The following is a 106,370-nucleotide window of genomic DNA, read 5'->3' on the forward strand; positions in this document are numbered from 1 at the left end:
GCGCAGCACCCATTGCAGCCACACGTCGTAGCGCGCAATCACGCGATCAAGGAAACCGCCCCCACGTTCGCCCACTTCGTGTGGCTCTCTGCCCCCCGAGGGGGCTGCGCCGCCTAGGGGCGGCCCGTCGCCGTCGCGGCGCTGCACGCTGGCCCCGAAGCGCCCGCCCTCCTCGGCCTGCGGCTTGAGCCAGCGCGCCGACATCATCGGCACCAGCGTGAGCGACACCACGGCGGAGATCAGGATGGTGATGGCCAGCGTGACCGCGAACTCGCGGAACAGCCGCCCCACCACGTCGCCCATGAACAAGAGCGGAATCAGCACCGCGATCAGCGACACCGTGAGCGAGATGATGGTGAAGCCGATCTGCGTGGCCCCCTTGAGCGCGGCCTTGAACGGCGGGTCGCCCTCCTCCAGGTAGCGCGCGATGTTCTCGATCATCACGATCGCGTCGTCCACCACGAAGCCGGTGGCGATGGTCAGCGCCATCAGGCTCAGGTTGTTGAGGCTGTAGCCCAGCAGGTACATCAGCCCGCAGGTGCCCACGAGCGAGATCGGCACCGCCAGGCTGGCGATGACCGTGGCGCGCACGCTGTGCAGGAAGAAGAAGATCACCAGCACCACCATCACCACGGCCAGCCCGAGCTCCAGCTGCACGTGCGAGACCGAGGCGCGGATGCCGGTGGTGCGGTCGCTCAGCACCTCCACCTTGAGCGAGCCCGGCAGCGAGGCCTGCAGCTCGGGCAGCTGCTTCTTGATGGCATCGACCGTGCCGATCACGTTGGCGCCGGGCTGGCGCTGCACGTTAAGGATGATGGCCGGGTACAGCACGGGTTCCCGCTCGCCCGCGCGCAATGCGGCCCATGCGCCCAGCTGTGTGTTCTCGGCACCGTCGACCACGCGCGCCACGTCGGTCATGCGCACCGGCGCGCCATTCTTCCAGGCGACGATCAGGTTCTTGTAGTCGTCCGCCGTCACGAGCTGGTCGTTGGCATTGATGGTGTAGGCCCGCCGCGGTCCGTCGAAGCTGCCCTTGGCGCTGTTGGCGTTGGCCGCGGTGATCGCGCTGCGCAGCGTGTCCAGCCCGATGCCCACCGACGCGAGCGCGTTGGTGTCGGCCTGGATGCGCACGGCCGGCCGCTGCCCGCCCGAAAGCGACACCAGCCCCACGCCGCCGACCTGGCTGATCTTCTGCGCGAGCCGTGTGTTCACGAGGTTCTGCACCTCGGTGAGCGGCATGGTCCCGGAGCTCACGGCCAGCGTGAGGATGGGCGCGTCGGCCGGGTTCACCTTGGCGTACACGGGCGGCGCCGGCAGGTCGGCCGGCAGCAGCGAGCCGCCGGCGTTGATGGCGGCCTGCACCTGCTGCTCGGCCACGTCCAGCGTCTGGTCGAGCGCGAACTGCAGCGTGACGATCGACACGCCCGCCGAGCTCACCGAGCTCATGCGGTTGAGCCCCGCCATCTGGCCGAACTGGCGCTCCAGCGGAGCCGTGACGGTGCGGCTCATGACCTCGGGGCTGGCGCCGGGGTAGAGGGTCTGCACCTGGATGGTCGGGTAGTCGACCTGCGGCAGCGCGGCCAGCGGCAGGAGCCGCAGGCCCACGAGGCCGGCCAGCACGATGGCGACCATCAGCAGCGCCGTGGCCACCGGCCGTTCGATGAAGGGGCGGGAGGGGCTCATCGCGGACGCGCTCGCTTGTTCCGTGGATTGCTGTTGCTGCCGGTCATTGCGGCGGACGCTGGCGCCGCCGCTCCCCACTGCCTTCGCCGCGCTGCCCACGCGGGCCCGAAGCCGCACCGCGCGGCCCCGAAGCGCCGCCGCGCGGACCTGCCGCGGGCCGGTCGCCCTGCAGCTGCACGACCGCGCCGTCCTTGATGCGGTCGCCGCCCTCGGTCACCACGTTCTCGCCCGCCTTCAGGCCCGAGGTGATGGCCACCACCTCGACGTTGGCCTCGCCGCGTTTCACCGCGCGCATCGACACCGTGCGGTCCTCGTTGATCACATAGACGTAGTCGCCGTTGGGACCGGTGCGCACCGCCGTCACCGGCACCACCACCGCGCGCACCTTGCGCAGCAGCATCTGCACATTGACGAACTGGCTCGGGAACAGCGTGGTCTGCGCATTGCCGAAGCGCGCCTTGGCCTTGACCGTGCCGGTGGTGGTGTCGACCACGTTGTCGAGCGTGGAGAAGGTGCCAGTGTCGAGCGTTGCGGCGCGGGTGCGGTCGAAGGCCGTGACCGGCAGCGGCTCGCCCTTGGCCAGCTGCGCCTGGATGTCGGGCACGCGGTCCTGCGGCACCGAGAACTGCACGTCGATCGGGTTCATCTGCGTGATGACCGCGATGCCCGTGGTCGCGTTGGCCGTCACGGTGTTGCCCGCATCCACCGCGCGCAGGCCGATGCGGCCGGCCACCGGCGCTGTGATGCGGGTGTAGTCGAGGTTCAGCTTGGCGGCGGCCTCGGCGGCCAGGTCGGTGGTGACCGTGCCTTCGAGCTGGCGGACCAGCGCGGCCTGGGTGTCGACGTCCTGCCGGGCGATGGAGTCCTGCCCCAGCAGGGTGCGGTAGCGCGCGAGCGTGACGCGCGCGGCCTCGAGCTGCGCCTCGTCGCGCTGGCGCGTGCCGCGGGCCTGCATCAGCGCCTGCTCATAGGGCCTGGGATCGATGCGCGCGAGCAGCTGGTTCCTTGCCACAGTCTGCCCTTCGGTGAACAGCACCTCGGTCAGCACGCCGCCGACCTGCGCCTTGAGCGTGATGGTGGCCAGCGGCGTGACCGTGCCGAGCGCATCGATGGTCACCGGCAATTCGATCTCGCGCGCCGCCGCGTGGCCCACCGTGACGGTCGCGCCGCCGAAGCCCGGCCCGCCGGCGGAGCTGCCCTTGCGGTTGATGAGGTACCAGGCGCCGCCCCCCAGCACCAGCAGCAGCACCAGCGCGATCAGGCTGCCGAGCCAGAGCCTGCGACGCGAGGGCGGCCGCGCAGGCGGAGACGAAGAAGGGGGAGTTGCCGGTGGGACGGCAGGCGAATCGCCGGAAGAAGGCTCGGAGTTCGGAGATTCCATGAGGTGTGGCAGTGCGCAAGTACAGCCGCTAGTGGAGCGCCGCATCGTAGCGCGCCTGTCTTATGAACCGTAAAGCGCCGGTAAAGCTGCGTGCAAGGGCTGCATTTCGCGCCGGTTCGCTGCGGCTGGCGCCGCCGATCTGCATTTCGTCGCAGGAGCGTGGCGGCGGCGCGGGGGCGCCGGCACAGTCCGCTCCATCGAATCGTCTTTCAACCCGGAGAAACGCCATGCTGCTGCAGATCATTCTTCACACCCCCAAGTGGGTCTTCGCCGTTTTCGTCCTCCTCGTGTGGCTGGGCTGCAGGCAGCTGCTGTCCGGCAGCGTCAGCCTGGCCAAGGTCACGGTGATACCGATCGCCATGACCGGCCTTTCGCTGGCCGGCGTGATCTCGGCCTTCGGCGATTCGCCCGGCCCCCTGCTCGGCTGGGCCGTGGCGGCCGCCGCGCTGGTGCTGCTGGTGCTCCAGAGCCCGCTGCCCGCCAGCACGCGCTACGACCGTGCGGCGCGCGAGTTCCACGTGGCCGGCAGCGCGGTGCCGCTGCTGCTCATGATGGGCATCTTCTTCACCAAGTACGTGGTGGGCGCGTCCCTGGCCATGCACCCCGAGCTGCGCCAGCAGGCCGCCTTCGAGGTCGGCGTTCCGATGCTGTACGGCGCCTTCAGCGGCATCTTCGTGGCACGCGCCGTGCGGCTGTGGAAGCTGGCGATCAGCACCGACGCGGTGGCGGCCGGTGCCCGCGCAGCCTAAGATCGCCGACGCCCACATTCCAGGAACCACCATGGCCGTGCTCTTTCTGATCCTCAAGATTGCCGTCACGGTGGTGCTCGCCGCCTCCATTGCCGAAGCACTGGTGCTGTCGTGGCGCCACGGCTGGCGCAGCTACGACTGGAAGGCGGCCGGCGTCTCGGTGGTCGACTTCCTGGTGCGCGAATACCCGCTGCGCTGGCTGCTGCCGCTGGCCTTCTGGACCGGCGCCATGGACTGGTTCTGGAACCACCGGCTCTTCACGCTGCCCATGGACCACTGGAGCGGCTGGGTCGCCTGCTTCATCGGCCAGGAGTTCTGCTACTACTGGTACCACCGCGCCGCCCACCGCGTGCGCTGGTTCTGGTGCACGCATGCCATCCATCATTCGCCGAACCAGCTCAACCTGTCGGCCGCCTACCGCTTCGGCTGGACCGGCCGGCTCAGCGGCACGCTCGCCTTCTTCATGCTCGCGCCGCTGCTGGGCATGCCGCCCAAGGTGATCCTGCTGATGCTCACGCTGAACCTGCTCTACCAGTTCTGGATCCACGCGGCCTGGATTCCCAAGCTCGGCCCGCTGGAATGGGTGCTCAACACGCCCTCGGCCCACCGCGTGCACCACGCCTCGAACCTCGAGTACCTGGACGGCAACTACGGCGGCGTGCTGATCGTGTTCGACCGCCTGTTCGGCACCTACATCCCCGAGCGCGCCGACCTGCCCTGCCGCTACGGGCTGGTGCAGCCGATCGTCTCCAACAACATCCTCGAGATCGAGTTCACCCACTGGCGTGCGCTGCTGCGCGACCTGCGCTCGGCGCGCTCGGTGCGGGCTTTCGTCGGCTACCTCTTCAAGCCGCCGGGCTGGCGGCCCGACGGGCCCGGCGAGACGACCGAGGAGCTGCGGCAGCGGGCGGCGCTGCAATCGTCGCCAGCGCAGCCGCCGTCCGCCCCCGAATTCATTCCGGTTCAATTCAAGGAGTTGTCATGAACCCCACCCTTCAGAACGCGTCCCGTCCCGACATCGAAAAACTCGCCCGCCGCCGCGCCGGTGCCAAGATGGGCTGGTACATCCATGCCTTCGTCTATGTGCTGGTGAACCTCGGGCTGGTCGCCCTCTCCGCATCGCGCGGCCATACCTGGGCCGTGTATCCGCTCATGGGCTGGGGCCTGGGCCTCCTGATCCACGGCGCCGTGATCTGGTTCGTCGCGCCCGGCGGCGGCTTCTATGACCGGCTGGTGGAACGCGAACGGCGAGCGCTGCATCCCGGGGAGCGCGGATGAGTGTTGAAGCGCTCCCTCGTTTCCGCGCGGAGAACGTCCGGGGCATGCTGCGGCATGGCCTGATCACCGTCGTGTTCTGCTGCTTCATTGCCGCCGCGCTGGCCATCACACAGCACGGGGACTGGGGGGCGCAGATGGTGTATTCGCTGTCGATCGGGCTGATCAGCTGGCTCTTCATCGACGTGGGCCGGCTGCTGATCAGCGGCCACCGTGAAGTGCTCTGGCCGCCCGGCCCCTGGGGCTATCTGCTGGTGGCAGGCGGCGTGGCGGTGGGCTTCCTGGGGGGCAATGCGATCGGCGATGCCTGGACCCACCAGCCTCTGCTCGACTTCGGCAACTTCACGGAACGCAAGCTCGCGACCACGATCGTCATCACGCTGACGGCCACCGTCTGCATGTGCTTCTTCTTCTACAGCCTGGGCCGGAGCAAGTACATGCGCAGCCAGCTCGACCTGGCGCAGCGCAACGCCACCGAAGCCCGGCTCAAACTGCTGGAGACGCAGTTGGAGCCGCACATGCTGTTCAACACGCTGGCCAACCTGCGCGTGCTGATCACGGCCGATCCGCCGCGCGCCGTGGCCATGCTCGACCGCCTCAACAACTACCTGCGCATGACGCTCAGCGGCTCGCGCGCCCTGTCGCACCCACTGTCGGCCGAGTTCGAACGGCTGGCCGACTACCTTGAGCTGATGTCCGTGCGCATGGGCGAGCGCCTGCGCTACACGCTCGACCTGCCCGATGAATTGCGCGGCACGCCGGTGCCGCCGCTGCTGCTGCAGCCGCTGGTCGAAAACAGCATCCGCCACGGGCTCGAACCCAAGGTCGAAGGCGGCGCGATCGACGTGCGCGCGCGGCAGCTCGACGGCCGGTTGATCATCGAAGTGAGCGACACCGGCGTCGGCCTGGATGCAGCGCAGCCTTCCGAAGGCAGCGGCTTCGGGCTCGAGCAGGTGCGCGAACGGCTTGCCACCGTGTATGGCGACCAGGGCCGCATGAGCCTGGCCGCCGGGCCTTCGGGCGGAACCCTTGCCACACTCAGCTTTCCATTGCAGCCCCGTTCATGAATTCCACTGCCCTCATCGCCGAAGACGAACCGCTGCTCGCCCAGGCCCTCAAGGCCGAACTCGCCGCGGCATGGCCCCAACTGCAGGTGCTCGCCACCGCGGGCGACGGCCGCAGCGCCGTGCGGGAGGCTCTGCGCCTGCTGCCGCAGGTGCTGTTCTTCGACATCCGCATGCCGGGCCTCGACGGCCTGGGCGCCGCCGCCGAACTGGCCGACCGCTGGCCCGTCGACGAGGCGCCCATGCCGCAATTGGTCTTCGTGACCGCCTACGACGAATACGCCGCCCGCGCCTTCGAGACGCAGGCCATCGACTACGTGCTCAAGCCCGTGCAGCCCGAGCGTTTGCGCAAGACCGTGCTGCGGCTTCAGCAGGCGCTGGCTGCGCAGCTGCGGGTAAAGCCAGCTCCTGCCGCCGCCGACGAAGCGCTGGAGAGAACCCTCGCGCAGTGGCGCGAGCTGCTTGCCGCCGCAGCGGGCAATGGCATGTCGGCGCCGCCCGCCGCCTCCACCGCCCCGCTGAAGATGATTGCCGCCAGCGAAGCCGGCGGCAGCACCGTGCGCATGGTTCCGATCGACGAGGTGCTGTACTTCGAAGCCGCCGACAAATACATCCGCGTGCTCACCGCCACGCACGAATACCTGATCCGCACGCCGCTCAAGCAGCTGCTGGCCCAGCTCGACCCCGAAATCTTCTGGCAGGTGCACCGCGCCGTGGTGGTGCGCAGCTCGGCCATCGAGGCCGTGCACCGCGACGAGGCCGGCAAGCTGCACCTCGACCTGCGCGGCCGACCCGAGAAAATCCCCGTCAGCCGGCTCTACGGCCACCTGTTTCGCGCCATGTGAAATAGCGGGTGCGGCGTTCGCGCATAAAAAAACCGACCCCGGAAGGTCGGCTTTTTCATCCGGCGGCTGCTTGCCGCCTGCGGAGCCGCTCAGCGCCAGTGGCGATGGCCGTGGTAGTAGCCGCGCGGACCGTAGTAGCGCGGCGGTCCGTAGTACGCCGGCGGCGCGTAGTACACCGGGGCCGGACGGTAGTAGACCGGCGGCGGCGGACGGTAGTACACGGGCGGCGGCGCGTCGTAATACACCGGCGCGGGGGCCGTATAGACCGGCGCCGGGTAGTAGGCCGGAGCGCCCACACCCACGGCAACCCCTGGCAGGCCCACGCCGACCGACCAGCTCACGTCGCCACGGGCACTGGCCGAGGTGGCCGCAAACAATGCACCGGCTGCCACGACACTCGCGGCGGCCCATTTGAAGAAGGTTGAACGTGTGAGGCTCATGATGTTGGACTCCTTGTTGGGGCGTTTCCCGCCCATGTGTGTATTGAACGCGCCAAATGCAAAGCGGTTGCCCGCCGCAATGTGAAGAACGTAGCCAAAGGTAACCGGCAGGGGGTGCGTTCTAGAATGCCGCAATGACCTCCCCGACCGACAAAGACAGCGCAAAAACAGCCGCTGCACCGAGCAATTTCCTGCGCCACGTGATCGAAAACGACCTTGCGCAGGGGGCCTATTCTGGCCGCAAATGGGGTGGCTCGCCCGGCGACGCCGCCCATCACGCCCAGGGCATGCCCGACCCGGCCAAGGTGCGCATGCGCTTTCCGCCCGAGCCCAACGGCTACCTGCACATCGGCCACGCCAAGAGCATCTGGCTGAATTTCGAGCTGGCCAGGGAATACGGCGGCGTCTGCCACCTGCGCTTCGACGACACCAACCCGGAGAAGGAAGAGCAGGAATACGTCGATTCCATCCGCGACGCCGTCCAGTGGCTCGGCTACGAAACCCACCTGGCCGACCGCCCCACGGCCCCCGGCACCCTGCAGCCGCACGAATACTTCGCAAGCGACTACTTCGACTTCATGTACCGGGCCGCCGAATACCTGATCGGCGCCGGCCTGGCCTATGTGGACGAGCAAAGCGCCGAGGAAATCCGCGCCAACCGCGGCGACTTCAACACGCCCGGCACCGACAGCCCGTTCCGCAGCCGCAGCGCGGAAGAAAACCTCGCCCGCTTCCGCGCCATGCGTGACGGCCAGCTGCCTGACGGCGCCGCCATCCTGCGCGCCAAGATCGACATGGCGAGCCCCAACATCAACATGCGCGACCCGGCGCTCTACCGCATCCGCCGGGCCACACACCACAACACCGGCGACAAGTGGTGCATCTACCCGATGTACACCTTTGCGCATCCCATCGAGGACGCGCTCGAGCAGATCACCCATTCCATCTGCACGCTGGAATTCGAAGACCAGCGCCCCTTCTACGACTGGCTGCTCGACCGCCTGGCCGAAGGCGGCCTCATCGCAAGCCCGCATCCGCGCCAGTACGAATTCGCGCGCCTCAACGTCACCCATGTGCTCACCAGCAAGCGCAAGCTGCGCCAACTGGTCCAGGAAAAGCACGTCGACGGCTGGGACGACCCGCGCATGCCCACCCTCGCGGGCCTGCGCCGCCGCGGCTACACGCCCGAGGCGCTGCGCCTGTTCTGCGAACGCAGCGGCACCACCAAGTCCGGCGGCTGGATCGACTACGCGAGCCTGGAAGCCGCGCTGCGCGACACCCTCGACCCCATCGCGCCGCGCGCCATGGCCGTGCTCGACCCGGTCAAGCTGGTGATCACCAACTGGGGCGAACTGATGGGCGGCGACGACGTGCTCGACGACTGCTCCGCCCCCGTGCATCCGCACCACCCCGAAATGGGCAAACGCGAATTCAAGCTCGGCCGCGAGGTCTGGATCGAGCGCACCGACTACGAGGAAGTGCAGCCCAAGGGGTTCTTTCGCCTGTTCCCGGGAAACAAGGTGCGCCTCAAGTACGGCCACGTCATCGAATGCACCGGCGGCACCAAGGACGCGAGCGGCAAGCTCGTCGAAGTGCAGGCCACGCTGGTGCCCGACACCAAGAGCGGCACGCCGGGCGCGGACGCCATCAAGGTGAAAGGCAACATCACCTGGGTGGCTGCGGCCGATGCGGTCGAGGCCGAGGTGCGGCTGTATGAGCGGCTGTTTGCGGCGGCCAATCCGGGCAGCGGCGAGCTGCTCGACGAGCTCAACAAGACGAGCCTGGAGGTTTGCTCCGCGTATGTCGAACCGTCGCTGGCCAAGGCGCAGGACGGTGCGGCATTCCAGTTCGAGCGGCACGGGTACTTCGTGCTCGATGCGAAGGCGAGTGCCGGCGGCAAGCGCGTGTTCAATCGCGCTGCGGGCATGCGGGACAGCTGGGGCAAGTAAGACCGCCCCCTGCTCGTACAAAACCGGCGGCCGCAATGGCGCCGGTTTTCTATTGCCTATTGCGCCCGCTTGTAGACCACGCCCAGCACCGCGCTGTTCTCATCGGTCGTGCACAGCGCCGGTCGCCCCTGCGCGCCGATCTTCAGGTTGATCGTGTAGACGCCGTCGCGCGGCGTCGTGCCCCTGTCCGCAACGACGCTCGACGCCGGCACGCGAAACTCGCGCGAGGCCGCGGCCACGCAGTTCTTGATGCTCGCCTCGGGCGCGCCGCCTACACGGATCGCGGTGCTGTTGCACCCGGCGGCCAGCGCGGCCGCGCTTACCATCAAGCCCCATCGGCCCAGTGCTCGGATGTTCATGTCCGGTTCCTTTGTGTTCGCTGCGCCCTTGTTTGTTCGCTTCGCAAGCCTCGAGTTCAACGCCATGCATCCCTCGCTTCCCGAATCCGCTCCATCCGGCCTCGGCCGCCGCTCCGCCCTGCTCGGCACCTTCGGCCTCGTGGCATTGGCCTCGGCGCGCGCCGTTGCGGCGGCTCCCTCGGCCAAAAAGAAGCAGCCGGAGGTCTGGCCGCATGCATCGCAGGTGCCGGGCGGCGTGGCCCGCCTGTCGCTCGGTCCGGCGGCCAGGCGCCCGCAGGCCTTCTCCAGCGACCTGCCGCTGCTGGTGGTGGGCGACGCCATCGAGTGGACCGCGCTCGTGGGCATTCCGCTCGCAGCCGTGCCGGGCGAGGCGAGCATCGCGGTGCGCACCGAGGGCGGCAACGAAAAGCAGATCGCCTACACCGTGAGCCCCAAGCAATACCGCGAGCAGCGCCTCACGGTGCCGCCGCGCACCGTCGACCTGTCGCCGGAGGACGAAGCGCGCTACGAGCGCGAGCGCGCGCACCTCGCCACCGTGATGGCCACCTTCACCGACTTGCGGCCCGACGCCGCGCTGCAGATGCGCGTGCCCGTGCCCGGCCGCCGCTCCAGCTCCTTCGGCCTGCGCCGCGTGTTCAACGGCCAGTCGCGCAATCCGCACAGCGGCATGGACATCGCGGCCGGCACCGGCACGCCCGTGCTGGCGCCGCTGCCGGGGCGCGTGATCGACACCGGCGACTACTTCTTCAACGGCGGCACGGTGTGGCTCGACCACGGCGGCGGCCTGCTCACGATGTATTGCCACCTGAGCCGCATCGATTCAAAGGTGGGCGACGTGCTGAAGACCGGCGAGCAGCTCGCCGCCGTGGGCGCCACCGGGCGCGTGACGGGACCGCATCTGCATTGGTCCGTGATGCTCAATCGGGCGATGGTGGATCCGGCGTTGTTCGTTGCGGCGTGAATTGAACCCACAGCCGCACTACACTGCGCCCCATGCGTCCTTCTGAAGCCCTGTCACAGCACCGCGTCCGCATCCGCGAGATCGCACTGCGTCATCACGTCAGCAGCGTGAGAGTGTTCGGCTCGGCTTCGCGTGGAGAAGACGGACCCGACAGCGATCTCGATCTGCTGGTCGAACCTACGGAACAGACCACTCTCATGGACATCGGCGCCATCAGGCACGAGTTGAAGGCCCTTCTTGGCATGGAAGTCGACGTGCTCACGCCCAACGGCTTGCCGCCGAAGTTCCGTGATCAGGTGCTGCGCGAGGCGGTGCCAGTATGAGCCGAGGTGATCCGCAGCGTCTTGTGGATCTGCCATCACTTCGCGAACAGATTTCGAAATTGATGGAGCCTTGAGGGCTTCATCGCCGACTCAGATCGGCTTCGTCAAATAAACCGCCTCGCGCCCCACGATCACCCGCTGCGCGGGCATGAAGATCGTGCACTCGTCGCAGGGCGCGCGGATCTCGTCCGGGCCGTTGGTGGCGATCAGCTCGCCCTTGTCAAAGGTCTCGAAGCCGATCAGCGGGCGCACGAACGCGAAGTCTTCCGACCTGATGACGTGCGTCTGCAGCAGCTCGAAGCGGCGCTGCGGGCCGGGCGCCGGCGCGGCGGGGTCCTTGTCGATGAGGCCGAAGTGCGCCAAAAAGTCGAGCGAGATGGCGGTGGCCAGCTCGGAGGCCGAGCGCAGGAAGTGCTGGCCGCATTCGGCGACCAGTGCCACGCCCTTGCCATCGGGCAGGCCATGGCGGCCATGCTGGATCAGCGGCGTGCCGGAGCCCAGGCCGTCGGGCATCACCAGGTGCACCGACGGACGGCCGATGGCCAGCGCCGCCTCGGCGTTGCGCTCGAAGGCGGGATACACCCAGAACGGAATCACCGGCTGGCTGGTGGAGTGGATGTCCAGGATGTGGTCGGCCGCGCTCACCACCGGCCGCAGCGCGCGGGCGCGGCGCAGCTCGGGGCTGTCCTCGGTGCCGTCGAGCCATTCGGGCGACCAGATGCGGTTGAGGTTGTGCACCAGCTGGCGGCTGTCGAAGGGCAGCGCCTGGTCGAAGGACTCGTAGGCTTCCACGTTGGCAAAGCTCACGGTGAGCGTGCCGATCTTGGGGCGCACCTGGGTGTCGAGCAGGTGCGTGGCGGCGGTCATGCCGCAGATTTCATTGCCGTGCGTGAGCGCGTTGATCAGCACGTGGGGCCCCGGCTTGCCGGACTCGAAGCGGTGCACATAGTCGATGCCGACGTTGCCCTTGCGGTAGGCGGAGAGATCGCGCGGGAGGACTTCGAGGGCGGGGGGAGCTTGGGTCATGTTGGCGTGGAGTGTGGAGCGGAGCGGTCGGGCGAGTTTGCTACAGCACGCACATTCGTGCTGCTGGCGCGGCAACACCTGCCCGCGCCGTTCAAGCTTCAGCCGGCCGGCCGGCCGGCTGTCTATCGCACCTGCTGGTAATCCACGGGCACCCAGACGTAGCCCTTGCCTTCGGCCCGCACATGGCCCAGCCCCGGGAACGGCAGGTGCGCACTGCCGACCAGGTAGCGCCCCTTGGCCGCATCGGCATAGGCCTTCTTGCGTTCCGCCGCCGCCGGCTTCGAATCGACGTCGAACGAGATGGTGATCTGCGGCTGCGCAAACTGCACGGCGGCCACGTGCATCAGGTCGCCCCACAGCACCAGCTTCTGGCCCTTGGACTCGACCAGGTAGATGTTGTGGCCCGGCGTATGGCCATGGGCGGGCACGGCCTTGATGCCGGGCACCAGGTCGGTGTTGCCCTTCATGCCCTTGAACTTGCCGGCCTCCACATACGGGTTCAGCGAGGCCATCGCCCCCTGGAAGAAGCCCTTCATCTCGGCGGAAGCCTTCTCCAGGTTGGCCTTGTCGAGCCAGAAGTCGGCGTCTTCCTGCCCGGCGTGGATGGTGGCGTTGGGGAACACCAGCTTGCCGTCCTGCACCAGGCCGCCGACATGGTCGCCGTGCATATGGGTGATGAGCACGTCGTCGACTTGCTCGGGCTGATAGCCCGCGGCCTTGAGATTGGCCTGCAGGCTGCCGAGCGTGGGGCCGAACAGGCCGCCGGCACCCGTGTCGACCAGCACCAGCTTGCTGCCGGTGTTGATGAGATAGGCGTTCACCGAGGTGGGCACGGTGTCCTTCTCGAAGCCGCGATCGAGCAGCTTGCCGATCTGTGCCTGCGTGGTGTTGGTGAGCAGCTTCTTGGGCTCGAGGTCGATGGTGCCGTCGAACAACGCCGTCACCTCGAAGTCGCCGAGCATCGTGCGGTAGAAGCCCGGCGCCTGGGTCTTGACCTGCGGAGCGCCGGCCTGCGCCGTGGAAGAAAACGAAAGCATCAGCAGGCTGCCGGCCAGTGCGGCGACGCCGCGGCGCAGCCAGCGAGCGGGTGTTGTTGTTGTCATGGGGTCTACTCCTCGGCGGTTGTAAGGGGCGCCGAGAATAGCCCAGGCAGGCCGGTCCTGCAGGAACCCGGCCTACCAGTTCACCTCACGCTCCGGCGTCGCCGAGATGTGGTGGATCGACAGGTCGGCGCCGTCGTATTCCTCTTCCTGCGTGAGCCGCAGCCCCATCGTCGCCTTGAGCGCGCCGTACACCGCCGCTCCGGCCAGCGCCGCCCACGCCACGCCCATCAAGGTGCCGATGAGCTGCGCCCAGACGCTCACGCCGCCGATGCCGCCGAGCGCCTGGGTGCCGAAGATGCCGGCCGCGATGCCGCCCCAGGTGCCGCACAGGCCGTGCAGCGGCCAGACGCCGAGCACGTCGTCGATCTTCCATTTGTTCTGCGTGAGCGTGAACATCACCACGAAGATGGCCCCGGCCACGCCGCCCACCACCAGCGCGCCCAGCGGATGCATCAGGTCGGACCCCGCGCACACGGCCACGAGACCGGCGAGCGGGCCGTTGTAGACAAAGCCGGGGTCGTTCTTGCCCAGCGCCAGCGCAACCAGCGTGCCGCCGACCATTGCCATGAGCGAGTTGACGGCCACCAGGCCGGAGATCTTGTCGATGCTCTGCGCGCTCATGACGTTGAAGCCGAACCAGCCGACGCACAGCACCCAGGCCCCCAGCGCCAGAAAAGGAATGTTCGACGGCGGATGCGCGCTCAGCGAGCCGTCGCCGCGGTAGCGGTTGCGGCGCGCGCCCAGCAGCAGCACGGCCGGCAAGGCGAGCCAGCCGCCCACCGCGTGCACCACCACCGAGCCGGCAAAGTCATGGAACTCGCTGCCCGTGGCCGAAGCGATCCAGGCCTGGATGCCGAAGGCCTTGTTCCAGGCAATGCCCTCGTACAGCGGATAGACGAAGCCGACGATGACCGCGGTAGCGATCAGTTGCGGCCAGAACTTGGCACGTTCGGCAATCCCGCCCGAGATGATCGCCGGAATGGCCGCCGCGAAGGTGAGCAGGAAGAAGAACTTCACGAGTTCGTAGCCGCTTTTTGCTGCGAGCTCGGTGGCGCCCACGAAGAAGTGGGTGCCGTAGGCCACGCCATAGCCCACCAGAAAGTACACGATGGTCGAGACCGAGAAGTCGACCAGGATCTTAACCAGCGCATTGACCTGGTTCTTCTTGCGCACGGTGCCCAGTTCCAGGAAGGCGAAACCGGCATGCATGGCCAGCACCATGATCGCGCCGAGAAGAATGAACAGCGCGTCTGCGCCCTGTTTGAGTGCGTCCATTGGAGCTTCTTGCAGTTTTTGGTTTGAATTGGTGCGTGCACCCGAATTGCTCGGGGCAGCGCCGCAAGAAAGCAAAAATGGTGCCTGAAGGCTCTCTAGTGGTGCGTCACGGAGGGAAATGAGCCTTCTCAGTGCAGAGCCGCACCGGAACAGGACGGATCGACGCACCGCCCGGGTCAGCTTGCCCCGGCGCGCAAGGCCTCGCGATAGCGCCGGCTGCAGGGCACCGTGCTGCCGTCGTGCATGTGCAGCCGGGCATCGCCGCCGTCGAGCGGCTCGATTTCCTTGATGCGGCCGAGGTTGACGGCGTGGCTTCGGTGCACGCGCACGAAATGGGCGGGGTCGAGCTGCGCCAGAAAATCGGTGAGCGTGGCGCGCAGCAGGTAGTCGTGGCCGTTGACGTGCAGGCCGACGTAGTTGCCTTCGGCCTGGAGCCAGTCGATGTCGCTCGCGGCAATGAGGAACTCGCGCCGCAGCTTGCGCACCAGGAAGCGCTCGGGGCGCGCGGGCGGCGCGGCAGCCCGATGGGCTTCGGCGGGCTCGGCCGGCGCTGCCGCCGCCGCCTCGGGCGGGTCGAGCACGCGCGCCTCGCCCTGCAGCCGCAGCATGAACACGCCGTACACCCAGATGCCGAACACCATAGACAGGTAGGCGCGCACGTCCTTCAGGTATTCGTAGCCCCAGCGCCCGGTCCAGCCCGCGAAGTCGTAGCGCTCGCCAACCGCCGCGTAGACCATCGCGCGCAGCGCGAACATCGCCGCCACGTGCACCACGCTGAAGACCACGCTGGCGGCCAGGTGCCAGCCCAGGTAGCGCAGCAGGTGGGTGCGTGCGAGCGGCGACAGCCGGTGCTGGATGGCCACCACCGCCGGCACCAGCGCCAGCAGCACGAGGTGGCTCGACACCTCCCAGGTGACGATTTCCCAGGCGGCGCGCGGCACGGCGCGGTCGCGCGCGTCGACCAGCGCGACGGTGGTGTTGAACACCGCCTGCAGCGCCATGAAGACGATCCAGAAGCCCACTTCCACGCGGCGGCGGATGGGTTCGTAGCGCTCGTACAGGTTCTTCCGGGAATCTGCCATGCCCGGGATTCTCGCGATCCCCGCACCGGGCGGGCGAATTTCGTCCCTGCAGGGCACCGCTCGTCACAAAAGGCCCGCGATCCGTCCCGCGGGCAGGCCGTGCGCCGCGGATGGACGCAACCATCGGCCGATGAGCACAACCGCATCCACCCTGCCCGACCGGCGGCACGACATCGACGCGCTGCGCGCGCTGGCCTTCCTGCTGGTCATCCTGTACCACGTGGCGATGTACTACGTGGCCGACTGGCCCTGGCACCTCAAGAGCCCGCATGCCGCCGAATGGCTGCAGTGGCCGATGCGCATGCTCAACCTCTGGCGCATGGACCTGGTGTTCCTGGTCTCGGGCGTGTCGCTGGGCTTCCTGAGCCGCAGCCAAGGCACCTGGAGCCTGCTGCGCAGCCGCGGCGTGCGGCTGATGCTGCCGCTGGCCTTCGGCATGGCGGTGGTCGTGCCCTACCAGGCCTATGCCCAGGGCGTGGCCAGCGGCTTGGTGGCGCCGGGCTTCGGTGCCTTCCTGCTGCGCTATCTTTCGATGGGCGATCCGTGGCCGAAGGCGGCCTTCGACGGCGCGGAGTTCGGCATCACCTGGAACCACCTCTGGTACCTGCCCTACCTGTTCAGCTACACGGCGCTCATCGCGCTCACGCTGCCGCTGTGGCGGTCACCCGCCGGCCAGTGGATGCGCCGCCGATTCAACGGGCTGCGCGGCTGGAAGCTGCTGCTCCTGCCGGCGCTTCCGCTGCTGGTCTGGACGATGCTGCTGGCGCGGCACTTTCCGCCCACGCACAACCTGGTCCGCGACTTTCACCTGCACAGCATCTACTTCACCGTGTTCCTCTACGGCTACTGGATGGGCGTGGACACGGGCGTGTGGCGCGAACTGGAACGCCTGCGGTGGGTGTCGCTGGCGCTGGCCGCGGCGGCGATCACCGCCTTCATCGTGCTGCGGCTCGGCGTCAAGGGCCCGCCCTCCGGCGTACCGATGGACGCCCTGCGCATGCTCTACCTGTGGCTGGCGGTCGCCACCATCCTGGGCCACGGCCACCGCCACCTGAACCGTCCGTGGCCCTGGCTGCGCTGGGCCAACGAGTCGGTGTACCCGTGGTACGTGCTGCACCAGACGCTGATCATCGCGGGCGTTGCGCTGCTGGCTCCGCTCGCGCTGGGGCCGGTGCTGGAGCCGGCCTTGCTGGTCGCGCTGACCATCGTGGGCTGCTGGCTGCTCAACGACGGGCTGATCCGCCGCTTCAACGGGCTGCGGCCGCTGTTCGGCCTCAAGCGCCGGCGCGCCAGCGCCAAGACCGCAGTCACTTTGCGGGCGGAGGCGCTTCCACCGGAACCAGGATGGCAGTCCCCGTCGCCACGAGCTTGAGGCTGTCGCCATCGCCCTGGCCATAGAGCTCGGCGGTGGTGAACACCTGCTTGCGCCCCGCCTTCACCACCTTGCCGCGCGCGATGAAGGCACGGCCCAGCGCGGGCGACAGGCAATTCACCGAGAAGTGCGAGGCGAGTACGCGGCCCGCCACCGTGGCGGCCGCGAAGCCGCAGGCGGTGTCGAGCATGGCGCCGATCAACCCGGCATGCAGGAAGCCGGCGTACTGGCCCATGTCTTCCTCGCGCCATTGCATGCGCAATTCGGCTTCGCCGTCGGCGGCGCGCGTGACCTCGAAGCCGGCCCAGCGGTTGAAGGCAGCGGTCTTGTTGATGGCCTGGATGGTGTCGAGCATGGAAGGTCTCCTTGGAGCGGAAATGCACGGGCGATGCGCACGAGCCACTCTACGAAGCGCAGCCGCCATGCCTCGTCGCGCGCGCGACCGGCCGCGGCGCCGCGGTTGCGTTGGCGACAGCAACGCCCGCCTCAAAAAACTTCGCGATGGCTTAACCCCGTTGGACGAGCCCGGCCGTATGAGTGGAGACAAGCCATCCATCCACTTCCGAAGGTTCTCCATGCAAGCACCCTCCTCCGCCTTCTTTCTTCTCCGTGCCACCTTCGCCGCCACTGCCTGGCTGGCGGCAAGCGCCGGCGCCCATGCGCAAGCCGCAGCCGACAACTCGCGCATCACCCAGGTCAAGGTCTATCCCGGCAGCGCCACGGTGGAGCGCGTCGCGCGGGTGGCGGCCGGCAGCCGGTCGGTCACCTTCGCCTGCCTGCCCGCGGGCCTCGACGTGCAGAGCCTGCAGGTGTCGGCCGGCGCATCGGTGCGCGTGGGCGAGGCCTCGGTGCTCAGCGAGGCGCGCGAACTGTCGCCCCGCTGCGCCACCAGCGCGCTCGACGGCCGCATCCGCGAACTGGAAGACCAGAAGGCCGCCCTGCAGGCCGAGACCGATGCGCTGGGCATGGTGACGGGCTACCTCAAAGGCCTCTCGGGCGGCAGCGGCGAATCGGCCCAGGGCGCCCGCGCGCCGATGGATGCACGCAACCTCGCGGCCATGGCCGAGGCGATGCGCCGCACCGGGCAGGACTCATTGCTCAAGCAGCACCAGATCCAGCGCAGGCAGGCCGACATCGACCGGCAGCTCAATCCGCTGCTGGCCGAACGCAAGCGCTCGCAAGGCCACGGCGCACAGGTGATGGCCGTGACCGTGACGCTGGCCGCCAGCGCCGATGCCGACGTGAAGCTGAGCTACCAGGTCGCCGGCCCCGGCTGGACGCCCAGCTACCGCGCGCTGCTCGACACCGCCACGAGCAAGGTACGCATCGAACGCCAGGCGCTGGTGGCGCAGGCCACGGGCGAAGACTGGCGCGGCGTGAAGCTGGTGCTCTCCACCGGCCAGCCGCGCCGCGAAACCGCGGGCCGCACGCCCACGGCGTGGCGCATCGGCATCGAGCCGCCGCCGCGTGTCCAGGGAGGCATGGCCGCGATGATGGCGCCGGCGCCCGCCGCGCCCGCCGCATCCGCCGACCGGCTTGCCATGGCCGAGGCCACGCAGCCCCTGTTCGACGTGAACGTGTTCGACAACAGCTTTGCCACCGAATTCGCGGTGCCGCAGAGCATCGACGTGCCCTCCAGCGGCCAGCGCGTGACGCTGGCGCTGGGCCAGCACGAAGACACGGCCAAGCTCGCGGCCCGCACCAGCCCGCGCGTGGATGCCAGCGCGTTCCTGGTGGCCGAGCTCGCGCAGCCGGCCGGCGTATGGCCGGCCGGTGCGCTGCAGCTCTACCGCGACGGCAACTTCGTCGGCAGCGGCCGGTGGAGCGCGCCGAGCGACGCCAGGCTCACGCTCTCCTTCGGCCGCGACGAACTGGTGCGCGTGCAGGCCGAGCCCGAGAACGACAGCCAGGGCACGGGCGGCTTTGCCGGCTCGCGCGCCGAGCGCAAGGTGCAGCGCGCCTACGTGGTGGAGAACCGCCACCGCACGCCGATCGCGGTGCAGGTGCTCGAGGCGGCCCCCGTCTCGGTCGACGAACAGGTGCGCGTGGCCGCGCAGTTCTCGCCGCAGCCGGCCGAGTTGGCCTGGAACAAGCAGCCCGGGCTTGCCATGTGGCGCGTCGACCTGGAGCCCGGAAAGACCGCGCGCGTCGCGGCCGACTACAGCATCAGCTACCCGAAGGACGCGCGCCTGCAGATGCGCTGACCTGCCTGCCGCTGGGCGTCAGTGGGCCTTGGGCGACCGCGCCTTGCGGGCGGCACCGGCGCAGGCCGCGCACACGCCGTGCAGCGTCACTTCATGGCTTTTCACCTGGAAGCCCTTGGGCACAAGATCGGTCATCGGCCCGGGGCAGGCATGCAGCATGAAGACCTGCCCGCAGCTGCTGCAGTGAAAGTAGTGATGGTGATGGTCGGCCTCTTCGCCGTGCTGGTGCGAATGGCGGTGCGCATCGGGCTTGCAGGCCACTTCGTAGCGCGCCGGCTCGCCGGGCAGCTCGACCTTGGCGATCTCGCCGTCGGCCAGCAGCATGGAGACCTGGCGGTACACGGTGGAGAGGCTGATCTCGGGCACGATGGCGCGGGCGCGCTCGAGGATTTCAGGTGCGGTCAGCACCAGGCCGGTGTCGCTGAAGGCCGAGAAGACCGCGTTGCGTTGGCGCGTGAGGCGTTGCATGCCTCGATGATAGTGGGCGGGCGCCACCCGTTCAGCGAGCGCAGCGATTGGCCCGCATGCACAAGGCGGCCAGCGCCAGCGCGAACGCCGCCGCGCTGGCCCACGTGCGCCAGAGGTTCGCCGCGTTCCAGCGTTCGCGCGTCTGCGCCCAGTCGGGCGGCAGCGACCATGGATTCCAGGATTCGGTATAGGCATTGAGCGGCAGGTTGACCTGCGCGGTGAACAGCACGATGCCAAGGGCATACAGCACCCCGGCGCTCGCCAGGCACCACAGCCAGTGCTCGCGCCACGCCGGCCACGCCGCCAGCACGGCCAGCGCGCAGAACAGCGGCGGACCGAAGAAGAAGCCGAAGAACATCGCGTGCCGCACGTTGCGGTTCAGGGCGGACTGCACCAGCGCATAGGTGCTGCCGTCCATCTGCAGGGTGGCGAAGTTGACGTTGGCACTGTAGGTCCAGAAGAAGCCGGCCATCAGGCCCAGCCAGAAGACGGCGAGCGCGTGCAGCCCGAGCTGCAGGGCCGTCGGCGAGAAACGGAACATGGCGGTGTCCCCTCACGGAAAGCCCCAGTGTTCCAGCCCAGCCTGGAGCGCGCCTTAACCGTCGTTAAGCCCCATGCCTGCGCGCAGCCGCGACAACGAGACATCGGTCATTCCCAGGTACGACGCCAGGTGCCGCAGCGGAATGCGCTGCGTCCATTCGGGCCGCTCGCGCAGCAGCGCCTCGTAGCGCTGGCGCGCGGTGCACTGCAGGAAGACCTGCTCGCGCCGCATCTTGTCGTCGAGCAATCCCGCCAGCGCATGAAGCTGCAGCGCGGTCCATGAAGGCAGGTGCGCCACGGCGGCTTCGAGCGCGGCATACGGAAGGCGCCACACGATGGCCGGCGCCAGCGCCGCAATGAAGAAGGCTGCGGGCTCGCGGCGCAGCAGCTCGGTCACGGGCCAGATGAACGCATCCTCGGCATGGAAGTTCTTGTTCGACTCGCGGCCTTCGCTGTCGATGTAGAAAAGCCGCAGCAGCCCCTGCTCCACCCAGAAGGCATGCTGCCACGGCTCCCCGGCCGCCAGCAGCGTGGCGTGGGCCGCCAGCGTGGTGCGCTGCGCCTGGCCGGCCAGTGCAGCCAGCGCGGCAGGCGCCAGTTCCGGGAAGCGCCGCTCGAGCGCCAGCGCCCATGCGTGGCCTGCGGATTCGGCGCCCGTCGGTCTCATGCGTCCTGTTCGGGCGCGGCCTCAGGCTTGGGTTTGCCCTTCTTTCCGCGCGCCGCCTTCTTTGCCGCACGCTCCGCATCGGCGCGCAGCCCCTCGGCGAGCCACTGCGCAAACTCCTCGGGCGTCTCGAGCGTGACGCGCCCGAGGTTGCCCGCGCGGAACTCGTGCATCACGATCTCGGCCGCCTTCTGCAGGTTGACGCGGCCCTTGCCCAGCAGCGCGCCGCGCTTGCGGCCGATGGCGTCGAGCACTTCCTCGTCCTTCATGGCGGCAATGGCCGCGGCATCGAGCTCGGCCAGCTTGAAGCGCTCGGTGATGCCGGCCGCGTAGTGCGTCTTGAGGTAGTTGAGCAGCTCCAGCGCCACTTCTTCCTCGTCGAAGGCGTTGCGCCCGACGGCGCCGCTGGCCGCCAGGTTGTAGCCGCTCTTGGGCACCACGATGCGCGGCCACAGCATGCCGGGCGTGTCCCACAGGTAGAAGTCGTCGGCCAGCGTGATGCGCTGCTCCAGCTTGGTGATGCCGGCCTCGTCGCCGGTCTTGGCCTTGCGGCTGCCGGTGAGCGTATTGATGAGCGTCGACTTGCCGACGTTCGGAATGCCGCAGATCAGCACGCGCATCGGCTTGGCCATGCCGCCGCGGTTGGGCGCAAGCTCGTGGCAGGCGCGCACGATGGCCTGCGCGGGCGTGGTCAGGCTCGCGTCGAGCGCAATGGCGCGCGTGGCGGGCAGCGCGTTGTAGTGCGCAAGCCAGAGCGCCGTGCGCGCCGGGTCGGCCAGGTCCTGCTTGTTGAGCACCTTGAGCGTGGGCCGGCCGGAGGTGAGTTCGGCCAGCATCGGGTTGGCGCTGGAGCCGGGCAGGCGTGCGTCGAGCAGCTCGATGACCACGTCGATGTCCTTCACCCGCTCGGTGATGGCCTTCTGGGTCGTGTACATGTGCCCGGGGAACCACTGGATCGCCATCGATGGGTGTTCTTTCTTTCGCTCTGTGGGGGAAGGTGCGGGCCCGAAGGCCGGGTGCGCATTGTGGGCTTTGTGTAGCTGCGCAGGCCCATTTTGCCTGTGCCCGGGCGCACCGCGCCCTCTAGAATCCGCGCGCTGCATGCGCAGCCATTTTCAATAAATACCGAGGGAAATCCATGTTCAAGCGCCTTGCCGCTGCCGCCCTGCTGGCAGCCGCCGTCGTTCCCGCGACCGTCGTCCATGCCCAGCGTCCCTCGCCGCCGCCGGGCCCGCTGGTCAGCGGCTACCTGTGCTGCAACATGCGCACCTACGGCAACTCGATCAGCGACATCAACTACGACGAGCAGGGCACCAGCATCGTGGCCGTGGGCACGCCGGCGCGCATCACGGGCTACGACTTCCGCTGGTTCAACCTCGATCTCGCGGGCAAGCCCCAGCGCATCAAGAACGACTACAGCCGCAACATCACCCTGATCGACTTCGCGCAGCGCTACGTGGTGACCCAGGACCCGAAGCAGAAGATGGCGGCCTTCGCACCCGCCGTGCGCGACGCCATCATGGCCGGAAAGGTGGCGCCCGGCATGACGCGCGAACAGGTGCTGATGGCCATCGGCTACCCGGTGGCCAGCGAGAACCCCAGCCTCGATGCGCCCATCTGGCGCTACTGGCGCGACAGCTGGTCGGAGTACCAAGTGAGCTTCGACGACAAGGGCCTGGTCAAGGCCGTGGTAGGCGACCCGGTGGCGCTCAGCCGCGTGCTCGCAGCAACACCTTAGTTCGCTTCAGCGCGCGTCGCGGTGCGGCGCGCGCAATCCCCTAGAGGTTTTTGCATCGCGGGGGACGGTTCCGCCCCTATCATTTGACCGAGTGCGGCGCATGGACGCGCCGGCCCGAGCCAAACTTTTTGATGGAGCTACCGCGATGAAACCCGTCTCCGAACTGCTCAAGCGCCACGATTCCGCGGCCTGGCGCACCTCGCCCGACACCAGCGTGTTCGATGCGCTGGCCACCCTGGCGCGCTTCGAGGTGGGCGCGCTGATGGTGATGGACGGCGACCGGCTGGTGGGCTTCCTGTCCGAGCGCGACTACACCCGCAAGGTGGCGCTGCAGGGCAAGAACTCCAAGGAGATGAAGGTCTCCGAGATCATGACGCCCGACGTGATGACCGTGACCCCGCAGACCCGCACGCGCGCCTGCATGGCGCTGATGAGCCAGCGCAAGTTCCGCCACCTGCCGGTGGTCGACGGCGCCAAGGTGGTGGGCATGATCTCCATCCAGGACCTGATGGACGACATCATTGCCGACCACGAGGAAACCATCGCCCAGCTCACGACCTATATCCAGAGCTGAATCCCGCCTCGTCCCGGGGGTTGGGGAACACGCTACGCGTACCCGGGGCGTTCAGGGTGCACAGTAGAGGCTCGTTCATCCATCATCAGGGACAAGACAATGCAGATCCAGGTCAACACGAGCAACGGCATCAACAACAAGGATGCGCTGGAGCGCTGGGCCGATGCGGAAATCAAGCAGCAGCTGGGCCGCTTCGTCGACGACGTCACCCGCGTCGAAGTGCACCTGAGCGACGAGAACCACGACAAGGCCGGCGGCGGAGACAAGTGCTGCGTGATGGAAGCGCGCCTGGCCCACCACCAGCCGCTGGCCGTCACCCAGCACGCCACCACCCTCGACGAGGCCTTCCGCGGCGCGGCCGACAAGCTCAAGCGCCTGCTCGACAACACGCTGGGCCGCCTGAACAACCACCGCGACCGCGATTCGATCCGCAAGGACACGGGCTTCATCGCGGAGTAGGCGGCCGGCCGCCGCGCCTTTTCTGCCCGGGCGGCGGCGCGCGCGGCGCTTCGGCGGGCAGCAGCGGCGGCCTGTGGCCGCTCTGCATCCAGTCGTCGTAGAAATCGATCTTGCGCTCGACCAGCGACAGCGCCTGGTTCCAATCCGCGATGGTCTCGGCCACGCGCGCGCGGTGCGCGGCCAGCAGGTCGCGGCGCTGGCGCAGCGTGGCCTTGCCCTGCAGCGCGAGCGCGGTGTATTCGCGCATCTCGGCAATCGACATGCCGGTGCGGCGCAGCCGGTCCATCAGGTCGAGCCAGCCGACGTGCAGCTCGCCGTACAGGCGCCGCCCGCCTTCGTCGCGCACCACGCCGGGCACGAGGCCCTGCGTTTCGTACCAGCGGATGGCATGCACGGTGCGGCCGGTGCGCTGGGCCAGCTCACCGATGTGGAATGGGGTGCCGCCCTCAGCCGGCATGGGCAGGAACCGCAGCCGGCGGCGCCTCGAGCGCCCGCTCGACCAGTGCGGTGTCGAAGTACTCGGTCAGCTCTTTCACCTTGCCTCCTTCGATGCGGTAGATGTAGCAGTAGCGGTTGTTGTAGCGCTTGCCGGCCCGGGTGGGCACGTCGCCGCTGAACAGCACCACCACCCGGTCGCCCTCGGCAATGATGCGCTCGGTCCTGCTCACATAGGGGCCCGCAAACTGCGCGAACAGCGGCTTGAGCAGCTCTTCGCGGATCGCGACCTTGCCCGCATAGGTGCGCGACCACGGCGTGCTGCCTTCGAGCGTCCAGCGGGCGTCGTCGGCCAGGCTGTCGATGAAGAACTGGCCGTTGCCCTGGTCCAGTTCGGAATGGATGCGCTGCACCAGCGCCCTGCTGTCGTCTGTCGTGTTCATGGCTGCTTTCCCCGGATGGATGAATGAAACCGGAAGGCCCGGTGAATCCATTGGAAATGCTCGAGTGCACTCGAGGTCAAGCGGCCATGGACCGGATGGCGGATCAGCCCTTGCGGGCGTTCGCCATCGCCTTGCCGACCTCGTTGCTGCCCTGGGCCGAGCCGCTCTGCGGCACGATCTCGCCCTCGCGCGAAGTCACTTCGGCGAGCCGCGCAGCCAGCTGCTCGGGCGTGTCCGCGCCGATGCCGAGCCAGGCGCCCTGCGTCAGCGTGATGTGGGCGGCCTCGAAGGTGCCGGCGCCGGCGCAGAGAATGGTGCGGTTCGGCGCGTTCTCGGCCGCCAGCACCAGCATGGCGGGCACCACGGCCTCGGGCTTGAGCGCGTCCAGCACTTCCTGCGGCATCAGCCCCTCGGTCATGCGGGTGGCCGCGGTCGGCGCCAGGCAATTGACGCGGATGTCGTTCTTTGCGCCTTCGATGCTCAGCGTCTGCATCAGCCCCACCAGCGCAAGCTTGGCCGCGCCGTAGTTGCTCTGGCCGAAGTTGCCGTAGAGGCCGGAAGACGAGGTGGTCATGACGATGCGGCCGTATTTCTGCTCGTTCATGAGCGCCCAGACGGCCTTGGTGCAGTTCACCGCGCCCATCAGGTGCACGTCGACCACCAGCTTGAAATCGGCAAGCTCCATCTTGGCAAAGCTCTTGTCGCGCAGGATGCCGGCGTTGTTGACCAGGATGTCGACCCGGCCCCAGGCGTCGACCGCCTGCTTCACCATGGCCTGCACCGCCTCGAAATCGGTGACGGAGGCGCCGTTGGCCATCGCCTCGCCACCCGCGGCCTCGATTTCGTCGACCACGGCCTGCGCCGCGCTCACCGAGCCGCCGGAGCCGTCGCGGGCGCCGCCCAGGTCGTTGACCACCACCCTGGCGCCGCGCGCCGCCAGGGCCAGCGCATGCTGGCGGCCCAGGCCGCCGCCCGCGCCGGTCACGATGGCCACTCGGCCCTTGAAGTCGATGGTGCTGTTGCTCATCTCGCTGCTTTCTTTCCTTGGGAATGGGTGTGCCGAAGGCCGCCACGGCGGCCGCGTGGCGTTTTACCCCAGAAAGGCGTCCCGGCGGGACCGCCCGGAAGCGGGCTCAGTCGCGCGCGTGACGCAGCGTTTCGCAGTAGGCCACCAGCTGGTCGAGCTCGGCGGACTTGTCGAAGAAGGCATCGGCGCCCAGCTGCGCGGAGCGCTGGCGCATCTCGGAGGTGGCGTAGTTGCTCAGCACCACGACCTTCTGCTTGGCCGCGCGGTGGCGGCAGGCCCGGACCACGCCCAGGCCGTTGCCGTGCTCCAGGAAAAGATCGACGATGGTCAGGTCCCATTCGTCGCGGTGATGGTCGAGCCAGTGCACGGCTTCTTCCTCGCTGCTGGCGCAGGCCACCACGTCCGCGTCGGCCACGTCGTGCAGGAAGCCGACGAGGTTTTCGCGAATGAGCGGGCTGTCCTCGACAAGGTAGGCCTTGAAAGTCATGCCGCAATCTCCGGCCGAACCATGGGCCGGAATCGAAATCTGAAGCTGGCGGGTTGCATGCCGCCCATGGTCGCCCCGGCAGCGGCGGCCACGGTGGGCGATGCCGGCCAATGCCTGTAGGCCATCGCGCTTCGCGCCTGTCGTCAGGCGGGCCGTGTGGCAGTGGGACGCGCCGGGCGCTCAGGCCGCGACGGCCACCCGCCCGCGCCCGATTCCCAGGCGCGCGGGGGACACGTACTGCTCCCGGTAGATCTCGAACGGCATCGTGTCGGCGGCCTCGATGCGCTTTTGCTCCTGGATCGATTCCTCGGTCATGCGCTCGAATTCGGCCTGCTGCTCGGCCGAGAACGGCAGCGCCAGCAGCGTGGCGCGGGTCTGCTCCGCCTGCGCGCGCACGAAGCCGATGAAGGAATTGCCATGCTGCTCTTCGACCGCCGCCAGCACCCGCGCCGAAGGCAGGCTGCCGGGGTCCTGCAGCGCGGCCAGTGCGGCGTGCACCGCATCGGCATGCTGCGTGCCGCCGCTCGCGGCGTCGAGCGCGGCGGCAATGGGCCGGCACTGCTCGACCAGCTCGATGCCCCAGTCGGCCAGGCCCACTTCGCGGCCGCCGCGCAAGAGCTGCAGGCCCGGCTCGCGTCCGCGCGCCGCCGTGAGGTGCTGGTTGTGGGCCAGTTCGGCGATTTCCTGGGGCGTGTCGGCCGGGCTGTCGCTCAGGAGGCACTGCAGCAGGAACACATCGAGAAAGCGCATGGTCTGGGCATTGATGCCCACGGGCTCGAAGGGGTCGAGGTCCATCAGCCGCACCTCGACGTATTCGACGCCGCGCTCGCGCAGCGCATGCAGCGGGCGCTCGCCGGAGTGGATCACGCGCTTGGGGCGGATGGTGCCGTAGAACTCGTTCTCGATCTGCAGCAGGCTGGTGGCCAGCTGGTTGTAGTCGCCGCCGAGGTTGCGGATGCCGATGGCCTCGTAGGCCGGCCAGGGCCGCGTGAGTGCGTCCTGCAGCGAGGCGCCGTAGCCCTCGAGGCTGTTGTAGCTCACGGCCAGCGAGGCCTGGGCGTCGCTCTGGTAGCCCAGGCGCCCCATGCGCAGCGAGGTGCCGTGCGGCATGAACATGCTGCCGTCGCCCAGCGGCTGCAGCTCGTGCGGGCGCCCCGCGACAAAGCTGGAGCACAGCGCGGGCGAAGCGCCGAACAGGTACAGCAGCAGGAAGGCATGGCGCCGGAAGTTGCGGATGAGCGCGAAATACTGTTCGCTCGACACGTCGGGCAGCGACCAGTTGTAGTGGATGCCCGAGATGGTCTGCATGCGCCGCCCGTAGCGGTGGCTCAGCCCCATGCGGTAGACGCTCTTGGCGCGCCCGACGTTCGAGGAGCCGTAGCGCCCGATGGGAATGGTCTCGTCGGTCGGCAGGCCGCAGGGCATGCTCGACACCCAGAGGCGCTCGTCGCCGAGCGAGTCGAGCACGCGGTAGGTGAACTGGTGGACGCGCGTGAGCTCCTCCAGCGCCGACTCGGCGCTGGCATGCACGCCCGTGATGAGCTCGAGCTGCGATTCGCTGAAGTCGGTGGTGATGTGCGGATGGGTCAGCGCCGATCCCAGGGCCAGCGGGTGCGGCGTGAGCGCGAGCTTGCCGTCCGGCAGCGCGCGCAGGCTTTCCTTCTCGATGCCGCGCCGCATGCCCTTCAACCGCGCGGCTGAGAGCGCACCCAGCCTCTCCTGCAATCTGCTGCTCATATTGTTATGACCCGTCAATCTCTGAGGGGCTGGAAGGTAGCACGGCCGCGCGGGCGCTGCTCGTGCAGGGAATCCCGCCATCCGCTATGCTGCGCGCCGCTATTGTTTTGATAGCTTGGCTCATGCGGGCTCGATCTCTTCCGACTGGTAGATGGAGATCTGCGGCGTGCCGTCGGCCATGGCGGCCAGCGCCTTGCCGAAGGCGCGCGACGCCTCGACGCGGAAATGCGCCTTCAGCGCCGCCATGTCGCTCCAGCGCTCGACGAAGCTCAGCCGCAGCGGCTGCTGCACGTCCGCACTGACCTCGTGCGAGATGCAGCCGGGCTCGGTGCGCGAGCGCAGCACGTGCTCCACGCTGATGGCCAGCATCGCCTGCAGGGTTTCGGGTTTCGCCATGGCGTGTCCGATGACGAGGATCATTTTTTTGTCTCCAGTACGTGCAGAAGAAAGCGGTTCAGGTCGGCGATCTCGTCCATGCAGACCGAGTGCGCCATCGTGTACTCATGCCACTCGACGGCATAGCCCAGCGCGGCGAGCGCGTCGCGCGACCGCAGCGCCGCTTCGAGCGGCACCACCGGGTCCTGCCGGCCATGGGCCAGGAAGACCGGCGTGTCGTGGTTGGCCGCATGCCGCTCGGCCGCGGTCGTGGCGGCAATCGGCAGGTAGCCCGAGAGGCCGACGATGCCGGCCAGCCGCTCGGTGTGGCGCAGGCCCGTCATCAGCGCCATGGCGCAGCCCTGCGAGAAACCCGCCACCACGATGCGGTTGGCCGCGATGCCGCGGGCCTTCTCGCTGGCGATCAGCGCCTCGATCGCGGCCTGCGAGCGGCGCAGGCCCGCCTCGTCCTCGCGCGCCACCAGGTCGGCCACGGCGATGTCGTACCAGGCCGGCATGCGGTAGCCGCCGTTGATGGTGACGGGGATCACCGGTGCATTGGGAAACACGAAGCGCACCGGGCCCACGCTCGAGAGGTCGAGCTCGTTGGCAATCGGCACGAAATCGTTCCCGTCGGCGCCCAGGCCGTGCATCACGATGACCGTGGCGGTGGGATTGGGAGCGGTCTCGATTTCGATCGGGGAACTGGACATGGTCGGTAGAAGGTATTCAAAAAACGCGAAAAACCAGACCTTAGCGCATTCGGGCCGCCCGGGGCGCGGGCTCACGGAATGCAACACAATGTCGGTTCCACGGAAAACCCATGAGCCCGCATCCGAAGCCCCCCATTGCCGCGACGACGCCCGACAGCGAAACCCTGCTGCGCAGCAGCGGTCTGCGCGTGACGCGCGCCGCGCAAACCGTGCTCGAATTGCTGGAGCACGCCTCGCAGCCGCTCACGCACGACGACGTGGTGGCCGCCTACACCACGGCCACCGGCGAGGCGCCCGACCGCGTCACGGTGTACCGCGTGCTCGACCGCCTGGTCGACGCCGGCCTGTGCGACCGCCGCGTGGGTGCGGACCGCGTCAACCGCTTTTCGCGCCATGTGGAAGCCGCCTCGGGCAACACCTTCGAATGCGACCAGTGCCACAAGGTGCTCGCGCTCCCCTCCGATCCCGAGCTGCCCAAGGTGATGAGCCGGCTCGGCCGCGAGCTGCGCAAGCAGGGCATCGACACCCGCCACACCGCGCTCACGCTGCACGGCACCTGCGGGGAATGCAGGGGCTGAGGGAGCAGGCGCCAGGCACCCATGCGGCCAGGTTGCGCGCATAGACTCCTGCGCTCGATGCAAGACCCTCGCCTGCCCATCCTCTACAGCTTTTGCCGCTGCCCCTACGCGATGCGTGCCCGGCTCGCCCTGGCCGCCAGCGGCGAGCGCTGCGAGTTGCGCGAAGTGGTGCTGAAGAACAAGCCGCCCGACATGCTCGCCGCCTCGCCCAAGGGCACGGTGCCGGTGCTGGTGCTGCCCGATGCCGCCGTGCTGGAGCAAAGCCTGGACATCATGCGGTGGGCGCTGGGCCGCAACGATCCGCTGCGCTGGCTCGCACCCGAGGCGGGCACGCTCGACGGCATGCTCGCGCTCGTGGCCGCGTGCGACAACCACTTTAAGCCGCAGCTCGACCGCTACAAGTACCCGGGCCGCTTCGCGGACGCGCCCGCCGGCACTGCGCGCGAACTGGGTGCGCAGTTCCTGCTGGAGCTGGAAGCCCGGCTCGCCAGCGGCTCCGGGCCGCAGCTCTTCGGCGCGCGCGCGGCGCTGGCCGATGCCGCCGTCATGCCCTTCGTGCGGCAGTTCGCGATGGTCGAGCCCGCATGGTTCGAGAGCCAGCCCTGGCCGCTGCTGCGCGCCTGGCTCGCGGGCTGGACGACCTCGCCGCTGTTCGAGCGCGCGATGCACAAGTACGCGCCCTGGGCCCCGGGTGAAGCGGGCGCCGCCTACCCGCCGGCCTGACAGCATCCCCTACATCCACGCACAGGAGCCCTTCACCCATGTACACCCCCTCCACCGCCGCCACCCGCCATTTCTCGGGCACGTACGCCGAGGCGCGCGCCAAGTTCCTCGATGCCGCGGCAATGCGCGGCGCCGCGGTCGAATCCTTCGTGCTGCCGACGCACCGCGGCGCGCTCGGCGAGGAGCTGGCGACCGACGTGGCGCTGATCGGCGCCAGGGATGCGAAGAAGCTGCTGCTCGTCACCTCGGGCACGCACGGCCCCGAGGGCTTCTGCGGCTCGGGCGCGCAGCTTGCCACGCTGCACGACGCCGACCTGCTGGGGCGGCTCCAACAAGCGGACGTGGCGCTGCTGCTGGTGCATGCGGTCAACCCCCACGGCTTTTCGCACCTGCACCGCACCAACGAGGACAACATCGACCTGAACCGCAACCACATCGACTTCGGCGTGCCGCTGCCGGTGAATGCGGAGTACGCCGAGGTCGAGCCGCTGGTGCTGCCCGCCAGCTGGCCGCCCACTGCCGCCGACGATGCCGCCATGGCGGCCTACATCGAAAAGCACGGCATGCGCGCTTTCCGCGCGGCCGTCACCCGGGGCCAGTACAGCTCGCCCGACGGCCTGTTCTACGGCGGCACCGCGCCCTCGTGGAGCAACCGCACGATGCGCGCCATCCTGCGCAGCTATGCCGCGTCGGCCACGCACATCGGCTGGATCGACATCCACACCGGCCTCGGCCCCTACGGCCATGGCGAGAAGATCTACCCGGGCCGCAATGCGCCGGCCGACCTTGCGCAGGCGCATGCCTGGTGGGGCGCCGACGTGTTCGCGCCCTTTGCCGGCGACTCGGCCTCGGCCGACGTGTCGGGGCCGGTGGTCTCCATTGCCTATGACGAGTGCCCCGATGCGAGCATCGCGCCCATGGGCCTGGAGTTCGGCACGCTGCCCGACAGCGAGGTGCTGACCCGCCTGCGCGCCGACACCTGGCTGCGGCGCCATCCCGAGGCGCCCGAGGCGCAGAAGCGCGAAATCCGCCAGCAACTGCGCGATGCCTTCTACTGCGACAACGACGAATGGAAGGGCATGGTGCTGGGCCAGACGCGCGTGGTGCTGCTGCAGACGCTGCAGGGCCTGAAGAAGGCCTGATTCGGCGAGTGGACTTCAGCCGAAGTTCGGCGCGCGCCGTTCGCGCAGCGAGGCCACGCCCTCGCGCACGTCGGCGCCCGCGAAGCCCATGAATTCGAGCGCCAGCGAGGCGTCGAAGGCCGGGCCGGCCTGGCGCAGCCAGTTGTTGAGCGCGTACTTGGTCAGGCGGATCGCGCCCTGGCTGCCGACCGCGAGCCGGTCGGCCACCTCGTAGGCGCGCGGCAGCAGCTCGGCCTCGTCCACCGCGAGCGACACCAGGCCGATGCGCTCGGCCTCCGCGCCGCTCACCGGCTCGCACAGCAGCAGGTGGTACTTGGCCTTGGCCATGCCGCACAGCAGCGGCCAGATGATGGCCGCGTGGTCGCCCGCCGCCACGCCCAGGCGCGTGTGGCCGTCGACGATCTTCGCGTCCCTGGCGGCAATCGAAATGTCGGCCAAAAGCCCCGCCACCAGGCCCGCGCCCACGGCCGGGCCGTGCATGGCGCTCACGATGGGCTTGTCGCAGTTGATGATGTTGTAGACCAGGTCGCGCGCCTCTTTCCAGACGCGCTGGCGCACCGCGTCGTCGGTGGTCATGTCCTGCACCATGGCCAGGTCGCCGCCGCCCGAGAAGCCCAGCCCCTCGCCCCGCAGCACCGCGCAGCGCACCGTGTCGTCGGCCGCCACGTCGCGCCAGATCTCGGCCAGTTCGCGGTGGCCGTCGTGGCCGGCCGTGGGCAGCTTGCCGTTGGCCGCGCGCATCTGGATGTCGAGCACCGCGCCGTGGGCGCCGCGGCGCGTGATGGCAAGGGTCTGGTAGCGTGTGTATTCCATGGCGTGTCTCCGCCCCGCAGCGCCTGCCTGCGGGGACTTTCATTTTTCGTCGAAGGACGGGGCGCCTATTTTCGCGCCGCCACCTCGCGGCAGCGCTGCACATTGGCCTCGAAGCGCGGTGCCAGCCCGGGCTCGCATCCATCGCTCGCGGGATTGAGCCTGCACATGCCGACGACCACGTAGTCCATCACCGCCTCAGTGCACATCGGGTACTTGGCCAGGTCGGGATTGGCTTGCGCCTTGAAGCCCCAGCGCTCGGAGAACTCCACCGTGCGGGCCATCGCACCGTGGAAGAAGCTGCGGTCGCTGGCCGCGATGGCGGCCTCCATGCGCGGCAGCTCCTCGTTCAGGTAGCCGACCGAATCCAGCGGGAACGACGCCGGGTCCTGCTGGGCGGCCGCAAGGGAAGCGGCCAGGACGAGCGGCAAGGCGGCAAGGGTGCGCAGCAGCGAGGAAGGCGCAGAACGCGAAATGGGACGGTGTGGTTGCATGGCTTGGGATTTTGCAACGTTTGGAAGCATCTTTGAACGCCGGGCGATGCGTGCGCACGACGCCTGCGCCGGCTACCGGCTCTTTTTCTGCCGATCGAATTTGCGCCAGTACTGGAACTCGTCCTCGTGCACTTCGAGGTCGACCTCCGAGATGCGCGACTGCAGCCGCTCCTGCACGTCGGCCACGGCCTTGTTGTAGACGATGGGGCCGACCTCTTCAAGAAAGAAGCCGAGCAGCGCGCCGGCCGCGATGTTGCCGATCTTCTCTTCCATGTTCTCGTTGAAGTAGCGCTCGATCGACGCGATGGCCTGCTGGCGGGCTTCCTTGGAGATTTCGATGGTCATGCGTGCGGCTCTCGCTGGTGGATCGATCGATTGTGCCGCTACCATGCGCTGCGGCCCCAGGGCCGGCACGACAACAACATACAACACGGAGACCGCCCCATGAAGTTTCGCCCCGCCGCACTGGCGACCCTTGCCCTGGCCGCACTCGCCGCGGTTTCGGGCTGCACCAATCTGACCCCCGCCACGGCGCAGCGCCAGCTCATGCTGGTCGCCAACGACGAGAAGCAGTCGTGGAGCGACGCCGGCGCCGTGATCCTCGCGCCGATGGGGCGCGACACGGTGCAGGTGCTGGACATCGGCACCGATCCGCTGGCGCCCAGGCTCGTCGGCAGCCTGCAACTGGACAACACCATCGCCGGACCGCCCGTCAACCTCGCGATCACCCCCGGCGAAACGCTGGCGCTGGTGGCCAATTCGCTCAACGTGGTGGAAGAGAACGGCGTGCGCCGGCAGGTGCCCGACAACCGCCTGTTCGTGGTCGACCTGAGCACCACGCCGCCCAGGCTGATCGACACGCTCACCGTGGGCAAGCAGCCCTCGGGCCTGTCGATCAACCGCGCCGGCAACCTCGCGCTGGTGGCCAACCGCGCGGACAACTCGGTCAGCGTGCTGCGCATCGCGGGCAAGCAGGTGACGCTGATCGACACCGTCGCCATGGGCGACTCGGTGGCGCACGTGCGCTTCACGCCCGACGGCAAGCGCGCGCTGGCGGCCAAGTTCACCAGCCACAAGATCGCGCTGCTGGAGGTGAACGGCGAGAAGGTCAGCTACAACAAGGTCGACCTCGCGGCGGGCCTGTGGCCCTACAACGTCGACGTGACGCCCGACGGCAAGCTCGCGCTCACGGCCGACAACGGCAACTCCGGCGCATCGGACGGACAGGTCGATACGGTGAGCGTGATCGACCTCGAAGCGGTGCCGCCGCGCGTGGTCGACAAGGTGGTGGTCGGCGACGGGCCCGAGGGCCTGGCCGTGAGCCCGACCGGCAAGCATGCGGTGGCCGTGATCCTGCGCGGCAGCAACTCGGCAAAGAACGCCTACTTCTACAACCGCAACGGCTCGGTGGTGCTGCTGAAGATCGACGGCAAGAAGGTCACGCGCGCCAACGAGGTGGTGGTGCGCGGCCTGCCCGAAGGCGCGGTGTGGAGCGCCGACGGCAAGTACCTCTACGTGGGCAACTTCATCGACCAGGACATCACGATCCTGCGCGTGGACGGCGACACGCTGGTGCCCACGGGCAAGTCGTTTGCGCTGCAGGGCCATCCGGCCGCAATGCGCGGGACAATGTCGCACTGACGCAACCCACCACCCCAGACGAAGAAGCCATGGCGCAACCCAAACGACAACTCCGCACGCTCGAGCGCGGCATTCTCTGCCTCGTGATCGGCGCCGCCGTTCTGCTGGCGCCGCGCTTCCTGCAGGGCACGCGCTGGTTCGAGATGGTGGCCGGCGCCTACCTGGTCGGCTGGTTCGCGCTGGTGCTGGGCGTGGCGCTGGTGGTGGTCGGGCTGGTCCGGCGCGGCAAGTAGCGCGGCAACGGGCCGGCCCGCAGCCGGCAGGGCTCAGCCCTTCTTGCCGCGCAGCTTGCCGGCGACTTCCACGCACGCCAGCACGATGGCGCCCGCCACGATGCCGATGCCCGCATTCACCCCCATCGACCCGATTGCGCCGAACACGCCGCCGGTGGCCTGGGCCCAGTCTTCGACGGCATGGCCGAGGGCCGGCACGCCGTGCACCAGGATGCCGCCGCCCACCAGGAACATGGCCGCGGTGCCGGCCACCGACAGCGCCTTCATGAGCCAGGGCGCGGCCGCGAGAATGCCGCGGCCCAGGGCCTGCGCGGCCTTGCTCGCCTTCCGGCTCAGGTAGAGGCCCGCGTCGTCGAGCTTCACGATGCCGGCCACCAGGCCATAGACGCCGATGGTCATGACCAGTGCAATGCCCGCCAGCACGGTGAGCTGCGTGAGAAAGGACTGGCCCTGCACGGTGCCCAGCGTGATGGCGATGATCTCGGCCGAGAGAATGAAGTCGGTGCGCACCGCGCCCTTGATCTTGTCCTTCTCGGCCGCCACCACGTCGACGGCCTCGTCGGCCACGGCGCGCTCGTGGCGCGCGGTGTCGGCCTCATGCGCCTGCCTGTGCAGGAACTTGTGGGCGAGCTTCTCGAAGCCCTCGAAGCACAGGAAGGCACCGCCCACCATCAGGAGCGGCGTGACCAGCCAGGGCAGCCAGGTGCCGATGGCCAGCGCCGCGGGCACCAGGATGAGCTTGTTGACGAACGAGCCTTTGCACACCGCCCAGACCACCGGCAGCTCGCGGTCGGCCTTGACGCCCGAGACCTGCTGCGCATTGAGCGCAAGGTCGTCGCCGAGCACGCCGGCCGTCTTCTTGGCGGCCACCTTGGTGAGGACCGAGACGTCGTCCAGGACGGTAGCGATGTCGTCGAGCAGCAGAAGCAGGCTGGTGGCCATGGCAAGGGTCGGTGTGGAAAAAAAAGAAGCGGCGAGCTTAGCCGCAACCGCGGCGCGCGCCGGCAATACCCGTACGCGGCCGGCCGCCGGGCTCAGGCGTCAGGCAACGCTGCGCTTGAGCCGGATTTCCTCGACCCGCACCGTGCCCAGCGCGGTGGTCTTGGCGGTCTTCATTTCGCGCTTGAAGCCGGCGAGCTCGAAGAAGCGCATGGCGCGGTCGTTGCGGATGGGCACCCAGGCCGTGACCGTGGTGCAGCCCTCTTCCTCGAGGCCTTCGCGCGCGGCGTCCCACAGGGCGACACCGATGCCCTTGCCCCAATGCTCGGGCTTGACGTACAGGGCCCAGATCTCGCCCGTGGTGGACGGCGTCTTGGGGTCGCGCGAGCGGTCGAAGCCGACGAAGCCGACGATCTCGCCGTCCTGCACCGCCACCTGCACCTGCGGCTCGCTGAACTCGATGGCCTCGCGCCATTTGGCCTCGCGGGAGGCGGGCGCCAGCACGCGCAGCTCTTCTTCGGGCAGGATGCCTTCGTAGGCAGCCTTGGCGGCCAGGGCATGGACTTCGGCGACGGCCTTGGCGTCGCGCATGGTGGCGGGGCGAACTTCGTGATCTGACATGGATGCGGGGAAATCAAAAGGAACTGCGTATTGTCGCCGCACCGCTAAACTGCCCGCTACTACGCCGCATACGCAGCATCAAAAGGAGTCGATATGGCCAAGGGTCAACAGCGCGCAAACAAGGAAGCCAAGAAACCGAAGAAGGACACTTCGCCGCCCAAGCCGGTGGGCACCGGCGGCATCGAACCCGTCCGCACGATCACCACGACGGTGATCCCGCGCGGCAAGCTCAAGAACAAGTGACCGACGAGGCCCCCGCCGGGCCGGCCCCGGCGCCCGCCAAGCCGGCCCAGCCCCGCAACCCGCTGCACGGGCTCACGCTGGAGGCCATCGTCACGGCGCTGGCCGACCACTACGGCTGGGAGCAGCTCGGCGAACTCGTTCCGATCCGCTGCTTCGCCATCGACCCGAGCGTGGGCTCCAGCCTCAAGTTCCTGCGCAAGACGCCCTGGGCGCGCGAGAAGGTCGAAAGCCTCTATCTCTTCATGCTGCGCGAACAGCGCCGCGAGCAGCAGCAACAACAGCCCCCGCAGCGATGAGGGTCCGGCTCGAACCGTCGGGCCTCGGCTTCGACGCCGAGGCCGGCACCACGCTCTTGAAATCGGCCGAGGCGGCCGGCATCGAAATGCCGAGCTCCTGCCGCAACGGCACCTGCCGCACCTGCATCTGCCAGCTGGTGGCGGGCTCCATCCGCCACGTCATCGAATGGCCCGGCCTGAGCGCCGAGGAAAAGGCCGAGGGCTGGATCCTGCCCTGCGTGGCCGAGGCGCAGAGCGACCTCACGATCGATGCGCCCCAGGCGTTTTCGGTGTTCTGACGGCCGCGGCGCGGCGCCCTACTTGGCCGCCGCGGGCATCGCGACCACCAGCCGGTCGCGCTGCGCCAGCGACGGGAACAGCTTGAACCAGCCCAGCGCCACCATCATGGTTCCCACGCCGCCCACCACCACCGAGCCCACCGGCCCGAGCAGCGCCGCCGTGGCGCCCGATTCGAACTCGCCCAGCTGGTTGCTGGCGCCGATGAAGATCGAATTGACCGCGCTCACCCGGCCGCGCATGGCGTCAGGCGTTTCGAGCTGGACCAGGGTCTGGCGGATCACCACGTTGACCATGTCGGCCCCGCCGGACACGGCCAGCGCAATCAGCGAGACGATGAAGCTGCGCGAAATGCCGAACACCACCATGCACAGCCCGAAGAGCCCGACGGCCATCAGCAGCGTGCGGCCGATGTTGCGCTCGATGGGCCGGCGCGTGAGGGCGATCGACATCGCCAGCGCGCCCACCGCGGGCGCACCGCGCAGCAGGCCGAGCCCCCAGGGCCCCGTGTGCAGGATGTCCTTGGCGTAGATCGGCAGCAGCGCCACCGCGCCGCCCAGCAGCACCGCGAAGAGGTCGAGCGAGACGGCGCCGAGCACCGGCTTGCGCTTCCAGATGAAATCGACGCCCGCGAACACCGTGGCCAGCGTGACCGGCTCGCGCGCGGCCGGGGTGTAGGTATAGCGCAGCCGCAGCACCAGCGCACAGGCCACCGCGAAGCACAGCACGCTGGCGCCGTACACCACCGCCATGCCGGCCACGAACAGCAGGCCGCCGAGCGCCGGCCCGCCGATGATCGCGCCCTGCATGCCGGCCGAGCTGAAAGCCATGGCGCGCGGCAGCATCGCGGGCGGCACCAGCAGCGGCGTGAGCGCCTGTTGCGCCGGCATCTGGAAGGCCCGCACCGCGCCCAGCACCAGCGACAGGCCCAGCAGCAGGCCGCGCGTGTCGAAGCGCTGCACCACCGCGAGCAGCAGCACCAGCGCCACCAGCCCCTGCACCGCAAAGCAGGCCGCCACGATGCGGCCGCGGTGGTGGCGGTCGACCACATGGCCGGCCAGCAGCGCGAGCAGCAAGGCCGGCACGAACTGGTAGAGGCCCACCAGCCCGAGGTCCCAGGCGCTGCCGGTGAGTTCGTACATGTGCCAGCCGATGGCCACCAGCAGCATCTGCGAGGCCGCGGTGCCGAAGAGCCGTGCCACCCACATCTGCATGAACGCTCGCTCGCGCCGGAGTTCGGTGAAGCCCGGGGAAACGGGAGCGGAGGCGGGAGGAGAGGCAGGGCCGGACATCTGTTCGAGGATAGCCGAGGCTTCATGAGCTTCGCATGAGCGCAGCGCCAAGGTGCAGCAGCGAGCGCGGGCTCTGCTCTCTACACTCCGGGCTACTCATGCCGGACATCGACCTCATCCACGAAGACGCCCACCTGCTGGTGCTGAACAAGCCCGCCGGCCTGCTCTGCGTGCCCGGGCGCGGCGAAGACAAGCAGGACTGCCTGAGCGCGCGCGCCATGCGGCGCTGGCCCGATGCGCTGGTCGTGCACCGGCTCGACATGGCGACCAGCGGGCTGGTGCTGATGGCGCGCGGCGCGGCCATGCAGCGTGCGCTCGGCGACGCCTTTGCCGAGCGCCGCGTGCACAAGCGCTACGAGGCCATCGTGGACGGTGCGATGCCGGTGCAGGACGAATGGTCGGTCATCGACGCGCCGCTCATGGCCGACTGGCCCAACCGCCCGCTGCAGAAGGTGGACCCGGCCGGCAAGCCGAGCCTCACGCGCTGGCGTGCGCTGTCGTCTTCGTCTTCAGCGCCGGATGGAAAGACGCGGGCCTCGCACCTGCTGCTGGAGCCGCTCTCGGGGCGCTCGCATCAGTTGCGCGTGCACCTGCTGTCGATCGGCCATCCGATTCTGGGAGACGCGCTCTACGGCAGCGCCGATGTCCAGGCACGTGCGCCGCGCCTGCTGCTGCATGCCAGCGAACTGGGCTTCGTGCACCCGGTCACGCAGCAGAGCCTTTGCCTGCAGAGCCCGTCCGGCTTCGATTTCTCTCGCCTTACAGCCCGCCCTTGACCACGAGCACCGGCATGGGCGCGTCCTGCAGCACGCGCTGCGTGACGCTGCCCAGCAGCAGCTTCTCGATGCCGCTGCGCCCGTGCGAGCCCATCACGATCAGGTCGGCCGCAATGGCGATGGCGGTGTCGACGATGCCTTCGTGCACCACGTGGCCGTCGATCACGCGCTGGTCGCTGTGCAGGCCCTCGGCGGCGAGCGCCGCCACGCCGCGGGCGAGCGCCGCATTCGCGCTCGCGGTGGCTGCGGCCAGGTATTCGTTCTGGCCCAGCGCATAGTCCGCACCCACGCCGATGAAGGGATAGTTGTCGATCACGTGGATCAACGTGATGCGGCTTCCGAACGCCAGCGCCAGGCCGCTGGCCTTGCTGACCGCGAGCATGGAAGTTTCGGAGCCGTCGATCGGAACCAGGATGTGATTGAACATGGCGGACCTCACTTTTTCGTTCGCGGACAGGCGCGGCTCGCAACCGAGCCGGCCCCGAATTTAACCTCTGCGCCGGGCAGTGGCTGTAGGACTCAAGCCAGCGGGATCAATCCCCCTGGAAAGCCCCGGCGCGGCAGGTGACGACGAGTGTGTCGCGCCAGCCGGCGCCGCCCTCCTCGAGCGGCTGGATCGGCGTGGACTCGTGGATCACGCGCGCGTCGTCGAGCAGGAGCAGCGTCCAGGGCTCGGTCATGGTGAAGCGCTCGCCGCGGCGGCCGCTGGCTTCGAACACGCGCGTCTCGCCGCCCTTGATGCCGCTGCGCCCGACCAGCGCCACCGCCACCAGGTCGACGCCGTCGCGGTGCGCGCCTTCAGGCGTGGGCCGGCCGATGCCGCCCGCGGTGTCGATGCGGAACTGGTGCGCCTCGACGAACCACGGCTGCGCCGCCGCCGCGCCGCGCATGCCGCTCGCGGCTTCGCCCAGGCGCTGCAGCAGGCGCTGCCAGGCCGGCTGCGCCACCGTGGCTTCGTGCATGGGCGCGAACCAGCGCTGCATGCCGCCATGCAGCGCGTTGTATTCGACCGGCTGCCAGTGCGCGCGGTGCGGCGCCTGCACGATCGAATCGCCTTCGACCGTGAAGCAGGCGTGGCGCCGTGTGCGATAGCGGCCGCCGTCCTTCAGGTATTCGTCCGGCGGGAGATCGTTCCAGTCGGCATGCAGTGCTTCGAGCTGCGCAAGCGGCACACCCAGCCAGTCGCTCACGCCCTGCGGGCTCAGCACGGCATAGCCTTGCTCGCGCAGCGCGGCCTGCAGCTCGGCAGGCTGGACGAAGGGTGGAGCGAACGCGGCCGTGGTCACGACGCGGTGACCTTCACGTCCTTCCAGAACGCCACGCGGTCGCGGATTTCCTCGGCCTCGGGCTTCGGGTCGGCGTAGTACCAGGCAGCGTCGGTGTGGAGCTCGCCGTTGACCAGCAGCGAGTAGTAGCTGGCCGTGCCCTTCCAGGGGCAGGTGGTCTTGTGGTTGCTGAAGGTCACGTGGTCGCGATTGAGCGAGCTCATCGGGAAATAGTGGTTGCCTTCGACGAGCACGGTGTCGTCGCTTTCGGCGATGGTGACGCCGTTCCAGGTTGCTTTCATGTCTTGCACTCCAAGGGGCGGGGGGCGCGGGGCGCAGTTGGCGGATGCGGTGGCGCGCGGGGAAGGGATATTGTGCCCGTTGCTTTTGGGGGGCGAATCCATGGGGGCGGTATGCCGGCTATATGTTTTGGGTTCCTGGGCTTGTTTGAGTTTCGGGGCCGGGTCTCGCCCCGGCGGGCGACCTACTTTTCTTTGCTTCGCTGTATGGACCGGGGACCTGGGTAACAGGTGTGCGGGGACATAGGAAACACTTTTGAGGTCGAGACGACCGAGGAAGTGGCCCATGCCCTGGCAACCGAGAGACCTGATGGACACCAAACGCGAATTCCTGGAATTGGCCTTGCAAGAAGGGGCCAACCGCCGCGAACTGTGCCGGCGCTTTGGCATCAGCCCCAAGACGGGCTATGCGCTGCTGCGCCGCCATGCGCTCCAAGGCATGGGCGATGCATGCAAGCCGCGCAGCACCCGACCGCACCACAGTCCTGGGCGCAGCAGCGCTGCGATCGAGCAAGCTGTCATCGAACTGCGCCGCCAGCACCCCCGCTGGGGTGGCCGCAAGATCGCCCAGCGCCTGAGCGATCTGGGCTTCAGCGGCGTGCCCGCACCCAGCACCATCACCGGCATCCTGCATCGCCACGGACTGATCACCCCTGAAGCCAGCCAGGCGGCCGAGCATTGGCAGCGTTTCGAGCACGAGCTGCCCAATGCCCTGTGGCAAATCGATTTCAAGGGCCACTTCGGGACGGGTGCGGGGCGCTGCCATCCGCTGACGGTGATTGACGACCACTCGCGCTTCAACCTGACGATCGCTGCGTGCTCCCAGACGAACACCGCCCGCGTGCAGGATCATCTGCAGCGGGTGTTCCTGCGCTACGGCTTGCCCGTACGCATCAACGCCGACAACGGCGCCCCTTGGGGCAGTCCCGCCAAGGCTGAGCACGGGCTGTCGGCACTGAGCGTGTGGCTCATTCGCCTGGGCATTCGCATCAGCCACAGCGCGCCTTACCACCCGCAGACCAATGGCAAGCTGGAGCGCTTCCACCGTTCGCTCAAGGCCGAGGTGCTCAATGGGCGCAGCTTCTTGGACCTGGCTCAGGCCCAGGACGCGTTCGAGCACTGGCGCGGCGTGTACAACCACGAGCGCCCGCACGAGGCGCTGGGCATGCAAACACCCGCAGCGCGCTATCAGGTGAGCCCTCGGGCCCTGCCTGCCGTGCTGGCGCCGATCGAATATGGCCCTGATGACCGGGTGCTGACGGTGGGCTGGAACGGCTGGGTGCACTTCCAGGGGCGCAAGCTGCGCCTGTCCAGTGCCTTGCACAGGCTGCCCGTGGCGATGCGACCGGACCCCAAGGTAGATGGCTGCTTCGACGCCTTCTTCTGCCATCACCGCTTCTTACGGCTGGATCTGCGCAATCCCGCCACCTCAAACTGAGCGCCCAAGGTGTTTACTATGTCCCCGCACACCTGTTACCCAGGTCCCCGGTCCATACACTTCGCCAAAGAAACGTAGGCAAAAGAAAGGCGACCCCACTGTCTGCGTCCCTTCGCTTCGCTGCGGGCAACCTGCGGTGCTCGCGTTTCGCGGGGTCTCGCCCAAACTCGCTTCGCTCAAACAAGGGCGAGCCCTGATCCGCGAAACACTCCGCTCCTCGGCGCATACAGAGGGGAGGGCGAACCACACGGGCCTTTGCTTCGCTCGGCCACCAAGCCACTGCGGCGCGCAGCGCCGCGGTGGTTGGTATTGAGTTGGGCTCTTGGTATTGGGGCCGAGCGAAGCGAAGGCCGCCCGCTCCCACCCCTTCTGTATGCGCCGAGGAGCGCAGATGGAGGCGGGATCAGGGCCGCAGCTGTTTGAGCGAAGCGAGTTCTGCGGACCCCCGCCGGAATCGAGCACCGCAGGTTGCCCGCAGCGAAGCGAAGGGTCGCAGACAGTAGGGTCGCCTTTTCTTTGCTTACTTTCTTTTGGCGAAGCAAAAGAAAGTGAGTCGCCCGCCGGGGCGAGACCCGGCCCCGAAACTCAAAACAATTCAAGCCCCCAGCCAATGCACGCTGAAGAGCCTCTCCGGATCCGTCCACACCGCCCCCGGCCGGAACCCCGCCTTCACCGCCAGCGCCCGCAACCCTTCCACGGTGAATTTGTGCGAGTACTCGGTGTGGATGGTCTCCCCTTCCTCGAACGCAAACCGCTCGCCGTTCAGTGAAACGATCTGGTCCCGCCGGCTGACCAGGTGCATCTCGATGCGCTGCTTCGGCGCGTTGTAGAACGCCGCGTGCGCAAAGCCCTCGAGATCGAAGTTCGCGTCGAGCTCGGCATTGGCGCGCCGCAGCAGGTTGAGGTTGAAGGCCGCGGTCACGCCCTGCGCATCGTTGTAGGCGGCATGCAGGCGGGCCGGGTCCTTCACCAGGTCGACGCCGATCAGCAGGCCGCCGCCGCGCAGCATGCGCGCCGCGAGTTGCAGGAACGCCAGTGCCTCGTCGGGCTCGAAATTTCCGATCGTCGAGCCGGGGAAAAAACCCACGCGCTTGCCCGCACCGGCGAGCGGCGCGGGCAGCACCAGCGGCATGGTGTAGTCCGCCGCGATCGGCTGCACCGCCAGCTGCGGGTAGTCGGCCCTGAGCCGCTCGGCGGCGGCCGCCAGGTGCTCGCCGGAAATGTCGATCGGCAGGTAGCGCCTGGGCGCCTCGAGCGCATCGAGCAGCAGCCGCACCTTGGTGAGCGAGCCGGCGCCGAACTCGACGATCTCGGCGCCCGGGCCCACCTGCGCGGCGATCTCGCCCGCGCATTCGCCAAGAATGCGCAGCTCGGTGCGCGTGGGGTAGTACTCGGACAGCTCGCAGATGCGGTCGAACAGCTGCGAACCCGCGGCGTCGTAAAAATACTTGGGCGAAATGCTGCGCGGCCTGCGCGCGAGGCCCGCCTGCATCTCGCGGCCGAACTCGGAGAGCAGCGCCGCATTTTTTTCCGCGGCGGCAGGCGCGACAGGCTGGCGCTGCTGCGGCTGGGCGGCGGCAAACGAAAAGGAGGACGAGGAGCTTGGATTGCGCATGATTCAGATGTCTTTCGCGAGCCGCAGCCCCGAGAACTGCCAGCGCGCCGCCGGCGGAAAGAAATTGCGGTAGCTGGGCCGCGTGTGCCCGGCCGGCGTCGCCACGCTGCCGCCACGCAGCACCAGTTGGCCCACCATGAACTTGCCGTTGTATTCGGCCGCGATGCCGGGCATGGGCCTGAAGCCGGGATACGGGTCGTAGGAGGAGCGCGTCCACTGCCAGACGTGGCCGGTCATCTGCGAGATGCCGGGCGCATCGAAGGCCGCTTCCCATTCGAATTCGGTCGGCAGGCGCGCACCGGCCCATTCGGCATACGCGGCGGCCTCGTAGAAGCTCAGCTGCGACACGGGTGCATCGGCCTCCATCGGCCGCACGCCATGCAGGCCGAACACCTGCCAGCCGCCCTGCGGCTGCTGGGCCTGCAGCCGCGGGTCGTCGGCGGCCAGCCAGTAGGCGGGATGGCGCCAGCCCTGCGCCTGCACCGCCGCCCAGCCGTCGGAGAGCCAGAGCTCGGGGCGCTGGTAGCCGCCGTCGGCAATGAACTGCGCATAGTCGCCGCAGCTCACCAGCCGGTCGGCCATGGCATAGGGTTGCAGCAGGGCCGCATGGCGCGGCGTTTCGTTGTCGAAGGCAAAGCCCTGCTGCGGCCCCTCGTGGCCCACCTGCACCATGCCGCCGGGCTGCGGCAGCCAGCGCATGGCCGGCGGCACGGCAGCCAGCCGCAGCGCGGGCCCCGCCGCGGGCCGGTAGGCGGGCAACAGCGGGTTGCATGACAAGGCATGCAGGATGTCGGTGAGCAGCAGCTCCTGGTGCTGCTGTTCGTGGTGCAGCCCGAGCGTGACGATGGGCTCGATGGCCGCCCAATCGCGCTCGCCGTCGGCGCCGTCGAGCAGCGCGAGCACCGCCTCGTCGACATGGGCGCGGTAGGCATGCACCTCGTCCACGGAAGGGCGCGTGAGCAGCCCCCGCTGCGGGCGCGGATGGCGCGGGCCGAGCGCTTCGTAGTACGAGTTGAAGAGGTAATGGAACCGCTCGTCGAAAGGCCGGTAGCCCACCGCATGCGGCTGGAGCAGCACGGTCTCGAAGAACCAGGTCGTGTGCGCGAGATGCCATTTGGTCGGGCTCGCGTCGGGCATCGACTGGATGCACTGGTCTTCGGCGGAGAGCGGCGCGGCGAGTGCCAGGCTGGCGGCGCGCACTTCGCGGAACTTGCCGCGCAGCGCGCTCGCCGCCTGGGTGATCGGCCGGGAAAGCGTCATGGTGTCTCCAGTCGGGTCAACCGCAATTTGTAGCCGATGGCCGTTGCAAAGGCGCGTAGGACAAGTTCGCGCCCTTGGCACGCCGTGGGCCGGGGGGGAGGCACAGGCAACCATCGGTGGGGGGAGCCACTTTGGCACAAGATCGGCCGGCGTGCAGGGCGGCTGCGTATCATCTGTTCGATGCAAACGACCAACGCCTCCGCCCGCCCCCATGTCGTCATCGTCGGCTGCGGATTCGGCGGACTCGAAGCCGCCCGCCGGCTCGAACGCGCCGACGTGGACGTGACGGTGATCGAAAAGACCAACCACCACCTGTTCCAGCCGCTGCTCTACCAGGTGGCGACCGCCGGACTGGCCGCGCCGTCGATCGCGGCGCCGGTGCGGGCCCTGTTCCGCGCGCAGCCGCGCATCACCACGCTGCTCGGCGAAGTGAGCGCCATCGATCCGGCCGCGCGCGCGCTCCGGCTGGCCAACGGCAGCCTGGTGAGCTACGACCACCTGGTGGTCGCGGCCGGCGCGGCCCACAGCTATTTCGGCCATGACGAATGGGCGCCCCTGGCGCCGGGCCTCAAGACGCTGTCGGACGCCTTCGAGATCCGCCGCCGCGTGCTGATGTCCTACGAGGCGGCCGAAACCGCCACCGACCCCGAGCGCCGCCGCGCCCTGCTCACCTTCGTGGTGATCGGCGCCGGCCCCACGGGGGTCGAGATGGCCGGCACGCTGGCCGAGATCGCCAAGCACACGCTCTCCGGCGAATTCCGCCGCATCGACCCGGGGAGCGCACAGGTGCTGCTCGTCGAGGGCGGGCCGCGCGTGCTGCAGGCCATGCCCGAGAGCCTGAGCCAGAAGGCGCTGGAGCAGCTCCAGCGGCTGGGCGTCGAGGTGCGGCTCAATGCACGCGTGACCGCCATCGACGCCACCGGCCTCGAAGTGGAAGCCGGCGGCGGTGCCAGCGGCGCTCCGGCCACCAGCTACCGCATCGACAGCAGCTGCGTGGTGTGGGCGGCAGGCGTGGCGGCATCGCCGCTCGGACGCATGCTGGGCGAGGCGACCGGCGCCGAATGCGACCGCGCGGGCCGCATCAAGGTCGAGCCCGACCTGAGCCTGCCGGGCCATCCCGAGATCAGCGTGGTGGGCGACCTGGCCGCGGCCCTGAGCTACGCCCCCGGCAAGCCGCCCAAGCCGGTGCCCGGCGTGTCACCCGGCGCCAAGCAGATGGGCCGCGCGGCGGCCGCCAACATTCTTCGCCGCATCGCGGGCGTGCCGACCGTGCCTTTCCGCTACCGGGACTACGGCAACCTGGCCACCATCGGCCGCAATTCGGCGGTGGTCGACCTGGAAACGCCCTTGGGACCGCTGCGCTTCAGCGGCCGGCTCGCGTGGCTGTTCTGGCTGTTCGCGCACGCGTACTTCCTGATCGGGTTCCGCAACCGCATCGTGGTGCTGATGGACTGGGCCAGCGCCTACTGGAGCTTCCAGCGCAATGCGCGCGTGGTGGCGGACGTGCGGGGCAAGAGCGAGTCGTAGGCTCAGAACAGGAAGCGGTCCGGGTGGTCCTCGCGCTGGCGGCGCCGCCATTCCCAGGGCGGCTGCGGCCTGGCGCCGGCCCACAGCCCGAGCCGCTGCGCACGCGCGCTGTCCTGCAGCTTGAACAGTTCGCCGCCGCGGCGCGTGGCGATGCCGTTGAAGTCGTACACCCAGGCCCAGCCTTCGGCCACCATGCGGGTGCCCGCGTCCTCGCCGTTGCAGCGCACGTCGGCCACGGTGCGGCCGTAGCGGTCGGTGTCGCGCTCGGTGATGACCGCCTGCTCGAAATAGCAGATGCGGCTCAGCGCCTGCCTGCTGCGCTGGCCGTAGGGCTGCGCGCGCTCAGGTGCGTCGATGGCGGCAATGCGCACCTTGACCTCCTCGTAGGCACCGAGGCGCCCGCAGCGCGCGGTGAGCGTGTCGCCGTCGCTGATGCCGACCACCAGGCAGGTGCGGGACGAAGAAGCGGCCTGCGACAGCAGCGGCAGCAGCAGCAGCAACGCAAGACAAACGGCGAACGGAAAGCGCAGGCGCATGGGCGGGGAAGATCGGGCGGTCGAAGCCCCGGATTCTCGGCGCGAAATGCGCCGCGCCCCGGCCGCGAACCCGCTGTTACCGCGCGCCGTTCTCGTCTTCCTGCAGCAGCCGCCACATCACCTTGCCGCTGCCGCTCTTGGGCAGCGCGTCGACGAACTGCACCTTGCGCGGGATCTTGTAGACCGCCATGTTCTCGCGGCACCAGTCGATGATCTGCTGCTCGGTAGTGTCCTTGTGCGTGGCGCGCAGCACCACCACCGCCTTGACCGATTCGCCGCGGTAGTCGTCCCGCGTGGAAATGACGCAGGCCTCCTGGATCGCGGGATGGCGGAACATCAGCAGCTCGACCTCGGCCGGCCACACCTTGAAGCCGCTCGCGTTGATCATGCGCTTCAGGCGGTCGGTCATGAAGAAGTAGCCGTCCTCGTCCATGCGGCCCATGTCGCCCGAGCGGAAGAAGCGCTTGCCCTCGAACTCGACGAAGGCCGCCTGGGTGGCGTCGGGGCGCTTCCAGTAGCCCTGGAACACCTCGGGCCCGTGGATGATGATCTCGCCCGATTCGCCGATGGGCATTTCGGCCAGCGTGTCGGGGTCGACCACGCGCGCATCGGTGCTCATGAACGGAATGCCCAGGCACTGCTGCTTGGGATGGTCCGACGGGTTGGTGTGCGAGGGCGCGGCGGTTTCGGTGAGGCCGTAGCCCTCCTGGTACTTGAGGCCGTACTGCTCGAAGAGGCGCTGCGCCACGGCCTGCGGCATGGCCGCGCCGCCGCCGCCGATGTGCGTGATGCTCGACAGGTCGTAGCTCGCGAAGTTGGGGCTGGCCATGAGGTCGATCACCATGGTGGGGATGTTGGTCCAGCTCGTGACCTTCCAGCGCGAGATGAGCCGGCCCGCCACCTCGCGGTCCCAGCGCGGCATGATGACCAGCGTGGCCGCCGCGAGGATGGAGGTGTGCATCATGCTCACCACGCCCGTGATGTGGAACATGGGCACCACCGCCAGCACCACCGCTTCCGAGGTGGCCTGGCCCCAGAGCTGGCCGGCCACCGCGTTGTGCATGAGGCTCGAATGGTGGTGCACGCAGCCCTTGGGCAGGCCGGTGGTGCCGCTGGTGTAGGGCAGCAGCGCCATGTCGTTGGCGCCCACCACATGCTCGGGCGCGGCATGGCCCGCGGCCAGTGCGTCGGTCCAGGCCATGGCCTTGCCGCCCGCGAGCTCGGGCAGCGGATGGCGCGTGGCGAGCCACTCCTTCCAGGCCGGCGCCGGCGCGTCGTCGCCGCTCACATCGGCGTCGAAGGCGTCGGTGAACTGGGTCACGATCATGTGGGCCAGCTGCTGCGCGGGCGGCAGCGCGTTGCTGGCCTTGGCAAGCTCGCCGGCCAGGTCGCCGGTGGTGATGGCCACCTTGGCGTCGGGGTCGACGATGTAGTGCTTGAGCTCCTCGGCCCGGTTCATCGGGTTGACGGGCACCACCACCGCATTGGCGCGCAGGATCGCGAAATGAGCGACCACCAGTTGCGGGCAGTTCTGCATGTCCAGCACCACGCGGTCGCCGCGCTTCACGCCCAGGGCATGCAGCGTGCCGGCCAGCCGCTCGACCTGGTCCGCGAAGCCGCGGTAGCTCAGCACCCGGCCGAAGAAGACCAGCGCGGCCTTGTCCGGATAGCGCGCCGCCGAGGTTGCGAGGTTGTGCCACAGCGAGGTGGCGGGGACGGTGATCGAATGCGGCAGGCGCTTGGGCCAGAACTTGTGGTGCGGGCGTGGTTGCATGGTCAAGGCGGGCGGAGGGAGAGGGAGAGAAAGAAGACAGGCCGCAGCCTAAGCCGAGCCGCGCGCCGCTCCCATCGGGGAAGCCCCCGGACGCGTCACCTTGGCGACGCCCTGCGCGCATTGCTCGATCTTCGCGATCTTCTTCGCATGCGCCCTGCGACTACAGACAAGCGCGGCGTTCCGCGCGATACCTGCGTCTCCCACCACCCGTCACCCCGACCGAAGGAGAGTTTTCATGGCAGCAGACAAGCACGCAAGCGTTCACTGGGAAGGCGCCGGCAAGACCGGCAAGGGCCAGGTCAGCACCGAGACCGGCGCCCTCAAGGACTATCCCTACGGCTTCGCCAGCCGCTTCGAGGACGACAAGCGCGGCACCAACCCCGAGGAGATCGTCGGCGCGGCCCATGCGGCCTGCTTCACGATGGCCTTTGCCTTCGCGCTGGAGAAAGAGGGCTTCACCGCCACCCGCATCGACACCAAGGCCGCGGTGCGGCTGGCCAAGGACGGCGAAGGCTTCAAGATCGACCGCATCGCACTCGAGCTCGACGCCGCCGTGCCCAAGCTGGAGGAAGCGAAGTTCCAGCAGATCGCGGCCGCCGCCAAGGCCGGCTGCCCGCTGTCGAAGGCGCTGGCCAGCGTGCCGGAAATCACGCTGAAGGCGACGCTCGCCGCTTGAACCGCTGCTTATGATCGTCTCCACTTGAAGAAAAGAGGAGACGATCCATGACCCGCCCAGCCCGCACCGCCCTCGTGGCGGCTTTGTTTTCGATCGCGTCTTTCGGCCTCGGCGGCGCCGCCATGGCCGCCTACCCCGACAAGCCGATCAAGCTCGTCATCGGCTTTCCGGCGGGCGGCCCGCTCGACCAGCATGCGCGCCTTCTGACCGACAAGCTGCAGGCGGTGCTGGGCCAGCCGCTGATCGTCGACTACAAGCCCGGCGCGGGCGGTTCGGTGGGCGCCGATGCGGTCGCCAAGAGCCCGGCCGACGGCTACACGCTGATGCTGGCCAACACCGGCGTGGCCGTGATCAACGGCGCGCTCTACAGCAAGCTGCCCTACAACACGCAGCGCGACTTCGTGCCCATCGCACGCACCGCGATGCAGCCGCTGGCCCTGCTGGTCACGCCCAAGCTGCCGGTGCAGAACCTGCGGCAGTTCATCGACTACGCCAAGGCGCGGCCCGGCCAGGTCAACTACGGCTCGGCCGGCAACGGCGGCATCAGCCACCTGGTGCCGGAGATGTTCAAGACCGCCACCGGCATCTTCATGGTGCACATCCCGTATCGCGGCAGCGCCCCGGCCTTCACGGACCTGATGGCCGGGCAGGTGCAGTTCATGGCCGAGTCGATTCCGCAGGCGGCCAACTACCACAAGCAGGGCAAGGTGCGCGCACTGGCCGTGACCAGCCGCGAGCGCAACCCCGCGCTGCCGGATGTGCCGACGGTGATCGAGTCGGGCGTCAAGGGCTTCGAGGTGGTGGGCTTCTACGGTTTCTTCGCACCCAAGGACACGCCCAGGGACGTGGTCGCCAAACTCAGCGACGCGTTCAAGCAGGTGCTGACGAGCGCAGAGGTGCGCGACCGGATGGTGAGCCAAGGGGCGGACCCGGCCTTTCTGGGCAGCGAGGACTTCGCGCGCTTTCTTGCCACCGAGACGCCGCGCTGGGACAAGGCGGTGAAGGCTTCGGGCGCGCGGATGGATTGATTGCTGGCTCTTGTTTCAGGGCGGCGTGCACAGGCCACCGGGTACTCCCCTCCGCGAATGTCCCCCGCCTTCGGCTCCTCCTTTATTTCGCTGCGGGGAGCACCCGATGCCCTGTGCACGAGGGCACGCTCGTTGTGCATCGCTGATCAACGACCGCTGCGCATAACGCACCCGCTGATGGGGTGCCTTGCGCAGCGAAATTAAGGAGGAGCCCGAAGGGCGGGGGACATTCGCGGAGCAAGGTACCCCGTCGGCGGGAGCGCGCCCTGAACAGCAGCGCCTTGAAAAGCAGCGCCCTTGAAAAACAGCACCCTGAGCCCCGCGCCATGCACCACCGGCACGCAGCGCCGGCCCATTTCGGTGCACATAGCTTGCATACCAGTTGGCACAAAAGCTGCTGGTATGCATGCCAATGTCTACATCCGCATCCGAAATCAGTGCACGCATCGTCGAGGCGGTGATGGCGCAGAAGCTCGCGCCGGGCTCGCGCCTGGGCGAGCAGCCGCTGGCCATGCTGTTCGACTGCAGCCGCACCATCGTGCGCGAGGCGCTCACCCGGCTGGCGGCGCGCGGCATCGTCACGGTGAGTGCGCGGCGCGGCTGGTTCGTGATCGAGCCCTCGCAGGATGAGGCGCGCGAAGCCTTCGAGGCCCGGCGCGTCATCGAGCTCGGCCTGATCCGCAGCACGGGCAGCACCGGCAAGATCGACAAGGCCGCGCTGCGCCAGCTGAAGGCGCACCTGCAGCGTGAAAAGGCCGCACTGAAAGAGAGCGACGTCGGCAACCGCAGCTTCCTGCTCGGCGACTTCCACGTGTGCCTGGCCGAATGCCTGGGCAACACGCTCTTGGCCGACACGCTGCGCGACTTCACCGCGCGCACCACGCTGATCGCCATGCTCTACCAGTCCACGCACGACGCCGTGCAGTCCTGCGAGGACCATGTGCAGATCGTTTCCGCCCTCGAGCGGGGCGACCACGCCGCCGCCGAGGCGCTGATGGCCGCGCACATCGGCACGGTGCAGTCGGCGCTGCGCGTGCAGGCGCCGACCGATCCGCTCGCGCAGCTGCGCGACGCGCTGGCGCCGCTGCAGCAGAAGAACAAGAAAACCGCCGCGGCCGTTCCCCGGCGGCGCAAGGCCGCCGCGCCCTCCCCCGACGACACCGATTCATCGACTTACCTAGGAGCCCTGCTATGACTTTCTCTTCGTCCAAACGCCATCTCTCGCTCGCGCTTGCATCCGTTGCCATGCTGGCGGCGGCAGGTACGGCCCAGGCCCAGAACGCGCTGGACAACGTGCTGAAGGCCAAGACCATCAAGATCGCCGTGCCCACCGACTATCCGCCCTACGGCTCGGTCGACAGGAACATGAAGCCCCAGGGCCTGGACGTGGAAATGGCCGAGCTGATCGCCGCCAAGCTCGGCGTGAAGGTCGAGCTGGTGCCCGTGACCAGCGCCAACCGCATTCCCTACCTGCAGACGCGCAAGGCCGACCTCGTGATCTCCACGCTCGGCAAGAACCCCGAGCGCGAGAAGGTGATCGACTTCTCCGCCGCCTACGCGCCCTTCTTCCAGGCCGTGTATGCCTCCAAGAGCATGAAGCTCACGAGCTTTGCCGACATGGCCGGCAAGACCGTTGCTGTGACGCGCGGCGCGATGGAAGACCAGGAACTGAACAAGGTGGCGCCGCCGAACGTCGACTACCGCCGCTTCGAGGACAACAACGCCACCATCGCGGCCTTCGTGGCCGGCCAGACGCAGACCCTGGCCACCAGCGCGGCGGTTGCCGGCGACATGCTCGCCAAGAATCCGAAGGTGAGCGCCGAGTTCAAGCTGCTGCTGAAGGACAGCCCCTGCTTCGTCGGCGTGGCCAAGGGCGAAACCGCTTTGAAGACCAAGGTCAACGAGATCATCGCGGCCGCCAAGAAGGACGGCACGCTCGACGCCATGTCGAAGAAGTGGCTCGGCAAGGCCGCCGGCGACCTGCCGGTCTGAGCCTCGCTCGCTGAACCCCGAACAAAGGCGCGGCCATGGAATTCGACTTCGGTGCTGTTCTCGTCGACTGGCGGCTGCTCGCCAAGGGCATCGCGTGGACGGTCGGCCTGACGGCCATCGCCACCGTCATCGGCATGGCCGTGGGCGTGGCCTGCGCCTGGGCGCGCGCCAGCGGGCCGGCGTGGCTGCGCTGGGTGGTCGGCAGCTATGTGGAGCTGATCCGCAACACGCCCTTCATCGTGCAGCTGTTCTTCATCTTCTTCGGGCTGCCCGCGGCGGGCGTCAAGCTCACGCCGGAGGTGGCATCGATCATTGCGATGGTGATGAACCTCGGGGCCTATTCCACCGAGATCATCCGCGCCGGCATCGAGGCCACGCCCAAGGGACAGATCGAGGCGGCCGTGAGCCTGGCGCTCGACAAGGTGCAGGTGTTCACCCGCGTGGTGCTGCCGCCGGCGCTCAAGAAGGTGTGGCCCGCCATGGTGAGCCAGATCATCATCGTGATGCTGGGCTCGGCCGTGTGCGGGCAGATCTCCACCGAGGAGCTGAGCTACGCGGCCAACCTCATCCAGAGCCGCAACTTCCGCGCCTTCGAGGCCTTCATCGTCGCCACGCTGCTCTACCTGGCGCTGGCCGTTGCGCTGCGCAGGCTGCTCAACTGGGCCGGGCCAAGATTCTTCTTCGGCCGCTGAACGCAGGACGCCACCACCATGGTCGATTTTTCTCTCTGGGACATCCTGCGCAACCTGCTGATGGCGCTGCGCTGGACCGTCGTGCTCTCGCTCATCGCCTTCATTGGCGGCGGGCTGGTGGGCGCCCTGCTGCTGTTCCTGCGGCTGCGCGGCGGCAGCGCCACGGGCCGCGCCGTCGGCCTCTACGTGCAGCTGTTCCAGGGCACGCCGCTGCTGATGCAGCTGTTCCTCGCCTACTTCGGCATTGCGCTGTTCGGCATCGACGTGTCGGCGTGGACCGCGGCCAGCGTGGCGCTCACGCTCTACACCAGCGCCTTCCTCACCGAGATCTGGCGCGGCTGCGTGGCCGCCATTCCCAAGGGCCAGTGGGAGGCCTCGGGCAGCCTGGCGCTGAGCTTCAGCGAGCAGATGCGCCACGTGATCCTGCCGCAGGCGGTGAAGATCGCGATCGCGCCGACGGTGGGCTTCCTGGTGCAGGTGATCAAGGGCACGGCGCTCGCCTCGGTGATCGGTTTTGTCGAGCTCACCAAGGCCGGCAGCATGATTTCGAACGCCACCTTCCAGCCCTTCGTGGTGTTCAGCTGCGTGGCGCTGCTTTATTTCGTGCTGTGCTTCCCGGTAAGCCTGTACGCCAAGAATCTCGAGAGGAAATCTCATGGCCGCCGTGCTTGAATCCCAGACCTTTGCCGCGCCGATCGTGCGCGTGACCGCGCTGCGCAAGTCGTATGGCGCCAACGAGGTGCTCAAGGGCATCGACCTCGAGGTGAAGCGCGGCGAAGTCATCGCCATCATCGGCAAGAGCGGCTCGGGCAAGAGCACGCTGCTGCGCTGCATCAACGGGCTCGAGGTGTTCCAGGAAGGCTCGCTCACGGTCGATGGCAAGCCCCTGCTGCACGAGAGCGCCATGGCCATGCGCGAGCTGCGCCAGCGCGTGGGCATGATCTTCCAGAGCTTCAACCTGTTTCCGCATCTCACGGTCGGCAAGAACGTGATGCTCGCACCCACGCTGGTGAAGAAGCGCAGCGGCATGGAGGCGGCTTCGCAGGCGCGCAAGCTGCTCGAACGCGTGGGCCTGGCCGAAAAATTCGACGCTATGCCCGAGCAGCTCTCGGGCGGCCAGCAGCAGCGCGTGGCCATCGCCCGCGCGCTGGCAATGGAGCCGGCCGTGCTGCTGTGCGACGAGATCACCTCGGCGCTCGACCCCGAGCTGGTGGGCGAGGTGCTGCGCGTGGTGGAGTCGCTGGCCGACGAAGGCATCACGCTCCTGATGGTCACGCATGAGATGAGCTTTGCGCGCAAGGTGAGCGACCGCGTCATCTTCATGCACCAGGGCCGCGTGCACGAGATGGGGCCGCCGGCCGACATCTTCGGCAATCCGCAGACGGCCGAGCTGAAGCAGTTTCTCTCGTCGCTGCACGACTGAAGCGGTACGCGGGCGCCGCGCTACGTGCGGCCGGAGCGCGCACGCGCCGGCTTTCGCACGGCCATGTCCGGCGGCGCTTCGAAGTTGTCGTCCTCCCCCAGCCCGGTGGCCACGCCGAGCCGGGCCGCCAGGTGCGCGGCGTCGTAGGGCGCGTGCACCTTGACGTCGTTGTCGAAGTAGCAGAACATGTCGCGCCCCTTGCGGCCGGAGAGCCGGCGCGAAGGCACGGCCAGCCTTGCATCCTTCACCTGCCGTCCATGTCGCCAGGCGTCGATGCGCTCGGCCCAGCGGTCGAGCGCGGCATCGTCGTAGCCGCTCGCGTAGAGCTCCTTGTCTCCGTGCAGCCGCATGTAGACGAAGTCGGCGCACAGGTCTTCGAGCAGCGGCCAGCGCCCCGCCGTGTCGGCCACCACCAGCGCGACGCCATGGCGGCGCAGCATCGCGATGAAGTCTGCATTCGCGAAGCTCGCATGGCGCACTTCCACCGCATGCCGGATGCGCAGCTTTGCGGGCGCCTTCAGCAACGCACGCTCGTCGCTGAGCTTCTCGTTGTGCTGCCGCGCGAGCTTGAGGGCGGAGCGGCCGTCCCTGGGCAGCAGCGCCAGGAATTCCTCGAGGCGATCGGCGTCGTAGGCGAAGGACGGCGGCAGCTGCCAGAGGATGGGCCCGAGCTTGGCGCCCAGCGCAAACACGCCCGAGGCAAAGAAGTTGGCCAGTGCGGCGCGCGGTTCCTTGAGCCGCAGGTTGTGGGTGATGTAGCGCGGCCCCTTCACCGCAAACACGAAATCCTCGGGCGTCGCGTCGTGCCATGCCTGGTAGGACACGGGGCGCTGCAGTGAATAGAACGAGCCGTTGATCTCGATGGTGGGCAGCATGCGCGATGCAAAGTCGAGCTCGAGCCGCTGCGGGAGCCCCTTGGGATAGAAGCGGCCGCGCCATGGCGCATAGCGCCAGCCAGAAATTCCGATTCGCGTCGTGCCCTGCATCGTTGGTCTTTTTGTTCCGTAGCCTCGACCGTGGCGTGCCGGGCGGCGGCGCCGCGTAGGAGATTTTCCTGTTCGCATAGCAGCATGGGCCCAGCGCGCCGGCCGGAGGCCGTACTGGCCGGAACCTCGCGGGCTGTGGCAAGCTCCGAGGCGTATGCAAATCCGCTCCCTGCCCTTCACCACCTCCCGCCGCTGGATGCTGCGCGCGCTGTGCGGCGCCGCGGCCCTGCAAGTGCCGCTTGCCGCGCTGGCCGGCTTCAACTTCTTCACCAGCGAATACACCGCCACGCGCGACGAACTGCAGGCGCAGATCGCCAAGCGCTTTCCGGTGGCCGAGCGCTATGCCGAGATCTTCATGGTCGGGCTGCGCGACCCGCAGCTGGGCCTGGACGCACGCGGCAACCGCGCGGCCATCACGGCCACGCTGACCATTGCCAGCCCCCTGCTGGCCGCCTCGCCGGTACAGGGCGTGGTCTCGGTCAGCAGCGCGCTGCGCTACGACGCCGCGGCGCGCGCGCTGCGCCTGGACCATCCCAAGGCCGAGCGCCTCGAGCTGCAGGGCGTGCAGGGCCGCGATGCGGAACGCCTGCAGCAGGTGGGCGCGGTGGTGGCGCAGGAGCTGCTGCAGGGGCAGGTGCTGCGCAGCTTCACGGCCGAAGAACTCACGGTGGGGCGCAAGACCTACGAGATCGGCGACATCACGGTGCAGGACGACGGCATCAAGGTGCAGCTGAAATGAAATACCCACTGCTTGCCGCCGCGTTGCTCGTTGCGGGCTGCGCGGCCATTCTCCCCACGGCAAAGCAGCACTTCGACCTGCAGGCGCATCGCGGCGGGCGCGGGCTCGCACCCGAGAACACGCTGGCCGCGTTCTCGAACGCGATCGACCTGGGCGTGAACACGCTTGAACTCGACATCGGGCTCACGGCCGACAGCGTGGTCGTGATCTCGCACGACACCGCGCTCAATGCCGACCACACGCGCGACGCGAACGGTGCGTGGCTCGCATCGAAGACCGGCCCCACCGTCCGCTCCCTGACGCTGGCCCAGCTTCAGAGCTACGACGTCGGCCGGCTGAATCCCGCGAGCAACTACGGCAAGCAGTTCGCGCTGCAGCTGCCGCGCGACGGCGAGCGCATTCCGACCCTGGCCGCGCTGTTCGACCATGTGCGGGCACGCGGCGCCGCGGCGGCCACGGTGCGCTTCAACATCGAGACCAAGATCGACCCCACCAAGCCCGACGAAACCGCCGCGCCCGAGCCGATGGTGCGCGCCCTGCTCGCCGAGATCGACAAGGCGCAGATGGGCGGCCGGGTGACCGTCCAGAGCTTCGACTGGCGCACGCTTGCGCTGGTCGGCCAGCTTGCGCCGCAATTGCCGCGGGCCTACCTGAGCTCCGCGCGCACGCTCAAGGACAGCCGCTGGACGGCCGGCCTCGACGCGGCGCAGTTCGCGTCGACGCCGCAGCTGGTCAAGGCCGCGGCCGGCACGGCGGGCGGGCCCGTCATCTGGTCGCCGGCCTACAACGACCTGACACGGCCCGCCATCAAGGAAGCGCAAGGCCTCGGCCTCAAGGTGCTGCCCTGGACCGTGAACCAGCGCGCCGACATGCTGCGGCTGATGGACTGGGGCGCGGACGGCCTCATCACCGACTACCCCGACGTGCTGCGCGACCTGATGCGCGAACGCGGCCTCTCGCTGCCGCCACCCGGAAAGGCTTCGCCATGAACACCGCCGCACGGCAACTCGAAACCATCGGCGGCGGCATCGCGGCGCTGCAAGGCGGCGGCGGATCGGTCGCCACACTTTCGAACGAGGCGCGTGCGAGCAGCGAACTGCTCGCGGCCCTGCCGCCGCGCTATGGCGAGGTGCTGCTGAACCTGCTCGACCGGCTCGAATCGAGCGCGCTGTTCAGCGAGGAGAGCTGCTCCTTCAGCCAGAAAGACCTGCTCGACAACCTGCAGGCGTGGGCCGACAAGGCCCGCGCGCAGCTGCCGTCCTGAGGAGAAACAAGCCATGCAAAGACGCACCCTTCTTCTGCGCGCCGCCCCGCTGCTCGCGCTCGCATCCATGGCGGCATGGCCGTTGGCCGCATCGGCCGCCGCACCGATGGTCGAGATCTGGAAGGACCCGAACTGCGGGTGCTGCCAGGACTGGGTCAAGCACCTCGAGGCGAACGGCTTCGCTACCCGCGTGCACGATGCTGGCAACAGCGCCGCGCGCACGCGGCTCGGCATTCCCGCCGCGCTGGGCTCGTGCCACACCGGCCTGGTCGGCGGCTATGCGCTCGAAGGCCACGTGCCCGCGCGCGAGGTGCACAGGCTGCTGCGCGAAAAGCCCAAGGCCATCGGCCTCGCCGTCCCTGGCATGCCGGTCGGATCGCCGGGCATGGACGGCGCCGCCTATGGCGATCGGCGCGATCCCTACGATGTGCTGCTGGTGCTGGCCGATGGCGGCAGCCGCGTCTACCAGGGCTACCGCTGAGGAAGACCGCGCCGCGCGTCAGCCGAAGCGGGCGGGATCGAAAGGCGCCAGCGCCGTCTCGGGCGCGGTGCCCGCGAGCAATTGCGCCGCGAGCCTGCCGGTGCGCGCCGAACCGCACAGGCCCACGTGCCCATGCCCGAAGGCCAGCACGATGTCCGCACTGGCCGCGGACGCGCCGATGCAGGGCAGCCCATCGGGCAGGCTGGGCCGGTGGCCGAGCCAGTGCTTCACGGCCACCGCCTGCGGCGGCTGGGCGGCAAGCGCCGGAAACATCGACAGCAGGTGCCGGTGCAGGATCTCCGCGCGCCGCCAGTCCGGCGGGGCATCGAGCCCGCCGATCTCGACCTGGCCAGCCGCGCGCAGGCCGCCGTCCATCCAGTGCGCGATGAGCTTGCCATCGGCCACCATCGTCGGCGTGCGCGGCCCCACCGAAGCGCCTTCGACGACCACGTGGTATCCGCGCTCGGATTCGAGCGGCACCGGCGATCCGGCCGCCGCGGCCAGCGGGCCCGAGCTCGCACCGGCGCAGATGGCGGCGGCGTCGCAGGCGATCTCGCCCGCATCGGTGCGCACCGCGCGCAGCCGCCCGCCCTCGATGCGAAAGCCGGTGGCGCGTGCCGCCACGCGCTGCGCGCCGGCCTCCTGCACATGCCGCGCGAGCGCCGCCACATAGGCACCGGGATTGCGGCAGTGCCCCGCTTCGGGCACGAAGATGCCGAGCGTGTAGCGCGCGTCCAGGTCGGGCTCGCGCCGGCGCAGTTCGGCCGCCGGCCATTCCTCCCAGTGCACGCCGGTGCGCCCGCGCACGCGCCAGCCGAGCGCGTCGCCCTCGAATTCCTCGCGCGACCGGTAGGCATGCAGCAGGCCGCGCCGCTCGATGAGCTGCGGCACGCCGGCCTCGGCGGCGAGCCGGGCATGCAGCGCCGGCGCATCGGCCAGCAGCGTGCGCAGTGCGTCGGCCGTGCGCTGCACGCGCGCCTCGGTCCAGCCCGAGGCCAGGTAGCGCAGCAGCCAGGGCAAGGCCCGCGGCAGGTGGCGCCAGCGCAGCGCGAGCGGCCCCAGCGGATCGGCCAGCCAGCCCGGCACCTTGCGCCAGGCGCCGGGCAGCGCGGGCGGCACCACGGAATGCGACGAGAGCCAACCCGCATTGCCGTAGCTCGTGGCCTGCGGGCCACCTGGTTCGCCGGGCTCCACCACCGTCACGCGCAGGCCGGCGCGCAGGGCCTCGAAGGCGGTCGCGCTGCCCACGGCGCCTGCGCCGATCACGGCCACGTGGCGTCCCGCGCCCTCGCCGGAGAAACTTCTTGCAACTGTCATGGGGGCCTATCGTAGAGGGGCGGTCCCATAATCGGCCGCCATGCCTGCTCCGTCATCCGCTTTGTCCCCTTCCGCTGCTTCGTCTGCCGGCGCCATCACCGATGTGGCCGGCATCGAAGTCGGCCATTTCTCCGATACGCGCCGGCCCACCGGCTGCACCGTGATCCTCGCGCGCGAGGGCGCGGTGGCCGGCGTCGACGTGCGCGGCGCCGCGCCGGGCACGCGCGAGACCGACCTGCTCTCGCCCGGCAACCTGGTGCAGCAGGTGCACGGCGTGATGCTCGCGGGCGGCAGCGCCTGGGGCCTGGCCGCGGCCGAAGGCGCGATGCGCTGGCTCGAGGAGCGCAACGTCGGCATGGACGTGCGCTTCGGCACCCTGCCCATCGTGCCGGCCGCCGTGCTGTTCGACCTGCCCATGGGCGATGCGCGCATCCGCCCCGACGCCGCCGCCGGCTATGCGGCCTGCGAAGCTGCCACCCGCGATGCGCCGGAAGAAGGCAACGTGGGCGCCGGCAGCGGTGCGCTCGTGGGCAAGCTCTTCGGCGTGCACCGCGCGATGAAGGGCGGCATCGGCACCGCCTCGGTCACCGTGGGCGGCGTGACGGTGGGCGCGCTGATCGCGGTCAACGCGCTGGGCGACGTGATCGACCCCGACACCGCGCAGCCGGTGGCCGGCGCGCGCACCGAGGACGGCCGCGCGCTGCTCGACACCCGCCGCGCGCTCTTGCGCGGCGAGCTGCCCAAGCCCCTGCTCGCGGGCACCAACACCACGCTCGGCGTGATCGCGACCGACGCGGTGCTGACGAAGGTGCAGGCCAACCGCCTTGCGAGCGTGGCGCACGACGGCCTGGCGCGCGCCATCAACCCGGTGCACACCATGAGCGACGGCGACACGCTGTTTGCGCTGGCCACCGGCCGCATTCCGCTCGAAGGCCCCGGTGCCGAATCCCGCCCCGGCATGACCGTGCTCGGCACCATGGCGGCCGAAGCGGTGGCGCGCGCCACCCTGCGCGCGGTGCTGGCGGCGCGCTCCGTGACCGTTGGCGAGCTGCACGTGCCGTGCGCGGCCGATCTCGCCGCAACGAAAGGTTGAGTACCCCATGGCCATGCCCAAGACACTGAAGCTGATCCTGCTGTCGATCCGCGACCTGATCGCCTCGGCCGGTCCCGTCGTGTTCCTCGTGATCGGCCTCCTGATTGCCGCCTACTGGTGGCTGCAGCCGCAGCCGCCCAAGCATGTGACGCTGGCGACCGGCCCCACCGGCAGCGCCTATTCGCAGTTCGGCAAGCGCTATGCCGAGCTGCTCAAGAGCAGCGGCATCGAGGTGGAGCTCAAGGCCACCACGGGCTCTTCCGAAAACCTCGAACTGCTGCGCAGCGGCGGCGCCGACGTGGGCTTCGTGCGCGGCGGCAGCGCCGACCCCGTAGCCGACGAGGAAGCCGGCCTCACCTCGCTCGGCAGCCTGTTCTTCGAGCCGATCTGGCTCTTCTACCGCGCCGACAGCGCGCAGAAGATCGACCGCAAGACGGCCACGCTGACCTCGCTCGCCCAGCTGCGTGGCCTGCGCGTGAACGTCGACCTGGCGGGCAGCGGCCTGCCCGAGATCATGGAAAGGCTCTTCAAGGCCAACCACCTCGAGCCCGATGCGCTGCTGCTTTCCAACCTCGAACAGGCGGCCGCGGCCGAAGCGCTGCAGGCCGGCCTGCTCGATGCCATCGTGCTGGCCTCGGCGCCGCAGTCGCCGCAGGTGCAGCGGCTGCTGCGCGCGCCCGACATCAAGCTCATGGACTTCGGCCAGGCCGATGCGTACACGCGGCGTTTTCCGTTTCTCTCGGCGGTGACGCTGCCGCGCGGCGTGGTCGACCTGTCGAAAGACCTGCCGCCCACGGACGTTTCGCTGCTCGCGGCCACCACCTCGCTGCTTTCGCGCGACAAGACCCACTCCGCGCTGCGCCAGCTCTTCGCAGAGGCCGCGCAGAGCGTGCACAGCGACGCCGGCTGGTTCAACCGCGCACGCGACTTTCCCAACACGCGCACCAGCGAACTGCCCGTGAGCCCCGAGGGCGACCGCGCCATCAACGGCACGCCGCCGTTCTGGCAGCGCTACCTGCCGTTCTGGGCCAGCAACCTGATCGAGCGCATGTGGCTGGTGCTCGGCGGCCTGCTGGTGCTGATGCTGCCGCTGAGCCGCTTGGTGCCGCCGCTCTACCAGTTCCGCGTGCGCCGCCGCGTGTTCCGCTGGTATGCGCGGCTGCGCGACATCGAGGCCAAGGTCGATGCGCGCCAGGGCGGGCGCGACGAACTGCTCGACGAACTCGAGGAGCTCGACCGCGTGGTCAACAAGGTGGCCGTTCCGCTGTCGTATGCCGACGAGCTCTATGCGCTGCGCAACAACATCCACACGGTGCAAAGGCGCGTGCAGATGCGCTGGCCGCAGCCCGGCGATTTCGCGCCCCGCACACCGCCGACCGAAGAAGCCGCAAAAAGCGCTTGACTTGGAGCGCGCTCCAACTTCGAGAATTCCCGCCATGGAAGTCCACCTGACCATTGCGGAAGTCGCGCGGCGCACCGGCCTCACGGCCGACACGCTGCGCTACTACGAACGCATCGGACTGATCGCCGCGGTGCCCCGTGCACCGGGTGGCCAGCGCCGCTACGCGAGCGCCGACCTGGACTGGCTGGCCTTCCTGTTGCGCCTGCGCGAGACCGGCATGCCCATCCAGGGCATGCAGGCCTTCGCCAGGCTTCGAAGCCAGGGGGACGCCAGTGTCGGGGAGCGGCGCCAGATGCTCGAACAGCATCTTGCCGAAGTCCAGGCCAAGGTGGCGGCGCTGCAGCAATCCATGCAGGCGCTGTCGCTGAAGATCGCGCACTACCGCGCTATCGACAGGAAGCGTCCCTCGTCAACGGGCACAGCCCCCGAAGGAAAGACGAGCGATGACCAACGCACAAGCAAGCCACAACGGCAACGACAACAACCTGCGCTACGAGCGCGGACTCGCCAGACTCCAGCAGATCGACGGTGAAGGCGGCGTCAAGGTCGTCGAGAGCCTGGCCGGCATCGCACCCGACTTCGCACGCCTCCTGATCGAGTTTCCGTTCGGCGACATCTACTCGCGCCCCGGCCTCGACCTGCGTTCGCGCGAGATCGCGGTGGTGGCCGCGCTCACCGCCATGGGCAATGCCGCGCCGCAGCTCAAGGTGCACATCCAGGGCGCGCTCAACGTGGGCGTCACGCGCACCGAGGTCGTCGAGACCATCATGCAGATGGCGGTGTACGCGGGCTTTCCGGCCGCGCTCAACGGCCTGGCGGCGGCGCGCGAGGTGTTTGCGGCGGACGATGAAAAAAGCGCGCAGCCCCTTGCGGAACCGCGCGCTCTTGTCGAAGCACCCTGAGGCTTACTTGAGTGCCTTGTAGCGCATGCGCTTGGGCTTGGCACCTTCTTCGCCCAGGCGCTTCTTCTTGTCGGCTTCGTACTCCTGGTAGTTGCCGTCGAAGAAGGTCCACTGGCTGTCGCCTTCGGCCGCGAGGATGTGGGTGGCGATGCGGTCGAGGAACCAGCGGTCGTGGCTGATGACCATCACGGTGCCGGCAAACTCGAGCAGCGCGTCTTCGAGCGCGCGCAGCGTTTCCACGTCCAGGTCGTTCGACGGTTCGTCCAGCAGCAGCACGTTGCCGCCCGCGATCAGTGTCTTGGCCAGGTGCAGCCGGCCGCGCTCGCCGCCCGACAGCGTGCCGACCTTCTTCTGCTGGTCGGCGCCGTTGAAGTTGAAGCGGCCCGCATAGGCGCGGCTCGCCATCTGGAACTTGCCGACGTTGATGATGTCCAGCCCGTTCGAGATGTCTTCCCACACGGTCTTGTTGTTGGCGAGTTCGTCGCGGTGCTGGTCGACAAAGGCCATCTTCACGGTCTGGCCGATGACGACCTCGCCCGAATCCGGCTTTTCCTTGCCCGCGAGCAGCTTGAAGAGCGTCGACTTGCCGGCGCCGTTCGGGCCGATGATGCCGACGATCGCGCCCGGCGGCACGGTGAAGCTCAGGTTGTCGATCAGCATGCGGTCGCCGAAGGACTTGCTGACGTTGTGGAACTCGAACACCTGCTGGCCCAGCCGCTCCGCCACAGGAATGAAGATTTCCTGCGTCTCGTTGCGCTTCTGGTATTCCATGTCGCTCAGCTCTTCGAAGCGGGCGAGGCGCGACTTGCTCTTGGCCTGGCGTGCCTTCGGGTTCTGGCGCGACCACTCCAGTTCCTTCTTCAGCGCCTTGGCGTGGGCTTCTTCGCTCTTTTGCTCCTGCGCCAGGCGTTCGCCCTTCTGCTCGAGCCAGGTGCTGTAGTTGCCCTTCCAGGGAATGCCGCGGCCGCGGTCCATTTCCAGGATCCACTCGGCCGCGTTGTCCAGGAAGTAGCGATCGTGGGTGATGGCCACCACGGTGCCCGTGAAGCGCTGCAGGAACACTTCGAGCCACTCCACCGATTCGGCGTCCAGGTGGTTGGTGGGTTCGTCGAGCAGCAGCATGTCGGGCTTGGACAGCAGCAGGCGGCACAGCGCCACGCGCCGCTTCTCGCCGCCTGACAGCAGGCCGATCTTCGCGTCCCATGGCGGCAAGCGCAGGGCATCGGCGGCGATCTCCAGCTGGTGCTCGGAATCGGTGCCGGCGGTGGCGATGATGGCTTCGAGCTGGGCCTGCTCGGCCGCCAGCGCGTCGAAGTCGGCGTCTTCGGCGCCATAGGCGATGTACACCTCTTCGAGGCGCGCCTTGGCCGCAAACACCGCGCCCATGGACTCTTCGACCGATTCGCGCACCGTGTGCTCGGGATCGAGCTTGGGTTCCTGCTCCAGGTAGCCGATCGTCATGCCCGGCATGGGCAGCGCCTCGCCCTCGAACTCCTTGTCCACACCCGCCATGATCTTGAGCAGCGTGGACTTGCCCGAACCGTTCAGGCCGAGCACGCCGATCTTGGCGCCGGGGAAGAAAGAGAGCGAAATGTCTTTCAAGAGCTGCCGCTTGGGCGGCACGGTCTTGCTGACGCGGTTCATCGAATAGACGTATTGAGCCATCTGTGGATAGTTACCTTGGGTAGCGGAAATTGGGGAAAAAGTGCGGGCGCCCGAAGAAGCTTTCGGACGCGGCAAACCATGGATTATCGACTCATGCGACAATACACACCGTTGCCGGGTCCAGTTGCCCGCAACACCGGCTCTCTGCCGGGGACGAAGAAAGCGCCTTTCAACCCTCTTGCGAGGGCGGACTTTCCGGCTCCCACCCCTGACCTTCATCAGCCTTGACTGGCTCGGCGTCACACAAGACGCCAAGCGGGCCGATGCCACTGCGCCGTGTATGGCGCTTATTGTTTCCAATGAATTTTGACGAACTGAAGCTGGCTCCCGCCATCTTGAAGGCTGTGCACGAGCACGGTTACGACACCCCCACCCCCATCCAGGCGCAAGCCATTCCCGCGGTCCTCGAAGGCCACGACCTGCTGGGCGGCGCCCAGACCGGCACCGGCAAGACCGCTGCCTTCACGCTGCCCATGCTGCACAAGCTCAGCACGGGCGCGAGCGCCACCAACAAGTTCGGCGGCATCGGCATCCGTGCGCTGGTGCTCACGCCCACGCGCGAACTCGCGGCCCAGGTCGAGGAGTCGGTGCGCACCTACGGCAAGTACCTGGAGCTCGACTCCACCGTGATCTTCGGCGGCGTGGGCATGAACCCGCAGATCAGCAAGCTCAAGAAGGGCGTCGACATCCTCGTGGCCACCCCCGGCCGCCTGCTCGACCTGCAGCAGCAGGGCATGCTCGACCTGAGCCAGGTCCAGATGCTGATCCTCGACGAAGCCGACCGCATGCTCGACATGGGCTTCATCCATGACGTGAAGAAGATCCTGGCCCTGGTGCCCAAGGAAAAGCAGAGCCTGCTGTTCTCGGCCACCTTCAGCGACGAGATCCGCGACCTGGCCGCCACGCTGCTCAAGAACCCGCAGAGCATCCAGGTGACGCCGCGCAACACCACCGTGCAGCGCATCACGCAGGTGATCCACCCGGTGGGCCGCGGCAAGAAGAAGGCGCTGCTCGCGCACATCATCAACGAGAACAAGTGGAGCCAGGTGCTCGTGTTCACGCGCACCAAGTTCGGCGCCAACAGCGTGGCCGAATTCCTCACCAAGAACGGCATCGAGGCGATGGCGCTGCACGGCAACAAGAGCCAGAGCGCCCGCACCCAGGCGCTGGCCGGCTTCAAGAGCGGCGACATCCGCGCGCTGGTGGCCACCGACATTGCGGCCCGCGGCATCGACATCGACGAGCTGCCGCACGTCGTGAACTACGAGATCCCGAACGTCAGCGAAGACTACGTGCACCGCATCGGCCGCACCGGCCGCGCCGGTTCGAGCGGCGAGGCCGTGAGCTTCGTCTGCATGGACGAAGAAGGCTTCATGCAGGAAATCGAACGCTTCACCAAGCAGACGATTCCGGTGCAGTTCGTCGAAGGCTTCGGCCCCGAGGAAGGCGAACGCGCCGAACCGATCGCCATGGGTCGCCAGACGATCTGGGGCGGCGCCGGCCGTCCGCCGAGCCGCGACGTGATGCAGGCGGCCGCCAAGGCTGCCCGCACCGAGATGCTGCAGCGCATCCGCGAGAACAAGGCCGGCCAGGGCGGCGGCGAGCGCGCCGGCGGTGGTGGTGGCGGCAACGGCGGCGGGCAACGCCGCGGTGGCGGCCAGGGCGGCGGCGGCCAGGGCCGCAATGCCAATGGCGGCGGCCAGGGGCAAGGCCAGGGCCCGCGCGGCCAGGGCGCCCGCCCGGCACAAGGCCGCGGACCGCAAGGCCCGGCACGCGCGCCGCACCATGCGCCGCAGAACCATCTGCCGCATGACGAGCGCCAACCGCGCCATCACGGCAACAGCCACAGCCCGACCCAGGCCAACCAGGTCGCGCACCTGCGCGCCGAAGCGGTCGCCGGCGGCGACGGCCAGCCGGATCCGCTGCGCACCAGCGTCGACCACATGGGTGGCGGCCGCGGTCGCGGCCGTCCAGGCGGCGGCGGTGGCGGCTACGGCGGCAACCGTTCGGGCGGCGGTGGCCGTTCGGGTGGCGGCGGCTACGGCGGCGGTGGCGGTGGCAACCGCTCCGGCAGCGGCGGCGGACGCTCGTTCGGGCGCTGATCGGCGCAGCGCGTAGAAGCAACATCTACCCCGTAACAAGGACAAAGGGCACTTCGGTGCCCTTTGTCTTTTGCGCCGCCGGTATGGCCTCTCCCGCGCGCCGGCCGCAGCGGACACAATCGCGTGCCATGCAAGACATCCCGCCCAACTACGCCACGCTCTTCGTCGCCACCTGCAACCTGCTGAATCTCGCGAACCCGCACCGGGTGTACTACGAGAACCAGGACGCCTACGACGAGCGCGAATACGAACGCAAGATCGCCTGGACCGGCGAGCGCTTCCACGCGCTCAATGCCGATGTGCTCGCGGTGCAGGAGGTCTGGGACGAGAGCGCGCTGAAGGCCGCCATTGCGCGCAGCGGCCTGCGCTACGACTTCGTCTCGGTCCCCGGCGCGGAGAACACGCCGCCGCCCGCGAGCCCGCCGGGCACGCCTGCACGGCCGGGCGCGCAGGGCACGCCTCGGGTCGGCATTGCCACGCGGCTGCAGGTGGACGAGGTCCGGTCCTTCGTCGACTTTCCGCCCGGCTTCGGGGTCGAGGTGCCGGGCCTGGGCCCGCACACGCGCTTCGAGCGCCCGCCCCTTCTGGCCACGCTGCGCATGAAGCACGGGCAGCAGGTGCACGTGCTCACGGTGCACCTCAAGTCCAAGCGGCCGAAGTTCCTGCAGGACGCGCAGGGCCATGCCCTGGAAGACCGGGAGGACCGCAAGGTCGGCGTGATGGCTTCGCTGCGCTCGCTGGTCATGCGCGGCGTCGAGGCGGCGGCTCTGCGCTGCATCGTGATCGACCTGCTGCAGGGCACCAACACGCCGCTGGTGGTAATGGGCGACTTCAACGACGACCCGCACAGCGTCACCACGCAGCTGGTGGCCGCCACCTCCGAGGTGGCCTACGACAAGGCCGCGCGCGACGTGGCGCTGTTCAACGCCTACGAGATGCAGGGCGAATCGGCACTCAAGAAGGACGTGGCCTATTCGCACATCCACCAGGGCTTTCCGGCCGTGCTCGACCAGATCTTCGTGAGCGAGGAGTTCGTTGCGACGAGCCGGCGCAGCCTGGGCGACGTGCGCCGGGTCGACTACTTCAACGACCACCTGCACGAAGGCCGGGACCGCTCGCGCTCGGACCACGGCTTCGTGCGCGCGCTGCTGCGGCTGCGCACCGACTGAGCCGAAAGCTCAGGGCATGCGCCGGCCGCTCTGGCGGTCGAACAGGTGCACGCGGTTGGCATCGATCGCCAGGCCCACGGTCTGGTCGGGCTGCGCGTCGACGCGGCCATGCACCGCGAGCACCAGCTTGGCTTCGCCGACCTGTACCAGCAGTTCGGTTTCGGCGCCCGTGGGCTCGACCACGATCACCTGCGCATCGACGCCGCTGCCGCCGCCCAGCGTGATGTCGCCGGGGCGGATGCCGTAGTGCACCGGCTGGCCATCGGGCGCCGAGGTGCCCGGCGGCACGGGCCAGCGTGCGCCATGTGCCTCGACATGGCATTCGCCGCCCGAGCGCCGCACCGTGCCCTCGATCACGTTCATCGACGGCGAGCCGATGAACTGCGCGACGAACAGGTTGTCGGGGCGGTCGTACAGGTCGAGCGGCGTGCCGATCTGCTCGACGATGCCGTCGTGCATCACCACGATGCGGTCGGCCATGGTCATGGCTTCGATCTGGTCGTGCGTCACGTAGACGGTGGTGGTCTTCAGGCGCTGGTGCAGCGCCTTGATCTCGGCACGCATGGCCACGCGCAGCTTGGCGTCGAGGTTGGAGAGCGGCTCGTCGAACAGGAACACCTTGGGGTCGCGCACGATGGCGCGCCCCATGGCCACGCGCTGGCGCTGGCCGCCCGACAGCTCGCGCGGATAGCGCCCGAGCAGTGCATCGAGGTTGAGGATCTTCGCGGCGCGCGCCACGCGCTCGTCGGTCACCGACCTCTCGGCATTGCGCAGCCTCAGGCTGAAGCCCATGTTCTCGCCGACCGTCATGTGCGGATAGAGCGCGTAGCTCTGGAACACCATGGCGATGTCGCGGTCCTTGGACTCGAGGTCGTTGACCACGCGGCTGTCGATCATGATCTCGCCGCCGCTGATGTCCTCCAGGCCCGCGAGCATGCGCAGCAAGGTCGACTTGCCGCAGCCCGAGGGCCCGACCAGCACCACGAACTCGCCGTCGGTGATGTCGAAGCTCAGGCCCTGGATGATCTGGACCTTGCCGAAGGATTTCTGGATATTGCGAAAGGATACGGATGCCATTTTTATTCCCAGGGTTCGCTCAGCTCTTGACGGCGCCTGCAGTGAGGCCGCCCACCATGTAGCGCTTGAAGGCGTAGTAGATCGCCGCGGGCGGCAATGCATAGATGAGGCCGGTGGCCATCAGCAGCTCCCACGGCGAATCGTCGGCCGAAAGGAAGTTGCCGAGCGCCACCGCCAAGGTCACGCTCCTGTCGTTCGACAGCAGCAGGAAGGCGTAGAGGTATTCGTTCCATGCCAGCAGCAGCGAATAGGTGCCCACCGCCACCAGCGACGGCACCATCAGCGGCAGGTACACCAGGCGGAACAGCTGCAGCGGCGAGGCGCCGTCCATGCGCGCGGCCTCGTCGAGCTCGTAGGGCAGCTTGTCGGAGGCCTGCTTGAGCACCCAGATGCAGTACGGCGAGGCGATGGTCACCATGGCAAGGATCAGCGCCCACTGGCTGTTGAGCAGGCCGTAGTTGCCCATGGTCTTGTACATGGGCACGGCAAGAAAGGCCGCGGGAATGAAGTAGGTGAAGAGCGCCAGGTTCATCACCGTGCGCCCGCCGCGCACGCGCAGCCGGCTGATCGCGAACGCGGCCGTGGTTGCGACGAACAGCGTGAGCGCCCCGACCGACAGTGCGATCAGCAGCGAGTTCCCCAGCTGCAGCCAGAAGTGGTCCAGGTAGAAGTGCTTCTGCTGGAACACGATGCGGAAGTTGTCCAGCGTCGGGTTCTTGGGCCACAGGTGGCCCGAGGTCGCGGAGTCCTTGGAGGAGATCGCGAACAGCACCATGTGGTAGACCGGAATCAGCGTCCAGAGCAGCACCGGAATGCCGATCAGCAGCAGCTTGGCCTCGGTCGCTATGGCCTTGGGGGTCCAGCGTTTCATATCGTCCTCCGACGAGCCGCCTCTAGGAGGGCGAGCGCCCCCCCGGGGGGCAGCGAACACACGAAGTGGTGAGCGTGGGGGCTCATTTCGAGAGCCTTTTCATCATGAAGTAGACGAGTGGCAGGACGAGCGGCAGCGCCACCACGATCGATGCCATCGACAGGTCGACCTGGTCCAGCCGCAGATAGCGGATGCCCAAGGTTGCGAGCACGTGCGTCAGGTCGGCAGGTCCGCCGCCGGTCAGCAGGTAGACGCTGTTGAAGTCGCCCAGCGTCCAGATCATCGAAAGAATGAGGGACGTGACGTAGAGCGTCTTCAGCGCGGGCCAGCTCACGAAGCGGAACTTCTGCCACGTCGAGGCGCCGTCGACCGAAGCGGCTTCATACTGTTCGGCAGGAATGGCCAGCCGCCCTGCCACCAGGATCAGCGTCCAGAACGGCAGCGACTTCCATACGTGCACCACCATCGCCAGGGCCAGTGCCAGCGAAGGATCGTTGAGCCAGTTGGGACCATCCGCGCCGGTGAGGCGGAAGATGGTGCTGTTGATCACGCCCCACTCGGGGTTGAGCATGAAGCGGACCGACAGGATGGTGGGAATGGAGGGCATCGCCCATGGCAGGATGAAGACCGCCGAGACGATCTTGATCCACCAGCGCGATGTCACGAAGAAGCCCGAAAGCACCAGGGCCACGAGCATCTTGATGTTGATCGCCACGACCAGGAAGATGGCCGTGTTGATCACCGAGCGGAAGAAGATCGGGTCTTCGACCAGCTTGACGTAACTTTGCGGATGGCGCGCGAGCCACAGCCCGTACCCCACCGGATAGAGCACGAACACCACGAACACCAGCAGGTAGGGCACGACCATGACCGCGCCCCAGAACTGCCAGCGCGCGTGCCGCGCCCCGAGATTGACAACAGGCGCCAGGGATGGCGCGGCGGTGGCAGTGGAGCTCATGCGAGTCGGCCCGGTGAAGGTGTTTTGGGGATGCGGCTTACTGCGCCGCGACCGTCTTGATGCGCGCGATCAGCTCGTCGACCGCCTTGTCCACCGGCACCTTGTCGGTGACGACGCGGCTCATGGCCTTGGCCCAGACGTTCTCGTTGTTGAGCACGGTGAACTTGTAGTTCTTGGTGAACTCGAAGGTCACGGTGCCGGCGGCGTACTGGTTGAACACCGACAGGCGATGGCGGTCGGCCTTCCAGAACGGGCTCGCCTGCGCGGCCTTGGTCACCGGGAACCAGCGGCCGAGCGAACCCTCGACGTACGGCGTGAGGTTCTCTTCCTGCATGAGGAAGGCAACGAACTCCTTGGCGCGCGCCTTGTTCTTGGCGTCCTTGAACACCACGCCGGTCTTCACCGCGGAGCGGTAGACCATCTTGCTGCCGTCAGGCTTGTTCGGAAAGCCCGCCGTGTGGATGCGCTCGGTGTAGTTCTTGCGCGCTTCCTCGCGCTGCTCGGGCGTGAGCGAGGCGTTGTTCGAATCGTCGAGCCACTTGGCGGCAATGGAGATGGTCGCGTTGTGCGTCATCACGGTCGTCTTGTTGTGGAAGGCGACGTTGTTGTCCGGGTCCTTCCAGCTGGTCGACGAGGGCGGCGTGCAGCCCTTCGTGTAGGGCGTGGTGTAGTCGGTCAAGGCGCTGATCAGGCCGGCGCGCACCTTGGGGTCGTCCACCAGCAGCTTGCCGCTGTCGTCCACCAGCTTGACGTTGTAGGCGTCCATGAAGGTCAGGAACGAATAGAAGGAGTCGCTCGAATCCACGCCCATCGGCATGCCGATGCCGAAGGTGCGCTTGCCGGTCTGCTTGCGGCTGCCGGACTGCACCTTCTCGCACCAGAACGACCAGTAGTCCTTCCAGGCGGTGGGGATGTCGGACTCCTTGAACCCGGCCTCGTTGAGCATGTCGTTCCAGTACTCGATATGCATCGTCTGCTGCTTGATCGGGAACGCGTAGTAGGCCTTCTTCTTGGTCTGGTCGTTGTAGAGGAAGGCGGTCTCGAGCGTGTTGGGCGCGAAGCGGTCCTTCATGGGCGCGAGCACGCTGCCGATGTCCTCGAGCTTGCCGTCGTAGGCCCACTTGCCCGTGACCTGGAAGTCGTACACGTCGGCATACGCCACGTCGGGCGGGCTGCCGGAGTCGAGCGCGGACACGGTCTTGGGAATCATGTCCTGGATCGGGTACTGCGACAGCTCGATCTTCACGTCCTTGTTCTTGTCCTCGAACTTCTTGATGGCCGCAAACAACGCATCGTCCTCGGCCTTGTAGAAGCCCTTGACCCACCAGACGGTGAGCTTTTCCTGCGCGGCGGCGGGACCTGCCGACGCCAACAACCCCAGCGCGAACAACGTCGGCGCTATCAGCGACTTGACGACTTTCATGGTGTCTCCTTCTTTTTCGGTGGAAATGCTCGAACACGAGCGTGGGTGAAAAAATCTGTGGCAACCTGCACCGGCTCGCGCCTGGACCCGGGCTGCCCGGCTAGTGGGCCTTGAGCCGCGGCGGTGGGCGGCTGAGCCGCGGCAGCCGGCGGCGCGACGAGCCGAGCACGTCTTCGATGTCCTGCCGCGCGCCGTCGATGAGGCGGATGACCGCCTGCTCGGCCTTGGCCGGATCGTGCGCAATCACCGCGTCGAGCACCGCGCGATGCAGCGGCAGCGAAAGCGCGGGACCGTCGGGCTTGCTGGTCGATATCTCGAAACTGGTGCGAAGCAGTGCGTTGAGCGCCTTGCTCATCTGCGCGAGCATGCGGTTGCGCGCTGCGCTCAGGAGGCCGGTATGAAAGCGCAGGTCGAAGGTGACGTAGTCGCCGCCGTTCTCCACGGCTTCCTTCATGCCGGCGTAGGCGCGCTCTATTTCCTCGATGTCCTGCGGGCTGGCGCGCTCGGCCGCGAGCCGCACGGCCGCCGGCTCGACCACGCGCCGCAGGTCCTGCAGGTCGCGCAGGAACTCGGGCGTGAGCCCGGCACGCGACTGCCAGGTGATGACGTCAGGGTCGAACCAGTTCCACTTGTCCTGCGGCAGCACCCGCGTGCCCACCTTGGGGCCCGTCACGATCAGGCCCTTGGCCGCGAGCGACTTGATGGCTTCGCGCACCACGGTGCGGCTCACGCCGAGCTCCTCGCCCAGAATGGGTTCGGCCGGGATCGACGCACCGATCGCATAGCGGCCGGCCACGACAGCTTCGCCGAGCAGCTCGAGCGTGCGACCGTGGATGTTCTTGATCATGTGCGTGATGTGAAATTTGATATGCCGACACTCGAAAACACTAAGGGTCCGGCAAGCTCTTCGCACTTATCATATGATGATTGAAATGATCGATCGGCAGGACAAACCCTGAGGTTTGGGGCCGCAAGCGGTCGCAAACGGAGACAACCCGATGAGCACTTCCCCCAAGAAAAAACCCGAAGACCTGCGCAGCCAGCAATGGTTCGGCCGCCATGACCGCGATGGCTTCATCTACCGCAGCTGGGTCAAGGGCAAGGGCGTGCCGCACGACCAGTTCGACGGGCGCCCGGTCATCGGCATCTGCAACACCTTCAGCGAGCTCACGCCCTGCAACTCGCACTTCCGCACGCTCGCCGAGCAGGTGAAGATCGGCGTCTACGAAGCGGGCGGCTTTCCGCTCGAGTTCCCGGTGATGTCGCTCGGCGAAACGCTCTTGCGCCCCACCGCCATGCTGTACCGCAACCTCGCGAGCATGGACGTGGAAGAAAGCATCCGCGGCAATCCGCTGGACGGCGTGGTGCTGCTCATGGGCTGCGACAAGACCACGCCCGCGCTCATGATGGGTGCGGCCAGCGTCGACCTGCCGACCATCGGCGTCTCCGGCGGCCCGATGCTTTCGGGCAAGTGGCGCGGCCAGGAACTGGGCTCGGGCACCGGCGTGTGGCAGATGAGCGAGCAGGTGCGCGCCGGCACGCTCAAGCTGCAGGACTTCTTCGAGGCCGAGAGCTGCATGCACCGCAGCCACGGCCACTGCATGACCATGGGCACCGCCAGCACCATGGCCAGCATGGTCGAGTCGCTGGGCATCGGCCTGCCCGGCAACGCCGCCTACCCGGCGGTGGATGGCCGGCGCAACGTGCTCGCGCGCATGGCGGGGCGGCGCATCGTCGACATGGTCCATGAAGACCTCCACATGTCGAAGATCCTCACGCGCCAGGCCATCGAGAACGCCATCAAGGTCAATGCGGCCATCGGCGGCTCCACCAACCTCGTCATCCACCTGCTGGCCATTGCGGGGCGCATCGGCGTCGATCTTTCGCTGGACGACTTCGACCGCCTGGCCTCGGACCTCCCCTGCCTGGTCGACCTGCAGCCTTCGGGCCGCTTCCTGATGGAAGACTTCTGCTATGCGGGCGGGCTGCCGGTGGTCATCAAGGAGATCGCGCAGTACCTGCACAAGGATGTGATCACGGCCAACGGCCAGACACTGTGGGACAACGTGAAGGACGCCGAGAACTACAACCCGCAGGTGATCCGCCCGCTGGCCGAGCCCTTCAAGGACAAGGCCGGCATCTGCGTGCTGCGCGGCAATCTCGCGCCCAACGGCGCCATCATCAAGCCCAGTGCCGCCACGCCCGAGCTGCTGGTGCACAAGGGCCGCGCGGTGGTGTTCGAAAGCGCCGACGACCTGCACAAGCGCATCGACGACGAGAACCTCGACATCGACGAGCACTGCGTGATGGTGCTGAAGAACTGCGGCCCGCGCGGCTATCCGGGCATGGCCGAGTCGGGCAACATGCCGCTGCCGCCGAAAGTGCTGCGCAAGGGCATCACCGACATGGTCCGCATCAGCGACGCGCGCATGAGCGGCACGGCCTATGGCACGGTGGTGCTGCACACGGCCCCCGAGGCGGCCGCGGGCGGACCGCTCGCGCTGGTGCAGGACGGCGACATCGTCGAGCTGGACGTGCCCAACCGCAAGCTGCACCTGCACGTGAGCGACGAAGAGCTCGCCAGGCGGCTCGAGAAGTGGGTCGCGCCCAAGGCGCCGCTCGATTCGGGCTACTGGAAGCTGTACGTCGACACGGTGCTGCAAGCCGACCAGGGCGCCGACCTGGCCTTCCTGCGTGGTCGCCGCGGGGCCTTCGTGCCGCGCGACAATCACTGACATGACAAGACTGGTCGCCATCGATTGGGGCACGAGTTCACTGCGCGGCGCACTGCTCGATGCCGACGGCAAGGTGCTCGAAGAGCGCAGCGATGCGCGCGGCATCCTCAAGGTGCCGCAAGGCGGGTTCCCCGCGGTCTTTGAAGCGCTGTTCGGCGACTGGATGGGCCTCGAAGGCGTGCGCTGCCTGATCTCGGGCATGGCCGGCAGCAAGCAGGGCTGGGTCGAGGCGCCGTACTGCGCCTGCCCCGCCGGCCGCGTCGAAGTGGGCCGCAGCATCATCGACATCGACGTGCGGCCGGGCTCGCGCATTGCCATCGTGCCGGGCCTTCGCGACGAGCATGACGGCGTTCCCGATGTCATGCGCGGCGAAGAGGTGCAGATCTTCGGCGCCATGTCGATCGCCGGCCTCGACGAAGGCGTCTTCGTGCTGCCGGGCACGCACAACAAGTGGGCCACGGCCAGGAAGGGCCGCGTCGCGGGCTTTCGCACCTACATGACCGGCGAGTTCTATGCGCTGCTGAGCCAGCATTCGATTCTTGCGCGCACGCTCGATGCCGATGCGCCGCTCGACGAAGCGGCCTTTCTCGACGGCGTGACGCGCTCCGAGAACGGCCACGGCCTGCTGCACAACGCCTTCGGCACGCGCACGCTGGCGCTGTTCGAGCGCATGGCCACGCCGGAACTCTCCAGCTATCTCTCGGGCCTGCTGATCGGCGAGGAACTGCGCACGCAGTCGCTGCAGGCCGCCGGCGAGGTCGTGCTGATCGGCGCCTCCGCCCTCACCCAACGCTATGCCCTGGCGCTGCGCGCCACCGGCACCGCCACGCGCACGCTCGGCGCCGAAGCCACCTGGGCCGGGCTGCATGCGCTGTCCGGCTTTCTCGACGCAGACCGGAATCCGCCATGACCACACCGCAACAAAAATTCGAAACCGCGATGCGCGCGCTGCCGCTGGTCGCCATCCTGCGCGGGCTCACGCCGACCGAGGCCGCCGACGTCGGCGATGCCATCGTCGAATCGGGCTTCCGGCTGCTCGAGGTGCCGCTCAATTCGCCCAAGCCCTACGCCAGCATCACGCTGATGCGCACGCGCTTTCCGCAGGCCCTGGTGGGCGCCGGCACGGTGCTCGACGTGCAGCAGGTGCGCTATGTGCATGCGGCCGGCGGCGAGCTGGTCGTGTCGCCCAACTTCAATGCCGAGGTGATCGCCGAGGCCGTGCGGCTCGGCATGGTCTGCCTGCCCGGCGTGCTGACGCCGACCGAAGCCTTCGGCGCGCTGGCCGCGGGCGCGACCGGGCTCAAGCTGTTTCCGGCCGAGCTCGCATCGCCCGCGGTGGTGAAGGCCCTGCTCGCGGTGCTGCCCCAGGGCACGCCGCTGATGCCCGTGGGCGGCATCACGCCCGCCAACATGGCCGATTGGCGTGCGGCCGGCGCGGCCGGCTTCGGCATCGGCTCCGCGCTCTATAAGCCGGGCAAGCAGGCTTCGGCCGTGCGCGCCGATGCGCAGAAATTCGTCGCGGCCTTCACAGGCGCGGCCGCCATCTGAAGAAAATCTTCTTTCCAACGTCCACGAGGGAGCGTCGATGTCCGCCGATTCAGATTACGCCAGCCCCGCCGTGCGCAAGCTGCGCGAAGACCTTGCGCTCGCGCTGCGCGCGGCTGCCCACCACGGCTTGTCCGAAGGGGTCTGCAACCATTTCAGCGTACTGCTGCCGGGCGCGCAGGACCGCTACCTGATCAATCCGCGCGGCCTGCACTGGAGCGAGATCGGTGCCGACGACATCGTGCTGATCGACGTGCACGGCGAAGTGCTCGCGGGGCGCCACCGCGTGGAGCCCACGGCCCTCTTCATCCATGGCGCAGTGCACCGCATCACGGGCCACGCGGTCGTGCTGCATTGCCACATGCCCTACGCCACCGCGCTCACGCTCACGGCCGAGCGCGCGCTCGATCCCACGCTGAGCCAGAACGCGATGCGCTACATGAACCGCATCGCCATCGACGCGGTCTACAACGGCCTGGCGCTCGACGATGCCGAAGGCGAGCGCATCGCGCGCGCCATGGCGGGCAAGGACATTGCCTTTCTTGCGAACCACGGCGTGATCGTGGCGGGCGCCTGCATCGCGCATGCCTACGACGACCTCTACTACCTGGAACGCGCGAGCCTGCACCAGGTGATTGCGCAATCGACCGGGCGCCCGCTGGTTCCGGTGGACGCCAAGATGGCCGCGCATGTGGCGGCGCAGATCCAGGGCGAACGCGAGCAGTCGGACCTGTTCTTCGAGGCGCTGCGGCGGCTGCTGCCCGCGCCGCGCGGCTGAGGTCCGTCCACCGGGCTGCGAAGCACCGGAGCTTCGCGCAGGATGGCACCGGCGGCCGCAAAGCGGCTTACAGCTCTTCATCCGATTTCGCTCCAGCCTTACAAAGCGTTCACATGGGGCCGCGAGGATAGGGCTTCCAACCACTCCATGGGAGTTGCCATGAAAAAGCTCACTTACGCCATCGGCGCCGCGGCCCTGCTCTCGCTGGCTGCACTCAGCGCACCGGCACAGGCCCAGACCGGCGGCCGCTTCATCCAGGCCCAGGTGTACGTGGTGCCCGCACCGCCGCCCCCGCCGCGCCACTACTACGCACCGCCGCCTCCGCGGCACTACTACGGTCCGGGCTACTACCACGGGCGCGACCGCTACGAGCACCGGCATCGCCACTGGGAAGAGCGCCGCTACGGCCGCCGGGACTACGACGGCGACGGCGTGCCCAACCGCTACGACCGCCGGCCCGAGAACCCGTACCGCTACTGATCGGCCGGGCGCATCGACCTGAAGCGGTTCAGGCCTGCGCCACGCGCTGCAGCAGGCCGCGGGTGGTGCGCGGCCAGCCCACGCGGCCGAACCAGGCACCGCCGGCAATCGCCGAGGCGATGACGATGCCGTACACCACCAGCGCCGCCCCCTGCGCCGCGAACACGCCGGCCAGTCCGGCGCCCCAGCGCAGGGCCAGCCAGCCGCCCACGCCGGCCACCGCGAGCCGCGCGATGTTGCCGAGCACCGGCCACAGCAGGCGCCCCGCGCCCTGCGAAGCGAAGTACAGCACCAGCCCCACGCCGAAGAAGCCGTAGAGCGGCCCCACCACGCGCAGGTAGTGCGCGCCGGTTTCGAGCATGGCGGCGTCGCTGCCGAACAGCAGCAGCCACGGCCGCGGGAACAGCGCCGCGGCAAGGCCGATGGTTTCGGTCAGCGCAAAGGCCAGCGCCGCGCCGGCCCAGGTGGCGCGCAGCGCGCGCTCCCGCTGCCCCGCGCCCATGCAGGTGCCGACCATCGCGACCAGCGGCGCGCCCAGCCCGAACACCAGCGGCACCAGCAGGTATTCGAGCCGCGACGCGGTGCCGTAGCCCGCCAGCGCGCCCGAGCCGAAGTGCCCGGTCAAGGCCGTGGCAATGCCGATCGAGAGGTTGGTGGCCACCGTCGATACCGCGCCCACCAGCCCGATGCGCAGGATGTCGCGGAACAGCGGCCAGCGCAGCTTCAGTGCGGCGAGCGTGGGACGCAGCAGGCTGCGCGGCGAGCGCAGGTAGACGATGAGCGCGACCGAACCCAGCAGGTAGTACAGCAGCAGCGCCATCGCGCCGCCCGCGATGCCCATGCCCGGCAGCGGACCCCAGCCGAAGATCAGGAGCGGCGATGCCGGAACGAGGAACACCACGCCCACCACCGTCACGTTCGCCGGCACCGCCATGTTGCCGGTGCCGCGGATGATGGCCGAGAGCGAATTGAAGAGCCACACCAGCACCGCGCCCGCGAACACCCAGTTCGAGTAGGTCAAGGCCGCATCGAGCGCCGCGCCGGTGCCGCCCATGAGGGTATAGAGCCAGCGCCCGCCACCCAGCAGCGCGAGCGAGAAGCACAGGCCGAAGCCGATCGCGATGGCCACCGCATGCCACACCAGGGCGTCGGCGTCGGCGCGGCGGCGCGCGCCCAGCGCACGGGCGATCGACGAGGCGATGCCACCGCCCATTGCGCCGCTCGATGTCATCTGCATCAGCATGACGATGGGAAACACCAGCGCCATGCCCGCGAGCGCATGGGTGCCCAGCTTGCCGACAAAGTAGGTTTCGATGAGTCCGACGGAGGCTTGCGCCACCATCACGAGCACGTTGGGCGCGGCCAGGCGCAGCAGCGTGGGCACGATCGGCGCCTCGAGCAGGCGGCGCGTGCGCGGGTCGAGGTCTGCGGACGTCGATGCAGTCATGGCGCCGCTCCCCTCAGGCGCGCGCCGGCGCGGCCGGCACGGCCGCAGCGGCAGCCTTTGCGGGACGGCGGATCGCCATCACGATCAGCGCGGCGACCAGGCAGGCCGCACCCGCCGCATACAGCGCCGGCGTGTAGGTGAGCAGAAGCGTGCGCGCAAAGCCCGCGCCGTAGGCCGCGGTGGCGGCGCCCAGCTGGTGCGCGGCAAAGACCCAGCCGAACACCAGGCCCACCTTCGCGGCGCCGAACTCGGCGCCCGCGAGCTTGACGGTCGGCGGCACGGTGGCGATCCAGTCCAGGCCGTAGAACATCGCGAACAGGCCAAGGCCATAGATCGTGAATTCCGAATGCGGCAGCCAGAAGAGCGACAGCCCGCGCAACCCGTAATACCAGAAGAGCAGCTTGCGGTTGTCGTAGCGGTCCGAGAGCCAGCCCGAAAGAATGGTGCCCACGAAGTCGAAGGCGCCCATCATCGCGAGCACCGAGGCCGCCGGCACCGCACCCAGGCCGTTGTCGCCGCACAGCGAGATGAAGTGCGTCTGCACCAGGCCGTTGGTGCTGAGGCCGCAGATGAAGAAGGTGGCCGCAAGGATCAGGAAGGTGCGGTTGGTCGACACTTCCTTCAGCACGCGGAAGGGCGTCGCAAAGTTCATGGCTGCGGCAGGTGCCGCCGGCGCCGCCGGCTGCGTGCCGGGCCGTTCGCCGTACGGCAGCAGGCCGAGGTCGGCGGGCCGGTTGCGCACCAGGCACAGCGCGAGCAGCGCGATCAGCACGCTGCCGATCACGATCGGCACGATGGCCGAGCGCCAGCCCCAGTGCTCGATCATCCAGGCCGCGAACGGCAGGAAGGCCAGTTGTCCCGTGGCCGAACTGGCCGTGAGCATGCCGATGACCAGCCCGCGCCGCGCAACGAACCAGCGGTTGGCCACCACCGCGCCGAGCACCAGCGCCGTCATGCCCGTGCCCAGGCCGAGCATCAGGCTCCACAGCACGAAGAGCTGCCACAGCTGCGAAGCCATGGTGACCAGCGCCATGCCCAGCCCGACCAGCGCCAGGCCGGTGCAGATCACGGCCCGCAGGCCGTAGCGCTCCATCAGCACCGCGGCAAACGGCCCCATGAGCCCGAACAGCGCAAAGCGCAGGGCCAGCGCCGAGGAGATCTGCTCGGTGCTCCAGCCGAACTCCTTGCCCAGCGGCTGCAGCATGGCGCCCGGCAGGCCCAGCGCCGCCGACATGGTCAGCATGGTGAGAAAAGTGATCGCGGCGACGATCCAGCCGTAGTGGATGCCGCGGCGCTGCAGCCATGCGGAAACGGGGGTGGCGAACATGGGACCTCTGCTGTTGGAATGGATTGGGAGGAAAAATATGTTCCGCACGCGGCCGTTGCCGCGGCTTGGTTGTTCTTTGCGGGGTGGCTTCAGTCCTGGAGGTCCGGCGAGTCGTCCGTGCCCAGCAGCTCGAGCGATTCGTCGATGAGCTGGTGCAGCGCCAGCACGCGCTCCACGCCCAGGAGCGCATTGAGCTTCTGCTGCGCGGCTTTCCAGTGCAGCTGCGCTTCGCGCCACTTGGCTTCGCCCGCCGGTGTGAGCGCCACCAGGCGGCTGCGCGCATCGGCACCCGCGCTCTGCTCGATCCAGCCCGCGGCAATCAGCGGCTGCAGGTTGCGGCTCAAGGTGGAGGCCGTCATCCGCAGATCGGCCGCAAAATCGACAGGGCGCACCGGGCCGAGCCGCTTGAGGTTCGACAGCAGCGAATACTGCGTGGTCTTGAGGCCGCTCTGCGAGACCTCCGCGTCATAGTGCTGCGAGAGGCGCCGCATCAGCTGGCGCACCTTGAAGCTGGTGCAGCCGCGGGGTTTGGTCTGGATGTCCATGGTTTATCATTGTAGGTACAACCATTGCATATGCAACTTAATCGTCCCGCAATGCCCACAGGAGAAACACAGGAATGACGCAAGCCCCCTCCCAGCTCGAGGCCTGGATCGCCGAAGAACGCCGGGTTGCCGGCCGGCTCGAAAGCGGCCCCGGCCCCGGACTCGCCCGCCCCGAGCAGATCGCCGGCAAGACCGGGCTCGAGATGATGCAGGCCATGCTGAACGGGGACATTCCCTTTGCGGCCATCGCGAAGACGCTCGACTTCACGCTGCTGTCGGTGAGTCCCGGCGTGGCCGTTTTCCAGGGCACGCCGCTGGCCCAGCACCTGAACCCGCTCGGCACCATCCACGGCGGCTGGATTGCCACCGTGCTCGATTCCGCGCTGGGCTGCTCGGTCCACACCATGATGCCGCCCGGGCGCGCCTACACCACCGCCGAACTCAGCGTGAACTACGTGAAGGGCCTCACGCCCAAGGTGCAGCGGGTGCGCGCCGAAGGCAAGGTGATCCATTGCGGCCGGCAGCTCGCCACCGCCGAGGCGCGGCTCGTGGGGCCCGACGGCACGCTCTACGCACACGCCACCACCACCTGCCTGGTGTTCGAGATTCCCTCACCACGCTGAGCGACCGGCCTGCCGCCCATGCCGTCCTCCATTCCCCACGACCCCGCGCTCGCGCCAGCCTTCGAGGCCCTGCTCGCCGAGCGCTACAGCTGCCGCGGCTACCTGGCCGAACCGGTCGCACGCGAGACCATCGATGCCATCCTGCAGCTGGCGCAGCGCACCGCCTCCTGGTGCAACTCGCAGCCCTGGCAGGTGATCGTGGCCAGTGCCGCGGCCACCGAACGGCTGCGCCAGGCCTTCGATTCGGACGAAGCCGCGGCCGATGCCGCATTCGACATTGCACCGCCCGCGGAATATCGCGGCGTGTACCGTGAGCGCCGCCGCGAATGCGGCTTCCAGCTGTATGAAAGCGTGGGCGTGGCGCGCGGCGACCGCGAGGCCTCGCAACGGCAGGCGCAGGAGAACTTCAGGTTCTTTGGCGCCCCGCATGTGGCGCTCGTCACCACCGAGGCGCTGCTCGGCACCTATGGCGCGCTCGACTGCGGCGCCTATGTCAACAACTTCATGCTGGCGGCGCGCAGCCTGGGCGTGGCCAGCATCGCGCAGGCGGCCGTGGCCTCGCGCTCGAAGTTCCTGCATCGCTGGTTCGACATCCCGGACGATCGCCAGGTGGTCTGCGGCATCGCCTTCGGCTACGAGGACCCCTCGCACCCGGCCAACCGGTTCCGCACGTCGCGGGCGCCGCTGGCCCAGGTTTGCCAATGGGTGGATTAGCAATGTAAGTGCAAGGAGGTAAAAAACCGCCCCAAGGGCAGTGATAATGATTCTCATCGTCACCCTCGCGGTGGCGATGACTTTCCACAACATGTCTCTGCACCTGGAGGATCCTTCATGACCGACCGCCCCGGCGTCCAAGGCCGCGCCGCCCGCGCACTGATCGGCGTCACCGCCGCCTGGCTGGCTGCCGCCGTTGCCCTGCCCGCGCACGCTGCCAGCGATGAGCTCACGCTCTACACCACGCGCGAAGCCGCGCTGATCCAGCCCCTGATCTCGGCCTTCAGCGCGCAGAGCAAGATCAAGGTGAACACGGTGTTCGTGAAGGACGGCCTGCTCGAACGCGTCAAGGCCGAAGGCGCGCGCTCGCCGGCCGACGTGCTGATGACGGTGGACATCGGCAACCTGATGGACCTGGTCGATGGCGGCGTGACGCAGCCGGTGAAATCGGCCGCGCTCGAATCGGCCGTGCCCGCCAACCTGCGCGGCGCCGACGGCCAGTGGTTCGCGCTCTCGCTGCGCGCGCGCGTGCTCTACGCCGACAGGGACCAGCCGATCACCAGCTTCCGCTACGAAGACCTGGCCAACCCCAAATGGAAGGGCAAGGTCTGCATCCGCGCGGGCCAGCACCCCTACAACACGGCGCTGATCGCGGCCATGATCGCGCACGACGGCGAGGCCAAGACCGAGCAGTGGCTGCGCGGCGTCAAGGCCAACCTGGCCCGCAAGGCCACCGGCGGCGACCGCGACGTGGCGCGCGACATCCTGGGCGGCATCTGCGATATCGGCCTTGCCAACTCCTACTACGTCGGCCAGATGAAGAGCGCTGCGGCCGGCACCGACGCGCGCAAGTGGGGCGACGCCATCAAGGTGGTCCGCCCGACCTTTGCCGGCGCCAAGGGCGGCGGCACGCACGTCAACATCAGCGGCGCGGCCGTGGCCAAGAACGCGCCGCAGCGCGCCAATGCGGTCAAGCTGCTCGAGTTCCTGGTGTCGGAGCCGGCGCAGGCGCTCTACGCACAGGCCAACTACGAATATCCGGTGCGCAAGGGCGTGGCGCTCGATCCGATCATCGGAGAAACCATCGGCGAGCTGAAGGCCGACCCGCTGCCGGTGGCCGAAATTGCCAAGTACCGCAAGCAGGCCAGCGCGCTGGTCGACAAGGTCGGCTTCGATCAGTGATGGAAATGGCAGGGCACGCCTTGCCGATGCCCGGATGTTGATCGCGAAGCGCCACCCGCTGGTGCTGCAGGCGGCGGGCCCGGTCTGGCGCTTCGCCTCGATGGCCATCGCCATCGGCGTGCTCGCGCCGGTGCTCATGCTCGCCTGGCTCGCCTTCAGCTCGGGCGTCGCGCACTGGGGGCCGCTGTTCGCGCACGTGCTGCCGCAGGCCGCGCTCAACACGGCCCTGCTGCTCATGGGCGTGGGCGCGCTGGTGCTGCTGATCGGCACCGGCTGCGCATGGCTCGTGACGGCCTGCGACTTTCCGGGGCGCGGCGTGCTGAACTGGGCGCTGCTGCTGCCGCTCGCAATGCCGACCTACATCGTCGCCTTTGCCTACCTGGACCTGCTGCATCCGATCGGCCCGGTGCAGGGCGCGATCCGCTGGGCACTGGGCTTCGACAGCCCGCGCCAGTTCCGCCTGCCGGACCTGCGCTCGATGCCGGGTGCGATCTTCGTGCTCGGCTTCGTGCTCTACCCCTACGTCTACATGACGGCGCGTGCCATGTTCATGACGCAGCCCGCGCACCTGATGGAAGCGGCGCGCACGCTGGGCGAAAGCCGGCGCGGCGCCTTCTTTCGCGTGGCGCTGCCGCTGGCGCGGCCGGCGCTCGCAGTGGGCCTGAGCCTGGCGCTGCTCGAAACGCTCAACGACATCGGCGCCTCCGAATTCCTGGGCGTGAACACGCTCACGGTGGCGGTCTACACCACCTGGATCACGCGCTCCGACCTGGCCGGTGCGGCGCAGATCGCCTGCGCCATGCTGTTCGTGGTGGTCGCGCTGGTCTGGCTCGAACGCAACGGGCGCCGGCACCAGCGCTTCGGCTCGGCGCAGCGCATGCGCGCCATGCAGCCGCGGCGCCTGCACGGCGGCGCCGCCTGGCTCGCCACCGCCACCGCGTCGCTGCCGGTGCTGATCGGCTTCGTGGCGCCCGCGCTCTACCTGGTCTGGGAAAGCGCCAAGCGGCTGCGCCAGGGCGGCGGCGTGTCGCAAGGGCTGCTCGCCAGCCTCGGCAACACGGTCACGCTGGCCGCCGGCGTCACGGTGGCAGCGGTGGCCGCGGGGCTGGTGGTGGCCTGGGCCACGCGCAGCCAGGGATCGCGCCCGAACCGCGCGCGCTGGCAGGCGCGCGCGGCCACGCTGGGCTATGCGCTGCCCGGCACCGTGCTCGCCATCGGCCTGCTCACGCCGGCGCTTGCGTTCGACGCCGCGCTGGCCGGCATGCTCGGCCTGCAGGGCCTGCCGCTCATGGGCGCGGGCATCGTGCTGGTGGTGGCCTGCGCGATCCGCTTCCTTGCCATGCCGGTCGGCGGCATCGAGGCCGGGCTCGCCCGCATTCCGCCCGCCATCGAGCAGGCTTCGCGGCTGCTCGGCGAAACCAGCGGCGGCACGCTCCGGCGCGTGCACCTGCCGCTGCTGCAGCCCGCGATTGCCACGGGCGCGCTGCTGGTCTTCGTCGATGCCATGAAGGAACTGCCGGCCACGCTGCTGCTGCGGCCGGCCAATTTCGACACGCTGGCCACCTGGCTCTATGCCGAGGCCGCCCGCGGCACGTATGAAGAAGGCGCGATTGCCGCGCTCGCCATCGTGGCGGCCGGCCTGCTGCCGGTGGTGCTGCTGGCGCGCAACCAACTGGGCACGCCAGCCGCAGAGACACAATGAGTTCCCCTCTTTCCATCGAATCGATCCAGCTCGCCTACGAAACGCCGCGCGGCCTGCATGCCGTGGTCAACGACTTCTCGCTTTCGCTGCGCGCCGGCGAGATCGCCTGCCTGTTCGGCCCCTCGGGCTGCGGCAAGACCACGGTGCTGCGGGCGATCGCGGGCTTCGAGCCGCTGCGCGCGGGCGCCATCCGGCTCGGCGACGTGCTGCTCTCCTCCACCCAGGTGCACCTGCCGCCCGAGCAGCGGCGCGTGGGCATGATGTTCCAGGAGTACGCGCTGTTTCCCCATCTCTCGGCCAGCCGGAACGTGGCCTTCGGCCTGCGCCGCTCGAGCCGTGCGCAGCAGCAGGCCCGCGTGGCCGAGATGCTGGCGCTGGTGGGCCTGGCCGATGCCGGAGAGCGCTTTCCGCATGAACTGTCGGGCGGGCAGCAGCAACGCATTGCGCTCGCCCGCGCACTGGCGCCTTCGCCCGAACTGCTGCTGCTCGACGAGCCGTTCTCCAACCTCGACGGCGGCACGCGCGAGCGCCTCACGGCCGAGGTGCGCGGCATCCTCCGGCGCGCCGGGCAGACCGCGATCCTGGTCACCCACAACGAGGCCGAGGCCCATGCCATGGCCGACCGCATCGGCGTGATGCACGGCGGCCGCATCACGCACTGGCTGGACACCACTGCCAAATAGCACAGGGCGCCCGTTCGGCGAATGGGCTTTTCGGGAAAAGGTTGTTCGGGGCCGCAAGAATTGCCGCGGTCCCAACTGCAACTTTTCCGGAGCGCCCACGCCATGTCCAACAAGCCCCTCACCCTCGTCAGCCACCTGCTGTGCCCCTATGTGCAGCGCGCCGCCATCGCACTGGCCGAAAAGAACGTGCCCTTCGAGCGCGTGGTGATCGACCTGGCGAACAAGCCGGACTGGTTCATTGCCATCTCGCCCCTGGGCAAGGTGCCGCTGCTGCGGCTTCAGCGGCCCGGCGGCAGCGAAGCAGTGCTGTTCGAGAGCAATGTGATCTGCGAGTACCTCGAAGAAACCCAGCCCGGCCCGCGCCTGCATCCCGAAGATCCGCTCACCCGCGCCGAGCATCGCGCGTGGATGGAGTTCGGCTCGGCCATCCTGGGCGACCTGTGGGGCTACGAGACCACGCGCGACGCCGAAGTGTTCGAGCAGAAGCGCCTGGCCCTTGCCGCCAAGTTCGAGCGCGTCGAAGCCGCGCTGGGCGCCGGCCCCTACTTTGCAGGCAAGAACTTCAGCCTGGTCGACGCGGTGTTCGCGCCGATCTTTCGCTACTTCGAGGTGTTCGATGAGATCAGCAACTCGCACATCTTCGATGCCCTGCCCAAGGTGAATGCGTGGCGCAAGGCACTGGCGGCGCGGCCGAGCGTGCAGAGCGCGGTGGTGCCGGAGTATCCGCAGCACCTGCGCGAATTCCTGCGCAAGCACGAGGCGCACTTGCTCGCGCTCGCCTAGCGCCGACAATGGAATTCTTCCCCCCGCAACAACAGAGATCCCACGAGATGCGACTCCTCCACACCATGCTGCGCGTCGGCAACCTCCAGCGTTCGATCGATTTCTATACCCAGGTGCTTGGCATGAGCCTGCTGCGCACCTCGGAGAACCCGGAGTACAAATACAGCCTCGCCTTCGTCGGCTACGGCGGCGGCAACCCCGGGCAGGCCGAGATCGAGCTCACCTACAACTGGGGCACCGAAAGCTACGAACTCGGCACGGCCTACGGCCACATCGCGCTCGGCGTGCCCGACGCCTACGCGGCCTGCGAAAAGATCAAGGCCGCCGGCGGCAACGTCACGCGCGAAGCCGGGCCCGTGAAGGGCGGCACCACGGTGATCGCCTTCGTGACCGATCCCGACGGCTACAAGATCGAGCTCATCCAGGACAAGGCAAAGGCTTCCGGCGACGGCAGCCCCGCCGGTTCCGACGCCCTGCGCGCGTCCTAGCCGGGCCCCGCGGCGCCCGCGCCCGGCGCCGCCATCAGCGCTTCGCGGCCGCTGAATTGAGGATACAAATGATCACCTTTTAAAGGCGATCGGCATATTCTTTGCTGGTATTTTCAAGGGGTAGTGCTGATGCAGGACGCATCACATTCTGATACCCGGAATCGCGATCGAAGAGCTTCACAGTTCAGCAAGATCGTCCATTCGGACGCGGCGCCGAATGCTCCTTATTCCTTGAACTATTTTCTACATGAGCGCTTTCTTCCAAGCGGAATGAAAATTGACGATTCTGAGCATACGCGGCAAGCCTATTGATCCGGCCATATCGCTGATCATCTTTTTCTTTTCCGCCCTGATCGTCGGCGTCATTCCGTTTCTCTACCACGACACGGCGGCCCAGAATTTTCCGGACGAAGAAACGCTATTGAGTTTCTTCGGCGCCGATTTGTGCCAGCTCACCTCCACCACGATCGAGGAAAGAAACTCCTACGCCTGCAGCGCATTCCTGCTGGAGTCGGCCGGGCTCAGCGCCAAGACGGCGCCCATTGCCGGCGCCTTTCTGAGCGTCACGCTCACCGTCATCCCCATACTCCAATTCAGCCGAATTCCCCTTGGCGTATTTTTCGTCTCGCTCGGCTGGGGATTTATCAGGGCCATTTTCCTTTCGGTGCTTTCCAAGGACATGCTGTCGGCCTGCGTGGTGCTGCTTTCGGTGATGGCGGCGCAGCACAGCGGGTTCGGGCTGACGTGGTTCCTGTCGTCGACGATCTACGGGTGGGTGGTCAGAAAGTATTGGCTGCTGGTCAGCGCCGTCTGGCTCGGGCTGCGCTTGATAAGAAAGCAGCTCACCGTATTCAGGCTCCTGGTCATCATCGTCCTGGTCTATATCGCGCTTGCGCTGACCTTCCAGATCGCACTGGGCGCCACCCTGGACTTTGCCCGCGCAACGGTCAATGAGAACCGGGAAGTCGGCGCCGAAGGATCGCGGACGGTCATCGAGGCGGTCATCGCTTCCGACAATGCGCTGCTGCAGGCGCTCAACGCCACGATCACCTTCTTCCGCCTGGCTTTTCCGCTCGAGCTTCTGCGCTTTGGCTCGGTCAGCCAATTGGCGTTCATCTCGATCATGCCTTTCACGTTCGTGTGGATGGTGAAAGTCATCGTCGAGGGCGCGAAGTCGGGCAACAGGAACCTGATCCAGGCCGGCAAGGTGGCCCTTGCGCCTTTGTCCTTCCTCATCATCGAGGGGGTGTTCGAGCCTGACTTCGGCTCGTTTGCGCGCCACTTCGCCATTGTGAGTCCGCTCGTCTTTTCGGCCATGGCACTGGCGCAGAAAACCGAGCTGGCCGAAAAAAGGCTGCTGCGGCGCAGGCAGGCCGCCGCCATTTCGAGCAACCCGCTCTTTGTCCGCCCCACTCGTCAGGATCGAATTTCGTGAAATCCCAATCCATTGCGGTGGACCAGCCACAGTACGTCGAATCCATTCAGGCAGGCCGAGGCATTGCCGCGCTGCTGGTCGTGATTCATCACGCGGCGCAGAAAGCCCATGCGCTTTCCGGCGGCGCCATTCCGCTGTTCGATTTCGGGATCATCGGGGTCGATATCTTCTTCATGATCAGCGGCTTCATCATCTACTTTGTCACGGCCAACAAGACCATGACCCACGTGGAATTCATGGAGAAGCGGATCATCCGGGTGTTTCCCCTTTATTGGGGACTGTCCTTGCTGGCGTTGGCGGTCTTCATGCTTGCGCCGAAGCTGATCAACAGCAATGCCCAGGAGCCCACCGACATTGCCGCTTCGTTCTTCCTGTGGCCCACGTCCGCCCCGTACCTGGTCAACAACGGATGGACGCTCACCTACGAAATCATTTTCTACGGCCTGTGGGCGCTGGTCGCATTGCCGACCGCCAGGCCAAGGAACGCCTATCTCGCGTGCCTGGTATTGGCCGCGGCATCGTTCATTGGATTGCTTTCCGGCCTCGACTACAAGGTCATGAATTTTTCATTGTTCCTGGAGTTCGCATTCGGCGTGGCCATTGGCGTGGCGTTCAAGAAAGGGCTGATCCGGCAGAGCGCGCCGGTGTCCATCGTCCTGATGGCCGCCGGGGCATTTCTTGCGCACCTGGCCATTTCGGAAGGCCTTGGCAGCAGCGAACTCCGGGGATTTGCGCTGGCAATTCCCTCCGCAATGATTTTCTTCGGATTGGTATCGCTCGGATCGTTCTGGGCCAGGCTGCGCGTGATCCTGGCCATCGGGGACAGCTCCTACTCGCTGTACCTGTTCCACCCGTTCATCCTGGTTGCCATCCCTCTCACGGTCAAACTGCTGGGCTTCACCTCGGTGCCTCAGATCCTCGCCATTTCCGTTGCGATCTGTATCGCGTCGATCTGGGCGTCGCACATGGTCTACCGCTTCGTGGAGTTCCCGCTCACGCAGATGATGCGGGGAATGATCAAGTCCGCGAAATCCTTCAGCGCGGCCAGGGCGAGGTGACGGCGCCGCGCGCGACGCGACGAGGGTTCAGCAGCCGAGCAGATCGGCCAGTTGCCTGATGTCGCGCGCGTGCAGGTTGTTGTCCGGATTCGGCGAAACGTCCTTCGGCTGGGCGCGGCCGAATTCGTGGGGCCGCTCGATGTAGGCGGTCTTGAGGCCGCAGGTGCGCGCCGCCGCCAGGTCGTCGTGGTGCGCCGCGGCGAGCATCACCTGCCCCGGCGTCGCATCGAACACGCCCGCCACGCCAAGGTAGGTGCGTGGGTCGGGCTTGTAGGCCTTGAACACCTCGGCCGACAGCACGCAGTCCCAGGGCAGGCCGGCGCGCTTGGCCATTTCGGTCAAAAGGCCAATGTTGCCGTTGGAGAGCGTGCAGATGGTGAACTTCTTCTTGAGGCGCGTGAGCCCCTCCACCGCGTCGGGCCACGCGGGCAGGCGGTGCCAGGCGCGGCTGAGATCGCGCTTGGCGGCGCCGTCGAGCCGGTCGGCCAGGCTGAAGTCGTGCAGCACCTGTTCGAGCATGCTCAGGTGCAGCTCGTCGAGCAGCGTGAAGCCGCCCTCGCCCGCCGCGATGCGCTCCATCACGGACTTCATGGCGGGCTGGTAGCCCGCGCGCCAGGCCAGCGCAAAGGCAGCGCCGTCGACACCGGGCAATGCGCGCTCGGCCTCGGCCGCGATGCCGCTGTGCCAGTCGACCACGGTGCCGAAAACGTCGAAGGCAATGACCTTCAGGTCACTGGCGTCGAAATCCGCACGCATGATCGGCTCAGCGTGAGAGCTGGCTCGCGGCGCGTGCGAGCTGTTCGATGCGCGCCCAGTCGCCGTTGCGGATGGCGTCCGCCGGCACGATCCACGAGCCGCCCACGCAGGCCACGTTCGAGAGCGCCAGGAACTCGGCCGCGTTGTCGGCATGGATGCCGCCGGTCGGGCAGAAGCTCACGTCGCCGAACGGGCCCTGCCACGCCTTCAGCATGGGAATGCCGCCCGCCTGCAGCGCGGGAAAGAACTTGAGCTCGGTGTAGCCGTCTTCCTGCGCCGTCATGATCTCGCTGCCGGTGGCCACGCCGGGCAGAAGCGGCAGGCCGAGGTCGTGGCAGGCCTTGCCCACTGCGCGCGTATAGCCCGGGCTCACGCCGAACTTCGCGCCGGCCAGCGCCGAGGCCTGCGCATCGGCCGCGCTGCGGATGGTGCCCGCGCCGGCCACGGCCTCGGGCACGTCCCTGGCAATGGCCTCGATGCATTCGAGCGCCTGCGGCGTGCGCAGCGTGACCTCGAGCATGCGGATGCCGCCGGCCACCAGCGCGCGCGCCAGGGGGATGGCATGTTTCACGTCGTGCAGCACGATCACCGGAATGACCGGTGCATCGCGCATGACCTCGAGTGCGGTGAGTTTGTCTGTCATTTCATTGCTCCAATGTTCACAGCCACGAGCATGCGCCTTCTTCCGCCGTCAGCGCATTGCGCCGCATGCCAGCGAACAGCTCGCGGCCCAGGCCGTGGCTGTCTGCGATGCGCTGGGCCTCGGGCAGCTTGGCGATCTCGCGTTCGGCCCATTCGTCGTCGGGCACCAGCACCGCCAGTGTGCCCGCGACGGCGTCCAGGCGCACGACGTCGCCGTCGCGCACCTTGGCGAGCGGGCCGCCCGCGGCGGCTTCCGGAGAAACGTGGATGGCCGCGGGCACCTTGCCCGAGGCGCCGCTCATGCGGCCGTCGGTGACCAGCGCCACGCGAAAGCCCTTGCCCTGCAGCACCGACAGCGGCGGCGTGAGCTTGTGCAGCTCGGGCATGCCGTTGGCCTGCGGCCCCTGCCAGCGCACCACGCAGACCACGTCGCGCTCCAGCTCGCCGGCGGTGAAGGCCTGGTGCAGCGCAGCCTGCGAATCGAAGACGCGCGCCGGCGCCTCGATCACGTGGCGGTCGTCGGGCACCGAGGACACCTTGATCACGCTGCGCCCCAGGTTGCCGTTGAGCAGCTTCAGCCCGCCGGTCGCGCTGAAGGGGTTCTCCACGGGCCGCGCGACGGCTTCGTCCTTGGAAGGCGCGGCGGAGGTCCAGGCCAGGCGCTTGTCCTGCGCAAGGGAGGGAATGTTCGCGAATTCGCGGATGCCGCCGGCACGCACCGTGAGCACGTCGGCGTGCATCAGGCCGGCGTCGAGCAGCTCGCCGATCACGAAGCCCGGGCCGCCCGCGGCCTGGAACGCGTTCACGTCGGCGCTGCCGTTGGGATAGACGCGCGTCAGCAGCGGGATCACGTCGGAGAGCCGGGAGAAATCGTCCCAGTCGATCACGATGCCGGCCGAGCGCGCCACGGCCACCCAGTGGATCAGGTGGTTGGTGGAGCCGCCGGTGGCCAGCAGCGCCACCATGGCATTGACGATGCAGCGCTCATCGACCATTTCGCCGATGGGGGGGCAACTGAATTTCGCCTCGCCCGCGCGGCCCAGCACGGTGCGCACGGCCTCGCGCGTGAGCGTCTCGCGCATGGCGTCGCCGGGCTGGATGAAGGCGGTGCCGGGCACGTGCAGGCCCATGGCCTCGAGCAGCATCTGGTTGCTGTTGGCGGTGCCGTAGAAGGTGCAGGTGCCCATGGTGTGGTAGGCCGCCATCTCGGCGTCGAGCAGGCCCTGGCGGCCGACCAGGCCTTGTGCCGCCTGCTCGCGCACCTTCGACTTTTCGTTATTCGACAGGCCCGAGGGCATGGGGCCGGCGGGCACGAACACCGTGGGCAGGTGGCCGAAGTGCAGCGCGCCGATCAAAAGGCCCGGCACGATCTTGTCGCACACGCCCAGCAGCAGCGCGCCGTCGAACATGTCGTGCGTGAGCGCGATCGCGGTGCCCATGGCGATCACGTCGCGGCTGAAAAGGCTCAGCTCCATGCCGGGCGTGCCCTGGGTCACGCCGTCGCACATGGCGGGCACGCCGCCGGCCACCTGAGCGGTGGCGCCGAGGCTGCGCGCCTCCTGCTTGATGATGTCGGGGTAGCCCTGGTACGGCGCGTGGGCCGAGAGCATGTCGTTGTAGGCGGTGACGATGCCGATGTTGGGCGCGCGCTCCGTCACCACCTTGAACTTGTCGTTGGCCGGGATGCCGGCCACGGCGTGCGCGACGTTGGCGCAGCCCATGCGGTCGGAACCCCTGTCGCGGTTGCGGATTTCCGCGAGCCGCCGGAGGTATGCGCTGCGCGGCCCCTGGCTGCGCTCGCGAATGCGATCGGTAACGTCAAGGACGGTGGGATGTGTGCTCATGGGGATGGTTTCGGTCGCGCTGCCGGCCTCTGGCCACTGTCGCTTTTGCGACCTTCGACGTGGAAGTCAATGGTACCAAGACCCCGCGGCCGAGGCCGATGGAAATCCGCACCCCGGCAATACGGATTGGCGGGCCGCAAGGGCCCGCGGCTGGCTCAGTCGACCAGCTTGACTTCGACGCGCCGCGCCTGGGCGTCGTTGCCCGAACCGGCGGTGACGGCGGGCCGCTGCAGGTCGACCTTGCCGGCCGGCACGCCCAGGCCCACCAGCACGTCACGGACTGTTTCAGCGCGTTTCTTGGCGAGCTGCTCGTTGATGGCCGCGTCGCCGGTGGTGTCATGGAAGCCCGAGACCACGGCCTTGCGGCCGCTCTCCACGCCCTTGATGACGGCGGCCAGCGCCTCGGCCGCGCCGGGCGCCAGGTCGGCGCTGCCGGTGGCGAAGTAGAAATTCACCACGCCGTCGGCCACGCGGATGCTGGCCCCGTCGGGAATGACGACCGTCACCGTCTCGGTCACCTCCGCCACCGTGGTGTGGGTGGCCGGCCCTGCGGCCGCCGCAGCCACGGCGACGGCAGGCATGGCAGCCGGCGCCGCGCCATGGTTCTTGTGCCAGAGCACGATGCCCAACACGAAGAAAATCACCAGCGCGATCAGTGCCAGGAGAAATCCGAGGATGAAGTTTTGCTGGCTGTCGTCGTCGCTCATGAGGGGTCGTACTCCGTAAGAAGAAAGAGGCCGGTAAATAATGGTGCGGTGAACCATGATCGCGAAATTGTAGGCGGCGGCCCCTCCGGCCCCGCACCCGATCCCGGACCGCCGGGCCTGGACCCGATGCCCAGGCCGCTGCGCGACCCGCAGCCCATGCTCGAACAGGCCATTGCCGACTGGGGCGGGCGCGACGACCTGTGGCTCTTCGGCTACGGCTCGCTGATCTGGCGGCCCGAGTTCGATTTTGCGGAGCGCCGCCCGGCCTCGGTGCACGGCTGGCATCGCGCGCTCAAGATGTGGAGCCGCATCAACCGCGGCAGCGTGCAGACGCCCGGCCTCGTCTTCGGCCTGCTGTCGGGCGGCAGCTGCCGCGGCATGGTGTTCCGCGTGCCGTCGGCCCACGGGCTCGACACGCTGCGCAGGCTCTGGCTGCGCGAAATGCCCACCGGCGTGTACGACCCGCGGTGGCTCAAGTGCAACACGCCCGAAGGCCCGGTGCGCGCGCTGGCCTTCACGCTCTCCAGGCGCAGCCCCAACTTCACCGGCGAGCTCAGCGACGAGCGCTACCGCCACATCTTCACGCATGCCGTGGGCCGCTACGGCAGCTCGCTCGACTACGCGCGCCAGACCCTGCTGGAGCTGCGCCGCCATTCGATCCACGATGCGGCGCTGGCGCGGCTGGTCGCGCTGGCGCACGAGCGGCAGGAGGAACAGGAGCGCCAGGCACAGGCCGCGGCGGCGGCCGATTGCGGGACGCCACAGCCTCCGGTATATGTTCCAGGGTCTCCGGACAAAAATTCTTCGTCCCCCCTTCCCCAACAATCCTCCGGACCGTCCAAGGAAAATCCATGAACCATCGCCTTCTCGCCGCCACCGGCACCGCCCTTCTCGCCAGCGCCCTGCTTTCGGCCTGCGGCAGCATGATGGGCGGCAAGCCGAGCGCGGCTGCCGAACTGATGCCCACCGCCGCGATCTCGCCCAACCCCACGCGGGGCACGGTGATCTTCACCGCGCTGGACCATGGCGTGCGCGTGGCCGGCGAGGTGCGCGGCCTGGCGCCGGGCAGCGAGCACGGTTTCCACATCCACGAAAAGGGCGACTGCGGCGACAACGGCAACGCCTCGGGCGGCCACTTCAATCCCGCCGGCGGCACGCACGGCAAGTTCAGCGCGCCGGGCAGCCATGCCGGCGAACTGCCGAGCCTGGTGGCCGACGGCAGCGGCGTGGCCCGCTTCAGCGTCGACGTCCACTCGATCTCGCTGACCGAAGGCACTGCCAACAACGTGGTGGGCCGCGCGCTCGTGGTGCACCGCGACCGCGACGACTTCACCACCCAGCCGGCCGGCAACTCCGGCCCGCGCACCGCCTGCGCGGTGATCGCGCGGCGCTAGCCCGGGAAGCGCGCGAGCCAGAGCGCCTCGGCAGCGGCCAGGGCCTCGGGCGTGTCGATGTCGGTCACGATGCCGACGTCGTCCACCACGAGCTCGGCCACCGCATCGATGGCGCGCATCGCCTTCAGGATGGAGGATGCGCCCAGCGGTCCCTGGAGCGCCGCGAGCTGCGCGCCGCAGCCGGCCGAGAAGCCCACCGGATGGCCGCGCTCGCCCCTGTATTGCGGCTGCACCGCGCGCGCCCGGCCGGCCAGCGCGCCGGCCACGGCCCGCAGCGTCTCGGGGCGCACCAGCGGCAGGTCGCCCGGAAGAATGAGCCAGCCGGCGGCATCCGGCGTGGCGCGCACCGCGGCGGCAATCGAGTCGCCCATGCCCGGGTGGCCCGCGTCTTCGAGCCGCCACGGCAGGCCGCTCGCGCGCACCGCGTCCAGCGTGCGTTCGAGCAGCGGCTTGCCCGCCAGCAGCGCCTGCAGCTTGGGGCCCGTGCCGCCGGCCGCGATGAAGCGCTCGCCGCGGCCCGAGGCCAGCACGATCACGCACGGGGAATTCGCCTTTGTCGCCATGCGCCGAGTATGTGCGCGGAATGCCCCGCGGTGCCTTGCGGCGGCGGCGCATGCGCAACAATGCCGGCATGAGTTCTTCCTCTTCCCCTCCCACCAGCGAAGCGCTGGCCGCGCTGCGCAAGAGCTACGAGCGCGCCGAACTCGGCGAAACCCACAGCGCCGACGATCCGCTCAGGCAGTTCGAGCGCTGGCTCGGCGAAGCCATCGACGCGCAGGTGCCCGAGCCCAACGCGATGACGCTGTGCACCGTGGGCGGCGACCTGCGGCCCTCGAGCCGCATCGTGCTCATCAAGGGCTATGACGCGCGCGGCATCGTCTGGTACACCAACTACGAAAGCCGCAAGGGCCGCGAGCTTTCGGGCAACCCGTACGCGGCCCTGCAGTTCCACTGGGTCGAGCTCGAACGCGTGGTGCGCATCGAGGGCCGGGTGGAAAAGGCGAGCGCGCAGGAGAGCGACGCCTACTTTGCGAGCCGCCCGCTCGATTCGCGCATCGGCGCCTGGGCCAGCCCGCAGAGCGAGGTGATCAGCGGCCGCGACGTGCTGGTCAAGAACGCGGCCGTGGCCGCCGCCAGGCACCTGCTGTCGCCGCCGCGCCCGCCGCACTGGGGCGGCTACCGCCTGGTGCCGGACCGCTGGGAATTCTGGCAGGGCCGCAAGAGCCGCCTGCACGACCGGCTGCGCTACCGGCTCGAAGGCGCCGACTGGGTGCGCGAGCGGCTGGCGCCCTGAGCCTGGTCAAGCCTCGCAGGGCGCGACCTTGAACTCGACGCGCCGGTCGAGCGCATCGCTGGCGTCGTCGGCACCCGTGCCCACGATGTTCTCGCGGAACCCCATGCCGGACTCGCGCAGCTTCTTCGACAGCGGCGGCGCCTCGCCCACCAGCCGGGTCTTCACGCTGAGCGCGCGCTGCAGCGACAGGCGCTCGTTGACCGACTCCGAGCCGGTGCGGCTCGTGTGGCCGGTGACCACCACGCAGGAATCGATCTGCGCCGCCTGGCGCGCGATCTGCCGCAGCCACATCGGATAGGCGGCGCTGATCTTCGGGTCGGCCAGGAAATCGGTCGAGCCGGGCTTGAACAGGAACTTCACGCTCAGGTTGTTGGTTTCGAGCCCGAGCCGCGCCAGGGTGCCGAAGGTCTTCTCCGCATCGGCCGTCCGGCCGAGGCTGGCCTGCGTGAGATACAGGCCGCTGTAGATGCGCAGCTGCTGGCCGTCGGGCCGGCGCGACGCGGCCTCGTAGCGGCTGAGCGCCTCGCTCATGCGGCCGGCCTCGTAGGCGGCGGTGGCTTCCTGCAGCACGGTCGACGTGGGCAGGCGCTCCAGGTAGAGCGCATCGGCAGCTTGCCCGGGCTGCGTCTCGGCGGTGCGGATGTAGCCTTCCACGCCGCGGTCCTTGCCGTTCACCGGGCTGTCGCGGAAGAAGGCCGTGGGGCGCGTGTCGAGCGTTGCATCGCTGATGCGCGCCACCGATTGCGCAATGACCATGCCGCTCTTGATCTCGGTCAGCGCCAGGTTCAGCCGGTAGCGGCCATCGGCCGAATCCTTGTCGCGCACCAGCGTGCCGTTGAGCACGTACTGCGCGCGCTCGATCTCGGCGTTGTTGAAGGGCGTGACGGTGAACTGCCTGAATTGCGACTGCATGCGCTGCACGATGCGCTGCTCGGCCACGCGCGTGACCTCGGTCTGCTGGCCGCTCGCGCCCTCGAGCAGCGGGTCGATCACGATGCGGCTCTGCTTGATCGACGACTCCACCTTGGCCAGGAAGGCCGGCAGCTTCTGCGTCTGCACGATCAGGTCGTCCACCGCCTGGTTGACGGCCTGCTCGAAAGGCATGGCATTGCCCGGCGCCGGCCGGTGCGCGCAGGCGGCGCACAGCAGCGCGGCGCACGACAGCGCGAGCGCGCGCAGGGCCGTGCGGATCGGTTGGGTGGTCTTCGTCATCAGCATTGGCTCCTCAGGATCTTCATGTCTTCGTCCGACAGCGGCTCCCCCACCGCTGCGCGCATGTTGATTTCGCTGCAGCGCCTGGAGGGCGGCGGCCTTTTCGGGGCCGGGGCCTTCTCCGCTTCCGCCGTCGGCGGCGCAGCCACGGCAACCGCCTGCGGCTTCGGCCTGGCGCTCGGCTTCGGAGCCGGGGCAGGCTTCGGCTCCACCGGGCTGGCCGCAGCCGGCGCCGGCTCGCGCGGCACGGCGGCTGAAAGGCAGGGCGTCCGGCACGGCTTCGTATCGGCGGCCGCCGGCATGGCGCCGCCGCACAGCGCGATCACCATCGCAATCGGCGCCATGGCGGAAAACGGCGAAGACCGCGGCGGGTAAATCATCAGCGGGCAAATGTAGAGCGAGAGGCGCCGCTCGCCATCTCGCCAAATGGCCACCCTGCCGAATGGCATAGGGCCCGTCAACGCTATGAGAGTCTCAAGGCAGCCACTGCACCAGCGTCATGACCAGGGTCAGCGTCGCGAGCGCGAGCACCGTCGACACCGCGACGCTGGCCGTGACCAGGTCTTCCGATGTGCGGTAGCGCTGCGAAAAGAGAAAGACGTTGGCGCCGATCGGCAGCGCCGCCGCCACCACCATCACGGTGAGCGGTATGCCGCGCACGCCCAGCAGCCAGCCGATGCCGGCCACCAGCAGCGGATGCAGCAGGTTCTTCACCAGCGCCTGCACCGTCGCTTCGCGCCAGTGCCGCCCGACGGGCGTCAGCGCGAGCGTGATGCCCACCATCACCAGCGCCACCGGACCGAAGGCCTGGCCGAGCAGCTGGATCGGCTTGTCGAGGAAATCGGGCATCGCAAGCCCGGTCTGCGCGAACAGCAGCCCCGCGATGATCGGCATCGGCACCGGGTGGATGATGGCGTTGCGCAGTGCGCGCAGCACGGTGCGCGCCATGGGGCGCTTCTCGTGCCCGTCCCGCTGCGCATGCTCCCGCGCCACCGCCAGTTCGAGCACGACCGTGGCGCTGGTCAGGAGCACCAGCGAGTGCAGCGAGATCAGCGTGAGCAGCACCACCATGCCCTGCTCGCCATAGGCCAGGCCGACCAGCACGATGCCGATCATCACCGTGTTGCTGTAGGTGTTGGCCAGCGCAATGACGGCCGCCGTGCGGTTGAAGCCGCGCAGCGCCAGCGTGCCCGCGAACAGCAGGCCCGAGGCGATGAAATACGCCGCCACGGGCTTCAGGCTCAGCTCCTGCACGTGCACCGTGCTCATCGCGCGGAAAAGCAGCGCCGGCGCAAGCAGCAGGAAGATCAGGTTGGAAAGGTCCTTGACGGCGGTTCCGCCGATCCAGCGGCGCCGGCCGGCCAGGTAGCCTGCCGCGATCAGGACGACGACCGGCAGCAGCGAAGAAATGACGAACGAATTCACCCGCCGAGGATAGCCTCTTGCCTGCAGGCAACGCCGGCGGGTTCGTTCAGAAGGTCACGCGCAGGCCGACCTTCAGCGAGCGCCCCGGCAGCGGCGCGTTGGGGTACACCGTCGTCGTCAGGATCGAGGTCGGGCTGTAGGCCAGCTTGTTCGTGATGTTGTCGATGCGCGCATACCAGGTGAGGTTGGCGCGTTGCACCTTCATGCGGTAGGCGATCGAGGCATTCCAGAGCGTGTAGGCATCGGTCTCGCGCGCGCCGACGCTCGGCACGTGGCGCTGCGCGGCGTTGTAGTCGAAGCCGAAGCGTGCGCTCCAGGGGCCGTTGCCGTAGGCCAGCGTCGCGCCCGCACGGAACGGCGCGATGCGCGGCAGCGGCTCGCCGGTGTCGAGGTTCTTGGTGCGCACCACGTCGCCGCGCCATTCGAGGTCCAGCGTCGCGGCATCGGCCAGCCGCCCGAAACCGTCGGTGCCCAGGAGGCGCAGGTTGCCGCTCGCCTCGATGCCGGTGAAGCGCGCGCGCACGCCGCTGTAGAGGTACTCGGCCAGCGTGTCGGTGGCTTCGGGGTCGGTCACCACCTGGCCTTCTTCGTCGAGCGTGCGGCCCGATGCCGTCAGGCCGATGTAGTTGCGAAAGCGCGTGACGTAGGCGTTGACGCGGGCCGTGTTGGCGCCCGACTTCCATTGCGCGCCAAGGTCGAAGCCGACCGACTTTTCCTTGTCGAGGTCCGGGTTGCCGACCTCCCAGGCCGCCGTTGCCACGTGCGGGCCGTTGGCGAGCAGTTCGTAGTCCTTCGGTGCGCGCTCGGTGTAGGCCAGGTTCGAGGTGAGCTGCCACTGCGGCGCCAGGTTGACCAGCGCGCCCACGGCCGCGCTGTGCGGATTGAAGCTGCGTTCGCCAATGGCAAAGCGCGTCACGGTCGGATCGTCGGGATAGCCGAGCGACCTGACGCGGACCTTCTCGGTGCGCGCGCCAAAGCTCAGCCGGCCCCACGACGTGCCGAGTTCCTCGTACAGGAACAGCGCATTCGAGCGCGTGCGGCTGTGCGGCGCAAAGGCTTCCGCGCCGTCCGCGGCAAAGCGGTTGCTCTCGCTGCTGAAACCGACCAGGCCCTCGAAGTTGCCGATCTTCTGGTGGCGCGCCTCGATGCGCAGGTCGTTGCTCAGGTTCGAGAAGGTGGTGCCGGCCTCGCGGCCTTCGTACTCGGTGTGGCGGTAGTTGGTGTGGCTGGCCTTGGCGTGGATGCTGCTGATGAAGCCGCCCGGGCGCCACTCGCCTTCGATGGCCTGGCGGTCGGACTTCATGCCGATGGTCACGTCGTCCTCGGCCACGGTGCCGTAGGTGCTGCGGTAGGTGCTGGCCGAGGCGCCGATCCAGCCCTGGTCGAAGAACAGCGTGCCGCCCACCGCGCCGCCATGCGCCTCGTTGGCCGAATTGCAGATCTTGCGCGCGAGCCAGGGCCGGCCGGGCTTGCTGCATTCCAGGTCGATGGGCACCGAGACATCCTTGGAGTCGCGGTTGAACGCATCGACGTGCAGCGCGAAGCGGTCGTTGCCGCCTTCGAGCACCACGCCGCCGTTCTTTTCCTTGTTGCCGGTGGAAAAGCCCAGGTCGGCACGGCCGCCGAAGCCGTTGATCGGCTCGCTCGGAATGCGGTTGTCGATCACGTTGACCACGCCGCCCACCGCGCTGCCGCCGTACTGCAGCGCCGACGGGCCGCGCAGCACCTCGACGCGCTCGGTGACCAGCGCGTCCATCGGCACCGCATGGTCGTAGCTCAGCGACGAGGCGTCGGGCGCGCCGCCGCCGTTCTGCAGGATGCGGATGCGGTCGCCGTCCAGGCCGCGGATGATCGGCCGGCTGGCATTGGGGCCGAAGTAGCTGCTGCTCACGCCGGGCAGGTTGTCGAGCGTTTGGCCGAGCGTCGATTCGGAGCGCATCAGGAGCCTGTCGCCCGAGAGCGTGGTGGTGGGTGCGATCAGTTCGCTCGCGCCCAGCGGATTGCCGGTGACGGCGATCTCCGGCAGGGCCGGCGGGGCCGCTTCGGCGGGCTGCGCCTGGAGCGCGGGTTGAGGCTGGGCCTGGGCCATGGCCGCGAAGGAGGCCAGCGAAAGAACGGCAGCGCCGATGGCGTTGCGACGGAAATTGGGAATCATGATGAACACTCGTTGAACCAAGGGGCGATCGCCAGCATCCGCAAGGCGCGGATGCAGCAACCGGAACACAGGGGGATTCAGCGAGTGGAAGGCGGGCCGCGCGCGTCGAACAGTGCAACCCAGCGGGCGATGGCCTCGCCCTGCAGGTAGGCAAAGGTGGCCGAGGGCAGCAGCACCGGCAGCACCACCATCGGCACGCCGGGTGCGCCCGCACCATGCGAGAGTTGGTCGTAGAGCCGGCATTCGGCGTCGGAGTGGTCGCCGAACAGGTCGCCGATGCCGTGGGCGTGCGCCGCATGCTCATGCGCGCCCGTCGGGTGCGCCGCCAAAGCGGCCGCGTGGACCTGCGCCAGCCCGGGCACGTGCAGCGTCCGGTGCACCAGCCCCAGCGTGCCCGCGAACCACAGCGCCACCATCAGCGCGACGGCGATCGCGCGGGTCGACAGGATCGACCGGGTCTGGATGGGGCTGGCGAGGTGCACGGGAAGCAGGGCTGCGAAAAGGATGCTCAGGCCTTGACGCGCGATGCGAAGGTCTTCTGGAACTTCTCGACCTTGGGCCCGACCACGAAGGCGCAGTAGCCCTGGTTCGGGTTGTTGAGGAAATAGTCCTGGTGGTAGGCCTCGGCCGCCGAATAGTTGGCAAGCGGCGCCACCTCGGTCACGATGGGCGCGCTGTAGGTCTTGCTTGCCTCGATCTCGCGGATGACCTCTTCGGCCACCTGCTTTTGCGCATCACTCGTGTAGTAGATGCCGCTGCGGTACTGCGTGCCCACATCGTTGCCCTGGCGGTTCAGGCTCGTGGGGTCGTGCACCACGAAGAAGATCTCGAGAATCTCGCGCAGGCTGATGGCCGCGGGGTCGAATTCCACCTTCACCACCTCCGCATGGCCGGTGCGGCCGGTGCAGACCTGCTCGTAGCTCGGGTTGACGACCTGGCCGTTGCAATAGCCCGATTCGACGTCCACCACGCCCTGCACGCGGTCGAACACCGCCTCGGTGCACCAGAAGCAGCCTCCGCCGAGCACGATGGTTTCAGTGGGCGACGATGAAGAGGACATGGCTGCTCCGGCAGGTGGGGAAAAAGCGAACCCGATATTGTCGCGGCTTGACGGGCCGGATGCTGGTCACTACATTACTAACCCGCGAGTCATTAAAATCATGCCGACCCCCCGATTCTTTGCCGACAAGATCTGCCCGGTGCGCGCCAAGCGCGAGCGCCGCAAGGAGGCGCGTCCGGGCGAACTGCTGGCGGCGGCGCTCGACCTGTTCGTCGAAAAAGGCTTTGCCGCCACCCGTGCCGAGGAAGTGGCGGCGCGCGCGGGCGTCTCCAAGGGCACCCTCTTTCTTTACTTCCCGAGCAAGGAAGAGCTCTTCAAGGCCGTGGTGGTCGAGAACCTCGGCGGCCGGTTCGCCGAGTGGAACGACGAGTTCGAGGCCTTCGAGGGCACCACGGCCGACATGCTGCGCTACTGCATGCGCGTCTGGTGGGAGCGCGTGGGCATGACCAAGGCCTCGGGCCTGACCAAGCTCATGATGAGCGAAGGCGCCAATTTTCCCGAGCTGGCCGAGTTCTACCGCAAGGAGGTGGTGCGCCCGGGCCATGCGCTGCTGCGGCGCATCCTGCAGCGCGGCATCGACCGTGGCGAATTCGCGCCGGTCGACATCGACCACGCGATCTACGCGGTGGTGGCGCCCATGATCTTCCTGATGCTGTGGAAGCATTCGGCCATGGTCTGCGTCGACGCGGACACCTCGCTCGACCCCGAAAAATACCTCGCCACGCAGGCCGAGACCGTGCTTTACGGCCTCACCCGGCAGCCCGGAGCCGCCGCATGACGCGCAAATGCATCGCCGGCCAGCCGCGCGCCCACGCCGCGCAACCTAAAATTGAAGGTTTGTCCTGAGCCCCACAAGGAAAAGCCTCCCATGAACCCCACCCCCACCCTCGAGCGCCTGCGCTTCAACATGATCGAACAGCAGATCCGGCCCTGGGACGTGCTCGATCTGGAAATCCTCGACCTGCTGGCCGCCATCCGGCGCGAAGACTACGTGCCGCCCGCCCACCGCGCGCTGGCCTTCTTCGACATGGAACTCCCGCTGGGCGACGGTTCCGTTCCCGGCCAGGTGATGCTTTCGCCCAAGGTCGAGGCGCGCATGCTGCAGGACCTGCACGTGCAAAAGCACGAGTCGGTGCTCGAGATCGGAACCGGATCGGGCTTCATGGCCGCCCTGCTCGCCCATCGCGCGGCCCAGGTGCTGTCCCTCGAGATCGATCCCGCGCTGGCCGCCCGCGCCGCCGAGACGCTGCGCCAGAACGGCGTGGCCAATGTCGAGGTGCGCAATGCCGATGGCGCGGTGCCGCTGCCGAGCGGCCCGAGCTTCGACGTGATCGTGCTCAGCGGCTCGGTGGCGCGCATTCCGCAGAACCTGCTCGGCTCGCTCAAGGTGGGCGGCCGCCTCGCCGCCATCGTGGGCGAGGAGCCGATGATGCGCGCCCACTTCGTCACCCGCAGCAGCGAAAGCAAGTGGGACACCATCCAGCCCTGGGACACGGTGGCGCCGCGGCTGCTCAATTTCCCCGAGCCCTCGCGCTTCTCGTTCTGAACGGCGGCTTCGAATGATCGACCAAGTCCGCCCCGCCGATCTTGCCGCCTGGTTTGCGCAGCATCCCGAGGCGCCGCCCGTGCTGCTCGACGTGCGCGAGCCCTGGGAGCTGCAGACGGCCAGCGTTGCGCCGCAGGGCTTCACGCTCGTGGCCATCCCGATGAACGAGATTCCGGCGCGGCTTGCCGAACTCGACGAGGGCCAGCGCATCGCGTGCCTCTGCCACCACGGTGCGCGCAGCCAGCGCGTGGCGGCCTTCCTGAGCCAGAACGGCTTTGCCGAACTCGCCAACGTGGCCGGCGGCATCGACGCCTGGTCGGCACAGCACGACCCCTCCGTGCCGCGCTACTGATTCTTTCTTCAAGGACGTTCAATGCCTTTCAGGCCCAGGCTTTTGCCTCTATCCGCAGCGCTCGCAAGTCTCTTTGCCACCCTGCTCGCACTGCCGGCCCAAGGCCAGACACTGAACGAACTCTACGAATCCGCACGCGGCTTCGACGCCACCTACCAGGGCGCGCGGGCCCAGTACGACGCGAGCGTGGCACGCGCCGCACAGGCCAAGGCCGGCATTCTTCCAGCCGTGGGGCTCACGGCGGGTGCCACGCGCAACAACCTGGACATCGACACCCTCACGGGGCCCGGCCGCGGAACGACCACGCCGCGCGACTTCACCACGCAGAACATCGGCATCAACGCCACGCAGCCGCTGTACCGGCCCGCCAACTGGGCCACCTACGAGCAGGGCAAGCGCCAGGCCGAGATCGCGCAGTCGGTGCTCACCATTGCCGAGCAGGACCTGATCGTGCGCGTGAGCCAGGCCTACTTCGACGTGCTCGCGAGCCAGGACAGTCTGACGCTGGTGCGCGCGCAGAAGGTGGCGGTGGCCGAGCAGCTCGCGTCGGCCAAGCGCAACTTCGAGGTCGGCACCTCCACCATCACCGACACGCGCGAGGCCCAGGCCCGCTATGACCTCGTCATTGCGCAGGAAATCGCCGCCGAGAACGACCTGCAGGTCAAGAAGGTGGTGCTCGACCAGCTGGTCGGCCGCCCGGGCAGCGTGCCGGTGCCGCTGGCGCAGCCGGTGGTGCTGCCGACCGCCACGCCGGCCAACATCGAAGCCTGGGTGGCCCAGGCCGAAGAGGCGCACCCGGCCATTCGCCAGGCGCAGCTCGGACTCGACGTGGCCGGCCTCGAAATCCGCAAGGCCGAAGCCGGCCACAAGCCCACGCTCGATGCCAACCTGGGCTACAACGTCACGCGCAATCCGCAGGGCACCAGCACCAGCACCGTGGGCACGCGCATCGATGCCGCCTCGGTCGGCGTGGTGTTCAACCTGCCGCTCTTCGCGGGCTTTGCCACCGAGAACCGCATCAAGGAAACGCTCGCGCTCGAGGAGCAGTCGCGCAGCGTGCTCGAAGGCACCCGCCGCAGCGTCGCGCAGGCCACGCGCGCGGCCTACCTCGGGCTGGTGTCCGGCGCGGGCCAGGTCAAGGCGCTCGAAGCGGCCGAGGCGTCGAGCCAGAGCGCACTCGACGCCAACCGGCTCGGCTACCAGGTGGGCGTGCGCATCAACATCGACGTGCTCAATTCGCAGAGCCAGCTCTACCAGACCAAGCGCGATCTCGCGCAGGCGCGCTACAACGTGCTGCTGGGCAACCTGAAGCTGCGCCAGGCCAACGGCACGCTGACGGTCGACGACATGAACGCGATCAACGCGACGCTGGCAAAGAACGGCAGCACGGCGGCAACGCCTGCGCCCGGCGAACGGCCGCAGGCCGCGCCTTCGGTGCCCGTGACACCGCCGCCCATTCCCGTGGTGCCGCCGGTGCCGGTGCAGCCGTTCAACCCGCCGGCACCGACGATGCCTTCGGCACCGCCGCCGCCGGTCATCCTGAACCCGCCGGTGCGCTGAGGAATCAACCCGCAGCTACTCGAGCGTGGGTTCCGCCCGCGCATCCTCGAGCGGCGCGGCTTCGGTCGGCACCGGATCGGCGGCCTGCGCAATGGCCAGCACCGCCGCTGCCGTGCGTTCGGCCGCGCCGCGGTTCGATGACGAGAAAGCCAGCGCGGCCTCGGCCATGGCGGCGCGCCGCTCGGGGTTCTCGACCAGCTTGAGCGCCGCGGTGACCGCCTGCTCCATGTTCTCGACGCGCAGCGAGGCACCGGCCGCCAGCGAAAGCTGCGCCGCTTCGGCAAAGTTGAAGGTCGAGGGCCCCATGACCACCGGGCAGCCGCAGGCGGCCGGCTCGATGAGGTTCTGCCCGCCCAGCGGTTCGAAGCTCCCGCCGAGCAGCGCGACGTCGGCCAGGCCGTAGTACAGCGCCATTTCGCCGAGCGAATCGCCCAGCCAGATCTCGGCATCGGACGGCTCGCCCGCGGCGCTGCGGCGCGCCACGGCAAAGCCCTCGGCCTCGATCAGCGCGGCCACTTCGTCGAAGCGCTGCGGATGGCGCGGCACGATCATCCACTGCACGTCGTGCACGCGCTTGGCAATGGAGCGGATGGCGCCCTGCTCTGGCGGCACAGGCGCCGTGGCGCCGAAGCGCCTGAGCACGTCGAGCAGCATGCGCTCCTCGCCGTCGCGCGAACTCGCGAGCACCACCATGGGCTTGGGCAGCCGCTCGCGCAGCGTCGCGGCCGCGGCCAGCTGGCGCGCGTCGGGCGAGGCGTCGAACTTGAGGTTGCCGTAGATGCCGGCCACCTTGGCGCCCAGCGACACCAGCCGGTGCGCGTCGGCCTCGGTCTGGGCCCACACGGCGGCCAGCGCCGAGTACGCGGGCCGCGCGAGCCAGCCGAGGCGTTCGGCCGCGGCCAGCGATTTCTCGTTGAGCCGCGCATTGGCCAGCACCAGCGGAATGCGGCGCTCGGCGCAGGCGGCGGCCATCTCGGGCCAGACCTCGGTTTCCATCAGCACGCCGATGCGCGGCTGGAAGCGGTCGAGAAAGCGCTGCACCGCGCCCGGCATGTCCCAGGGCTGCCAGACCTGCGTGTCGCCGGGTTCGAGCAGCTTGGCGCCCTCTT

Annotated in this window: 118 protein-coding genes (2 of these 118 running past the window's edge); 63 read left to right on the plus strand and 55 right to left on the minus strand. The window is 68.5% G+C overall.

The features are described from left to right. On the minus strand, nt 1-1,683 hold the 5' portion of the coding sequence (locus tag ACAM58_RS17510) for an efflux RND transporter permease subunit (RefSeq protein WP_012748702.1). It extends 1,509 nt beyond the left edge of the window; the window shows 1,683 of its 3,192 coding nt (coding positions 1-1,683); it begins with the start codon at nt 1,681-1,683; its stop codon lies off the left edge, out of view. Nucleotides 1,684-1,726: 43 nt separating this feature from the next. Beyond that, nucleotides 1,727-3,064, minus strand: a complete 1,338-nt coding sequence (locus ACAM58_RS17515; RefSeq protein ID WP_012748703.1) for an efflux RND transporter periplasmic adaptor subunit — start codon at nt 3,062-3,064, stop codon at nt 1,727-1,729. 62 nt (nt 3,065-3,126) lie between these two features. On the opposite strand from ACAM58_RS17515, the gene ACAM58_RS17520 reads away from it, so the two are divergent. Genes ACAM58_RS17520 through ACAM58_RS17540 form a run of 5 tightly spaced genes read left to right on the plus strand, consistent with a single transcriptional unit; the run spans nt 3,127 to nt 6,997 of the window. Next, nucleotides 3,127-3,813 carry a DUF6622 family protein gene (locus tag ACAM58_RS17520; protein WP_369663149.1) on the plus strand — a complete coding sequence of 229 codons (687 nt, stop codon included), beginning with the start codon at nt 3,127-3,129 and terminating at the stop codon, nt 3,811-3,813. Between the two features lie 31 nt (nt 3,814-3,844). Continuing rightward, on the plus strand, nt 3,845-4,798 hold the full coding sequence (locus ACAM58_RS17525; RefSeq protein ID WP_012748705.1) for a sterol desaturase family protein: 954 nt from the start codon (nt 3,845-3,847) through the stop codon (nt 4,796-4,798). Then, nucleotides 4,795-5,091: a 2TM domain-containing protein gene (locus ACAM58_RS17530; protein ID WP_012748706.1), complete on the plus strand. Its 297-nt coding sequence runs from the start codon at nt 4,795-4,797 to the stop codon at nt 5,089-5,091. The genes ACAM58_RS17525 and ACAM58_RS17530 overlap by 4 nt, the downstream gene beginning before the upstream one ends. Continuing rightward, nucleotides 5,088-6,155 carry a histidine kinase gene (locus ACAM58_RS17535; protein ID WP_012748707.1) on the plus strand — a complete coding sequence of 356 codons (1,068 nt, stop codon included), beginning with the start codon at nt 5,088-5,090 and terminating at the stop codon, nt 6,153-6,155. Before ACAM58_RS17530 ends, ACAM58_RS17535 begins: the two co-directional genes overlap by 4 nt. Continuing rightward, on the plus strand, nt 6,152-6,997 hold the full coding sequence (locus ACAM58_RS17540) for a LytTR family DNA-binding domain-containing protein (RefSeq protein WP_012748708.1): 846 nt from the start codon (nt 6,152-6,154) through the stop codon (nt 6,995-6,997). The genes ACAM58_RS17535 and ACAM58_RS17540 overlap by 4 nt, the downstream gene beginning before the upstream one ends. An 89-nt stretch (nt 6,998-7,086) precedes the next feature. Here ACAM58_RS17540 and ACAM58_RS17545 read toward each other — a convergent pair whose 3' ends face one another. Continuing rightward, nucleotides 7,087-7,437 (minus strand): hypothetical protein, encoded by a 351-nt coding sequence (locus ACAM58_RS17545; protein ID WP_012748709.1) that lies wholly within the window; start codon nt 7,435-7,437, stop codon nt 7,087-7,089. 134 nt (nt 7,438-7,571) lie between these two features. On the opposite strand from ACAM58_RS17545, the gene ACAM58_RS17550 reads away from it, so the two are divergent. After that, on the plus strand, nt 7,572-9,386 hold the full coding sequence (locus ACAM58_RS17550) for a glutamine--tRNA ligase/YqeY domain fusion protein (protein WP_012748710.1): 1,815 nt from the start codon (nt 7,572-7,574) through the stop codon (nt 9,384-9,386). Nucleotides 9,387-9,442: 56 nt separating this feature from the next. Here the strand turns inward: ACAM58_RS17550 and ACAM58_RS17555 are convergent, their stop codons facing one another. Beyond that, nucleotides 9,443-9,745, minus strand: coding sequence for a hypothetical protein (locus ACAM58_RS17555; RefSeq protein WP_230537924.1), 303 nt, complete (start codon nt 9,743-9,745; stop codon nt 9,443-9,445). 64 nt (nt 9,746-9,809) lie between these two features. Between ACAM58_RS17555 and ACAM58_RS17560 the strand changes: the two genes are divergently transcribed. Further along, nucleotides 9,810-10,706, plus strand: a complete 897-nt coding sequence (locus tag ACAM58_RS17560) for a M23 family metallopeptidase (protein WP_041945712.1) — start codon at nt 9,810-9,812, stop codon at nt 10,704-10,706. 32 nt (nt 10,707-10,738) lie between these two features. Continuing rightward, the gene (locus ACAM58_RS17565) at nt 10,739-11,029 is read left to right on the plus strand and encodes a nucleotidyltransferase family protein (protein WP_012748713.1); all 291 of its coding nucleotides are present in this window, start codon (nt 10,739-10,741) and stop codon (nt 11,027-11,029) included. 90 nt (nt 11,030-11,119) lie between these two features. Here the strand turns inward: ACAM58_RS17565 and ACAM58_RS17570 are convergent, their stop codons facing one another. The 4 genes from ACAM58_RS17570 to ACAM58_RS17585 form a co-directional block, all read right to left on the minus strand. Then, nucleotides 11,120-12,055 (minus strand): succinylglutamate desuccinylase/aspartoacylase family protein, encoded by a 936-nt coding sequence (locus ACAM58_RS17570; protein WP_012748714.1) that lies wholly within the window; start codon nt 12,053-12,055, stop codon nt 11,120-11,122. A 122-nt stretch (nt 12,056-12,177) separates the two neighbouring features. Then, nucleotides 12,178-13,158, minus strand: coding sequence for an MBL fold metallo-hydrolase (locus tag ACAM58_RS17575; protein WP_012748715.1), 981 nt, complete (start codon nt 13,156-13,158; stop codon nt 12,178-12,180). A gap of 72 nt (nt 13,159-13,230) precedes the next feature. Continuing rightward, nucleotides 13,231-14,433 (minus strand): ammonium transporter, encoded by a 1,203-nt coding sequence (locus tag ACAM58_RS17580; protein ID WP_012748716.1) that lies wholly within the window; start codon nt 14,431-14,433, stop codon nt 13,231-13,233. A 176-nt stretch (nt 14,434-14,609) separates the two neighbouring features. Then, nucleotides 14,610-15,515 carry a LytTR family DNA-binding domain-containing protein gene (locus ACAM58_RS17585; RefSeq protein ID WP_012748717.1) on the minus strand — a complete coding sequence of 302 codons (906 nt, stop codon included), beginning with the start codon at nt 15,513-15,515 and terminating at the stop codon, nt 14,610-14,612. A 130-nt stretch (nt 15,516-15,645) separates the two neighbouring features. On the opposite strand from ACAM58_RS17585, the gene ACAM58_RS17590 reads away from it, so the two are divergent. Beyond that, entirely contained in the window at nt 15,646-16,887 is a 1,242-nt protein-coding gene (locus ACAM58_RS17590; RefSeq protein WP_015866402.1) for an acyltransferase family protein, read from the plus strand. Here ACAM58_RS17590 and ACAM58_RS17595 read toward each other — a convergent pair. Then, nucleotides 16,823-17,242, minus strand: a complete 420-nt coding sequence (locus ACAM58_RS17595; RefSeq protein WP_015866403.1) for a PaaI family thioesterase — start codon at nt 17,240-17,242, stop codon at nt 16,823-16,825. The genes ACAM58_RS17590 and ACAM58_RS17595 overlap by 65 nt on opposite strands. A 220-nt stretch (nt 17,243-17,462) precedes the next feature. Here ACAM58_RS17595 and ACAM58_RS17600 point away from each other — a divergent pair, with 220 nt between their 5' ends. Then, nucleotides 17,463-19,091 (plus strand): DUF4139 domain-containing protein, encoded by a 1,629-nt coding sequence (locus ACAM58_RS17600; protein WP_015866404.1) that lies wholly within the window; start codon nt 17,463-17,465, stop codon nt 19,089-19,091. Between the two features lie 18 nt (nt 19,092-19,109). Here the strand turns inward: ACAM58_RS17600 and ACAM58_RS17605 are convergent, their stop codons facing one another. The 4 genes from ACAM58_RS17605 to ylqF are packed head-to-tail and all read right to left on the minus strand — an operon-like array spanning nt 19,110 to nt 21,725. After that, nucleotides 19,110-19,559, minus strand: coding sequence for a Fur family transcriptional regulator (locus ACAM58_RS17605; RefSeq protein WP_015866405.1), 450 nt, complete (start codon nt 19,557-19,559; stop codon nt 19,110-19,112). Between the two features lie 31 nt (nt 19,560-19,590). Further along, nucleotides 19,591-20,100 carry a DUF1772 domain-containing protein gene (locus ACAM58_RS17610; protein ID WP_015866406.1) on the minus strand — a complete coding sequence of 170 codons (510 nt, stop codon included), beginning with the start codon at nt 20,098-20,100 and terminating at the stop codon, nt 19,591-19,593. A 54-nt stretch (nt 20,101-20,154) separates the two neighbouring features. Then, entirely contained in the window at nt 20,155-20,766 is a 612-nt protein-coding gene (locus ACAM58_RS17615) for a Crp/Fnr family transcriptional regulator (protein WP_015866407.1), read from the minus strand. Then, nucleotides 20,763-21,725 carry a ribosome biogenesis GTPase YlqF gene (gene ylqF / locus ACAM58_RS17620; protein ID WP_015866408.1) on the minus strand — a complete coding sequence of 321 codons (963 nt, stop codon included), beginning with the start codon at nt 21,723-21,725 and terminating at the stop codon, nt 20,763-20,765. Before ylqF ends, ACAM58_RS17615 begins: the two co-directional genes overlap by 4 nt. A 176-nt stretch (nt 21,726-21,901) precedes the next feature. On the opposite strand from ylqF, the gene bamE reads away from it, so the two are divergent. The 3 genes from bamE to ACAM58_RS17635 all read left to right on the plus strand — a co-directional run bounded on the left by bamE (nt 21,902) and on the right by ACAM58_RS17635 (nt 23,534). After that, entirely contained in the window at nt 21,902-22,501 is a 600-nt protein-coding gene (bamE, locus tag ACAM58_RS17625; protein WP_015866409.1) for an outer membrane protein assembly factor BamE, read from the plus strand. Nucleotides 22,502-22,646: 145 nt separating this feature from the next. Continuing rightward, nucleotides 22,647-23,075 (plus strand): CBS domain-containing protein, encoded by a 429-nt coding sequence (locus ACAM58_RS17630; protein WP_015866410.1) that lies wholly within the window; start codon nt 22,647-22,649, stop codon nt 23,073-23,075. Nucleotides 23,076-23,174: 99 nt separating this feature from the next. Next, nucleotides 23,175-23,534, plus strand: a complete 360-nt coding sequence (locus tag ACAM58_RS17635; protein ID WP_015866411.1) for an HPF/RaiA family ribosome-associated protein — start codon at nt 23,175-23,177, stop codon at nt 23,532-23,534. Here ACAM58_RS17635 and ACAM58_RS17640 read toward each other — a convergent pair. The 7 genes from ACAM58_RS17640 to ACAM58_RS17670 form a co-directional block, all read right to left on the minus strand. Next, entirely contained in the window at nt 23,521-23,991 is a 471-nt protein-coding gene (locus ACAM58_RS17640; RefSeq protein ID WP_015866412.1) for a MerR family transcriptional regulator, read from the minus strand. The two genes, ACAM58_RS17635 and ACAM58_RS17640, sit on opposite strands and share 14 nt — an antisense overlap. Further along, a complete protein-coding gene (locus ACAM58_RS17645; RefSeq protein ID WP_015866413.1) occupies nt 23,981-24,412 on the minus strand; it encodes a nuclear transport factor 2 family protein in 432 nt (143 codons plus the stop codon). Before ACAM58_RS17645 ends, ACAM58_RS17640 begins: the two co-directional genes overlap by 11 nt. A 103-nt stretch (nt 24,413-24,515) precedes the next feature. Beyond that, entirely contained in the window at nt 24,516-25,439 is a 924-nt protein-coding gene (locus ACAM58_RS17650; RefSeq protein ID WP_015866414.1) for an SDR family NAD(P)-dependent oxidoreductase, read from the minus strand. A 106-nt stretch (nt 25,440-25,545) separates the two neighbouring features. Beyond that, on the minus strand, nt 25,546-25,926 hold the full coding sequence (locus ACAM58_RS17655; RefSeq protein ID WP_369663150.1) for a response regulator transcription factor: 381 nt from the start codon (nt 25,924-25,926) through the stop codon (nt 25,546-25,548). Between the two features lie 180 nt (nt 25,927-26,106). Continuing rightward, a complete protein-coding gene (gshA, locus tag ACAM58_RS17660; RefSeq protein ID WP_015866416.1) occupies nt 26,107-27,663 on the minus strand; it encodes a glutamate--cysteine ligase in 1,557 nt (518 codons plus the stop codon). Between the two features lie 120 nt (nt 27,664-27,783). Then, nucleotides 27,784-28,083 (minus strand): putative quinol monooxygenase, encoded by a 300-nt coding sequence (locus tag ACAM58_RS17665; protein ID WP_015866417.1) that lies wholly within the window; start codon nt 28,081-28,083, stop codon nt 27,784-27,786. Beyond that, nucleotides 28,080-28,751 carry a dienelactone hydrolase family protein gene (locus ACAM58_RS17670; RefSeq protein WP_015866418.1) on the minus strand — a complete coding sequence of 224 codons (672 nt, stop codon included), beginning with the start codon at nt 28,749-28,751 and terminating at the stop codon, nt 28,080-28,082. The genes ACAM58_RS17665 and ACAM58_RS17670 overlap by 4 nt, the downstream gene beginning before the upstream one ends. Before the next feature lie 110 nt (nt 28,752-28,861). Here ACAM58_RS17670 and ACAM58_RS17675 point away from each other — a divergent pair, with 110 nt between their 5' ends. From ACAM58_RS17675 to ACAM58_RS17685, 3 genes are read left to right on the plus strand one after another with little or no spacing between them, the layout of a single operon-like run. Further along, a complete protein-coding gene (locus tag ACAM58_RS17675) occupies nt 28,862-29,329 on the plus strand; it encodes a transcriptional repressor (RefSeq protein ID WP_015866419.1) in 468 nt (155 codons plus the stop codon). 57 nt (nt 29,330-29,386) lie between these two features. Continuing rightward, the gene (locus ACAM58_RS17680; RefSeq protein WP_015866420.1) at nt 29,387-30,052 is read left to right on the plus strand and encodes a glutathione S-transferase; all 666 of its coding nucleotides are present in this window, start codon (nt 29,387-29,389) and stop codon (nt 30,050-30,052) included. Nucleotides 30,053-30,090: 38 nt separating this feature from the next. Further along, entirely contained in the window at nt 30,091-31,194 is a 1,104-nt protein-coding gene (locus ACAM58_RS17685; protein ID WP_015866421.1) for a M14 family metallopeptidase, read from the plus strand. Between the two features lie 15 nt (nt 31,195-31,209). Here the strand turns inward: ACAM58_RS17685 and ACAM58_RS17690 are convergent, their stop codons facing one another. From ACAM58_RS17690 to ACAM58_RS17700, 3 genes are all read right to left on the minus strand, one after another. Continuing rightward, on the minus strand, nt 31,210-32,007 hold the full coding sequence (locus ACAM58_RS17690) for an enoyl-CoA hydratase/isomerase family protein (protein WP_369663151.1): 798 nt from the start codon (nt 32,005-32,007) through the stop codon (nt 31,210-31,212). Between the two features lie 65 nt (nt 32,008-32,072). Continuing rightward, nucleotides 32,073-32,498: a hypothetical protein gene (locus tag ACAM58_RS17695; protein WP_369663152.1), complete on the minus strand. Its 426-nt coding sequence runs from the start codon at nt 32,496-32,498 to the stop codon at nt 32,073-32,075. A gap of 72 nt (nt 32,499-32,570) precedes the next feature. Beyond that, nucleotides 32,571-32,843, minus strand: a complete 273-nt coding sequence (locus tag ACAM58_RS17700; protein ID WP_015866424.1) for a DUF2164 domain-containing protein — start codon at nt 32,841-32,843, stop codon at nt 32,571-32,573. Nucleotides 32,844-32,942: 99 nt separating this feature from the next. On the opposite strand from ACAM58_RS17700, the gene ACAM58_RS17705 reads away from it, so the two are divergent. Then, entirely contained in the window at nt 32,943-34,139 is a 1,197-nt protein-coding gene (locus tag ACAM58_RS17705) for a YncE family protein (RefSeq protein ID WP_369663153.1), read from the plus strand. 29 nt (nt 34,140-34,168) lie between these two features. Further along, nucleotides 34,169-34,372 carry a hypothetical protein gene (locus tag ACAM58_RS17710; RefSeq protein ID WP_015866426.1) on the plus strand — a complete coding sequence of 68 codons (204 nt, stop codon included), beginning with the start codon at nt 34,169-34,171 and terminating at the stop codon, nt 34,370-34,372. Between the two features lie 33 nt (nt 34,373-34,405). On the opposite strand, the gene ACAM58_RS17715 is transcribed toward ACAM58_RS17710, so the two are convergent. Continuing rightward, on the minus strand, nt 34,406-35,314 hold the full coding sequence (locus tag ACAM58_RS17715) for a DUF808 domain-containing protein (protein WP_307591928.1): 909 nt from the start codon (nt 35,312-35,314) through the stop codon (nt 34,406-34,408). 99 nt (nt 35,315-35,413) lie between these two features. Then, the gene (locus ACAM58_RS17720; RefSeq protein ID WP_018906264.1) at nt 35,414-35,932 is read right to left on the minus strand and encodes a GNAT family N-acetyltransferase; all 519 of its coding nucleotides are present in this window, start codon (nt 35,930-35,932) and stop codon (nt 35,414-35,416) included. Between the two features lie 93 nt (nt 35,933-36,025). On the opposite strand from ACAM58_RS17720, the gene ACAM58_RS17725 reads away from it, so the two are divergent. From ACAM58_RS17725 to ACAM58_RS17735, 3 genes are read left to right on the plus strand one after another with little or no spacing between them, the layout of a single operon-like run. Further along, nucleotides 36,026-36,175, plus strand: coding sequence for a hypothetical protein (locus ACAM58_RS17725; protein WP_369663154.1), 150 nt, complete (start codon nt 36,026-36,028; stop codon nt 36,173-36,175). Next, nucleotides 36,172-36,471 (plus strand): VF530 family DNA-binding protein, encoded by a 300-nt coding sequence (locus ACAM58_RS17730; protein WP_028256208.1) that lies wholly within the window; start codon nt 36,172-36,174, stop codon nt 36,469-36,471. Before ACAM58_RS17725 ends, ACAM58_RS17730 begins: the two co-directional genes overlap by 4 nt. Continuing rightward, a complete protein-coding gene (locus ACAM58_RS17735) occupies nt 36,468-36,749 on the plus strand; it encodes a 2Fe-2S iron-sulfur cluster-binding protein (RefSeq protein ID WP_062366255.1) in 282 nt (93 codons plus the stop codon). Before ACAM58_RS17730 ends, ACAM58_RS17735 begins: the two co-directional genes overlap by 4 nt. An 18-nt stretch (nt 36,750-36,767) precedes the next feature. Here the strand turns inward: ACAM58_RS17735 and ACAM58_RS17740 are convergent, their stop codons facing one another. After that, entirely contained in the window at nt 36,768-38,039 is a 1,272-nt protein-coding gene (locus ACAM58_RS17740; RefSeq protein ID WP_369663155.1) for an MFS transporter, read from the minus strand. A 98-nt stretch (nt 38,040-38,137) separates the two neighbouring features. Between ACAM58_RS17740 and ACAM58_RS17745 the strand changes: the two genes are divergently transcribed. Further along, nucleotides 38,138-38,815 carry an RluA family pseudouridine synthase gene (locus ACAM58_RS17745; RefSeq protein ID WP_369663156.1) on the plus strand — a complete coding sequence of 226 codons (678 nt, stop codon included), beginning with the start codon at nt 38,138-38,140 and terminating at the stop codon, nt 38,813-38,815. Here ACAM58_RS17745 and ACAM58_RS17750 read toward each other — a convergent pair. The 3 genes from ACAM58_RS17750 to ACAM58_RS17760 form a co-directional block, all read right to left on the minus strand. Further along, nucleotides 38,799-39,242 carry a universal stress protein gene (locus ACAM58_RS17750; RefSeq protein ID WP_015866434.1) on the minus strand — a complete coding sequence of 148 codons (444 nt, stop codon included), beginning with the start codon at nt 39,240-39,242 and terminating at the stop codon, nt 38,799-38,801. The two genes, ACAM58_RS17745 and ACAM58_RS17750, sit on opposite strands and share 17 nt — an antisense overlap. A 106-nt stretch (nt 39,243-39,348) precedes the next feature. Next, nucleotides 39,349-40,101 carry a 2OG-Fe dioxygenase family protein gene (locus tag ACAM58_RS17755; protein ID WP_018906259.1) on the minus strand — a complete coding sequence of 251 codons (753 nt, stop codon included), beginning with the start codon at nt 40,099-40,101 and terminating at the stop codon, nt 39,349-39,351. After that, nucleotides 40,098-40,382 carry a DUF427 domain-containing protein gene (locus ACAM58_RS17760; protein WP_015866436.1) on the minus strand — a complete coding sequence of 95 codons (285 nt, stop codon included), beginning with the start codon at nt 40,380-40,382 and terminating at the stop codon, nt 40,098-40,100. Before ACAM58_RS17760 ends, ACAM58_RS17755 begins: the two co-directional genes overlap by 4 nt. Nucleotides 40,383-40,665: 283 nt before the next feature. On the opposite strand from ACAM58_RS17760, the gene ACAM58_RS17765 reads away from it, so the two are divergent. Continuing rightward, complete coding sequence (locus ACAM58_RS17765; protein WP_369663157.1) at nt 40,666-41,817, plus strand: IS481 family transposase; 1,152 nt, start codon at nt 40,666-40,668, stop codon at nt 41,815-41,817. Nucleotides 41,818-42,412: 595 nt separating this feature from the next. Here ACAM58_RS17765 and egtD read toward each other — a convergent pair. Continuing rightward, nucleotides 42,413-43,432 (minus strand): L-histidine N(alpha)-methyltransferase, encoded by a 1,020-nt coding sequence (gene egtD, locus ACAM58_RS17770; RefSeq protein WP_369663158.1) that lies wholly within the window; start codon nt 43,430-43,432, stop codon nt 42,413-42,415. Between the two features lie 3 nt (nt 43,433-43,435). Further along, a complete protein-coding gene (gene egtB / locus ACAM58_RS17775) occupies nt 43,436-44,692 on the minus strand; it encodes an ergothioneine biosynthesis protein EgtB (RefSeq protein WP_369663159.1) in 1,257 nt (418 codons plus the stop codon). A gap of 180 nt (nt 44,693-44,872) precedes the next feature. Between egtB and ACAM58_RS17780 the strand changes: the two genes are divergently transcribed. Beyond that, nucleotides 44,873-46,219: an NAD(P)/FAD-dependent oxidoreductase gene (locus ACAM58_RS17780; RefSeq protein WP_015866440.1), complete on the plus strand. Its 1,347-nt coding sequence runs from the start codon at nt 44,873-44,875 to the stop codon at nt 46,217-46,219. A 2-nt stretch (nt 46,220-46,221) separates the two neighbouring features. On the opposite strand, the gene ACAM58_RS17785 is transcribed toward ACAM58_RS17780, so the two are convergent. Continuing rightward, on the minus strand, nt 46,222-46,755 hold the full coding sequence (locus ACAM58_RS17785; RefSeq protein WP_278875802.1) for a thermonuclease family protein: 534 nt from the start codon (nt 46,753-46,755) through the stop codon (nt 46,222-46,224). Nucleotides 46,756-46,831: 76 nt separating this feature from the next. Next, nucleotides 46,832-48,529, minus strand: coding sequence for a long-chain fatty acid--CoA ligase (locus tag ACAM58_RS17790; RefSeq protein WP_369663160.1), 1,698 nt, complete (start codon nt 48,527-48,529; stop codon nt 46,832-46,834). Between the two features lie 235 nt (nt 48,530-48,764). Between ACAM58_RS17790 and ACAM58_RS17795 the strand changes: the two genes are divergently transcribed. From ACAM58_RS17795 to ACAM58_RS17825, 7 genes are all read left to right on the plus strand, one after another. After that, nucleotides 48,765-49,205, plus strand: a complete 441-nt coding sequence (locus tag ACAM58_RS17795) for an OsmC family protein (RefSeq protein WP_369663161.1) — start codon at nt 48,765-48,767, stop codon at nt 49,203-49,205. Nucleotides 49,206-49,252: 47 nt separating this feature from the next. Beyond that, entirely contained in the window at nt 49,253-50,233 is a 981-nt protein-coding gene (locus tag ACAM58_RS17800; RefSeq protein WP_369663162.1) for a Bug family tripartite tricarboxylate transporter substrate binding protein, read from the plus strand. Nucleotides 50,234-50,645: 412 nt separating this feature from the next. Further along, nucleotides 50,646-51,428 carry a GntR family transcriptional regulator gene (locus ACAM58_RS17805; protein ID WP_369663163.1) on the plus strand — a complete coding sequence of 261 codons (783 nt, stop codon included), beginning with the start codon at nt 50,646-50,648 and terminating at the stop codon, nt 51,426-51,428. Then, a complete protein-coding gene (locus tag ACAM58_RS17810; RefSeq protein WP_307596246.1) occupies nt 51,425-52,225 on the plus strand; it encodes a transporter substrate-binding domain-containing protein in 801 nt (266 codons plus the stop codon). The genes ACAM58_RS17805 and ACAM58_RS17810 overlap by 4 nt, the downstream gene beginning before the upstream one ends. Nucleotides 52,226-52,260: 35 nt before the next feature. Beyond that, entirely contained in the window at nt 52,261-52,917 is a 657-nt protein-coding gene (locus ACAM58_RS17815) for an amino acid ABC transporter permease (protein WP_015866447.1), read from the plus strand. Between the two features lie 18 nt (nt 52,918-52,935). Continuing rightward, nucleotides 52,936-53,589, plus strand: a complete 654-nt coding sequence (locus tag ACAM58_RS17820) for an amino acid ABC transporter permease (protein WP_369663164.1) — start codon at nt 52,936-52,938, stop codon at nt 53,587-53,589. After that, nucleotides 53,573-54,340 carry an amino acid ABC transporter ATP-binding protein gene (locus ACAM58_RS17825; RefSeq protein WP_018905539.1) on the plus strand — a complete coding sequence of 256 codons (768 nt, stop codon included), beginning with the start codon at nt 53,573-53,575 and terminating at the stop codon, nt 54,338-54,340. Before ACAM58_RS17820 ends, ACAM58_RS17825 begins: the two co-directional genes overlap by 17 nt. A gap of 20 nt (nt 54,341-54,360) precedes the next feature. On the opposite strand, the gene ACAM58_RS17830 is transcribed toward ACAM58_RS17825, so the two are convergent. Beyond that, entirely contained in the window at nt 54,361-55,326 is a 966-nt protein-coding gene (locus tag ACAM58_RS17830; protein WP_369663165.1) for a DUF72 domain-containing protein, read from the minus strand. Nucleotides 55,327-55,480: 154 nt separating this feature from the next. On the opposite strand from ACAM58_RS17830, the gene ACAM58_RS17835 reads away from it, so the two are divergent. Genes ACAM58_RS17835 through ACAM58_RS17850 form a run of 4 tightly spaced genes read left to right on the plus strand, consistent with a single transcriptional unit; the run spans nt 55,481 to nt 57,810 of the window. After that, nucleotides 55,481-56,065, plus strand: coding sequence for a DUF1439 domain-containing protein (locus ACAM58_RS17835; RefSeq protein WP_369663166.1), 585 nt, complete (start codon nt 55,481-55,483; stop codon nt 56,063-56,065). Beyond that, on the plus strand, nt 56,062-57,054 hold the full coding sequence (locus tag ACAM58_RS17840) for a glycerophosphodiester phosphodiesterase (RefSeq protein WP_369663167.1): 993 nt from the start codon (nt 56,062-56,064) through the stop codon (nt 57,052-57,054). The genes ACAM58_RS17835 and ACAM58_RS17840 overlap by 4 nt, the downstream gene beginning before the upstream one ends. Then, nucleotides 57,051-57,329: a hypothetical protein gene (locus ACAM58_RS17845; RefSeq protein WP_369663168.1), complete on the plus strand. Its 279-nt coding sequence runs from the start codon at nt 57,051-57,053 to the stop codon at nt 57,327-57,329. Before ACAM58_RS17840 ends, ACAM58_RS17845 begins: the two co-directional genes overlap by 4 nt. 13 nt (nt 57,330-57,342) lie before the next feature. Next, complete coding sequence (locus ACAM58_RS17850; RefSeq protein WP_369663169.1) at nt 57,343-57,810, plus strand: DUF411 domain-containing protein; 468 nt, start codon at nt 57,343-57,345, stop codon at nt 57,808-57,810. 18 nt (nt 57,811-57,828) lie between these two features. Here ACAM58_RS17850 and ACAM58_RS17855 read toward each other — a convergent pair whose 3' ends face one another. Then, nucleotides 57,829-59,127, minus strand: coding sequence for an NAD(P)/FAD-dependent oxidoreductase (locus tag ACAM58_RS17855; RefSeq protein WP_369663170.1), 1,299 nt, complete (start codon nt 59,125-59,127; stop codon nt 57,829-57,831). A 40-nt stretch (nt 59,128-59,167) separates the two neighbouring features. On the opposite strand from ACAM58_RS17855, the gene ACAM58_RS17860 reads away from it, so the two are divergent. Genes ACAM58_RS17860 through ACAM58_RS17875 form a run of 4 tightly spaced genes read left to right on the plus strand, consistent with a single transcriptional unit; the run spans nt 59,168 to nt 62,524 of the window. After that, nucleotides 59,168-60,220 carry a P1 family peptidase gene (locus tag ACAM58_RS17860; protein WP_369663171.1) on the plus strand — a complete coding sequence of 351 codons (1,053 nt, stop codon included), beginning with the start codon at nt 59,168-59,170 and terminating at the stop codon, nt 60,218-60,220. 7 nt (nt 60,221-60,227) lie between these two features. Beyond that, the gene (locus ACAM58_RS17865; RefSeq protein ID WP_369663172.1) at nt 60,228-61,622 is read left to right on the plus strand and encodes a TAXI family TRAP transporter solute-binding subunit; all 1,395 of its coding nucleotides are present in this window, start codon (nt 60,228-60,230) and stop codon (nt 61,620-61,622) included. A 34-nt stretch (nt 61,623-61,656) separates the two neighbouring features. Further along, entirely contained in the window at nt 61,657-62,154 is a 498-nt protein-coding gene (locus ACAM58_RS17870) for a MerR family transcriptional regulator (protein WP_278880503.1), read from the plus strand. Beyond that, nucleotides 62,066-62,524: a carboxymuconolactone decarboxylase family protein gene (locus ACAM58_RS17875; protein WP_278880502.1), complete on the plus strand. Its 459-nt coding sequence runs from the start codon at nt 62,066-62,068 to the stop codon at nt 62,522-62,524. The genes ACAM58_RS17870 and ACAM58_RS17875 overlap by 89 nt, the downstream gene beginning before the upstream one ends. A gap of 3 nt (nt 62,525-62,527) precedes the next feature. On the opposite strand, the gene ettA is transcribed toward ACAM58_RS17875, so the two are convergent. Next, complete coding sequence (gene ettA, locus ACAM58_RS17880) at nt 62,528-64,189, minus strand: energy-dependent translational throttle protein EttA (RefSeq protein WP_015866459.1); 1,662 nt, start codon at nt 64,187-64,189, stop codon at nt 62,528-62,530. 299 nt (nt 64,190-64,488) lie between these two features. On the opposite strand from ettA, the gene ACAM58_RS17885 reads away from it, so the two are divergent. After that, nucleotides 64,489-66,291, plus strand: a complete 1,803-nt coding sequence (locus tag ACAM58_RS17885; RefSeq protein ID WP_369663173.1) for a DEAD/DEAH box helicase — start codon at nt 64,489-64,491, stop codon at nt 66,289-66,291. Between the two features lie 128 nt (nt 66,292-66,419). Next, the gene (locus tag ACAM58_RS17890; protein WP_062366225.1) at nt 66,420-67,460 is read left to right on the plus strand and encodes an endonuclease/exonuclease/phosphatase family protein; all 1,041 of its coding nucleotides are present in this window, start codon (nt 66,420-66,422) and stop codon (nt 67,458-67,460) included. A 9-nt stretch (nt 67,461-67,469) separates the two neighbouring features. Here ACAM58_RS17890 and ACAM58_RS17895 read toward each other — a convergent pair whose 3' ends face one another. The 5 genes from ACAM58_RS17895 to ACAM58_RS17915 all read right to left on the minus strand — a co-directional run bounded on the left by ACAM58_RS17895 (nt 67,470) and on the right by ACAM58_RS17915 (nt 72,636). Then, nucleotides 67,470-68,537, minus strand: a complete 1,068-nt coding sequence (locus ACAM58_RS17895; protein ID WP_369663174.1) for an ABC transporter ATP-binding protein — start codon at nt 68,535-68,537, stop codon at nt 67,470-67,472. A gap of 19 nt (nt 68,538-68,556) precedes the next feature. Next, nucleotides 68,557-69,408, minus strand: a complete 852-nt coding sequence (locus ACAM58_RS17900; protein ID WP_015866463.1) for a carbohydrate ABC transporter permease — start codon at nt 69,406-69,408, stop codon at nt 68,557-68,559. A gap of 82 nt (nt 69,409-69,490) precedes the next feature. Next, nucleotides 69,491-70,366 (minus strand): carbohydrate ABC transporter permease, encoded by an 876-nt coding sequence (locus tag ACAM58_RS17905; RefSeq protein WP_018905526.1) that lies wholly within the window; start codon nt 70,364-70,366, stop codon nt 69,491-69,493. Between the two features lie 37 nt (nt 70,367-70,403). Continuing rightward, on the minus strand, nt 70,404-71,789 hold the full coding sequence (locus tag ACAM58_RS17910) for an ABC transporter substrate-binding protein (protein WP_018905525.1): 1,386 nt from the start codon (nt 71,787-71,789) through the stop codon (nt 70,404-70,406). Between the two features lie 100 nt (nt 71,790-71,889). Then, the gene (locus ACAM58_RS17915; RefSeq protein WP_015866466.1) at nt 71,890-72,636 is read right to left on the minus strand and encodes a FadR/GntR family transcriptional regulator; all 747 of its coding nucleotides are present in this window, start codon (nt 72,634-72,636) and stop codon (nt 71,890-71,892) included. Nucleotides 72,637-72,787: 151 nt separating this feature from the next. Here ACAM58_RS17915 and ACAM58_RS17920 point away from each other — a divergent pair, with 151 nt between their 5' ends. The 5 genes from ACAM58_RS17920 (at nt 72,788) to ACAM58_RS17940 (ending at nt 77,327) form a co-directional block, all read left to right on the plus strand. Then, entirely contained in the window at nt 72,788-74,524 is a 1,737-nt protein-coding gene (locus tag ACAM58_RS17920; RefSeq protein ID WP_015866467.1) for an IlvD/Edd family dehydratase, read from the plus strand. Between the two features lies 1 nt (nt 74,525). Continuing rightward, nucleotides 74,526-75,434: a 2-dehydro-3-deoxygalactonokinase gene (locus tag ACAM58_RS17925; protein ID WP_369663175.1), complete on the plus strand. Its 909-nt coding sequence runs from the start codon at nt 74,526-74,528 to the stop codon at nt 75,432-75,434. After that, nucleotides 75,431-76,072 carry a 2-dehydro-3-deoxy-6-phosphogalactonate aldolase gene (locus ACAM58_RS17930; RefSeq protein WP_369663176.1) on the plus strand — a complete coding sequence of 214 codons (642 nt, stop codon included), beginning with the start codon at nt 75,431-75,433 and terminating at the stop codon, nt 76,070-76,072. Before ACAM58_RS17925 ends, ACAM58_RS17930 begins: the two co-directional genes overlap by 4 nt. A 37-nt stretch (nt 76,073-76,109) precedes the next feature. Beyond that, a complete protein-coding gene (locus ACAM58_RS17935; RefSeq protein WP_018905521.1) occupies nt 76,110-76,847 on the plus strand; it encodes an aldolase in 738 nt (245 codons plus the stop codon). A gap of 159 nt (nt 76,848-77,006) precedes the next feature. After that, nucleotides 77,007-77,327 (plus strand): hypothetical protein, encoded by a 321-nt coding sequence (locus ACAM58_RS17940; protein ID WP_062366209.1) that lies wholly within the window; start codon nt 77,007-77,009, stop codon nt 77,325-77,327. Between the two features lie 28 nt (nt 77,328-77,355). Here the strand turns inward: ACAM58_RS17940 and ACAM58_RS17945 are convergent, their stop codons facing one another. From ACAM58_RS17945 to ACAM58_RS17955, 3 genes are all read right to left on the minus strand, one after another. After that, complete coding sequence (locus tag ACAM58_RS17945) at nt 77,356-78,774, minus strand: MATE family efflux transporter (RefSeq protein ID WP_369663177.1); 1,419 nt, start codon at nt 78,772-78,774, stop codon at nt 77,356-77,358. Nucleotides 78,775-78,787: 13 nt separating this feature from the next. Then, nucleotides 78,788-80,101 carry an MFS transporter gene (locus ACAM58_RS17950; RefSeq protein ID WP_015866473.1) on the minus strand — a complete coding sequence of 438 codons (1,314 nt, stop codon included), beginning with the start codon at nt 80,099-80,101 and terminating at the stop codon, nt 78,788-78,790. An 89-nt stretch (nt 80,102-80,190) separates the two neighbouring features. Next, a complete protein-coding gene (locus ACAM58_RS17955) occupies nt 80,191-80,646 on the minus strand; it encodes a MarR family winged helix-turn-helix transcriptional regulator (RefSeq protein WP_062366205.1) in 456 nt (151 codons plus the stop codon). Between the two features lie 74 nt (nt 80,647-80,720). Between ACAM58_RS17955 and ACAM58_RS17960 the strand changes: the two genes are divergently transcribed. From ACAM58_RS17960 to ACAM58_RS18000, 9 genes are all read left to right on the plus strand, one after another. Beyond that, on the plus strand, nt 80,721-81,269 hold the full coding sequence (locus ACAM58_RS17960) for a PaaI family thioesterase (RefSeq protein WP_015866475.1): 549 nt from the start codon (nt 80,721-80,723) through the stop codon (nt 81,267-81,269). 18 nt (nt 81,270-81,287) lie between these two features. Then, nucleotides 81,288-81,983, plus strand: coding sequence for a nitroreductase (locus ACAM58_RS17965; RefSeq protein WP_369663178.1), 696 nt, complete (start codon nt 81,288-81,290; stop codon nt 81,981-81,983). 117 nt (nt 81,984-82,100) lie between these two features. Next, nucleotides 82,101-83,165, plus strand: a complete 1,065-nt coding sequence (locus ACAM58_RS17970) for a Fe(3+) ABC transporter substrate-binding protein (protein ID WP_369663179.1) — start codon at nt 82,101-82,103, stop codon at nt 83,163-83,165. Between the two features lie 100 nt (nt 83,166-83,265). Next, nucleotides 83,266-84,867: an ABC transporter permease gene (locus ACAM58_RS17975; protein WP_369664498.1), complete on the plus strand. Its 1,602-nt coding sequence runs from the start codon at nt 83,266-83,268 to the stop codon at nt 84,865-84,867. Beyond that, nucleotides 84,864-85,550: an ABC transporter ATP-binding protein gene (locus ACAM58_RS17980; protein WP_015866479.1), complete on the plus strand. Its 687-nt coding sequence runs from the start codon at nt 84,864-84,866 to the stop codon at nt 85,548-85,550. The genes ACAM58_RS17975 and ACAM58_RS17980 overlap by 4 nt, the downstream gene beginning before the upstream one ends. 102 nt (nt 85,551-85,652) lie before the next feature. Continuing rightward, nucleotides 85,653-86,333: a glutathione S-transferase family protein gene (locus tag ACAM58_RS17985; protein ID WP_369663180.1), complete on the plus strand. Its 681-nt coding sequence runs from the start codon at nt 85,653-85,655 to the stop codon at nt 86,331-86,333. A gap of 47 nt (nt 86,334-86,380) precedes the next feature. Beyond that, the gene (gloA, locus tag ACAM58_RS17990; protein WP_015866481.1) at nt 86,381-86,821 is read left to right on the plus strand and encodes a lactoylglutathione lyase; all 441 of its coding nucleotides are present in this window, start codon (nt 86,381-86,383) and stop codon (nt 86,819-86,821) included. Nucleotides 86,822-87,098: 277 nt separating this feature from the next. Beyond that, nucleotides 87,099-88,256: a hypothetical protein gene (locus ACAM58_RS17995; RefSeq protein ID WP_278874708.1), complete on the plus strand. Its 1,158-nt coding sequence runs from the start codon at nt 87,099-87,101 to the stop codon at nt 88,254-88,256. Then, nucleotides 88,253-89,314, plus strand: coding sequence for an acyltransferase family protein (locus tag ACAM58_RS18000; RefSeq protein ID WP_369663181.1), 1,062 nt, complete (start codon nt 88,253-88,255; stop codon nt 89,312-89,314). The genes ACAM58_RS17995 and ACAM58_RS18000 overlap by 4 nt, the downstream gene beginning before the upstream one ends. Before the next feature lie 27 nt (nt 89,315-89,341). On the opposite strand, the gene ACAM58_RS18005 is transcribed toward ACAM58_RS18000, so the two are convergent. From ACAM58_RS18005 to ACAM58_RS18020, 4 genes are all read right to left on the minus strand, one after another. Beyond that, the gene (locus ACAM58_RS18005; protein WP_062366195.1) at nt 89,342-90,070 is read right to left on the minus strand and encodes a haloacid dehalogenase type II; all 729 of its coding nucleotides are present in this window, start codon (nt 90,068-90,070) and stop codon (nt 89,342-89,344) included. A 7-nt stretch (nt 90,071-90,077) separates the two neighbouring features. Continuing rightward, nucleotides 90,078-90,713: a bifunctional 4-hydroxy-2-oxoglutarate aldolase/2-dehydro-3-deoxy-phosphogluconate aldolase gene (eda, locus tag ACAM58_RS18010; RefSeq protein ID WP_278876712.1), complete on the minus strand. Its 636-nt coding sequence runs from the start codon at nt 90,711-90,713 to the stop codon at nt 90,078-90,080. A gap of 16 nt (nt 90,714-90,729) precedes the next feature. Further along, entirely contained in the window at nt 90,730-92,556 is a 1,827-nt protein-coding gene (gene edd / locus ACAM58_RS18015) for a phosphogluconate dehydratase (protein WP_278876714.1), read from the minus strand. Nucleotides 92,557-92,711: 155 nt separating this feature from the next. Next, nucleotides 92,712-93,263 (minus strand): OmpA family protein, encoded by a 552-nt coding sequence (locus tag ACAM58_RS18020; RefSeq protein WP_369663182.1) that lies wholly within the window; start codon nt 93,261-93,263, stop codon nt 92,712-92,714. Between the two features lie 48 nt (nt 93,264-93,311). Between ACAM58_RS18020 and ACAM58_RS18025 the strand changes: the two genes are divergently transcribed. Both ACAM58_RS18025 and ACAM58_RS18030 read left to right on the plus strand, forming a co-directional pair. Beyond that, complete coding sequence (locus ACAM58_RS18025) at nt 93,312-94,118, plus strand: gamma-glutamylcyclotransferase (protein WP_369663183.1); 807 nt, start codon at nt 93,312-93,314, stop codon at nt 94,116-94,118. Then, nucleotides 94,115-94,657 carry a superoxide dismutase family protein gene (locus ACAM58_RS18030; protein ID WP_369663184.1) on the plus strand — a complete coding sequence of 181 codons (543 nt, stop codon included), beginning with the start codon at nt 94,115-94,117 and terminating at the stop codon, nt 94,655-94,657. The genes ACAM58_RS18025 and ACAM58_RS18030 overlap by 4 nt, the downstream gene beginning before the upstream one ends. Here ACAM58_RS18030 and ACAM58_RS18035 read toward each other — a convergent pair. After that, complete coding sequence (locus ACAM58_RS18035; protein ID WP_369663185.1) at nt 94,654-95,220, minus strand: NTP transferase domain-containing protein; 567 nt, start codon at nt 95,218-95,220, stop codon at nt 94,654-94,656. The genes ACAM58_RS18030 and ACAM58_RS18035 overlap by 4 nt on opposite strands. 50 nt (nt 95,221-95,270) lie before the next feature. Here ACAM58_RS18035 and pdxH point away from each other — a divergent pair, with 50 nt between their 5' ends. Next, nucleotides 95,271-95,951: a pyridoxamine 5'-phosphate oxidase gene (pdxH, locus tag ACAM58_RS18040; protein ID WP_015866491.1), complete on the plus strand. Its 681-nt coding sequence runs from the start codon at nt 95,271-95,273 to the stop codon at nt 95,949-95,951. 6 nt (nt 95,952-95,957) lie between these two features. On the opposite strand, the gene ACAM58_RS18045 is transcribed toward pdxH, so the two are convergent. Continuing rightward, nucleotides 95,958-97,163, minus strand: coding sequence for an OmpA family protein (locus ACAM58_RS18045; protein ID WP_015866492.1), 1,206 nt, complete (start codon nt 97,161-97,163; stop codon nt 95,958-95,960). Nucleotides 97,164-97,187: 24 nt separating this feature from the next. Here ACAM58_RS18045 and ACAM58_RS18050 point away from each other — a divergent pair, with 24 nt between their 5' ends. Continuing rightward, complete coding sequence (locus tag ACAM58_RS18050; protein WP_369663186.1) at nt 97,188-97,538, plus strand: hypothetical protein; 351 nt, start codon at nt 97,188-97,190, stop codon at nt 97,536-97,538. Between the two features lie 99 nt (nt 97,539-97,637). On the opposite strand, the gene ACAM58_RS18055 is transcribed toward ACAM58_RS18050, so the two are convergent. The 4 genes from ACAM58_RS18055 to msrA all read right to left on the minus strand — a co-directional run bounded on the left by ACAM58_RS18055 (nt 97,638) and on the right by msrA (nt 101,803). Further along, a complete protein-coding gene (locus ACAM58_RS18055) occupies nt 97,638-98,588 on the minus strand; it encodes an AEC family transporter (RefSeq protein ID WP_018905503.1) in 951 nt (316 codons plus the stop codon). A 46-nt stretch (nt 98,589-98,634) separates the two neighbouring features. Next, entirely contained in the window at nt 98,635-100,743 is a 2,109-nt protein-coding gene (locus tag ACAM58_RS18060; RefSeq protein ID WP_369663187.1) for a TonB-dependent receptor, read from the minus strand. A 77-nt stretch (nt 100,744-100,820) separates the two neighbouring features. Further along, nucleotides 100,821-101,225 (minus strand): hypothetical protein, encoded by a 405-nt coding sequence (locus ACAM58_RS18065; protein ID WP_369663188.1) that lies wholly within the window; start codon nt 101,223-101,225, stop codon nt 100,821-100,823. A 26-nt stretch (nt 101,226-101,251) separates the two neighbouring features. Continuing rightward, entirely contained in the window at nt 101,252-101,803 is a 552-nt protein-coding gene (gene msrA / locus ACAM58_RS18070; protein WP_027730074.1) for a peptide-methionine (S)-S-oxide reductase MsrA, read from the minus strand. 100 nt (nt 101,804-101,903) lie between these two features. Here msrA and ACAM58_RS18075 point away from each other — a divergent pair, with 100 nt between their 5' ends. The 4 genes from ACAM58_RS18075 to ACAM58_RS18090 all read left to right on the plus strand — a co-directional run bounded on the left by ACAM58_RS18075 (nt 101,904) and on the right by ACAM58_RS18090 (nt 105,261). Continuing rightward, on the plus strand, nt 101,904-102,581 hold the full coding sequence (locus ACAM58_RS18075) for a TetR/AcrR family transcriptional regulator (RefSeq protein WP_015866498.1): 678 nt from the start codon (nt 101,904-101,906) through the stop codon (nt 102,579-102,581). A gap of 90 nt (nt 102,582-102,671) precedes the next feature. Continuing rightward, nucleotides 102,672-103,349: a protein-L-isoaspartate O-methyltransferase gene (locus ACAM58_RS18080; protein ID WP_021008384.1), complete on the plus strand. Its 678-nt coding sequence runs from the start codon at nt 102,672-102,674 to the stop codon at nt 103,347-103,349. A 13-nt stretch (nt 103,350-103,362) separates the two neighbouring features. Next, complete coding sequence (locus ACAM58_RS18085; RefSeq protein ID WP_015866500.1) at nt 103,363-103,701, plus strand: rhodanese-like domain-containing protein; 339 nt, start codon at nt 103,363-103,365, stop codon at nt 103,699-103,701. 21 nt (nt 103,702-103,722) lie between these two features. Beyond that, a complete protein-coding gene (locus ACAM58_RS18090; protein ID WP_369663189.1) occupies nt 103,723-105,261 on the plus strand; it encodes a TolC family outer membrane protein in 1,539 nt (512 codons plus the stop codon). A 15-nt stretch (nt 105,262-105,276) separates the two neighbouring features. Here ACAM58_RS18090 and ACAM58_RS18095 read toward each other — a convergent pair whose 3' ends face one another. Further along, on the minus strand, nt 105,277-106,370 hold the 3' portion of the coding sequence (locus ACAM58_RS18095) for a 3-deoxy-D-manno-octulosonic acid transferase (RefSeq protein WP_278876723.1). The gene runs 283 nt beyond the window's last position; 1,094 of the gene's 1,377 nt are visible here — the last part of the coding sequence; its start codon lies off the right edge, out of view; the stop codon is at nt 105,277-105,279.

Origin of the sequence: Variovorax sp. V116 (assembly GCF_041154435.1) — a bacterium.
Lineage (GTDB): Bacteria > Pseudomonadota > Gammaproteobacteria > Burkholderiales > Burkholderiaceae_C > Variovorax > Variovorax paradoxus.

Excerpts from the sequence above, each read along its gene's own strand:
- msrA (WP_027730074.1), bottom strand. The coding sequence starts at position 101,803 with ATGTCCTCTTCATCGTCGCCCACTGAAACCATCGTGCTCGGCGGAGGC.
- ACAM58_RS17785 (WP_278875802.1), bottom strand. The coding sequence starts at position 46,755 with ATGCGCCTGCGCTTTCCGTTCGCCGTTTGTCTTGCGTTGCTGCTGCTG.
- ACAM58_RS18035 (WP_369663185.1), bottom strand. The coding sequence starts at position 95,220 with ATGGCGACAAAGGCGAATTCCCCGTGCGTGATCGTGCTGGCCTCGGGC.
- ACAM58_RS17830 (WP_369663165.1), bottom strand. The coding sequence starts at position 55,326 with ATGCAGGGCACGACGCGAATCGGAATTTCTGGCTGGCGCTATGCGCCA.
- ACAM58_RS17800 (WP_369663162.1), top strand. The coding sequence starts at position 49,253 with ATGACCCGCCCAGCCCGCACCGCCCTCGTGGCGGCTTTGTTTTCGATC.
- ACAM58_RS17600 (WP_015866404.1), top strand. The coding sequence starts at position 17,463 with ATGCAAGCACCCTCCTCCGCCTTCTTTCTTCTCCGTGCCACCTTCGCC.
- ACAM58_RS17780 (WP_015866440.1), top strand. The coding sequence starts at position 44,873 with ATGCAAACGACCAACGCCTCCGCCCGCCCCCATGTCGTCATCGTCGGC.
- ACAM58_RS17530 (WP_012748706.1), top strand. The coding sequence starts at position 4,795 with ATGAACCCCACCCTTCAGAACGCGTCCCGTCCCGACATCGAAAAACTC.
- ACAM58_RS17525 (WP_012748705.1), top strand. The coding sequence starts at position 3,845 with ATGGCCGTGCTCTTTCTGATCCTCAAGATTGCCGTCACGGTGGTGCTC.
- ACAM58_RS17710 (WP_015866426.1), top strand. The coding sequence starts at position 34,169 with ATGGCGCAACCCAAACGACAACTCCGCACGCTCGAGCGCGGCATTCTC.
- ACAM58_RS18085 (WP_015866500.1), top strand. The coding sequence starts at position 103,363 with ATGATCGACCAAGTCCGCCCCGCCGATCTTGCCGCCTGGTTTGCGCAG.
- ACAM58_RS17795 (WP_369663161.1), top strand. The coding sequence starts at position 48,765 with ATGGCAGCAGACAAGCACGCAAGCGTTCACTGGGAAGGCGCCGGCAAG.
- ACAM58_RS17555 (WP_230537924.1), bottom strand. The coding sequence starts at position 9,745 with ATGAACATCCGAGCACTGGGCCGATGGGGCTTGATGGTAAGCGCGGCC.
- ACAM58_RS17605 (WP_015866405.1), bottom strand. The coding sequence starts at position 19,559 with ATGCAACGCCTCACGCGCCAACGCAACGCGGTCTTCTCGGCCTTCAGC.
- ACAM58_RS17765 (WP_369663157.1), top strand. The coding sequence starts at position 40,666 with ATGCCCTGGCAACCGAGAGACCTGATGGACACCAAACGCGAATTCCTG.
- ACAM58_RS18030 (WP_369663184.1), top strand. The coding sequence starts at position 94,115 with ATGAACCATCGCCTTCTCGCCGCCACCGGCACCGCCCTTCTCGCCAGC.
- ACAM58_RS17615 (WP_015866407.1), bottom strand. The coding sequence starts at position 20,766 with ATGAGACCGACGGGCGCCGAATCCGCAGGCCACGCATGGGCGCTGGCG.
- ACAM58_RS17520 (WP_369663149.1), top strand. The coding sequence starts at position 3,127 with ATGAACCGTAAAGCGCCGGTAAAGCTGCGTGCAAGGGCTGCATTTCGC.
- ACAM58_RS18090 (WP_369663189.1), top strand. The coding sequence starts at position 103,723 with ATGCCTTTCAGGCCCAGGCTTTTGCCTCTATCCGCAGCGCTCGCAAGT.
- ACAM58_RS17920 (WP_015866467.1), top strand. The coding sequence starts at position 72,788 with ATGAGCACTTCCCCCAAGAAAAAACCCGAAGACCTGCGCAGCCAGCAA.
- ACAM58_RS17705 (WP_369663153.1), top strand. The coding sequence starts at position 32,943 with ATGAAGTTTCGCCCCGCCGCACTGGCGACCCTTGCCCTGGCCGCACTC.
- ACAM58_RS17535 (WP_012748707.1), top strand. The coding sequence starts at position 5,088 with ATGAGTGTTGAAGCGCTCCCTCGTTTCCGCGCGGAGAACGTCCGGGGC.
- bamE (WP_015866409.1), top strand. The coding sequence starts at position 21,902 with ATGTTCAAGCGCCTTGCCGCTGCCGCCCTGCTGGCAGCCGCCGTCGTT.
- ACAM58_RS17640 (WP_015866412.1), bottom strand. The coding sequence starts at position 23,991 with ATGCCGGCTGAGGGCGGCACCCCATTCCACATCGGTGAGCTGGCCCAG.
- ACAM58_RS17750 (WP_015866434.1), bottom strand. The coding sequence starts at position 39,242 with ATGTTCAATCACATCCTGGTTCCGATCGACGGCTCCGAAACTTCCATG.
- ACAM58_RS17560 (WP_041945712.1), top strand. The coding sequence starts at position 9,810 with ATGCATCCCTCGCTTCCCGAATCCGCTCCATCCGGCCTCGGCCGCCGC.
- ACAM58_RS17575 (WP_012748715.1), bottom strand. The coding sequence starts at position 13,158 with ATGACAACAACAACACCCGCTCGCTGGCTGCGCCGCGGCGTCGCCGCA.
- ACAM58_RS17760 (WP_015866436.1), bottom strand. The coding sequence starts at position 40,382 with ATGAAAGCAACCTGGAACGGCGTCACCATCGCCGAAAGCGACGACACC.
- ACAM58_RS17930 (WP_369663176.1), top strand. The coding sequence starts at position 75,431 with ATGACCACACCGCAACAAAAATTCGAAACCGCGATGCGCGCGCTGCCG.
- pdxH (WP_015866491.1), top strand. The coding sequence starts at position 95,271 with ATGCGCAACAATGCCGGCATGAGTTCTTCCTCTTCCCCTCCCACCAGC.
- ACAM58_RS17890 (WP_062366225.1), top strand. The coding sequence starts at position 66,420 with ATGCAAGACATCCCGCCCAACTACGCCACGCTCTTCGTCGCCACCTGC.
- ACAM58_RS17825 (WP_018905539.1), top strand. The coding sequence starts at position 53,573 with ATGGCCGCCGTGCTTGAATCCCAGACCTTTGCCGCGCCGATCGTGCGC.
- ACAM58_RS17540 (WP_012748708.1), top strand. The coding sequence starts at position 6,152 with ATGAATTCCACTGCCCTCATCGCCGAAGACGAACCGCTGCTCGCCCAG.
- ACAM58_RS17595 (WP_015866403.1), bottom strand. The coding sequence starts at position 17,242 with ATGCTCGACACCATCCAGGCCATCAACAAGACCGCTGCCTTCAACCGC.
- ACAM58_RS17960 (WP_015866475.1), top strand. The coding sequence starts at position 80,721 with ATGACGCAAGCCCCCTCCCAGCTCGAGGCCTGGATCGCCGAAGAACGC.
- edd (WP_278876714.1), bottom strand. The coding sequence starts at position 92,556 with ATGAGCACACATCCCACCGTCCTTGACGTTACCGATCGCATTCGCGAG.
- ACAM58_RS17910 (WP_018905525.1), bottom strand. The coding sequence starts at position 71,789 with ATGAAAGTCGTCAAGTCGCTGATAGCGCCGACGTTGTTCGCGCTGGGG.
- ACAM58_RS17945 (WP_369663177.1), bottom strand. The coding sequence starts at position 78,774 with ATGACTGCATCGACGTCCGCAGACCTCGACCCGCGCACGCGCCGCCTG.
- ACAM58_RS17820 (WP_369663164.1), top strand. The coding sequence starts at position 52,936 with ATGGTCGATTTTTCTCTCTGGGACATCCTGCGCAACCTGCTGATGGCG.
- ACAM58_RS17905 (WP_018905526.1), bottom strand. The coding sequence starts at position 70,366 with ATGAGCTCCACTGCCACCGCCGCGCCATCCCTGGCGCCTGTTGTCAAT.
- ACAM58_RS17975 (WP_369664498.1), top strand. The coding sequence starts at position 83,266 with ATGGCCATCGCCATCGGCGTGCTCGCGCCGGTGCTCATGCTCGCCTGG.
- ACAM58_RS17805 (WP_369663163.1), top strand. The coding sequence starts at position 50,646 with ATGTCTACATCCGCATCCGAAATCAGTGCACGCATCGTCGAGGCGGTG.
- ACAM58_RS18020 (WP_369663182.1), bottom strand. The coding sequence starts at position 93,263 with ATGAGCGACGACGACAGCCAGCAAAACTTCATCCTCGGATTTCTCCTG.
- ACAM58_RS17935 (WP_018905521.1), top strand. The coding sequence starts at position 76,110 with ATGTCCGCCGATTCAGATTACGCCAGCCCCGCCGTGCGCAAGCTGCGC.
- ACAM58_RS17585 (WP_012748717.1), bottom strand. The coding sequence starts at position 15,515 with ATGGCAGATTCCCGGAAGAACCTGTACGAGCGCTACGAACCCATCCGC.
- ACAM58_RS17570 (WP_012748714.1), bottom strand. The coding sequence starts at position 12,055 with ATGACCCAAGCTCCCCCCGCCCTCGAAGTCCTCCCGCGCGATCTCTCC.
- ACAM58_RS17680 (WP_015866420.1), top strand. The coding sequence starts at position 29,387 with ATGCAAGACCCTCGCCTGCCCATCCTCTACAGCTTTTGCCGCTGCCCC.
- ACAM58_RS17545 (WP_012748709.1), bottom strand. The coding sequence starts at position 7,437 with ATGAGCCTCACACGTTCAACCTTCTTCAAATGGGCCGCCGCGAGTGTC.
- ACAM58_RS17665 (WP_015866417.1), bottom strand. The coding sequence starts at position 28,083 with ATGATCCTCGTCATCGGACACGCCATGGCGAAACCCGAAACCCTGCAG.
- ACAM58_RS17580 (WP_012748716.1), bottom strand. The coding sequence starts at position 14,433 with ATGGACGCACTCAAACAGGGCGCAGACGCGCTGTTCATTCTTCTCGGC.
- ACAM58_RS18005 (WP_062366195.1), bottom strand. The coding sequence starts at position 90,070 with ATGCGTGCGGATTTCGACGCCAGTGACCTGAAGGTCATTGCCTTCGAC.
- ACAM58_RS17885 (WP_369663173.1), top strand. The coding sequence starts at position 64,489 with ATGAATTTTGACGAACTGAAGCTGGCTCCCGCCATCTTGAAGGCTGTG.
- ACAM58_RS18075 (WP_015866498.1), top strand. The coding sequence starts at position 101,904 with ATGCCGACCCCCCGATTCTTTGCCGACAAGATCTGCCCGGTGCGCGCC.
- ACAM58_RS17515 (WP_012748703.1), bottom strand. The coding sequence starts at position 3,064 with ATGGAATCTCCGAACTCCGAGCCTTCTTCCGGCGATTCGCCTGCCGTC.
- gloA (WP_015866481.1), top strand. The coding sequence starts at position 86,381 with ATGCGACTCCTCCACACCATGCTGCGCGTCGGCAACCTCCAGCGTTCG.
- ACAM58_RS17740 (WP_369663155.1), bottom strand. The coding sequence starts at position 38,039 with ATGTCCGGCCCTGCCTCTCCTCCCGCCTCCGCTCCCGTTTCCCCGGGC.
- ACAM58_RS17650 (WP_015866414.1), bottom strand. The coding sequence starts at position 25,439 with ATGAGCAACAGCACCATCGACTTCAAGGGCCGAGTGGCCATCGTGACC.
- ACAM58_RS17645 (WP_015866413.1), bottom strand. The coding sequence starts at position 24,412 with ATGAACACGACAGACGACAGCAGGGCGCTGGTGCAGCGCATCCATTCC.
- ACAM58_RS17970 (WP_369663179.1), top strand. The coding sequence starts at position 82,101 with ATGACCGACCGCCCCGGCGTCCAAGGCCGCGCCGCCCGCGCACTGATC.
- ylqF (WP_015866408.1), bottom strand. The coding sequence starts at position 21,725 with ATGGCGATCCAGTGGTTCCCCGGGCACATGTACACGACCCAGAAGGCC.
- ACAM58_RS17940 (WP_062366209.1), top strand. The coding sequence starts at position 77,007 with ATGAAAAAGCTCACTTACGCCATCGGCGCCGCGGCCCTGCTCTCGCTG.
- ACAM58_RS17950 (WP_015866473.1), bottom strand. The coding sequence starts at position 80,101 with ATGTTCGCCACCCCCGTTTCCGCATGGCTGCAGCGCCGCGGCATCCAC.
- ACAM58_RS17850 (WP_369663169.1), top strand. The coding sequence starts at position 57,343 with ATGCAAAGACGCACCCTTCTTCTGCGCGCCGCCCCGCTGCTCGCGCTC.
- ACAM58_RS17690 (WP_369663151.1), bottom strand. The coding sequence starts at position 32,007 with ATGGAATACACACGCTACCAGACCCTTGCCATCACGCGCCGCGGCGCC.
- ACAM58_RS17670 (WP_015866418.1), bottom strand. The coding sequence starts at position 28,751 with ATGTCCAGTTCCCCGATCGAAATCGAGACCGCTCCCAATCCCACCGCC.
- ACAM58_RS17810 (WP_307596246.1), top strand. The coding sequence starts at position 51,425 with ATGACTTTCTCTTCGTCCAAACGCCATCTCTCGCTCGCGCTTGCATCC.
- eda (WP_278876712.1), bottom strand. The coding sequence starts at position 90,713 with ATGACAGACAAACTCACCGCACTCGAGGTCATGCGCGATGCACCGGTC.
- egtB (WP_369663159.1), bottom strand. The coding sequence starts at position 44,692 with ATGACGCTTTCCCGGCCGATCACCCAGGCGGCGAGCGCGCTGCGCGGC.
- ACAM58_RS17725 (WP_369663154.1), top strand. The coding sequence starts at position 36,026 with ATGGCCAAGGGTCAACAGCGCGCAAACAAGGAAGCCAAGAAACCGAAG.
- ACAM58_RS17875 (WP_278880502.1), top strand. The coding sequence starts at position 62,066 with ATGACCAACGCACAAGCAAGCCACAACGGCAACGACAACAACCTGCGC.
- ACAM58_RS17590 (WP_015866402.1), top strand. The coding sequence starts at position 15,646 with ATGAGCACAACCGCATCCACCCTGCCCGACCGGCGGCACGACATCGAC.
- ACAM58_RS17700 (WP_015866424.1), bottom strand. The coding sequence starts at position 32,843 with ATGACCATCGAAATCTCCAAGGAAGCCCGCCAGCAGGCCATCGCGTCG.
- gshA (WP_015866416.1), bottom strand. The coding sequence starts at position 27,663 with ATGAGCAGCAGATTGCAGGAGAGGCTGGGTGCGCTCTCAGCCGCGCGG.
- ACAM58_RS18060 (WP_369663187.1), bottom strand. The coding sequence starts at position 100,743 with ATGATTCCCAATTTCCGTCGCAACGCCATCGGCGCTGCCGTTCTTTCG.
- ACAM58_RS18080 (WP_021008384.1), top strand. The coding sequence starts at position 102,672 with ATGAACCCCACCCCCACCCTCGAGCGCCTGCGCTTCAACATGATCGAA.
- ACAM58_RS17675 (WP_015866419.1), top strand. The coding sequence starts at position 28,862 with ATGAGCCCGCATCCGAAGCCCCCCATTGCCGCGACGACGCCCGACAGC.
- ACAM58_RS17965 (WP_369663178.1), top strand. The coding sequence starts at position 81,288 with ATGCCGTCCTCCATTCCCCACGACCCCGCGCTCGCGCCAGCCTTCGAG.
- ACAM58_RS17635 (WP_015866411.1), top strand. The coding sequence starts at position 23,175 with ATGCAGATCCAGGTCAACACGAGCAACGGCATCAACAACAAGGATGCG.
- ACAM58_RS17980 (WP_015866479.1), top strand. The coding sequence starts at position 84,864 with ATGAGTTCCCCTCTTTCCATCGAATCGATCCAGCTCGCCTACGAAACG.
- ACAM58_RS17865 (WP_369663172.1), top strand. The coding sequence starts at position 60,228 with ATGGCCATGCCCAAGACACTGAAGCTGATCCTGCTGTCGATCCGCGAC.
- ACAM58_RS17695 (WP_369663152.1), bottom strand. The coding sequence starts at position 32,498 with ATGCAACCACACCGTCCCATTTCGCGTTCTGCGCCTTCCTCGCTGCTG.
- ACAM58_RS17845 (WP_369663168.1), top strand. The coding sequence starts at position 57,051 with ATGAACACCGCCGCACGGCAACTCGAAACCATCGGCGGCGGCATCGCG.
- ACAM58_RS17840 (WP_369663167.1), top strand. The coding sequence starts at position 56,062 with ATGAAATACCCACTGCTTGCCGCCGCGTTGCTCGTTGCGGGCTGCGCG.
- ACAM58_RS17685 (WP_015866421.1), top strand. The coding sequence starts at position 30,091 with ATGTACACCCCCTCCACCGCCGCCACCCGCCATTTCTCGGGCACGTAC.
- ettA (WP_015866459.1), bottom strand. The coding sequence starts at position 64,189 with ATGGCTCAATACGTCTATTCGATGAACCGCGTCAGCAAGACCGTGCCG.
- ACAM58_RS17895 (WP_369663174.1), bottom strand. The coding sequence starts at position 68,537 with ATGGCATCCGTATCCTTTCGCAATATCCAGAAATCCTTCGGCAAGGTC.
- ACAM58_RS17735 (WP_062366255.1), top strand. The coding sequence starts at position 36,468 with ATGAGGGTCCGGCTCGAACCGTCGGGCCTCGGCTTCGACGCCGAGGCC.
- ACAM58_RS17835 (WP_369663166.1), top strand. The coding sequence starts at position 55,481 with ATGCAAATCCGCTCCCTGCCCTTCACCACCTCCCGCCGCTGGATGCTG.
- ACAM58_RS17860 (WP_369663171.1), top strand. The coding sequence starts at position 59,168 with ATGCCTGCTCCGTCATCCGCTTTGTCCCCTTCCGCTGCTTCGTCTGCC.
- ACAM58_RS17655 (WP_369663150.1), bottom strand. The coding sequence starts at position 25,926 with ATGACTTTCAAGGCCTACCTTGTCGAGGACAGCCCGCTCATTCGCGAA.
- ACAM58_RS17900 (WP_015866463.1), bottom strand. The coding sequence starts at position 69,408 with ATGAAACGCTGGACCCCCAAGGCCATAGCGACCGAGGCCAAGCTGCTG.
- ACAM58_RS17720 (WP_018906264.1), bottom strand. The coding sequence starts at position 35,932 with ATGTCAGATCACGAAGTTCGCCCCGCCACCATGCGCGACGCCAAGGCC.
- ACAM58_RS17815 (WP_015866447.1), top strand. The coding sequence starts at position 52,261 with ATGGAATTCGACTTCGGTGCTGTTCTCGTCGACTGGCGGCTGCTCGCC.
- ACAM58_RS17855 (WP_369663170.1), bottom strand. The coding sequence starts at position 59,127 with ATGACAGTTGCAAGAAGTTTCTCCGGCGAGGGCGCGGGACGCCACGTG.
- ACAM58_RS17715 (WP_307591928.1), bottom strand. The coding sequence starts at position 35,314 with ATGGCCACCAGCCTGCTTCTGCTGCTCGACGACATCGCTACCGTCCTG.
- ACAM58_RS17630 (WP_015866410.1), top strand. The coding sequence starts at position 22,647 with ATGAAACCCGTCTCCGAACTGCTCAAGCGCCACGATTCCGCGGCCTGG.
- ACAM58_RS17745 (WP_369663156.1), top strand. The coding sequence starts at position 38,138 with ATGCCGGACATCGACCTCATCCACGAAGACGCCCACCTGCTGGTGCTG.
- ACAM58_RS17955 (WP_062366205.1), bottom strand. The coding sequence starts at position 80,646 with ATGGACATCCAGACCAAACCCCGCGGCTGCACCAGCTTCAAGGTGCGC.
- ACAM58_RS17550 (WP_012748710.1), top strand. The coding sequence starts at position 7,572 with ATGACCTCCCCGACCGACAAAGACAGCGCAAAAACAGCCGCTGCACCG.
- ACAM58_RS17985 (WP_369663180.1), top strand. The coding sequence starts at position 85,653 with ATGTCCAACAAGCCCCTCACCCTCGTCAGCCACCTGCTGTGCCCCTAT.
- ACAM58_RS17870 (WP_278880503.1), top strand. The coding sequence starts at position 61,657 with ATGGAAGTCCACCTGACCATTGCGGAAGTCGCGCGGCGCACCGGCCTC.
- ACAM58_RS17610 (WP_015866406.1), bottom strand. The coding sequence starts at position 20,100 with ATGTTCCGTTTCTCGCCGACGGCCCTGCAGCTCGGGCTGCACGCGCTC.
- ACAM58_RS18045 (WP_015866492.1), bottom strand. The coding sequence starts at position 97,163 with ATGACGAAGACCACCCAACCGATCCGCACGGCCCTGCGCGCGCTCGCG.
- ACAM58_RS17915 (WP_015866466.1), bottom strand. The coding sequence starts at position 72,636 with ATGATCAAGAACATCCACGGTCGCACGCTCGAGCTGCTCGGCGAAGCT.
- ACAM58_RS17925 (WP_369663175.1), top strand. The coding sequence starts at position 74,526 with ATGACAAGACTGGTCGCCATCGATTGGGGCACGAGTTCACTGCGCGGC.
- ACAM58_RS17565 (WP_012748713.1), top strand. The coding sequence starts at position 10,739 with ATGCGTCCTTCTGAAGCCCTGTCACAGCACCGCGTCCGCATCCGCGAG.
- egtD (WP_369663158.1), bottom strand. The coding sequence starts at position 43,432 with ATGCGCAATCCAAGCTCCTCGTCCTCCTTTTCGTTTGCCGCCGCCCAG.
- ACAM58_RS18050 (WP_369663186.1), top strand. The coding sequence starts at position 97,188 with ATGTCTTCGTCCGACAGCGGCTCCCCCACCGCTGCGCGCATGTTGATT.
- ACAM58_RS17790 (WP_369663160.1), bottom strand. The coding sequence starts at position 48,529 with ATGCAACCACGCCCGCACCACAAGTTCTGGCCCAAGCGCCTGCCGCAT.